Annotated in this window: 129 protein-coding genes and 3 pseudogenes (1 of these 132 running past the window's edge); 35 read left to right on the forward strand and 97 right to left on the reverse strand. The window is 40.5% G+C overall.

Features of this window, described 5'->3' with window-relative positions; all coding sequences use genetic code 11:
• Positions 1–709 precede the first annotated feature (709 nt).
• From BMW59_RS22385 to BMW59_RS01975, 6 genes and pseudogenes are all read right to left on the reverse strand, one after another.
• Positions 710–1078 (reverse strand): annotated as a pseudogene (locus BMW59_RS22385) (acetyl-CoA C-acyltransferase); the annotation flags it as partial.
• A 4-nt stretch (positions 1079–1082) separates the two neighbouring features.
• Positions 1083–1168: pseudogene (locus tag BMW59_RS21290) on the reverse strand (fructose-6-phosphate aldolase); the annotation flags it as partial.
• A gap of 27 nt (positions 1169–1195) precedes the next feature.
• On the reverse strand, positions 1196–1528 hold the full coding sequence (locus BMW59_RS22390; protein ID WP_425441249.1) for a transketolase-like TK C-terminal-containing protein: 333 nt from the start codon (positions 1526–1528) through the stop codon (positions 1196–1198).
• A 12-nt stretch (positions 1529–1540) separates the two neighbouring features.
• On the reverse strand, positions 1541–1801 hold the full coding sequence (locus tag BMW59_RS01965) for a hypothetical protein (RefSeq protein ID WP_093047353.1): 261 nt from the start codon (positions 1799–1801) through the stop codon (positions 1541–1543).
• Positions 1802–2073: 272 nt separating this feature from the next.
• Positions 2074–2448 (reverse strand): helicase-related protein, encoded by a 375-nt coding sequence (locus BMW59_RS01970; RefSeq protein ID WP_093047354.1) that lies wholly within the window; start codon positions 2446–2448, stop codon positions 2074–2076.
• A gap of 252 nt (positions 2449–2700) precedes the next feature.
• On the reverse strand, positions 2701–3144 hold the full coding sequence (locus BMW59_RS01975; protein ID WP_093047355.1) for a hypothetical protein: 444 nt from the start codon (positions 3142–3144) through the stop codon (positions 2701–2703).
• 288 nt (positions 3145–3432) lie between these two features.
• Between BMW59_RS01975 and BMW59_RS01980 the strand changes: the two genes are divergently transcribed.
• Together BMW59_RS01980 and BMW59_RS01985 are read left to right on the forward strand one after the other, a co-directional pair.
• Positions 3433–3972, forward strand: coding sequence for a hypothetical protein (locus BMW59_RS01980; protein ID WP_093047356.1), 540 nt, complete (start codon positions 3433–3435; stop codon positions 3970–3972).
• Positions 3965–4864, forward strand: coding sequence for a Kiwa anti-phage protein KwaB-like domain-containing protein (locus BMW59_RS01985; protein ID WP_093047357.1), 900 nt, complete (start codon positions 3965–3967; stop codon positions 4862–4864). Before BMW59_RS01980 ends, BMW59_RS01985 begins: the two co-directional genes overlap by 8 nt.
• Before the next feature lie 265 nt (positions 4865–5129).
• On the opposite strand, the gene BMW59_RS01990 is transcribed toward BMW59_RS01985, so the two are convergent.
• The 5 genes from BMW59_RS01990 to BMW59_RS02005 all read right to left on the reverse strand — a co-directional run bounded on the left by BMW59_RS01990 (position 5130) and on the right by BMW59_RS02005 (position 7911).
• Positions 5130–5984: a restriction endonuclease gene (locus BMW59_RS01990; RefSeq protein WP_093047358.1), complete on the reverse strand. Its 855-nt coding sequence runs from the start codon at positions 5982–5984 to the stop codon at positions 5130–5132.
• A gap of 156 nt (positions 5985–6140) precedes the next feature.
• The gene (locus BMW59_RS01995) at positions 6141–6416 is read right to left on the reverse strand and encodes a YdbC family protein (protein WP_093047359.1); all 276 of its coding nucleotides are present in this window, start codon (positions 6414–6416) and stop codon (positions 6141–6143) included.
• 22 nt (positions 6417–6438) lie between these two features.
• Complete coding sequence (locus BMW59_RS21480; protein ID WP_177174154.1) at positions 6439–6642, reverse strand: hypothetical protein; 204 nt, start codon at positions 6640–6642, stop codon at positions 6439–6441.
• A 234-nt stretch (positions 6643–6876) separates the two neighbouring features.
• On the reverse strand, positions 6877–7110 hold the full coding sequence (locus BMW59_RS21985) for a type I restriction-modification system subunit M N-terminal domain-containing protein (RefSeq protein WP_342739574.1): 234 nt from the start codon (positions 7108–7110) through the stop codon (positions 6877–6879).
• 552 nt (positions 7111–7662) lie between these two features.
• On the reverse strand, positions 7663–7911 hold the full coding sequence (locus BMW59_RS02005) for a hypothetical protein (protein ID WP_177174155.1): 249 nt from the start codon (positions 7909–7911) through the stop codon (positions 7663–7665).
• A gap of 346 nt (positions 7912–8257) precedes the next feature.
• On the opposite strand from BMW59_RS02005, the gene BMW59_RS02010 reads away from it, so the two are divergent.
• Entirely contained in the window at positions 8258–8542 is a 285-nt protein-coding gene (locus BMW59_RS02010) for a hypothetical protein (protein WP_093047361.1), read from the forward strand.
• 1152 nt (positions 8543–9694) lie between these two features.
• Here the strand turns inward: BMW59_RS02010 and BMW59_RS02025 are convergent.
• From BMW59_RS02025 to BMW59_RS02050, 6 genes are all read right to left on the reverse strand, one after another.
• Positions 9695–10129 carry a hypothetical protein gene (locus BMW59_RS02025; RefSeq protein ID WP_093047364.1) on the reverse strand — a complete coding sequence of 145 codons (435 nt, stop codon included), beginning with the start codon at positions 10127–10129 and terminating at the stop codon, positions 9695–9697.
• A 183-nt stretch (positions 10130–10312) separates the two neighbouring features.
• Entirely contained in the window at positions 10313–10522 is a 210-nt protein-coding gene (locus BMW59_RS02030) for a GNAT family N-acetyltransferase (protein WP_093047365.1), read from the reverse strand.
• Positions 10515–10766 carry a hypothetical protein gene (locus BMW59_RS02035; RefSeq protein ID WP_093047366.1) on the reverse strand — a complete coding sequence of 84 codons (252 nt, stop codon included), beginning with the start codon at positions 10764–10766 and terminating at the stop codon, positions 10515–10517. The genes BMW59_RS02030 and BMW59_RS02035 overlap by 8 nt, the downstream gene beginning before the upstream one ends.
• Before the next feature lie 199 nt (positions 10767–10965).
• Entirely contained in the window at positions 10966–12468 is a 1503-nt protein-coding gene (gene mqo, locus BMW59_RS02040) for a malate dehydrogenase (quinone) (RefSeq protein WP_093047367.1), read from the reverse strand.
• 460 nt (positions 12469–12928) lie between these two features.
• Positions 12929–13519: a hypothetical protein gene (locus tag BMW59_RS02045; protein WP_093047368.1), complete on the reverse strand. Its 591-nt coding sequence runs from the start codon at positions 13517–13519 to the stop codon at positions 12929–12931.
• Between the two features lie 128 nt (positions 13520–13647).
• A complete protein-coding gene (locus BMW59_RS02050; protein ID WP_093047369.1) occupies positions 13648–14316 on the reverse strand; it encodes a hypothetical protein in 669 nt (222 codons plus the stop codon).
• Between the two features lie 257 nt (positions 14317–14573).
• Here BMW59_RS02050 and BMW59_RS02055 point away from each other — a divergent pair, with 257 nt between their 5' ends.
• Entirely contained in the window at positions 14574–15782 is a 1209-nt protein-coding gene (locus BMW59_RS02055; protein ID WP_093047370.1) for an iron-containing alcohol dehydrogenase, read from the forward strand.
• A 676-nt stretch (positions 15783–16458) separates the two neighbouring features.
• Positions 16459–17097, forward strand: coding sequence for a PAQR family membrane homeostasis protein TrhA (trhA, locus tag BMW59_RS02060; RefSeq protein WP_093047371.1), 639 nt, complete (start codon positions 16459–16461; stop codon positions 17095–17097).
• A 518-nt stretch (positions 17098–17615) separates the two neighbouring features.
• On the opposite strand, the gene BMW59_RS02065 is transcribed toward trhA, so the two are convergent.
• The 7 genes and pseudogenes from BMW59_RS02065 to BMW59_RS02090 form a co-directional block, all read right to left on the reverse strand.
• Positions 17616–17903 carry a hypothetical protein gene (locus BMW59_RS02065; protein WP_245732914.1) on the reverse strand — a complete coding sequence of 96 codons (288 nt, stop codon included), beginning with the start codon at positions 17901–17903 and terminating at the stop codon, positions 17616–17618.
• A gap of 151 nt (positions 17904–18054) precedes the next feature.
• A pseudogene (locus BMW59_RS02070) lies at positions 18055–18822 on the reverse strand (GNAT family N-acetyltransferase).
• A 143-nt stretch (positions 18823–18965) separates the two neighbouring features.
• On the reverse strand, positions 18966–19322 hold the full coding sequence (locus BMW59_RS02075) for a VOC family protein (protein WP_093047373.1): 357 nt from the start codon (positions 19320–19322) through the stop codon (positions 18966–18968).
• A 171-nt stretch (positions 19323–19493) separates the two neighbouring features.
• Complete coding sequence (locus tag BMW59_RS22170) at positions 19494–19625, reverse strand: hypothetical protein (protein WP_281244197.1); 132 nt, start codon at positions 19623–19625, stop codon at positions 19494–19496.
• An 83-nt stretch (positions 19626–19708) separates the two neighbouring features.
• Positions 19709–20173: a hypothetical protein gene (locus BMW59_RS02080; RefSeq protein ID WP_093047374.1), complete on the reverse strand. Its 465-nt coding sequence runs from the start codon at positions 20171–20173 to the stop codon at positions 19709–19711.
• A gap of 66 nt (positions 20174–20239) precedes the next feature.
• Positions 20240–20779 carry a GNAT family N-acetyltransferase gene (locus BMW59_RS02085; RefSeq protein ID WP_093047375.1) on the reverse strand — a complete coding sequence of 180 codons (540 nt, stop codon included), beginning with the start codon at positions 20777–20779 and terminating at the stop codon, positions 20240–20242.
• A gap of 120 nt (positions 20780–20899) precedes the next feature.
• Positions 20900–21259: a cupin domain-containing protein gene (locus BMW59_RS02090; RefSeq protein WP_093047376.1), complete on the reverse strand. Its 360-nt coding sequence runs from the start codon at positions 21257–21259 to the stop codon at positions 20900–20902.
• Positions 21260–21558: 299 nt separating this feature from the next.
• Between BMW59_RS02090 and BMW59_RS21300 the strand changes: the two genes are divergently transcribed.
• From BMW59_RS21300 to BMW59_RS02100, 3 genes are read left to right on the forward strand one after another with little or no spacing between them, the layout of a single operon-like run.
• Positions 21559–22065, forward strand: a complete 507-nt coding sequence (locus tag BMW59_RS21300; protein ID WP_281244207.1) for a DUF6431 domain-containing protein — start codon at positions 21559–21561, stop codon at positions 22063–22065.
• A gap of 42 nt (positions 22066–22107) precedes the next feature.
• Positions 22108–23451: a DDE-type integrase/transposase/recombinase gene (locus BMW59_RS02095; RefSeq protein ID WP_093047377.1), complete on the forward strand. Its 1344-nt coding sequence runs from the start codon at positions 22108–22110 to the stop codon at positions 23449–23451.
• Positions 23451–24251 (forward strand): ExeA family protein, encoded by an 801-nt coding sequence (locus BMW59_RS02100; protein WP_093047378.1) that lies wholly within the window; start codon positions 23451–23453, stop codon positions 24249–24251. The genes BMW59_RS02095 and BMW59_RS02100 overlap by 1 nt, the downstream gene beginning before the upstream one ends.
• Before the next feature lie 111 nt (positions 24252–24362).
• On the opposite strand, the gene BMW59_RS21485 is transcribed toward BMW59_RS02100, so the two are convergent.
• The 12 genes from BMW59_RS21485 to BMW59_RS02155 all read right to left on the reverse strand — a co-directional run bounded on the left by BMW59_RS21485 (position 24363) and on the right by BMW59_RS02155 (position 32941).
• Positions 24363–24509 carry a hypothetical protein gene (locus BMW59_RS21485; RefSeq protein ID WP_177174156.1) on the reverse strand — a complete coding sequence of 49 codons (147 nt, stop codon included), beginning with the start codon at positions 24507–24509 and terminating at the stop codon, positions 24363–24365.
• Between the two features lie 160 nt (positions 24510–24669).
• On the reverse strand, positions 24670–25185 hold the full coding sequence (locus BMW59_RS02105; RefSeq protein ID WP_093047379.1) for a GNAT family N-acetyltransferase: 516 nt from the start codon (positions 25183–25185) through the stop codon (positions 24670–24672).
• 187 nt (positions 25186–25372) lie between these two features.
• Positions 25373–25834, reverse strand: coding sequence for a GNAT family N-acetyltransferase (locus BMW59_RS02110; protein WP_093047380.1), 462 nt, complete (start codon positions 25832–25834; stop codon positions 25373–25375).
• A gap of 883 nt (positions 25835–26717) precedes the next feature.
• Positions 26718–27179 (reverse strand): hypothetical protein, encoded by a 462-nt coding sequence (locus BMW59_RS02115; RefSeq protein WP_093047381.1) that lies wholly within the window; start codon positions 27177–27179, stop codon positions 26718–26720.
• Between the two features lie 89 nt (positions 27180–27268).
• A complete protein-coding gene (locus tag BMW59_RS02120) occupies positions 27269–27667 on the reverse strand; it encodes a VOC family protein (protein WP_093047382.1) in 399 nt (132 codons plus the stop codon).
• A 99-nt stretch (positions 27668–27766) separates the two neighbouring features.
• Positions 27767–28459, reverse strand: a complete 693-nt coding sequence (locus tag BMW59_RS02125) for a DJ-1/PfpI family protein (protein WP_093047383.1) — start codon at positions 28457–28459, stop codon at positions 27767–27769.
• A gap of 186 nt (positions 28460–28645) precedes the next feature.
• Complete coding sequence (locus tag BMW59_RS02130) at positions 28646–29107, reverse strand: GNAT family N-acetyltransferase (RefSeq protein ID WP_093047384.1); 462 nt, start codon at positions 29105–29107, stop codon at positions 28646–28648.
• Positions 29108–29148: 41 nt separating this feature from the next.
• Positions 29149–29391, reverse strand: a complete 243-nt coding sequence (locus tag BMW59_RS02135) for a hypothetical protein (RefSeq protein ID WP_093047385.1) — start codon at positions 29389–29391, stop codon at positions 29149–29151.
• Positions 29392–29526: 135 nt separating this feature from the next.
• Entirely contained in the window at positions 29527–29997 is a 471-nt protein-coding gene (locus BMW59_RS02140) for a peptide-methionine (S)-S-oxide reductase (RefSeq protein WP_093047386.1), read from the reverse strand.
• A 170-nt stretch (positions 29998–30167) separates the two neighbouring features.
• Positions 30168–30509: a VOC family protein gene (locus tag BMW59_RS02145; protein WP_093047387.1), complete on the reverse strand. Its 342-nt coding sequence runs from the start codon at positions 30507–30509 to the stop codon at positions 30168–30170.
• Between the two features lie 356 nt (positions 30510–30865).
• Positions 30866–31924 (reverse strand): homocysteine S-methyltransferase family protein, encoded by a 1059-nt coding sequence (locus BMW59_RS02150; RefSeq protein WP_177174157.1) that lies wholly within the window; start codon positions 31922–31924, stop codon positions 30866–30868.
• A 96-nt stretch (positions 31925–32020) separates the two neighbouring features.
• On the reverse strand, positions 32021–32941 hold the full coding sequence (locus tag BMW59_RS02155; protein ID WP_093047388.1) for a LysR family transcriptional regulator: 921 nt from the start codon (positions 32939–32941) through the stop codon (positions 32021–32023).
• Positions 32942–33167: 226 nt separating this feature from the next.
• Between BMW59_RS02155 and BMW59_RS02160 the strand changes: the two genes are divergently transcribed.
• Positions 33168–33656 carry a pyridoxamine 5'-phosphate oxidase family protein gene (locus tag BMW59_RS02160; RefSeq protein ID WP_093047389.1) on the forward strand — a complete coding sequence of 163 codons (489 nt, stop codon included), beginning with the start codon at positions 33168–33170 and terminating at the stop codon, positions 33654–33656.
• 351 nt (positions 33657–34007) lie between these two features.
• Here BMW59_RS02160 and BMW59_RS22395 read toward each other — a convergent pair whose 3' ends face one another.
• The 21 genes from BMW59_RS22395 to BMW59_RS02260 form a co-directional block, all read right to left on the reverse strand.
• Complete coding sequence (locus tag BMW59_RS22395; RefSeq protein ID WP_177174158.1) at positions 34008–34307, reverse strand: TIGR04104 family putative zinc finger protein; 300 nt, start codon at positions 34305–34307, stop codon at positions 34008–34010.
• Between the two features lie 159 nt (positions 34308–34466).
• Positions 34467–34679: an ATPase gene (locus tag BMW59_RS02170; RefSeq protein ID WP_093047391.1), complete on the reverse strand. Its 213-nt coding sequence runs from the start codon at positions 34677–34679 to the stop codon at positions 34467–34469.
• Positions 34680–34925: 246 nt separating this feature from the next.
• Positions 34926–35273 carry a hypothetical protein gene (locus tag BMW59_RS02175; RefSeq protein WP_093047392.1) on the reverse strand — a complete coding sequence of 116 codons (348 nt, stop codon included), beginning with the start codon at positions 35271–35273 and terminating at the stop codon, positions 34926–34928.
• 576 nt (positions 35274–35849) lie between these two features.
• The gene (locus BMW59_RS02180) at positions 35850–37604 is read right to left on the reverse strand and encodes a M3 family metallopeptidase (RefSeq protein ID WP_093047393.1); all 1755 of its coding nucleotides are present in this window, start codon (positions 37602–37604) and stop codon (positions 35850–35852) included.
• Between the two features lie 299 nt (positions 37605–37903).
• Positions 37904–38329, reverse strand: coding sequence for a P-loop nucleotide/nucleoside kinase family protein (locus BMW59_RS02185; protein ID WP_245732915.1), 426 nt, complete (start codon positions 38327–38329; stop codon positions 37904–37906).
• 418 nt (positions 38330–38747) lie between these two features.
• On the reverse strand, positions 38748–39818 hold the full coding sequence (locus BMW59_RS02190) for an RCC1 domain-containing protein (RefSeq protein ID WP_218141975.1): 1071 nt from the start codon (positions 39816–39818) through the stop codon (positions 38748–38750).
• Positions 39819–40438: 620 nt separating this feature from the next.
• Complete coding sequence (locus BMW59_RS02195; RefSeq protein ID WP_093047396.1) at positions 40439–40789, reverse strand: DUF3846 domain-containing protein; 351 nt, start codon at positions 40787–40789, stop codon at positions 40439–40441.
• 367 nt (positions 40790–41156) lie between these two features.
• Positions 41157–41471: an HPr family phosphocarrier protein gene (locus BMW59_RS02200; protein WP_177174159.1), complete on the reverse strand. Its 315-nt coding sequence runs from the start codon at positions 41469–41471 to the stop codon at positions 41157–41159.
• A 178-nt stretch (positions 41472–41649) separates the two neighbouring features.
• Positions 41650–43035 carry an MFS transporter gene (locus BMW59_RS02205; protein ID WP_093047398.1) on the reverse strand — a complete coding sequence of 462 codons (1386 nt, stop codon included), beginning with the start codon at positions 43033–43035 and terminating at the stop codon, positions 41650–41652.
• A gap of 20 nt (positions 43036–43055) precedes the next feature.
• Entirely contained in the window at positions 43056–44867 is a 1812-nt protein-coding gene (locus BMW59_RS02210; protein WP_218141976.1) for a glycoside hydrolase family 2 protein, read from the reverse strand.
• Between the two features lie 189 nt (positions 44868–45056).
• Positions 45057–45977, reverse strand: coding sequence for an ArsR/SmtB family transcription factor (locus BMW59_RS02215; RefSeq protein WP_093047399.1), 921 nt, complete (start codon positions 45975–45977; stop codon positions 45057–45059).
• Between the two features lie 577 nt (positions 45978–46554).
• The gene (locus BMW59_RS02220) at positions 46555–47730 is read right to left on the reverse strand and encodes a pyridoxal-phosphate-dependent aminotransferase family protein (RefSeq protein WP_093047400.1); all 1176 of its coding nucleotides are present in this window, start codon (positions 47728–47730) and stop codon (positions 46555–46557) included.
• A 279-nt stretch (positions 47731–48009) separates the two neighbouring features.
• Positions 48010–48921 carry a VanW family protein gene (locus BMW59_RS02225; protein WP_093047401.1) on the reverse strand — a complete coding sequence of 304 codons (912 nt, stop codon included), beginning with the start codon at positions 48919–48921 and terminating at the stop codon, positions 48010–48012.
• Between the two features lie 138 nt (positions 48922–49059).
• The gene (locus tag BMW59_RS02230) at positions 49060–51660 is read right to left on the reverse strand and encodes an FtsX-like permease family protein (protein ID WP_093047402.1); all 2601 of its coding nucleotides are present in this window, start codon (positions 51658–51660) and stop codon (positions 49060–49062) included.
• The gene (locus BMW59_RS02235) at positions 51657–52340 is read right to left on the reverse strand and encodes an ABC transporter ATP-binding protein (protein WP_093047403.1); all 684 of its coding nucleotides are present in this window, start codon (positions 52338–52340) and stop codon (positions 51657–51659) included. Before BMW59_RS02235 ends, BMW59_RS02230 begins: the two co-directional genes overlap by 4 nt.
• 89 nt (positions 52341–52429) lie before the next feature.
• Positions 52430–53428: a sensor histidine kinase gene (locus BMW59_RS02240; protein WP_093047404.1), complete on the reverse strand. Its 999-nt coding sequence runs from the start codon at positions 53426–53428 to the stop codon at positions 52430–52432.
• A gap of 3 nt (positions 53429–53431) precedes the next feature.
• On the reverse strand, positions 53432–54115 hold the full coding sequence (locus BMW59_RS02245; protein ID WP_093047405.1) for a response regulator transcription factor: 684 nt from the start codon (positions 54113–54115) through the stop codon (positions 53432–53434).
• Positions 54116–54188: 73 nt separating this feature from the next.
• Positions 54189–54314: a hypothetical protein gene (locus BMW59_RS22175; protein WP_281244198.1), complete on the reverse strand. Its 126-nt coding sequence runs from the start codon at positions 54312–54314 to the stop codon at positions 54189–54191.
• An 85-nt stretch (positions 54315–54399) separates the two neighbouring features.
• A complete protein-coding gene (locus BMW59_RS02250; RefSeq protein ID WP_093047406.1) occupies positions 54400–54888 on the reverse strand; it encodes a hypothetical protein in 489 nt (162 codons plus the stop codon).
• A 115-nt stretch (positions 54889–55003) separates the two neighbouring features.
• A complete protein-coding gene (locus BMW59_RS02255) occupies positions 55004–55297 on the reverse strand; it encodes a hypothetical protein (RefSeq protein WP_093047407.1) in 294 nt (97 codons plus the stop codon).
• Between the two features lie 157 nt (positions 55298–55454).
• A complete protein-coding gene (locus BMW59_RS02260) occupies positions 55455–56027 on the reverse strand; it encodes a nucleoside/nucleotide kinase family protein (RefSeq protein ID WP_093047408.1) in 573 nt (190 codons plus the stop codon).
• Between the two features lie 255 nt (positions 56028–56282).
• Between BMW59_RS02260 and BMW59_RS02265 the strand changes: the two genes are divergently transcribed.
• Positions 56283–57098, forward strand: a complete 816-nt coding sequence (locus BMW59_RS02265; RefSeq protein WP_093047409.1) for a pyruvate, water dikinase regulatory protein — start codon at positions 56283–56285, stop codon at positions 57096–57098.
• Positions 57099–57100: 2 nt separating this feature from the next.
• Positions 57101–59755 carry a pyruvate, phosphate dikinase gene (gene ppdK / locus BMW59_RS02270; protein ID WP_093047410.1) on the forward strand — a complete coding sequence of 885 codons (2655 nt, stop codon included), beginning with the start codon at positions 57101–57103 and terminating at the stop codon, positions 59753–59755.
• Between the two features lie 185 nt (positions 59756–59940).
• Here the strand turns inward: ppdK and BMW59_RS02275 are convergent, their stop codons facing one another.
• The 4 genes from BMW59_RS02275 to BMW59_RS02290 all read right to left on the reverse strand — a co-directional run bounded on the left by BMW59_RS02275 (position 59941) and on the right by BMW59_RS02290 (position 61679).
• Positions 59941–60195, reverse strand: a complete 255-nt coding sequence (locus BMW59_RS02275) for a hypothetical protein (RefSeq protein ID WP_093047411.1) — start codon at positions 60193–60195, stop codon at positions 59941–59943.
• 195 nt (positions 60196–60390) lie between these two features.
• Positions 60391–60738 (reverse strand): DUF3147 family protein, encoded by a 348-nt coding sequence (locus BMW59_RS02280; RefSeq protein WP_093047412.1) that lies wholly within the window; start codon positions 60736–60738, stop codon positions 60391–60393.
• Positions 60726–61154 carry a MarR family winged helix-turn-helix transcriptional regulator gene (locus BMW59_RS02285; protein ID WP_093047413.1) on the reverse strand — a complete coding sequence of 143 codons (429 nt, stop codon included), beginning with the start codon at positions 61152–61154 and terminating at the stop codon, positions 60726–60728. Before BMW59_RS02285 ends, BMW59_RS02280 begins: the two co-directional genes overlap by 13 nt.
• Before the next feature lie 165 nt (positions 61155–61319).
• Entirely contained in the window at positions 61320–61679 is a 360-nt protein-coding gene (locus BMW59_RS02290) for a SpoIIAA family protein (RefSeq protein WP_093047414.1), read from the reverse strand.
• A gap of 344 nt (positions 61680–62023) precedes the next feature.
• Here BMW59_RS02290 and BMW59_RS21305 point away from each other — a divergent pair, with 344 nt between their 5' ends.
• Positions 62024–62302, forward strand: coding sequence for a YuzC family spore coat inner layer protein (locus tag BMW59_RS21305; RefSeq protein ID WP_483880113.1), 279 nt, complete (start codon positions 62024–62026; stop codon positions 62300–62302).
• Positions 62303–62387: 85 nt separating this feature from the next.
• Here the strand turns inward: BMW59_RS21305 and BMW59_RS02300 are convergent, their stop codons facing one another.
• From BMW59_RS02300 to BMW59_RS02310, 3 genes are all read right to left on the reverse strand, one after another.
• Complete coding sequence (locus BMW59_RS02300; RefSeq protein ID WP_093047416.1) at positions 62388–63407, reverse strand: linear amide C-N hydrolase; 1020 nt, start codon at positions 63405–63407, stop codon at positions 62388–62390.
• 223 nt (positions 63408–63630) lie between these two features.
• Complete coding sequence (locus BMW59_RS02305; protein ID WP_093047701.1) at positions 63631–64281, reverse strand: 2OG-Fe(II) oxygenase; 651 nt, start codon at positions 64279–64281, stop codon at positions 63631–63633.
• A gap of 269 nt (positions 64282–64550) precedes the next feature.
• A complete protein-coding gene (locus BMW59_RS02310) occupies positions 64551–65447 on the reverse strand; it encodes a cupin domain-containing protein (protein ID WP_093047417.1) in 897 nt (298 codons plus the stop codon).
• 587 nt (positions 65448–66034) lie between these two features.
• On the opposite strand from BMW59_RS02310, the gene BMW59_RS02320 reads away from it, so the two are divergent.
• Positions 66035–66217, forward strand: coding sequence for a DUF3896 family protein (locus BMW59_RS02320; protein WP_093047418.1), 183 nt, complete (start codon positions 66035–66037; stop codon positions 66215–66217).
• 167 nt (positions 66218–66384) lie between these two features.
• Here BMW59_RS02320 and BMW59_RS02325 read toward each other — a convergent pair whose 3' ends face one another.
• On the reverse strand, positions 66385–66573 hold the full coding sequence (locus tag BMW59_RS02325; RefSeq protein WP_093047419.1) for a hypothetical protein: 189 nt from the start codon (positions 66571–66573) through the stop codon (positions 66385–66387).
• 640 nt (positions 66574–67213) lie between these two features.
• On the opposite strand from BMW59_RS02325, the gene BMW59_RS02335 reads away from it, so the two are divergent.
• The 5 genes from BMW59_RS02335 to BMW59_RS02355 all read left to right on the forward strand — a co-directional run bounded on the left by BMW59_RS02335 (position 67214) and on the right by BMW59_RS02355 (position 73947).
• Positions 67214–67615 (forward strand): DUF2512 family protein, encoded by a 402-nt coding sequence (locus BMW59_RS02335; RefSeq protein WP_093047702.1) that lies wholly within the window; start codon positions 67214–67216, stop codon positions 67613–67615.
• 294 nt (positions 67616–67909) lie between these two features.
• Complete coding sequence (locus BMW59_RS02340; RefSeq protein WP_093047421.1) at positions 67910–69724, forward strand: serine hydrolase domain-containing protein; 1815 nt, start codon at positions 67910–67912, stop codon at positions 69722–69724.
• A 640-nt stretch (positions 69725–70364) separates the two neighbouring features.
• Entirely contained in the window at positions 70365–71543 is a 1179-nt protein-coding gene (locus tag BMW59_RS02345) for a pyridoxal phosphate-dependent aminotransferase (protein ID WP_093047703.1), read from the forward strand.
• A 401-nt stretch (positions 71544–71944) separates the two neighbouring features.
• Positions 71945–73426, forward strand: a complete 1482-nt coding sequence (locus BMW59_RS02350; protein ID WP_093047422.1) for a S8 family serine peptidase — start codon at positions 71945–71947, stop codon at positions 73424–73426.
• A 272-nt stretch (positions 73427–73698) separates the two neighbouring features.
• Positions 73699–73947, forward strand: coding sequence for a hypothetical protein (locus BMW59_RS02355; RefSeq protein ID WP_093047423.1), 249 nt, complete (start codon positions 73699–73701; stop codon positions 73945–73947).
• 228 nt (positions 73948–74175) lie between these two features.
• On the opposite strand, the gene BMW59_RS02360 is transcribed toward BMW59_RS02355, so the two are convergent.
• Positions 74176–74691, reverse strand: a complete 516-nt coding sequence (locus BMW59_RS02360; RefSeq protein WP_093047424.1) for a hypothetical protein — start codon at positions 74689–74691, stop codon at positions 74176–74178.
• A 403-nt stretch (positions 74692–75094) separates the two neighbouring features.
• Between BMW59_RS02360 and BMW59_RS02365 the strand changes: the two genes are divergently transcribed.
• Positions 75095–75607 (forward strand): DUF421 domain-containing protein, encoded by a 513-nt coding sequence (locus tag BMW59_RS02365; RefSeq protein ID WP_093047425.1) that lies wholly within the window; start codon positions 75095–75097, stop codon positions 75605–75607.
• Positions 75608–75715: 108 nt separating this feature from the next.
• Here BMW59_RS02365 and BMW59_RS02370 read toward each other — a convergent pair whose 3' ends face one another.
• From BMW59_RS02370 to BMW59_RS02400, 8 genes are all read right to left on the reverse strand, one after another.
• Positions 75716–76171 (reverse strand): DinB family protein, encoded by a 456-nt coding sequence (locus BMW59_RS02370; protein ID WP_093047426.1) that lies wholly within the window; start codon positions 76169–76171, stop codon positions 75716–75718.
• A gap of 186 nt (positions 76172–76357) precedes the next feature.
• Positions 76358–76831 carry a DinB family protein gene (locus BMW59_RS02375; protein ID WP_093047427.1) on the reverse strand — a complete coding sequence of 158 codons (474 nt, stop codon included), beginning with the start codon at positions 76829–76831 and terminating at the stop codon, positions 76358–76360.
• Between the two features lie 240 nt (positions 76832–77071).
• Positions 77072–77611: a DUF1572 family protein gene (locus tag BMW59_RS02380; protein ID WP_093047428.1), complete on the reverse strand. Its 540-nt coding sequence runs from the start codon at positions 77609–77611 to the stop codon at positions 77072–77074.
• Positions 77612–77659: 48 nt separating this feature from the next.
• Positions 77660–77818, reverse strand: coding sequence for a hypothetical protein (locus BMW59_RS21490; RefSeq protein WP_177174160.1), 159 nt, complete (start codon positions 77816–77818; stop codon positions 77660–77662).
• A gap of 191 nt (positions 77819–78009) precedes the next feature.
• A complete protein-coding gene (locus BMW59_RS02385; RefSeq protein WP_093047429.1) occupies positions 78010–79269 on the reverse strand; it encodes an MFS transporter in 1260 nt (419 codons plus the stop codon).
• Between the two features lie 235 nt (positions 79270–79504).
• A complete protein-coding gene (locus tag BMW59_RS02390) occupies positions 79505–80173 on the reverse strand; it encodes a hypothetical protein (RefSeq protein ID WP_245732916.1) in 669 nt (222 codons plus the stop codon).
• A 235-nt stretch (positions 80174–80408) separates the two neighbouring features.
• The gene (locus tag BMW59_RS02395) at positions 80409–80708 is read right to left on the reverse strand and encodes a 2Fe-2S iron-sulfur cluster-binding protein (RefSeq protein ID WP_093047431.1); all 300 of its coding nucleotides are present in this window, start codon (positions 80706–80708) and stop codon (positions 80409–80411) included.
• A 1-nt stretch (position 80709) separates the two neighbouring features.
• A complete protein-coding gene (locus tag BMW59_RS02400) occupies positions 80710–82374 on the reverse strand; it encodes an L-aspartate oxidase (RefSeq protein ID WP_093047432.1) in 1665 nt (554 codons plus the stop codon).
• 180 nt (positions 82375–82554) lie between these two features.
• Here BMW59_RS02400 and BMW59_RS02405 point away from each other — a divergent pair, with 180 nt between their 5' ends.
• The 9 genes from BMW59_RS02405 (at position 82555) to BMW59_RS02445 (ending at position 91071) form a co-directional block, all read left to right on the forward strand.
• Positions 82555–83328 carry a maleate cis-trans isomerase family protein gene (locus BMW59_RS02405; protein WP_093047433.1) on the forward strand — a complete coding sequence of 258 codons (774 nt, stop codon included), beginning with the start codon at positions 82555–82557 and terminating at the stop codon, positions 83326–83328.
• Positions 83312–84043 (forward strand): aspartate/glutamate racemase family protein, encoded by a 732-nt coding sequence (locus tag BMW59_RS02410; RefSeq protein WP_093047434.1) that lies wholly within the window; start codon positions 83312–83314, stop codon positions 84041–84043. The genes BMW59_RS02405 and BMW59_RS02410 overlap by 17 nt, the downstream gene beginning before the upstream one ends.
• A 180-nt stretch (positions 84044–84223) precedes the next feature.
• The gene (locus BMW59_RS02415) at positions 84224–85783 is read left to right on the forward strand and encodes a GAF domain-containing sensor histidine kinase (RefSeq protein WP_093047435.1); all 1560 of its coding nucleotides are present in this window, start codon (positions 84224–84226) and stop codon (positions 85781–85783) included.
• Positions 85773–86417 (forward strand): response regulator, encoded by a 645-nt coding sequence (locus BMW59_RS02420; protein ID WP_093047436.1) that lies wholly within the window; start codon positions 85773–85775, stop codon positions 86415–86417. The genes BMW59_RS02415 and BMW59_RS02420 overlap by 11 nt, the downstream gene beginning before the upstream one ends.
• Positions 86418–86632: 215 nt before the next feature.
• Entirely contained in the window at positions 86633–87370 is a 738-nt protein-coding gene (locus tag BMW59_RS02425; RefSeq protein ID WP_093047437.1) for an SDR family NAD(P)-dependent oxidoreductase, read from the forward strand.
• A complete protein-coding gene (locus tag BMW59_RS02430) occupies positions 87367–88410 on the forward strand; it encodes an S-adenosylmethionine:tRNA ribosyltransferase-isomerase (RefSeq protein WP_245732917.1) in 1044 nt (347 codons plus the stop codon). The genes BMW59_RS02425 and BMW59_RS02430 overlap by 4 nt, the downstream gene beginning before the upstream one ends.
• Positions 88411–88425: 15 nt before the next feature.
• Positions 88426–88788 carry a VOC family protein gene (locus BMW59_RS02435; RefSeq protein ID WP_093047438.1) on the forward strand — a complete coding sequence of 121 codons (363 nt, stop codon included), beginning with the start codon at positions 88426–88428 and terminating at the stop codon, positions 88786–88788.
• Between the two features lie 310 nt (positions 88789–89098).
• A complete protein-coding gene (locus BMW59_RS02440) occupies positions 89099–89650 on the forward strand; it encodes an RNA polymerase sigma factor (RefSeq protein WP_093047439.1) in 552 nt (183 codons plus the stop codon).
• Positions 89650–91071, forward strand: coding sequence for a hypothetical protein (locus BMW59_RS02445; RefSeq protein WP_093047440.1), 1422 nt, complete (start codon positions 89650–89652; stop codon positions 91069–91071). Before BMW59_RS02440 ends, BMW59_RS02445 begins: the two co-directional genes overlap by 1 nt.
• A gap of 282 nt (positions 91072–91353) precedes the next feature.
• Here the strand turns inward: BMW59_RS02445 and BMW59_RS02450 are convergent, their stop codons facing one another.
• From BMW59_RS02450 to BMW59_RS02470, 7 genes are all read right to left on the reverse strand, one after another.
• Positions 91354–91599, reverse strand: coding sequence for a hypothetical protein (locus BMW59_RS02450; protein ID WP_093047441.1), 246 nt, complete (start codon positions 91597–91599; stop codon positions 91354–91356).
• Between the two features lie 17 nt (positions 91600–91616).
• Positions 91617–92351, reverse strand: a complete 735-nt coding sequence (locus tag BMW59_RS02455) for a GTP pyrophosphokinase (protein WP_093047442.1) — start codon at positions 92349–92351, stop codon at positions 91617–91619.
• Positions 92352–92797: 446 nt separating this feature from the next.
• Positions 92798–94144: a sensor histidine kinase gene (locus BMW59_RS02460; RefSeq protein ID WP_093047443.1), complete on the reverse strand. Its 1347-nt coding sequence runs from the start codon at positions 94142–94144 to the stop codon at positions 92798–92800.
• Positions 94144–94812, reverse strand: a complete 669-nt coding sequence (locus tag BMW59_RS02465) for a response regulator transcription factor (RefSeq protein WP_093047705.1) — start codon at positions 94810–94812, stop codon at positions 94144–94146. Before BMW59_RS02465 ends, BMW59_RS02460 begins: the two co-directional genes overlap by 1 nt.
• Positions 94813–95024: 212 nt before the next feature.
• Positions 95025–95153 (reverse strand): hypothetical protein, encoded by a 129-nt coding sequence (locus BMW59_RS22180; protein ID WP_281244199.1) that lies wholly within the window; start codon positions 95151–95153, stop codon positions 95025–95027.
• A gap of 53 nt (positions 95154–95206) precedes the next feature.
• Entirely contained in the window at positions 95207–95335 is a 129-nt protein-coding gene (locus BMW59_RS22185) for a hypothetical protein (protein WP_281244200.1), read from the reverse strand.
• A 97-nt stretch (positions 95336–95432) separates the two neighbouring features.
• Positions 95433–98111: a YhgE/Pip domain-containing protein gene (locus BMW59_RS02470; RefSeq protein WP_093047444.1), complete on the reverse strand. Its 2679-nt coding sequence runs from the start codon at positions 98109–98111 to the stop codon at positions 95433–95435.
• Positions 98112–98370: 259 nt separating this feature from the next.
• Here BMW59_RS02470 and BMW59_RS02475 point away from each other — a divergent pair, with 259 nt between their 5' ends.
• Positions 98371–98727: a SpoIIAA family protein gene (locus tag BMW59_RS02475; protein ID WP_093047445.1), complete on the forward strand. Its 357-nt coding sequence runs from the start codon at positions 98371–98373 to the stop codon at positions 98725–98727.
• 120 nt (positions 98728–98847) lie between these two features.
• On the opposite strand, the gene BMW59_RS02480 is transcribed toward BMW59_RS02475, so the two are convergent.
• Both BMW59_RS02480 and BMW59_RS02485 read right to left on the reverse strand, forming a co-directional pair.
• Positions 98848–99693, reverse strand: coding sequence for an STAS domain-containing protein (locus BMW59_RS02480; protein ID WP_177174161.1), 846 nt, complete (start codon positions 99691–99693; stop codon positions 98848–98850).
• A 247-nt stretch (positions 99694–99940) separates the two neighbouring features.
• Positions 99941–100528: a class I SAM-dependent methyltransferase gene (locus tag BMW59_RS02485; protein ID WP_093047447.1), complete on the reverse strand. Its 588-nt coding sequence runs from the start codon at positions 100526–100528 to the stop codon at positions 99941–99943.
• 209 nt (positions 100529–100737) lie between these two features.
• On the opposite strand from BMW59_RS02485, the gene BMW59_RS02490 reads away from it, so the two are divergent.
• Entirely contained in the window at positions 100738–101433 is a 696-nt protein-coding gene (locus tag BMW59_RS02490) for a YetF domain-containing protein (RefSeq protein WP_093047448.1), read from the forward strand.
• 64 nt (positions 101434–101497) lie between these two features.
• On the opposite strand, the gene BMW59_RS02495 is transcribed toward BMW59_RS02490, so the two are convergent.
• Positions 101498–102352, reverse strand: a complete 855-nt coding sequence (locus BMW59_RS02495; RefSeq protein WP_093047449.1) for a cytochrome c oxidase assembly protein — start codon at positions 102350–102352, stop codon at positions 101498–101500.
• The gene (locus BMW59_RS02500) at positions 102349–102855 is read right to left on the reverse strand and encodes a DUF2243 domain-containing protein (protein ID WP_093047450.1); all 507 of its coding nucleotides are present in this window, start codon (positions 102853–102855) and stop codon (positions 102349–102351) included. The genes BMW59_RS02495 and BMW59_RS02500 overlap by 4 nt, the downstream gene beginning before the upstream one ends.
• 251 nt (positions 102856–103106) lie before the next feature.
• Here BMW59_RS02500 and BMW59_RS02505 point away from each other — a divergent pair, with 251 nt between their 5' ends.
• Positions 103107–103364 (forward strand): DUF4190 domain-containing protein, encoded by a 258-nt coding sequence (locus BMW59_RS02505; protein WP_093047451.1) that lies wholly within the window; start codon positions 103107–103109, stop codon positions 103362–103364.
• A gap of 94 nt (positions 103365–103458) precedes the next feature.
• Here the strand turns inward: BMW59_RS02505 and BMW59_RS02510 are convergent, their stop codons facing one another.
• Both BMW59_RS02510 and BMW59_RS02515 read right to left on the reverse strand, forming a co-directional pair.
• Complete coding sequence (locus BMW59_RS02510) at positions 103459–104130, reverse strand: phosphatase PAP2 family protein (RefSeq protein WP_093047452.1); 672 nt, start codon at positions 104128–104130, stop codon at positions 103459–103461.
• A gap of 292 nt (positions 104131–104422) precedes the next feature.
• The gene (locus BMW59_RS02515; protein WP_093047453.1) at positions 104423–105091 is read right to left on the reverse strand and encodes a ribonuclease H family protein; all 669 of its coding nucleotides are present in this window, start codon (positions 105089–105091) and stop codon (positions 104423–104425) included.
• Positions 105092–105380: 289 nt separating this feature from the next.
• Between BMW59_RS02515 and BMW59_RS02520 the strand changes: the two genes are divergently transcribed.
• Positions 105381–105659: a hypothetical protein gene (locus BMW59_RS02520; protein WP_093047454.1), complete on the forward strand. Its 279-nt coding sequence runs from the start codon at positions 105381–105383 to the stop codon at positions 105657–105659.
• A gap of 54 nt (positions 105660–105713) precedes the next feature.
• On the opposite strand, the gene BMW59_RS02525 is transcribed toward BMW59_RS02520, so the two are convergent.
• The 4 genes from BMW59_RS02525 to BMW59_RS22400 form a co-directional block, all read right to left on the reverse strand.
• Positions 105714–106166 carry a GNAT family N-acetyltransferase gene (locus BMW59_RS02525; protein ID WP_093047455.1) on the reverse strand — a complete coding sequence of 151 codons (453 nt, stop codon included), beginning with the start codon at positions 106164–106166 and terminating at the stop codon, positions 105714–105716.
• A gap of 378 nt (positions 106167–106544) precedes the next feature.
• Entirely contained in the window at positions 106545–107681 is a 1137-nt protein-coding gene (locus BMW59_RS02535; protein ID WP_093047456.1) for a S8 family serine peptidase, read from the reverse strand.
• Positions 107682–108144: 463 nt separating this feature from the next.
• The gene (locus tag BMW59_RS02540; protein ID WP_093047457.1) at positions 108145–108918 is read right to left on the reverse strand and encodes a 3-hydroxybutyrate dehydrogenase; all 774 of its coding nucleotides are present in this window, start codon (positions 108916–108918) and stop codon (positions 108145–108147) included.
• Between the two features lie 70 nt (positions 108919–108988).
• The gene (locus BMW59_RS22400; protein WP_093047458.1) at positions 108989–109219 is read right to left on the reverse strand and encodes an SDR family oxidoreductase; all 231 of its coding nucleotides are present in this window, start codon (positions 109217–109219) and stop codon (positions 108989–108991) included.
• 562 nt (positions 109220–109781) lie between these two features.
• Here BMW59_RS22400 and BMW59_RS21500 point away from each other — a divergent pair.
• Positions 109782–109931, forward strand: coding sequence for a hypothetical protein (locus BMW59_RS21500; protein ID WP_177174162.1), 150 nt, complete (start codon positions 109782–109784; stop codon positions 109929–109931).
• A gap of 185 nt (positions 109932–110116) precedes the next feature.
• Here BMW59_RS21500 and BMW59_RS02550 read toward each other — a convergent pair whose 3' ends face one another.
• From BMW59_RS02550 to BMW59_RS02565, 4 genes are all read right to left on the reverse strand, one after another.
• A complete protein-coding gene (locus BMW59_RS02550; RefSeq protein WP_093047459.1) occupies positions 110117–110665 on the reverse strand; it encodes a GNAT family N-acetyltransferase in 549 nt (182 codons plus the stop codon).
• A 37-nt stretch (positions 110666–110702) separates the two neighbouring features.
• Positions 110703–111002 (reverse strand): hypothetical protein, encoded by a 300-nt coding sequence (locus BMW59_RS02555; protein ID WP_093047460.1) that lies wholly within the window; start codon positions 111000–111002, stop codon positions 110703–110705.
• A gap of 23 nt (positions 111003–111025) precedes the next feature.
• Positions 111026–111484 carry an SAM-dependent methyltransferase gene (locus BMW59_RS02560; protein ID WP_093047461.1) on the reverse strand — a complete coding sequence of 153 codons (459 nt, stop codon included), beginning with the start codon at positions 111482–111484 and terminating at the stop codon, positions 111026–111028.
• An 86-nt stretch (positions 111485–111570) separates the two neighbouring features.
• Positions 111571–111954 (reverse strand): VOC family protein, encoded by a 384-nt coding sequence (locus BMW59_RS02565; RefSeq protein ID WP_245732918.1) that lies wholly within the window; start codon positions 111952–111954, stop codon positions 111571–111573.
• Between the two features lie 177 nt (positions 111955–112131).
• On the opposite strand from BMW59_RS02565, the gene BMW59_RS02570 reads away from it, so the two are divergent.
• Entirely contained in the window at positions 112132–112842 is a 711-nt protein-coding gene (locus BMW59_RS02570) for a GntR family transcriptional regulator (protein WP_093047463.1), read from the forward strand.
• A gap of 75 nt (positions 112843–112917) precedes the next feature.
• A complete protein-coding gene (locus BMW59_RS02575) occupies positions 112918–114132 on the forward strand; it encodes a M24 family metallopeptidase (protein ID WP_245732919.1) in 1215 nt (404 codons plus the stop codon).
• Between the two features lie 323 nt (positions 114133–114455).
• Here BMW59_RS02575 and BMW59_RS02580 read toward each other — a convergent pair whose 3' ends face one another.
• Both BMW59_RS02580 and BMW59_RS21505 read right to left on the reverse strand, forming a co-directional pair.
• Positions 114456–114971: a GNAT family N-acetyltransferase gene (locus BMW59_RS02580; RefSeq protein WP_093047464.1), complete on the reverse strand. Its 516-nt coding sequence runs from the start codon at positions 114969–114971 to the stop codon at positions 114456–114458.
• A gap of 54 nt (positions 114972–115025) precedes the next feature.
• A protein-coding gene (locus BMW59_RS21505; RefSeq protein ID WP_093047465.1) for a hypothetical protein crosses the window boundary here: on the reverse strand, positions 115026–115343 show its 3' portion. Its footprint extends 24 nt past the window's final position; the window shows 318 of its 342 coding nt (coding positions 25–342); its start codon lies off the right edge, out of view; it ends in the stop codon at positions 115026–115028.

Genomic DNA, 115343 nt, shown 5'->3' on the forward strand with positions numbered 1-115343 from the left:
CAGAGTGGCTCACCACTCCGCACATGGTGGCTTTTTCATCCGCATTAGGTGGCTCAAAAGTATGCACTAGTGGCTCATTCTGTCTGCAATATTCAATTAAAAAGGAAAATATATACGGAGCGAGTACAGGCACCTTTTTCTACTCTTTCTTTTTAAAAAATCTATGTGTGTTAATATCTTGCAAATTTAGCTGTATTTATAGCACTACAACCTCTTTCATCATTTACTAAATATAAAAACGTCTGCTCGATGTCATAAAACATACGAACAGACATTATGTATTGATCCTTGTTATTTAAGTATTTACAGACTTTCGCCATTATCCGAACCGGTTATGTGAAGAAACCATTTCGACAAATTCCAGGGAGTCACTGTAACAGTAAATTACTTCCTGCTTTAAGACCGTATTCCTCGCTCCTATATTATGCATATTTCATAGAGTTTCACGTGGATTCAAAACCTTTGACATTGTGGTTTTTCATTTAACTTAATTGCATTTGATATCAAGAAAAGTGAGTCATTATTGAGCCAAAAACTATATTAAATCCTTGCGGGTAAAATATATTTAATTTACAGAAAAAATAATTATACATGAAAGAATTTTAAAAACCTGATCTTATTTCTCCAATTCTCTAGTACAAAGAGTACTCCCCAAATATCAAACTTGGTAAATGAGCAACAGACTAATTCGGTGATTGACTTTTTAATTCTATTTTTGTAGATTCTCTACTATGCATGTAATTCCTTGTGCACCTTCTATACATAATGTGACTAACCCATACTTTATACCTTCTCTGCCCATTTCGTGAAATAATTTTGTTTATTGCTCCTGTTGCACCAACTGATGACCTGTGCTATCACTCCACGTCCAATTGAATTCCTAGCTCTTTTATTACTGCAAGAGATTGTGCCGCAAAGGCATCATTTAATTCAATGATACTAATATCATTTAAATTTAATTTAGCTTTTTGTAATGCTTTCTTTGTAGACTCCACTGGACCAATTCCATAACCTCAGGAGACACTCCACTAACAGCTTGAGCTCTGATTTTTGGTTTTAGACCATAATATTCGACTTTTTTCTGGGTTGGTGGTTACACCTGCTAAAATACCAATTTATATGCTTTTTTGATTTCTTCGAGATTTGCAGTATCAATAAAAAATTTCATAGTCTCCTCCATCATTTTAATATTATTTTAGTTTAGAGATTTATTAACTCTCTTACTCTGGACATAACATGATCTACGGTAAAACCGAATTCTTCCAAGACCCTGGATTGTGGGCCCAAAGCACCAAAAAAGGTTAATGCCTAACACATCCCCGTGATCTTCTTCATAACGTTCCCATCCTAAAGTTGAATTCATTTCGATTGCTAAACGCGCTTTTACATGGGATGGAAGAACTGATTCCTGGTAATCCTTTGATTGGGATTCAAACAGATCCCATGATGGAAAATTGATGACGGATACAGATAGATTTTCCTTGGCCAACTCACGTTGGGCCTGTAAAGCTAACTGCGCTTCTGACACCAGGCACTGCAATTAAGCAGTTTCGTTACCATAAATATTCGCTTCCAAATAGATTGCTTTTTGGACAAGTTCTCCTTCATGCCAATCAAATTTATAATTAATATCAGTTATTATTGCAATATAATACTCCTTGTCCTCTTGGGGGATAGGGACAACCACAGACTCTCCAATTCTAGGAAGATAAGTCATATTATATTGATTAAAATCATATTGTACTCCCCACCCCTCATCTAAATTATGTACTGTAATAATAACTTCATTTTCTGAGATCACCTAAATTACTCCTCTGTGTTTATTATTTTATTTGTGTGTGTTACTTAAATATGAGCCCCTAGTTTATTTTTAATGCTTACTGCAAAGAAAACTCTTTTAATACTTCATCTTCAATATTTAGCTTCGCACTTGGGACAATTACACTTCCAGCCAGTTCTTTTTTTCTTCAATTATATTGTGTATGATTTTTTCTATAGTTAAGCTTCTGCCGAAACTCTCAAAACCTTTTACAATCGGAAAGTAGACAATGGCATTTTTTCTTGTCCAATTCGCTATGCCCGGTCAGTTGCTTGATTTTCTACTGCGGGATTCCACCAACGTGTGTAATGAACAACATGCTTTGCTGAAGTGATTGTTAATCCTGTACCTGCTCCTTTGGATGAAAGAATCATCACATCAAATCCAGAAGTCGCATTGAACTGACCAACAACTGATTGCCGTCGAGGTGTCATGCCGTTAATTATCATTCGGTTTATTTGTAAAAGCTCACTAATATGCTTCTTTAAAATAACTTGCATGCCACGATATTCAGTAAAAATAATCGCTTTCTCACCTTTGCTCTTGATTTTTTCTAATAACTTTAGCGTTTCTATTAACTTCTGCCCAAAATGAAGAAGACTATTGTAAATGGTCAACTTATTTATCACTGATCTCTAAACCTGCATTTATCTAAAACTGGATTAATAGACTCCTCGTCTTTTTACAACTAGATAAGAGAAGCCATTACACTTAGTCGAGTATTTCCTTTATTTAACTCAAACTGGTTAAATTGATTATTTATAAATATAACGCAAATAGAGTATCCTATCCGTTTGTATCTCAAACTTTAATTTGATGATTCAACAAGTTAAAAGCAAGGAAAATTAAGTAAAAGAATCTAAAATGAACGTAATCATTTATTATTTTCTTTTTATTTTTGGGCTTAGTACTGATTCCTTCTCTGGCAGAGGTAATCCTAAGTCTTTGTGCATTTCTGAGATCAATTTATACAAGTCTTCTCCAGTATTTACTCCAATTTGATTTGCGCTGATTACATTCGGAGCATCGTTGAATACTAAATTTACTTGGTTCAATGCTCCAAAAAATTTAACAGAGTCTCCATTTTGTTCTAGGTTAGAGCCATCTGAGATAACTGCTATGTTACCAGTTACCTCGGATAAAATTTTGTGCTTTGCTTCAATTCTCGATTCTTTTCTTCTTGCTTTGAGCTCTCTTTCAAATAGCTCTTCTTGAAATGCAAGTTGTTTTTGAGTAGCTTTATGTCCTCCATAAATTGCAGCTGTGGCACCAATTATTGCAGCAGTAAGAGTAATAATACCTGTTATTATCAATTCTGAGTCCATATTTTAATTGGCTCCTTTCGTTATTCTTTCTTAGGATAATATTTTGGAAGCTATTTACAAGAGGAACAAGGTAGCTACCTCTTAGATCCTCAAAGATTAATTCAAAATAAAGATTACATTTTTTCTGATTGTGCAATACAGCACTAAAATATACAAAGTGATAACAAGACAATTATATAAACTATTTTTGAAATAATTATACCTAATTATTTTCATTGGATGAATTTAATAAATATGTTAAAATATTCTGGAATAAGTACTACTTACTCAAATATAGGAGGAAATTAAATGCTCAACAAATTTGTTAAAGTAGCATTAGTATCTACTTCTTTTTCTCCTATATTATTAACATATGCTTTTATCCTTTGGTTGGAAGAAGACTCAATTTTAAAATTTTCTATAGTAATAGGTCTTGCTGCATTATTAGTGTTTTTATGTTTATTAATTATTAATTTTGCTAAAAAGAAACTTGAGATTATTAATTTACCAATTCAATCTATCAAGACAGCCGATGGAGAAGTAGTTGGCTTTCTAGTTGCTTATCTTCTGCCCTTTACTACTATTGCCTCAGAACAAATAAATGAGAGCATCTTGATTTTCATAATGAGTTTATTTTTTTTAATTATTTGGAGTACTAACTCTTATCATATTAACCCTTTACTCAGCGTATTTGGTTATCATTTTTACGAAGTTAATACGTCAAATAATATTTCATTTTTATTAATAACAAAGAGAGACTTAAGAGATACAACTTCAATTACTAGTACTGTTCAATTAACTGAATATATGGTCTTAGACATTAATAATAAGGGGGATAAAAATGTTTGACACTACCAATTTTTTTGCTTTAATGGTGGGCAGCGGTGAATATGTTATCAACAGAATTCGTCTTACACGTGATGCCCAAAAAGAGTTATCTTGCCTATTTAGTACTTCTTTAGAAAATGACTTGCTCGATAATGACCTCGAAGTTATTACTTTCGATGGAAGTTATAAACCAGATCAGGGGCAAATACAATCTATTTCAGAATATGAGATGCCAAATATATTTTTTGAAGCTATAAAATCTCCTGCTTCTTGTGAAATATTAGAGCTTAAGGAAGATAATGTTGATCATAAGATAAAAGCCATATTTACTGGTCTAATAAGAGAAGAAGAACCTATAATTGCATTTCAAAAGTTTAATAATTCTCAGTTTATTAATCGTAAAGGAGTAAGCTTATTTCATAATCAAGAAACATTTGACTTAACGTCAAAATTTGGGATAAATTTATTGGATAAAGTAGACTGTTTTTATCGGGATAGAAAGCTATATTTCAAGACATATTGGGTTGCTCGTCAAATTCTAGACTTATCTAGTTATTACAGAGAAGCTACTGATTCAGATGTTGATGACTTTATCAGTCTTCCCGCCTTAGCCTTAGAAGATAAAGAAAGTTTCAAGTCATATTCCGATTCTTTTATTAGAAGAAAAATTGCTATGATAAAAGATTCTGAAGTACTTGAAAATTACACACCTAGTATGATTAAAGATACAGCAGCAGAATATGGGGTAAATATTTCTTTAAATCGTTCTGACGACCAAGAACAAATAAATATTCCAAACGACAAAAAGGAAATAAAATCCATTCTTAAATTTTTGGACGAAGAAATATACAAAGGCCCTCTTTCAAACTCAACTTATGAAACCAATTCTAAAAAACGATATGTTAATAATTAATTCTAAAATACCTCAAATACCCATTAACTGTTATAACAGGAGTGGGTATTTTAATCTTAAACAGTAAATAGTACCGTTAGGTGATTCATTTCCCTTAAATATATTATACTTTACTAAACATATCCTTTATTAAGAACTTGTTCAAACTAAGTCGTTCCAAAATATTCCACGAATCCGCAAGATTCTTACCCTTTACTTCAACAATAAACTCGAGAGTAATTCTAAAAGACCCCGACATTAACCCTTCCAAATATGCATCTACACTCTAAAATAATTCAATTATATTTTTATAAAATTTTCCTTCTTCCGCTAATGCTCGTATTTTTTTTTCCAATACAATATTAAAATCAATTTCTCTTTCTAAAGATATAACTAATTCTTGTACAGTCATTAAAACAATATTTACACTTCGACCAGAGTTAAATGTAGCTAATGCTTCTTCAGAATAACCTGAAAAACTTATAAAAAATCCTCTGGTAAATCTAGATTTTGATGATACTTTTTCGTTAAATTTCACAAGTTCACCTTTATCTACTAATTTTTTTGTCCACTTAGCTTCTAATAAATAAATCTCATTTTTAAATGAAAAACTACCATCTATTTGTTCACCTATTAATTTAAAACTTTCTCTAGGACTTAATTGATTGCTTTTAAAAAAATCATATAAATATTTTTCAAAAGTGTATCCTCTTTCTTGACTATTGTTTAACTTAGATACTTTTATTAACGCCTCTAAATTTCTTTTAAAATCAAAATCGTTATTTGAGTGTTTTTCTACAGGTGCTAATTTCGCTCTGACTGATTTTCCCATTAATCTGTTTGCAATATCAACACATTTGTAGAATGTTTCTTTTTCATCATTTGAAATGTCCAAATGTAATCTTTTATAATCCAATAATTCCATCAATAATTTCCCCACAGTGACATTATCGAAGTCTGAGATAACACGTCTTAAAAGTTTAGCTTTAGATTCATAATCATACCGATGGTAAATATCAATATTAATAGTATCCAAAATAAAATCTTGAAAAGTTCTATTAGTAAAATCTAAAACATAACCATTCTCCATTTGAAATATTCTTTCAAAATATATTTTTTCATTAAAGCTAACGTTTGCCATAAGCAGAAACCACCAATCTAATAAAAATAATAAATTTGTAATTTGGGATTAGTTTTTAGTTATATTCATTATCAAATTAGTTTCTAACTTTTATACTTTTACCCAATACGGCTACTAAAGGTTAGTTAACATGATAATTAAATGATTGATTCTACTTTAAATTTTAATAATACAAAACAGCAGAAAGTCAACGTTTTCCAACGCCACTTCCTGCTGCCTATTAAAATTTAATACTTTACCAAGCTCTTTTGACTCTTCTTCAGTAAACGTAAGACCTTTCCCCATTTTCTCAAGGTCTGGGCACCACTCCCGAATGTCATACTTTGGCTCTAGTTTATTCCAGCTGATTAGGTTGAGTTCTTTCTTCCAGCCCTTTGGGGATTCGGATAAGACGCTGATATGCTTTACAATTTCAAATTCTATGTTTGCCATGATTTAACCTCCAGTCCTTTTATTAATGTGCTTCACTGTTTTCTCTGAGGTCGTGGTACACTTCATTGAACATATCGTCCATCAGGAACTGCTTGAAATCATTGTCCTCCAGCACTTTCATAAAGAAATTTTCATTGTTCTGCATACGGTCAATGACGAAGTCCATAAGCCCCACCATAAGGCCGAACGACTTCGCGCGGTGTATAGTGGTCACCTGCTTCAGCATGCTCTGAGTACCTCCGCATTAATTTCTCAAATACATAGCCCATTTCAAGATTTGACACGACACTTGGATGTAGGTCAATCTCAGAGAATCGTTTGACCGTCAGGTACAATGAATCATCTCGATCCATCTTCTCAATCTGTTTATCAAAATCGAAATAATCAATGATATCTCTTGCCACTAAGGAAAATCCGTTTATGTAATCTCTGAAGTATTCTGCAATATTATCAACATCATTCAAAAGTTTTTCAAAGTCATAGTTGCTGATGTTATTGAATTTTGGTTAGACGTACGGTTCAATATCTCGTCTCTAGCTTCTTCCGGCAGGTTCTTGTTGTACTGTACATATTTTTTCAAGACTTCATCCTTAGTGTCTTGAAGCACACAGTCAAAGCGTCGAAGGACTGCCATCGGCAGGATTACCTTTCCGTAATCGTCAAACTTATATGGTCCACCCAGTATTTCTGCAATTGTCCATAAGAAGTTTACTTTTTCCTAAAAGTTTACCATCAATCATTCTCCTTTTAATTGTTTTACTTTTTAATACATAAATGAATATGTTTCTAAATTTGATATGTAAAAAAATAGTTCTATTACTATTCTACCAATCTCTTAACTGTTAATAAATAGAATATACAAATTGTAAATCGAGTAGGGATAGCCATTACTGACTACCCCTCTCCCAGAACCACACGTGCGGGTCTACGCATGTGGCTCCTCCCGGTTATTCTTCTTTGAATAGCGTTCATAGTAAATAGTTCTGAGGCTGACTAAGCCGATTTCTTCGAAATAACTATTATCTAGTGCGGTATGAACCATGTGGGTCTTAGAACATCTCCACGCTGTCATGCGGATGGGATGAAGACTTTCTTCGTTCCATCCATTCTTTCTAAGCACTCTATATAAGTTATTCCGATAACGCCAGCTTCTCAGTTGAATCATACGTTACCGTCTTCGTAACCATGTATCCCATTTCTTGAAATTCGCGGCCACATGCCCAAAACAAAAGTAGTTTGCCCAGCATCACAGATAAGGATTTAGGGTGTCATCAACCAATACCTCAATACTAAGTGTTTGATTTCGTCTCGTTAATCTTTTGACCTTTCCTTTGAATATCTTTTCTTTCTTAGGCGCAATGCCTCGATAATTCAGATAGAACTCGTATCCAAGAAATGTGAATGGTTCTTCTTCGGCATTGACTATGACTGATTTTGTTGGATACACCGTTAATTTCATTTCATTTTCAACATATTTCTTGATTCCACGCATCACTCTTTCACTGCCTTTGGCACTGCAACATAACACAATAAAGTCATCTGCGAATCGCACGATTAGGTGCCCTCGTTCCAGTTATCGGCGATGGACGGGGTACCCTTCTGTTCTCCCCGGACTTCTGTGCTTTGGCAACTGTCCGTTTCTGTCCACTTCCACACGTCATCAAAATGGTCGTTTGATCACTCTTCACGGGTCACACCCTTCGCACGGCGTTATACTGGCCTTTACTTTCCTGCCGTACGGTCTTATAAGCGCCTATCAATAAACGTTCGCATCGAATATTTATGCGGTTTCCTATGACAACACGGAGAGCAGTTGTAAAATCACCCATTATGATGAGGAATTGTCTATCGGCAGGTGCGATCTTCATTTTGAAAACCGGAGCAAAGATCCTGTAACATTTAATGTGGCGTTTTACGACCGCTACTGGTACGAAAGCGAGCATCGTTCACTCTCGCTGTTAAACGATAGTAGCCCCTATGAGGTAACACTAGAGGGAAATGCAAAGAAAGTCGTCTCCCTCGAAAAAGAGATTGATGTATCTAATGAGACCGATCCTATTCAGCGCATGGAGTTTGATGAAGTTAATATAATTATTTTTTCAGACGATGGGAGGAGAGAACTTTAGAGAGAAATGGTTTGCCAGTATTAAAAAGCTGCAGGGTCAACGTCCGCAGCTTTTTTATAAACTAATAGCAAATAACTAATCAAATGATACTGTTCTACTACCTCACCTAATTTTAGAAGTAAACAGATCACATTTTTAAAATTACATATGAGCCAGAATTATAAGAAGCCCATTAACCGGTCAGTAATTTAAATTGGTGAGTCATTTCAGAGTCTTACTATGAGGAGCGATATAATAGCAGGATTGCCTCGGACAGGATCTTTGCCCGAGGTCTTTTCTTTTAATACTCGGTAATTATTACCTGCAACAATAATAAGAATACGGAGGATAAGGGGGATAAGGAGGATAAGGAGGATATGGCGGGTAAGGAGGGTAATAGTAGTATGGGGGCCTTGGAGTTAATAATGCTCCAGCTGCCAAACCAGTTAAAAACGGAAAACCTAAGCCTGTCCCTCCAAAACCCAGACCTGGTAGCGCACCAAAGCCTGAACCAATTCCTCCTAACCCAATACCCGGAAAAAATCTCTGGTCAGATCTAACTTCGTTATAGTTATAATAGTTACTATTCATTTTCTTCCCCTTTCGTCATCTGTTTTTCTAACAACGGATGATTACCACGTCTGCGTTCATGAGTATGTGACAAAACAAATATATCCCTGACTTTATTTAATACATCCTATTCATTAGTCATTTATCTATAATCTTGTACGAGTATAATTGTGCAGGAGCCTAGTTTGTAAAAATTCTGTTAGAAAAGTATTTGTCTTTTACGGGGCTCTGACTATACTCATTCAAATCAGAGCGCCATACCCATTTTCTATAAAGTGGCGTATTATTATCACTATATAGGTGATTTCTTCCGCTAGATAATTAAAGAAAAGCTCTCTGGCGCCCTTAGTGATATTATAAAATTATGATTGGGGGAGGGATAGTAGTGAGTATACAGGATATTCTTAAAATCTTAGGTATTATCATGGCTATGAGTGGAGGTATAATCGTTAGCTTACATGGTTCTGATTACTACTTAATTATCACTGTGCTTGGAGTTATATTGTTTTTAATAGCTAAAATGACCGATTATTTAAAAAGAGCGCCACTTAGGGCGCTCTTTTTTATGAATAAGAATTACGGACCCTCGTCCGCAGTACTTTTTTAATAAGCTGATTTTTTTACCCCTATCGGAAATTTCAACCATAATTTTCTTACAAGCCTCAGGATCCAGTAGAAAAAGAAAAAGTTAAAAATAAGTCCTATTGCGGCAATATCGATTCTTGCGAAGGGCTCATAAATCGCCAGCCACGGTACGGGAAATCCGTATTCCACGAATCCTTCTCCTGAATAAACACCTATTACCGGAACAAAAACGCTCAGGCCAGTGAGGAGATAACTAACAATATATAATCGGTGAAAAGGTTTTTTACTCATATCCCATAAATAAAACACTGCGGCTCCTAATCCAAGGAATAAGGCCATCATTCCGGCAAGTAAGGTTACATGGCTAATATTCTCAAATGTCATCATAGAAATCGAGCTAAGTACAATGAAAGTTAATACAATAAAGAAGATTTTCCAAAACCGGTTGGACATGTTATCCCACTCTTTCCTCAGAAAAGTTAATTAACCTGTATCAACACCTTCAAAGCAGGAGTCTAATCTCCTTTAAATAATATATACCTCCCTTCTGTATCTGTTAGAATACTGTTTTTAAAATAGAGGCCTCTTTATTTATTCCTCTAAAACTTTTTTCACGAAAAACTAGTCCCCTCTCCCCTAAAGCTTATACGAATAAATCTCTTCATCAAATTCCGCATCTATTAAGCCACTGTCGCTAAACCCGTGCTTCATATAAAACTTTTTCGCGCCGATGTTATCCCGGGTGATGCTTAGCACAATTTCGTCTACATCAAAATAATCTAAAATATATTTAATCGTTGCTTTTAAAAATGAACCGCCTAGCCCCTCCCCCTGGTAACTAGTCAATCATAAACCTGTCGAGCCAGATATAACGGTCTGTTTTACTTTCGGCTCCGATCATCATAAAGCCGACTGCCGTACCTTTTCTAAATAAGCCATAGCATTGCCAGTTATGTTCCGTATCAAAAACCGACTCGAGAAGGGAAGTTTCATTACTCTCAATAAAAGCTTCCTGGCTTTTATCCGGTCTTAAAGCAGCTACCTCGCGCCAGTTAGACGAATCTACGGGAATGATGCTCAGGTTTTCCATACTAAAAACTCCTAATCTTTTTCTTTCCGCTGATTGCCTTCCTATTTTATGCTAATTCTGTTACGGGCTGGCCCTCTCTCAGGTTTCATTTCGTTAAAACATATGCACCCACGTTACGTAAAAACGCCAAGTGTCCAGCACTTGGCGTTTGATTGGCGTATATATTTCGCAGATGCCTATAAACGTTAACAGGCAAAAGTTAGACTTGAACGAGTTCTTTTTTACTTAAGCCGAGCGTTTCAGCTGTTGACATTTGAATTTCCTTCAGAAGTTCAGGGTGCTCCATTAAAGCCTTGCCGTATGAAGGCACCATTTCTTTAAGTTTTGGTTCCCATTCTTCGAGATGCTCCGGAAAACACCTTTCTATTAAATCAAGCATGACGTGAACGGCAGTTGACGCACCTGGTGAGGCGCCTAATAAGGCTGCGATCGAACCGTCCTCGGCTGTGACGACTTCGGTTCCAAACTGCAGCGTCCCTTTGCCGCCAGCTTCTGTATCTTTTATGACCTGAACACGCTGGCCGGCGACAACTAAATCCCAGTCTTCGCTTTTAGCGTCTGGAATAAACTCGCGAAGCTCGTCCATCCGTTTTTCTTTAGATAAGAGAACCTGCTGAATGAGGTATTTAGTTAACGCCATCTCTTTGGCGCCGGCAGACAGCATCGTCAGTACATTATCCGGTTTAACCGACGACAGTAAGTCAAACATCGACCCCGTCTTTAAAAACTTCGGTGAAAAACCTGCAAATGGTCCAAATAGTAGCGATTTTTTATTATCAATATAACGGGTATCCAAGTGAGGCACCGACATTGGCGGCGCGCCGACTTTCGCTTTCCCGTAAACTTTCGCATGATGCTTTTCAGCTATAAACGGGTTATTACAGACTAAAAACATACCGCTTACCGGGAATCCGCCGATATGTTTCCCTTGAGGAATGCGGGTTTTCTGTAGTAAGTGCAGGCTCCCTCCCCCGGCTCCAATGAAGACAAAGTTTGCCGTGTGGTGTCTGACTGAACCGCTTTCAAGGTTCAGAATTTTGAGTTCCCACAAGCCATCGCTGTTTCGTTTAATATCTTCAACTTCATGCTTGTATTTGACGGTAATATTCTGATTTTCCATGTGGGAAAACAACTTGCGCGTTAATGCGCCAAAATTAAGATCCGTCCCCGAATCAATCTTAGTTGCCGCTACAGGTTCATCCAATGAACGGTCTTTCATCATAACCGGAATCCATTCTTTCAATTTTTCCGGATCATCACTGAATTCCATTCCTTCAAACAGAGGATTTTTAGACAACGCTTTAAATCGTCTCTCTAAATAAGAGACATTGTCTTTTCCTTTAACAAAACTCATGTGCGGAATCGGTCTGATAAATTCCGCAGGATTTTGCAGCAGATTGCTGTCAACTAGGTAAGACCAGAACTGTACGGATGTCTGAAAATGCTGGTTAATATTACACGCTTTACTGATATCGACAGATCCATCCGGCTTTTCAGCTGTGTAATTAAGTTCACAAAGTGCGGCATGCCCAGTCCCTGCGTTATTCCATTCGTTAGAACTCTCCTCACCGGGACTTGAGAGTTTCTCAAAAACTTTGATCTCCCAGTCAGGCCTTAACTCGTGCAGCATCGTTCCTAAAGTAGCACTCATAATTCCGGCACCAATTAAAATGACATCTGTGTGAGTTTCAGTGTTGTTCATCTTATACCAACCTTTTCTCGTAGAATTACCAGATAAGGTGAAGGCATCACCTGCAGAGCGGCCTGCTTCACACTTTGTCTGTCACAACAAATATTTTTAAGAGAGTAGATTAAATTTTTTCATAGTTTAAAATATTTATTATCATATAACAAATTCAGGATATTTACAAGGTGGCAATAGGGTAAATTAGCCAAAAGAAAGCCCTGAATACACTAATAAATGAGGCACATGTGAGTTTAACAGTTAATTTCCGTCCTGCCGGCAAAATTAAGTTTCTGCCAGTCTGCATTTCTCTTTTCTTCCGTCCACTCTCTTAAAGTCTGGCTTGGTCACAAACGAAAGACGTACGGCTAATTAATTTTAAAATAAAAGTTATGTGGCTATTCCCCTTAAGTAAGCGATTACAAACTCTATTTTACACTATTTACACTATGAATTCATAGTTTTGATTCCTAATACGTCATTCACTGGCTTTTTTTGAGAATGGGGAGACGTCCTCATGAGGGATTTGCTGCTGATCAAGCTGATGCAGCAGAGGCGCCGCATCGTTTTTATGGACCGCTATCCTCTTCTTCCGTTTCATGTGTAATGTGATGGCGTAGTAATCCGTCGAATCGGGGAACATGCCGTAAAAATCATCCCCAATCGATATCTCTTCAACTTTATAAGAACGAAACTTCTCCCATGGAATTCTTTTCTCATCCAGATAAAGTCCGTCTTTTGTAAGAAAAAAGCTCGGTATGGTCATTTGCCAAACCGACATTAAAGGGATCCATAAGATGAGCATCGCATTAGGAAATGAAAGATCGCTGCTGAATATAATAAAAATTATTCCTATCGCCAGGCCCCCAAATGCAAACCATTTCTTTATGCGCCAGTCACGGGACCGAACACTTAATGGACGGACTTGTCCATAACCAGTGACGAGACGGACATCGTTCCCGTTAAAAAGAGCGTCTTCAGATTTCCGAATCATTTTTCGCGTACGAACCAGATTAACAAGAACAACAAATCCAATTAACACTGCAACACTAATAACCCACCACTGCATAATTTTCACTCCTAACTCTGCATAGATTTTATTGAAGCCTGTCTCCCGACGCTATATCGGTTGGCATATAATCAACATCCAATTATTAGAAGTACGGAAACGCTACCGGTAAAGTTTCGCCAATTCACTTATGCCTCTCTTATAAACTCAACGAGATACTGCCTTTCCTGCTCATTCAAATCCTCTAATGCTGATGTAAAGTGGTTAACGATTGCCAGCATATCCGTGCTCATTCCGTCGCTCGCAGAATCAATCATCATTCCGATGACGGCCCCGGTGAACGTCGCTATCTGAATAGAAGGAGCCGCTGAGACGTTTACGAGATTGACCGTTAAGTTTTTTACCGTCCTTCCCTGGCTGTTCAAATGAACAAGCAGCACGCCAATAAAAGAGGCGCACAACTCCACTTTCGACTGCCCGGTACTGAATTTTTCGAGCAGCTGCTCAATTCCAGTGTCTGAGTCCTCGCTGTGGTTGTTTATAAAATGAAGAACTTCCCTCTTGATTTGGGCCCATTCCTGTTGATCTGTAAGATGAGCGTTATTTTGCTCAAACAGGTTCTGCGACTTTTCCGTAGGGACATATACGACAAGGGACCGGCCAGTTTCGTTCGGGTTAATGGTGTAGGTGCGCTGCAGGAAACCGTGCTTTTCCAGTTCCTTTAACACATCGTAAGCTGTCCATTTGCTCACGCCTATGGACTCGGCAATATCTGAATAATGCACCGGCTGATCCGATGATGAATGCATTTGAACAATTTTTTCTAAAAATTGTTTGCGGCGGTTTGTCAGTTTCATGCTCACTCCTCCAATCATTTGCTGTTTCCGCTGGAAGGTTCCTTCTATTATAACTTGACACAGTTTGAGACTTTAAGTTATAAGAATGGTAGAAGGTTTTTTGGTCTTTTGGGTGTTATAGAGTTAGCTTATCGCATTTGCAGTTTTCTATCCATAAATGAGTTTAGCTTGGAGCGTGGTTTATACGGATTTAGTTTTATAAGCTAGCGGGTGATCTTAAATCAGCAACATAGTTTTTAAAAAAAGGGGGACTTAGGATGCGCAGACTTTACACTCTTTACTGCAGACTGTTTCAATTCGTTTTAAAACAGACGGCTTATTTTCTTCCGTGGCGGCAGCCTGAACTTTTAGAAGGGGAAAACAGCTTAAAGCAGCTGCCCGATTTGGTAAAACAGAGAGGGCTGCATCGTGTACTGATCGTCACAGACAAAGGAATTACTGAGCTCGGTCTGATGGATGACCTCCTTAGAGGGCTACACGAAACAGAAGTAAGTTATGAGGTGTATGATAAAACCGTTCCCAACCCGACCATTGAGAATATTGAAGAGGCGCTGGGGCTTTATAAGCGCCAGCAGTGCGAAGGAATCATCGCTTTTGGAGGCGGGTCGCCAATAGATTGTGCAAAGGGTGTTGCCGCCCGGGCTGCCAGGCCTGATAAATCCCTCTCCGAGATGAAGGGGCTCTTAAAAGTGAGAAAAGACATCCCTCCCCTTTTTGCAGTTCCGACAACTGCCGGAACAGGGAGTGAAGCGACCGTAGCCGCTGTAATCTCCAACAGCGACACGCATGAAAAATACGCAGTAAGTGATCCGAAGCTGATTCCTCACGCGGCTGTTCTCGATCCTCTCCTGACAAAGGGCCTGCCTCCGCATATTACCTCCACGACAGGCATGGATGCGTTAACGCATGCCGTTGAGGCGTATATTGGAAGAGGCAACACTGCACAGACAAAAAAGAACAGCCGGGAAGCCGTCTCGTTAATATTTAAGAACCTTTATTCTGCCTACAGTGACGGCTCGAATATGACTGCAAGGAAGAACATGCAAAAAGCGTCATTACTGGCCGGCATGGCGTTCACCCGCGCCTACGTAGGCTACGTCCACGCCATCGCCCATACACTGGGCGGGTTTTACTCGGTGCCGCACGGACTGGCTAATGCTGTCATCCTCCCTCATGTGCTGGAATACTACGGGAAACCGGCGCATAAACCTCTGGCTGAATTAGCCGACGTCGCCGGACTGACGCAAGGTGCCGAATCAGATGTCATTAAAGCCAGAATCTTTATTGATGCGGTAAAAAAGCTGAACAAGGATATGAACATTCCAGAAAAAGTGAGCGGGATTCAGAAAAAAGATATTCCTCTTATGGTAGAGCGGGCCCTGGCAGAAGCGAATCCGATGTACCCCGTGCCAAGGATTCTTCATAAAGAGGATTTAATGAAGCTTTATTATAAAATTAAAGCATAATGTAAGGCTTCTGGAGGCTAGGCAGGTGAGGTGTTGTCCACTCATTCGTTCATCTCGGCGATGAGTGGATTTTATATTTGTTTTATCGTCCGCTCACTTGAGCAATCGCTCCTCGAGAAGACCATATACCTCTTTTATCGTCCACTCACTTGATGAATCGCCCGATGAGAAGACCGTATATTCTTTTTATCATCCGCTCACTTGAGCAATCGCTCCCCGAGAAGACCTTATATCCCTTTTATCGTCCACTCACTTGATGAATCGCCCGATGAGAAGACCGTATATCTCTTTTATCACCCACTCACTTGAGCAATCGCTCCTCGAGAAGACCATATATCCTTTTTATCACCCACTCACTTGAGCAATCGCTCCTCGAGAAGACCATATATCCTTTTTATCATCCGCTCACTTGAGCAATCGCTCCCCGAGAAGACCTTATATCCCTTTTATCATCCGCTCACTAGATTTTCCGCTCGTCAAGTTTCTCATAAATGATTTTCACCTATAATTACTCTCCTTTTAACTCTCCAACTTCAAAAAACACTTCTGCAGCCGGCAATAAACAGAGTGAAATTTTAGCGAAACGACGGTCCTTCCTTATGTTTATGTTATAATAGAAATACTAGTTGATATTATGACCTGTTACTAATTGAAATGCGGAAGGAATGAATCTATTTTGGCAAATACCCATACGTTTTCTAAAGGGGAAGAAATAGCTAATGCCACGGTGCATGGGATTGGTGTCCTGTTAAGTATTGCTGCTTTAGTTATTCTGATTGTATTCTCATCCCTGCAAGGCACTGCGTGGCATATCGTCAGTTTTACACTGTTCGGAACCTTTATGACTCTTTTATACACCTCCTCTACCCTTGTCCACAGTTTCCCTCCTGGTAAAGCAAAGGATTTTTTTGAGATTATGGATCATTCATCCATTTATTTTTTCATTGCCGGCACGTATACGCCTTTTTTATTTATTGCTGTAGAGGGAACGCTGGGATGGATTCTCTTCGGCATTGTCTGGGGGCTTGCGATCGCCGGAACTGTCTTTAAGTCTTTTTTTGCGAAACGGTTCCTCCATACGTCCACCCTGCTTTATGTCTTAATGGGATGGATGATTGTGTTTGCCTGGGGCCCTTTAGTGGAAAACGTGCCAGCTCACGGCATCGTGTTTTTAGTTATTGGCGGCATTTTATACACCGTCGGCGCTGTCTTTTATGTATGGAGAGGGTTTAACTACCATCATGCGATCTGGCATGTCTTTGTACTCGGAGGTTCTGTCATGCACTTCTTCTCAGTGCTTAGTTTGCTGAATTAATTATTAGTCTTTAGAAAAGTTTTGCCATCTTAAGAGGCAGCAATTTAAATTATGCCCATAAGAAGCTGAGACAAAAGAATAGTAATCATAAAGAAAGCCGAACAAATCTTATGATTTTTGTTCGGTTTTTCGCTTTTGTAACTTCTGATGAATAGTAGTCATTTCAGTCCGCTAGGCGGACGCTTGCCCAGGGGCTTGTCTTCAGCTAAATTCAACTCAGCCTGGAGCTTCGTTGAATTGGATCTTCAGACTGCGCTTAATCCCTCGGGCGTCGCCGCCTTCTGTCCTTCAATCAAAAGAGCCTGAGGCTTTTTAATATGTGGTAAAACTAAAAGTGACCCACGTTTCAAACTGTCTGATAAAATTATTGTTCGTCTTTTACAAACTTGTTTTTAGTTTTGTCCCGGCCTCTTGTTTGGCACCTATAAAACTTATCTCTGTAATCTACCCTGTATTAGATTTTATCTAAACAGTTCATTTTGCTGTTCCGTATATTTTTCAATTTAATAAAATGGGGGTTATTGAACAATGGAACCCGCGTCTTTTTTCTTCTTAATATTAGTAACTGCAAATCTGACTATTAAGTAAATAATAAAAGCATTTAACAGTAATGCAGCAGGGTTTATGTGCAAACCAGCATTTCCATTGAAAAAGTTACCGAAAAACCATGCACTGGATGGTTCTCGTTGATATATCGTTATATATTTTAACGGAAAACCATAAGTGAAACTTCCTATACCTTCATAAAAAAATTTACTTGGTAAAACAAAAGGTACTAAAAGACAGATGATTAAACTCCAACTCATATGTTTCCTGTTCAGCCTTCTCAAAGAACCCCTCCCTTATCGAATTCTTATAATTAGCGACATTTCAGCTGCAACAGCTTGTCCTATATCCCTTCCGTAGCGTTATTATAATAAATACGTGAAGAAAGCTCTCTGGATCTCACCTATATATTTACCTTTCAATAAAATAAGTATCGTAAGGTTCCTTAAAAATATACCCGAGCTTTTTAGCCAGTTCAACGGATTCAGCATTAGCTCCATCCCAACTAGGGTATTTCCCTCTTTCAAGACAATCTAATATCAAGGCTGATGAGACAATTGTTGCTAACCCTTTCCTTCTATGGTCAGGATGACTGGCAACTTCAATCTCAATTCCTTCATCGTATATACTAAATGATGTTGCCGCTGATACAACTTTTCCTTTATGTAAAATAGCATAACCTATTCCCCTATTTACGAAGTCATCAATAGAATCAAATTGACTTATAAAGTCTTCTGACAGCTCTTGAAAAGAGGGTTCTTTTGCTAAATTCTTATCCACTAGCTTAATTTCGTAGCCTTCTTGTAATGAAGAAATTAAGTGCTGTATATGGTTCCTTTCTAAATGGTCACGATTTTTTTCAAACCTGTACCGCTGAAATTTCTCAAATGACCCGCTATGAACACTCTCTACTCGTTCTTTCCATTCTTCAGAATCAACAATTGCGAGAGTAAATTCAGGAAGGTTAAAAAGTAATTCTTCAGCTTCCTTTGTATGGGGATCTCCAGCATAAAACACAAAAATCCCGTTAGTTATCTGAGCTACACTTGGATCTTCAGGGTCGTCCACCCAAGCAGTTCCCATATGTCCTTAAAGATATGAAAGTAAAATAGTGCTATCAATCTTTTCAAACATTGGCAATAACTTTTTCCTCACACTGCTATCTGCTTCATATATCATTAAATTCCTTCTTTCTAAAAATTATTAATTTCCAATAAAGTAACTATTACCATAATGACTTTTATTCCGGTAAATATCTCTCTTGTTTGCATAACGAAGCACCCTACAACATCATTAAGTATCGCTCTCCATTAGTGCAGGCACTAACACTGACAAATCATCAAATGATTCCCGTCTGGGTCTTTAAAATTGAACCAATGATTATTTTCAATTTTTGTAGTAATTTCAACGTTTTTGTTATTCATATACTGATAAGCTTGTTTTATATTAGTTGTATTAAAATGAAAAGGTGGTGCTTTATAGGTATTTTCTTCTGAAAATATTTTGCTGTCTAGTACGATACCTGTTCCTTTCATAGGCATGATGTATAAATGACCAAATAAAATCTCACCATCTGCAGGTAACCCTAATATGTCACAATACCAGTCACGTGCTCTTTGAATGTTACTAACTGGAATAAATACAGTTCCAATTTGATTTAAGATTGGTTTTGGCTTCATAAAATCTCCATCCTGTCTAAATATATTTTGATGTTATACTATCTGCTAGTTTCCTAGTTGAAAGACCCCTCCTTAATTTTAACATTATTTTCCAGTTAATAAGGATGTAAAAAAGCCGCAATTGCAGCTTCCGGAATATCTACCTGTTGTACTGTTTACTCAGCTGCTTTTTTATTTAAAGAAAGGGTTGCTTTGTTCCGGCTTTTTCTTCATAACTAGACCGATGCCTGCAAAAATAATTCCAATAAGCCCGCCAATGAAAAACATCATATTTAATTCCTCTTTTCTCATCATGCTGAACATAAAAGGGCCTCCTGAAAAGCAGATCAATCCCCAGCCAAATGCTATGAGCCAATACTTCATAACATCTATCACCCCTGTAATAATTAATTACCTCTCCTCAGGGATTTATTTGACTCTTTCTTTTTAATGTTAGTCACTTTGGGCTCATATTCGCTTATTACTTCAAAAGTATCCTGAGTCGTCATAAATAAATGATGTTCCACAGAAAATGCTTCACTCCCAGGACCAGAAAGCTGGTCATGCCAACCAATAAAATCAGAGTCAGTCATTTTGTAAAAGCACCATTCTTTATTATCCGGCCCAAAGGCTGTTTTTCTAGCTTCTGATGCTATTTCTACGAGATCCCCTCGTTTAAATTCTTCTGTAAATCGAACAGCCCAGACAAACATCCCATTCCTGAACTCTCCATAAGTAAAATGAAATTCATTTTCTAAGTTATCATTAAATATAAATTTTAACCCTTCTTCTCCATAAATCATTTCTTTAAAATGCAGTGAGCCATTAAAGTTTTCAATTGGCTCCCATACTTCTAATTTTCTCTCACTCATGAATAATCACCTATCTTTAAATTTAATATCTCATTTTGTTTATGAGATGATTTAGGCTGATACGAATTAAAATGGGACATCATCTAACTTTATTGGTGTCTTCTTTCCTTGCTCCCAGTCCTTTCTGATAATCGCATAAACAAGTGCATCTTCAACTGAGCCATCGTCATTTTCCCACGAATCCCGCAGATAGCCTTCTTTTTGAAAGTGACACTTATAGAAAACTTTTCTCATTGCGTAATTATCGTGGCGGGTATACGCCTCAACCCTTATCTTTTCTGTTGAACTTGAAAAAATATAATTAGCTGCCCATTTAACAGCTTGTTCTCCATATCCCTTGCCACGCATCTCATTAGCTAACCTTACGTCGTATAATAAAGGCATGGTATCAGACATATCACTTAAAATGATTAACCCTGTCTTTTTCTTATTTTTCTCTATCCAAAATGTTTCTTTATCATCTTCATACCATCCCGCTTTGTACCGCTTTATTATCTCATCTTCTGAAGGCGAAGGATCAGCTTGAAAATTCCAACTATTATTTGTATAAAGATTTACTAATTCACTTAATTCATTGTTTAGTTTTCTAAAAGTTAATTGCCCCATCATTTTCTGCTCCTTACTTTAACATGGTCCCCAGTGGTCAAATATGATTAAATAACTATTCAGCTTCCTGGCCGTAACAATAATACTTCGTTAACTCACCATTTTATAAGCGTAATTTAGTTAAACCTGTTTTTGAGGCATAAAATCTGAAGGGCTTAAACCTTCTGATTCTATGACTATTGCAGTAAGACCTGTATGAGTGGACGTTTCGTGTCCCTCGCCTTCTTCCCAAAAGATGGCATCCCCTGTTTTAACCCTTATAGCGGAGATGTCATCACTTCGAACCCAGCCTTCACCAGCTACAATAAGAAGTAATTGAGGCACCACAGCTTTATGAAATCCTATAATTCCGTTAGTTTCTAAATGCATACAACCAATTTGAACAGCTTGTTCCAGTTGCGCAATACGAGACATTACAAAATTAGAATTAAAATGAGTAACCTTTTTTCCTATTTCCTTATCAAATCTATAAATTTTCAAATAAACTCCCCCCCTGTTTCAAACAATGTACTTTTTAGTGCTAACCTTTTCTTTTGCTAAAAAGAGTGAATGGTGTTTCTGCTAGCTATAAATGACTGATTGCTGACAGCGTTGTCTGTCCGGGATTTGTCGAGTATACTGTCATTAAAAAGCTGCAGAAAGGAAAAAAGAGACCCAAAGGATGTTGACCGTCACCACAACGTTCATCCTTTGGATCTCTCCCAAAACTATGGTCATTATAACACAGTATTTACTCATTCAACAGCAGGATCCAACTCTTTTTTGTTAGGAGTACGGAAATTGTCCCCTGTCCAGTATGTAGAGAAAAGCTCAATGTAATAGGCAGCCGGAATAGGATCTGGAAACAAATGAATGGGGACCGTTCTAATTTACGCATTAGACGCCTCAAATGTGATGATTGTCTTACTATTCATCATGAGTTACCAGATATTTTAGTTCCTCATAAACATTATGATGCCGCCTCTATCGAGGCAGTTGTTCATCCACAAAATAAGATCAAAGATCGCTTACCAGTCGGAGCGGAATCTTCTACGTTAAGTCGTTGGATCCGCTGGTTTTCTTTATGGTTAACCGACGCCATTCGCTGTCTTCGAGCCATTATGCTTCGCTACTTTATGCAGGTACCGAATCCATCATCCCCAAGGGATTCGTCCGTACTTCATTTGATTGGGGAATTTGTAGGTATTGAAGATGGTTGGCTGACACGTCTTGTCCGTCCCATCGTCAATACCCATTCTTGGTTACAGACCCGTTTTGCGTACCTGTCCTCCTTGAACAGATCATAAAGTAAGAAAGAAATCATTTTTCTTACAAGGGAGGACAACGTGATGAGTCAACGCGAATCACAAGAAGAAGTTGCCGCAGCACGAATGGAGATAATTGCACCTTTAGTTGCCAAAGGAATAGACTCAGGGCAAGCTAAGTATCTCCGGGACAAAATTTGTAATCAGACTGGATTATCTGAACGAACGATCCGGAGGTATGTCAAAGCTTACAATGAGGCAGGGTTTGAAGGATTAAAGCCAAAATTAAAAGGTAGAAGTGGCACTAGCATTATTCCTGATGACATCTTGGAAGAAGCCATTTATTTAAGAAGAGAAGTTCCGTCCAGAAGTATCTCACAGATCATTAAAGTATTGGAAATGGAAAAACGCATACAGCCTGGTGAGATAAAGCGAAGCACGCTTCAGGAACAAGTAAGCAGGCGAGGATTCAGCTCCCGTCATATACGACTTTACAATGATCCTGGAGTAGCATCGCGTCGTTATCAGCATGCACATCGAAACGAACTCTGGCATTCAGATATTAAATATGGTCCTTATTTGCCAATAGGTCCGAACGGTAAAAAGGAACAAGTGTATCTTGTAGTTTTTCTGGATGATGCGACTCGCTATATGATTCATGGCATGTTTTATCGAACACTCGACCAAACCATCGTTCAAGAGGGTTTCCGCCGATCAATCAGTGAGTATGGAGTCCCTGAACGTGTTTATTTTGATAATGGTAAACAATATAAAACAAAGTGGATGAGCAGAGCATGCGCAAAGTTGGGTACCCGATTATTATATGCAAAGCCTTATTCGCCAGAGTCTAAAGGTAAAGTAGAGAGGTTTAATCGGAATGTGGATGTGTTTCTTCAAGAGATTCAATTGAATCCACCTAAGAGCCTGGAACAGCTGAACAGGCAGTTTTATTTTTGGGCTAAGCAGTGGTATCAGGAGAGTTCACACAGTGCCCTGCCAGATGGAGAAACTCCTCAAAGTGTATTTCAGAAAGATTCTGAACCAATTCGCTATATTGACCCCGAGGAACTCAGTCGCGCTTTTCTACATACTGAAAGCCGAAAAGTAGATAAATCAGGTTGTATCAATTTCAGAGGCGAAAAATACGAAGTAGGTCTGTCATTTATCGGTGAACAAGTTGATGTCGTCTTTGATCCTTGTGACATTTCAGAATTAACAATCGAATATAAAGACCATCAACCGTGGCAAGCAACAAAACTGGTCATAGGGAAAACCACCGGGAAGCGCCCTGAAATGCCGAGAGGTATTGACCGTGTGACCAGTGATCGCTCCCGTGTCCTTGATGCCGCAGAAAAGGTAGAATTAGAAAAAGATCGCATTCAAAAACCTGTGATCTCCTACAAAGCGGTGGAAAGGAGATCACGATAATGTTTGAAACCTTTTATGGCTTTAATAACACACCATTCAGCAGGACGGTTCCTTCGGAATCATTATACGAAGCACCTCGTTTCGAAGAAGTGATAGGAAGATTACATTTTGAGGCCAGTCACCAGCTATTTATGGTCGTAACTGGAGATGCAGGAACCGGAAAAACAACACTTCTTCGCCGTTTTACAGATGAACTGGATGTGCAGGAGTATCAAGCGCTTTATCTATCTGATTCCAAATTAACCCCTCGACACTTCTACAAAGGGCTATTAGAACAGCTTGGCTGTGAAGCAAAGTTTTATCGTGGAGACGCCAAGCGGCAGTTGCATCAGCAGATCGAAATTATGAGAGGGGTTCATGGTCAACACCCTGTGGTTATCGTAGATGAAGCCCATTTACTGGACCGTGAAATGTTAGAAGAAGTTCGATTTTTACTCAATGTCAACATGGATGCGATGAGCCCAATGGCCCTTCTTCTTGTGGGGCAAAGCGAGCTTTGGGATCGATTGAAGCTTCAATCATTCTCAGCCATCCGCCAACGAATTGATTTGCAATACCAATTGCCACATTATGACCTTTCGGAAGTGGAAGGTTATATCCAAGCATCTCTTACTTACGCAGGGGCATCCTCAGAGATTTTTTCGAGTGCAGCTATTGAAGAAATCTATCACTTTTCTAGTGGAACACCAAGAATTATTAATAAATTGTGTACTCACTGCCTAATGTATGGTGCTCAGACCGGCAAGCGCATCATTGATGATCATATGGTTAAAGACGTTATAAACGGCGAATTTCATTAAAACCAAAAAAAGAGGGTGAGTCTAACTCCCCTCTATATCTATTTATTAATAGGGACATATTAAATAGCAAAAATGAGACAAAATACGTTGGTAGTTTCAGGTCAGAAATCATTAGCAGTAACAAGTACGAATAAAATATTCAAACCTCATGGCAATCCAAATTAAAACCATTGCACTGATGCCGTTCCAAAAACCTCCAAAGAATAAACCAACCCCGCCACCAATAATGATATACATCATTAATTGTTTAGGTATCATACTATCCCCTCAGCTTTACAAATTTCTATTACTAAATCCCCCATTATCTTAACATCATTTTCCATTCAGCAGGCAATTAAAAAAGCCGCATATGCGGCTTTCTGGATCTTCAACTAATGCCTCCCATGAGTTAAAAGAGCTGATACGATGGCTTTCCAACTTAAATATAATCCCATTCAGAACGGATCAATCCTAAATGGAAAACATCTTCATAGTTATCCCATTTTAGAACTTCATGTTTCGCTACACCTTCAACTTTTAACCCGCACTTTTCCATTACACGCTTAGAAGCTATGTTTTTCGCCATACACCTGCCAAAAACTCTTTCCAAACCAAGCTTACTAAAACCAAAGTCAAGAAGTTTAGAACACGCTTCTGTACTGTACCCCTTATTCCAATAGTCAGGACTAATAAAGTAACCTAACTCGCCATGATTATGCTGATTTGAAACACTAACAAAGCCACAATTACCTACATATTCGCTCGGACGATCTTTTAAAAATATTCCAAATTCATATGCGCTTCCTTTTTCCATATTCTCTCTTACAAAGTTTATCCACCAGTCAACGGTTTCCCTTGGATATGGATGCGGCATTGAAATCGTGGTCTCTGCGATTTCTCTTAACTTTACTACCTTAAATACAGATTCAGCATCCTGTATTTCATAAGGTCTCATGATCAGTCTTTCTGTTTCAAAAGCTACATTCTTAACATCCCCATCTAGATCATCAATCCTTTCTATTAAAAAACATTTATATATCCTTATTCGTTAAGTTGCGACTTTTTCCTGCTTGTATTAATCTGCTAGTTAGTTTAATCATATTTATTACAGGAATTCTCACCGTTGTGTAAATTGAAAACTTTTATAATTTTAGCTTTAAACCTTCATGCGTTGCTTTAAAACCTAACCGTTCATAAAACCTTAATGCATCTGGTCTTTTTTTATCAGTTGTTAATTGTACTAAATGACAGCCACGTTCTTCTGCACGTTGAATAGCCCACTTTATAAGTTCAGTGCCCACACCCTTTCCTCTTACCGAAGCTGATGTTCTTACTCCTTCGATAGTAGCTCTCCATCCACCTTGATGTGTTAAATAAGGGATAAAAGTAATTTGCTGCACCCCAACCACTTCATTTCCGACACAAGCTACAATTAACTCGTTATTAGAGTCAGATGTAATAGCCCTAAATGCTTTTATGTAACTATGTGGAAGGGGATTCTTATATCGCTCACGCTTACTTCCTAAAGTGTCATCAGCAAGCATTGCAACAATACTGTCTAAATCATTTTCGTCAGCCATTCTAAACTTGATTTCTGTCTCCATTTAAGCCCCCCCTGAAGATTAAGCATTTTTACCACTTACAATATTCACTGACTTTATATCATAAATTGAAAGGTAAAAGTCCCTTTTTTGCTTTGTATAAAATATTTGTCTTCAAAGACAACATTATGGTAATCAATTTCAAAGAAAATAAGTTGCTTTACTCAGAATGTCATAAAAGAAAGGCAGGAACTCGAAATCTTAATATACAAAAACTTCTATTTGCTCATCGTTATTTCGATATGCTTCAAATATTCGATGCTTCCCGTTGATAAAATAAGGTCTATTACCAGTTAAATAACGAATTTATAGTACCATTACAGGATTTTTATGGTTTTATTTTATGCGATTAGGATCTTTATTTATCATAGTTGAAGAAAAGTACAAACTCCATCACAACTGAATTACTAATCCATATCTATTTAGTCTATCACTTGCGTTTACTCGATCTGAGTGGTCGTGGTCTTTATTCACTGTTTATGACCTAATCAGATTCCTTGAGCCGACATGGGAGGGTCATTTCTTCACTATAAAGTCCACTTACTTGTGCTTAATCCCTCTAAGCGGACTTTATTTACTGTTTATGATCCACTCCACCTTCTTGATGTGGCATGAGAGGGCCATTTCTTCACTATATCGCCCACTCACTTGCGTTTACTCTATCTAAGCGGATTTTATTTACTGTTTATGATCCACTCCATCTTCTTGATCCAGTATGAGAGGGTCATATCTTCACTATATCGTCCACTCACTTGCGTTTACTCTATCTGAGTGGACTTTATTTACTGTTTATGACCCACTTGACCTCCTTATCCTAGGCCTAGTCGCTCTTTTCCTGTCCTGTCCTCCCTAAGATTAACAGCCGATTCATTTCAGTGTCCGCTACCTAAATAACCTTTCTATATATGAGTTCAAAATCGTGATCCCAATTTAAACCGTCATCTGATTTTTCCCAGTAACTGTATATGGTGTCTCTTGATTCATTAATTTCCCCAATAAATCGTTGACTAAATTCTAATGGTGAAAAATCTGAGGTATCCCTCCACAATTTCCAAACATCGTCTTCTAAACTCATGTTATATAGACGAGCTACACCTCTGGAATCAAAATAGTGTTGTAAATATTTACCACTACTAAAATCGTAGTCATAAACAATCGTACTACTTGGAAATTTAGGCTGATTCATAAGAGTTCGCTGAACGATAAACTTTTCTTTTTCCATCCAATCAAATGTTGTTTGTCCATAAAAAGAATTCGTTTGGAATTCAGGTGGAATTACTTCTACTTCCCATTTACCTATTAAAAATTCCAATCGTTTGAACGCTTCTTCACTACCTGGGTTTTTCAATAGTAATCTCCCCTTTTTCTTCTTCAACTTTTCTGCCCGTTTGTGGAACAAAAGCAGCCTTACCCTTTTCACTACCTTTAATTGCAGAACTATTTAAGTGCTACAAGTTCTACTTTAATTCTGTCTGGGTCTTCAAAGTAAACAGCATAATGATTATTACCACCAGCAAAAGGATGTTTATCTGAGTAAAGGATGTTCACTTTTCTTTCTTTCAATTTTTTCGTCATTTCGTCTACGTGTTGACGTGATGATGAGTGAAATGCAAGATGATTAAGACCTACTCGGCATCTATGATATGGAGGGTTAAGAAACTTATCTTCTGCTTGAACAAAAACAATGTATGTATCGCCTAATTTCCAACTATGGCCACTTTCCCATTCCTGAAATGAGGTATAACCTAATTCTTCAAGAAGCCAGCCCCAAAACTCAATGGTTTGCTTTAAATCTGAAACATATATCTCGATATGATGCAGTAATCCTTTTTGCATAAAAAATCCCCCCAGATAGTTACTCACTCACTTCTTCTTAAACTATCCTGCTTCCTTCGCATAATAGGAACGCCATCGTAGTTAAAATTTGTTATAAAGCTATTTAATCATTTTAAGGATCTGTCTTGAGTTCTTTATCATTCCAAATAGGCCAAGTCCTTTTTTGGCATCTCTACTTAGCTTCTTTTCTGCGATCTTTAACATTTTTTCATCAGCAGTGGAATAATCGCCAGAATGAAATAATGGCTGCGGGTCATATTCTATGGTGAGTTGAATAGCTTTGGTTTCTTCTTCTCCGACAATTTTATTCGATAGATATAATGCCATATCTATACCTGCTGATACTCCTGCGGCAGTTATGTATTTCCCTTGTTCCACTATTCTTTCCCGTACAGGTATAGCACCGAAATCACTTAATAAATTTATTGGTTTCCAATGGGACGTTGCTTTTAATCCTGACAGCAAGCCAGTGGAAGCCATTAAAATAGACCCTGTGCATACAGATGTCGTCCATTTTGTACTTTTATCTACTTCTTTGATCCACCTTAATACGTTTTCTTTTTTTATTTCATTCAAAAATCCTATAGTAGAACCTGGCAGTATTAAGATATCTGCATATTTTATTTGATCGATACTATGTTTCACATCGATGTCAATTAACCCGGAGTCCGCGTTTATATTACCTGTTTTTTCTGCGACAAATATTACTTCAGCATTACTCATATTCCTAAAAACTGGGCCAATAGCATCAAGCATGGTTACTCCATTATATAAATAAATTATTATCTTCATCACTTGCCTCCCTAAAAATGACCCTGTTTCTCCAATTTGTTTTAGTAACTCCACTTCAGTTTAGTATAATTTTCCAGTCTGCAGGCAAAAAAAAGCCGCATATTCAGTTTCCTCAATCTTTGCCTCTTGCTTGGCGTGAGTTAAAAGCCATTTCATCACATTATCACCATAACTTTTCCTGCCAATCTATTTTAATTTTTTTAGAAGTTTAACATATTCACCATATTTGTCTTCGCCACTAAACAATACGGTTGTAAATCCCTTCTTTTCGTATAGATGTCTTGCGTTAAAGTTATCCTTATCCACACAGAGTGCGATTTCCTTATATCCAAGTTGTTCAGCATAATCAATCAGATAATCAAGAATAATGCTGCCTATTCCACGATTGCGATACTCTTCTTTAACAATCATTCTAGACAGGTAAATCCGTTTATCTTGAATAGTATAATCCGGGTCATTGTTTTTAAAAACTAACGACCCTTCCCCTACAAACTCATTATTATCTAAGTAAATAAAGGTCATTCTGTTTCCACTTACTAATTCGTCGTAAAACATATTAGCCATTTTTGGATTCTTTTCCATATCCCAAATATTATTGCACTTCCTGTAGTCTTTAGGATATAACCTCTTTATTTCACGGGCAGCCATAGCCCCACCCTTTCTTAATTTAAAAAATAAATCACAAGAATTTAAAACGGCGGAGATGTTAATAAAAAAAATGTCACTCCTAAGACGATGGCAACCCCTATACGAGTTGTTACCTTTTGGTTGGATAAGGCTGTATCAACTATACAGATAGCTCCCACTCCAGCCCCCAAAAACAGCATGTTTGCTAATTCTGATGGATGAAGTAAGAATCCGATTCCAAGAAAAATAATAAATAATGTGATTTGATAAGTAAGTTTTGATTTTCTTGATTTGAAAATCTTCAAAACTACTCCTCCTTCAAATAGATTATTTAATCTTTTTTCCAAAAATTATTAATTCATTTAATGATTAAGTCAGCACAACTAAAGAGTAAAGCATTTCGAATAACTATAGAGCTTAAAAAACCACCTTACTCTTTCTTACTTATACTTACTTAATATTTCTTTTGGAATATGACAATAATCATTTGGACATCTTGCTAGTCTGTCTTGATGTTCTTCTGCACTTCTCACATAGTTTATAAGAGGCAATACTTCTACAACTATAAGGTCATAATCATTTCTCTCCCTAAGAAACGCCTTAGCCACTTTTAAATGTTCAGGGTTTTCACTATATACTCCTGTTCTGTATTTCTCACCAACATCCTGTCCTTGTTTATTCAAACTGTATGGATCAATGATTTCAAATAAATATTCCATTAAATCCCTGATCGTTACAACCGTCGGGTCAAATCCTGTTTTTACACATTCGGCGTAGCCATCATACTCACCCTTAAGTGTATGACTGGTTCCATTAGCTCTTCCCGCTTCTGTAAACTGAACTCCAGGTAAAGTTTTTATAAAAGCTTGTACTCCCCATAAACATCCACCTGCTAAATATATTACTTCCATAGTGACTCTCCTCTTTGATTAGTCCACCAACAATTAATTTTAAGTAAATAAAAAGAATTTTTTATTCTTAAACAATGCTCCCCGGTAGATTAATATTTTTTTTAACACCTGGTTTTAACTCTTATATCTACAGTAAAAAACAGGTTAAAACACTTGGTTTTTAACTCATTTTATTTCTCATTAGTAAAATCAATAATCCTTAAGTAGTTATCTGAATTGTCTTTATAAATAGCGTAACGTCCTGGTGGTATGTCGACGGGTTCTTTAATAAACTCCAATCTTTCCTTATTTTCCTTATAGAACGTATCCACAGAGTCGACTAAGAAAACTCCTCCTGCAGATAGTTCCAATTCTTCATCTTCAATCAATAATCGAACATCTGAATGAGGTAAAGTTAAGGCAACTGTGTGATTACCTTCTCTCCACGCTTCCTCAAATCCAAGTGTTTCTCGATAAAAAGTAAGTGATTCTTTAAGGTTTTTAACTGGATGGTACAAAAACACTAATTTCATATTCTCTTCCTCCATCCCATTTAAAATAGTCTTCTTATATAACCTGCTCGTCAGTTTAAATATAAAAGCTTTTTCTTGTTGAAGGTTTCTCCCCCATTAGTTTAACATCATTTTCCATTTTTAATCTAAATAAAAAAGCCGCATATGCAGCTTCCGATATAACTATTTAACTAACTGATGTCTTAGTTTCAACTAACGCGGAGTAATAGTTGAAGATCCACGATAATCTTCACCAACTTCTAAATTCTTAAACGATTGAATCATTTCTTCAAAAAGGGAAACGGTATCAGGTCCTATCAGTATACAGTTTGTCCCTAAACAGGATCTGGTACCTTTCCCCTAATTACCTTCTATGCTTATGCTTTTGTACGGTAGTTTAGATTATTATTATTTAAAGTTTTATCTTTTCCGAATAAAAAGTGCTTCTCCATATCTGGTGAATATTTGGAGTTAATGGTTTTGTTTCCTGTTGCTTCTGCTACTGCCCTCAACATGGCAGGTGATGCTCCACAACAAAGGCCAATATAATTAACACCAATATTTTGTGCTTCTTTTGCCCAATCCGCTAATTCATACCGGTTATGGTAAAGAGGATCTAACGATGTTGGGAAAGTTGTTTCAGTTGGCAGGCAACAACTGCATCCTCCATCAGGTAAATTAAAGAATGTTGGGTTTTCTTCAGTAGTTCGATATGGAATAGGTAATCCACCGACAAAACCTTCTACCTCTTCTCTAATTTTCTTCAAATATGGCTGCATCGTATCTGGGCCACGGAAACAGTTCATTCCTACAACTAACGCACCTTTTTCTGAAAGAATTTTACAGGATTCTTCTACCGTATAACCATCTCGCATTGTATTCTCAGCCATTAGCCCTAATGTCACAACTGCTGGCAAGTCTTGTTTTTGAATTTCTTCTAACGCAATAACAGCCTCTTCGTGGTAATAAAAGGTTTCTGCATTTATAAAATCTACGCTTTCTTCTTTACACCACTTTACCATCTCTGCAAACATACTTCTTACTTTTTCCTTAGATCCAGGATCTTGAGTATCAAAAATGTTCGTATTTGAAATGTTACCTGCCACTAATGCTTCCTCTATAGGATGTTCTTTTGCTACTTCCTTGGCCAAACGGATTGCACTTCGATTTAATGGCTCAAGTAAATGTTCTTTACCTATAATTCTCATTTTTTCACGGTGGGCATTATATGTGAAAGCTAAAACAACATCTGAACCAGCATTCATGTAGTCTCGATATACATGTTTTAAAACATCTGGGTGTTCCAAAGCTACTTCCGGTACGAAAGATCCAGCCTGTAGATATCCTCTGCGTTCCATCTCAAACAAATACCCTTCTCCTACAATGACAGTGCCTTCTTTTAACCTTTGTTCTAAACTTCTTTTTTCCACTACCATCTAACCCTCTCCTTGTCCTTTAATCTACGGTTAGTGTAGCATTCAAAGAGTAATATAGCGTAACACCTAAAGTCTATCACTTGCCATAGTTTTAAACTATACTACAGTTAATTCGTCGGCAATCGTTTCTTTTAAATAGTTAATATAAATCGTTGCTAGCGGGCTGTTTGTGACATTCTTATGTGTAATATAGCCAACCGCGATTCGCTCATTTACCTCTAATGGAAGCGCCACAATATCATCATCGTTGATATCATAACAAATAACGCCTGTTGAAATCGTATATCCGTCCAACCCTATAAGTAAGTTAAATAAAGTAGCCCGGTCACTCACGCGAATATTTTTGGGTCTCGAAGCCGTGCTGAGTATTTCCTCAGAAAAATAAAATGAGTTATAATCCCCTTGTTCAAAAGATAGATACGGATAAGGATTTAAATCATCTAACGACACAGATTCCTGAACCGCAAGTGGATTGGTAGAACTTATAAACACGTGTGGCTTTGCTTCAAACAGGTCATGAAATATTAGATTTGCCTCTCTTAGAAACTTACAAATCACCTGTCGATTGAAATCATTCAAGTATAAAATTCCAATTTCACTACGAAGGTTTTTTACATCTTCAATGATTTCATACGTTCTTGTTTCTCGTAACGTAAATTCATATTCATCACGATTATAGTCTCTTAACAGTTTTACAAATGCACTGACTGCAAAAGCATAATGTTGTGTCGATACAGAAAAATGCTGCTGTGGTGATTGAGTCGCATCCGTAAAGCGATTTTCAAGCAACTCTGTCTGCTCAATCACCTGTCTTGCGTAACCTAAAAACTCCGAGCCCTCTGGAGTAATGACAATCCCCTTATTCGTACGTGAAAAAATCGTAATCCCCAATTCATTCTCCAATTCTTTAATTGCATTAGATAGACTCGGTTGACTAATAAACAGTTGCTGTGCTGCTTTACTAATCGATCGGTTCCTTGCCACTTCAATTACATATTTTAATTGTTGTAATGTCATCTACTATTCCTCCTCACTATCATTAAATAGGTTTATTGTAGCATAGATAGCTGGGAAGACTTGCCGAGTCGATTATGGATATAGCATCAGGCCTATGATTTGTAAAATATGCTTGCATTCCATCAGATCTAATTGCATTACCAGCAGTACCTGTCCTGCTGCCATCTGATTAAAAGTTGGTGTAAAAGGGTAGAATACCTCTAATTACAGTATTGAGGTGATTGAGATGTCTAACAAGCTGAAACAGGAAGAAATGGAAACGTTAAGGGAGTTAATTAAGGATATAGACACGGCCATGCTTACAACTGCTACGGAAGATGGGCTTGTTTCCCGGCCTATGAAAACCCAGGAAGTAGAGTTTAATGGAGACTTATGGTTTTTCACCAAAAAAGAGACTGATAAATATGAAGAGATTTTACATGATCAGGATGTTAATGTGGCTTACGCAGGTGACTCCTATGTGTCTGTGCGTGGAAGAGCAGAAATCGTTGAAGACGTAGAAAAGAAAAAGGAATTTTGGAATAAAGGACATGAGAAAATCATGCAAACTTCTTATGACGATCCTGAGGTGGTCCTCATAAAAGTGAATGCGGAAGCAGCAGAATATTGGGACAGCGGTAATTTCACGAAGAAAATCGCCTTTTTCTATAAACGAATGACAGGGCAAGATTCTGAATCAGCAGATATTAATGAAACGATTGAATTGGATAAATAACAGCAAAATGGGTTGTCTCGATACGGGACAACCCATTTTCTATATTGAGTCTGGATTGGCCTCTGAGTTTTAGCGTAGTGGAGAGCTGCTATCCAACATGATGGAGGCTGGTTGGAACCTGGATCCAATATAACAAGCACACTTGTAAATAATTTCTTAATCGCAAACCACTTTCACCAACAGCCTTTCGGGATATCATACCCTTTACCAATAGTGTAAGAACAGTCACAGCTTATTTAGCGATTGTTCTCGTTAGCTTAGTAAAAAGACCTTTAGATTTTCTTTAATATTACATAATTATTAATATAAGTCCTTTACCTTTGAAGTGTTCCACGATTGCTCCCCGTTAGTTCAAGAGGCATTTTTCTCTTCTATTTTATATTTAACTAAATAAGGGGTAAGAAGTGAGCCAGTAAACGCGATTAAGATAGCTACAAAAATTGTAACAAGAACATTATCGAATGGAGACAAAATCAAACCAAAAATTAAAAAAGGTACTACTGTTAAAGCTACGACTATTAACCTTGAAAAGTATGTTATCCTAGATTTTTTTCCGCAATTGTTACATTGAATTGTACTAAATATCCAATTCGCTTTTAAGATTTTACTCCGCTTAAAAGATGCTGTATTACAATGAGGGCATTTTAACAATATCCACCCCTCCTAACTATTGATTTACGGATAATTCTGAAAATTTGGTTGATAAAATAATTCCAATAAATGGGGGATCTGACCCCCAATCTGACTAAAAAAGCCGCCTATGCAGCTCTCTGGATCTTAAACTATTTCTTCCTGTCAGAACAACAAGACTTAATTTTTTTCTTTTTTAGATTTGTATTTTAGAAGGCGTTCAGTAGTAAATCCTATCAATAAACCGGCCACAATTGGTAAGAAAGAAATTTCAGTATAAGAGGGTGACATTTTAAACATAAGAATATTTATATTAGCAACCACGCCTATTGTAAACAATAATATCATCGTACCCAATGAAGCTATTAATGGAATCCAAAAGGGTTTATTCATAACTCCACCTCTCATTCATTTACTAACTAAAGCACTCCGTGAGTTAACTATTATCGGTTCATCTGCCACTTTATAAAATCTTGTTTGTCTTTAAATATAATAGTTATTTTATATTGATCTTGCTCATATGCCTCTCAAGAAACGCTTCCGTTGTTGAACAAACTAATAAAATATCATCTAATTCAATACATAATATTCAGGCTAATATGCTGTTGGGTTAATCTAGCCTGTCTCGATATTATTTTCCTACTCTTGTGTTAAATTAAAAATTTCAGACTCCCCATTCCATTCAATAGTTACATTAATTTCTTCATCGTTTTCATCCACTTCATTCCCCCTATGTTCATTTTGTACATAGCCATTCTCACTTAATTCCCTGCCTGTTACCGAAAAAGTGTCAATAATGTAATTTATGTTTTCAGGTACTGGTTCTTCACCTGTATATTGAATTTCATAGTCAGCAGTTTCTCCATTTGCAGTATATTTTACTATCCAGTTATCCCCTTCACCTGAAAAATGCGTTGTAGTCTGCAGAGAACAGCCTGCAGTTACCAGAATAGCTATAATAACCATAATATAAAGAAAATACTTCATTATTTTCCTCCTCTAATTTACCTAACACTACTTAAACAAAACTCCCCGATACCGACTTAAAGCAACGATTGCTTGTTAAGTTAATTCACCCTATAATTAAAAACTAAATGTATTGCTCTTAAATCTTCCCAGCCATAAAGAAGTTGCCCCGCCCCCAGCCAGCACACACCTCAAACAGAAGAAAATCACCTCTAAATATAGAGAGTGATAGTTGCTGCTCCAGTTCGTTTTTATTTTTAAGTCAACGGGTTTCCAACTAAAGGTATTAACACGAGTAGTGTGATTAGAATACCACTAATGAAAATCACTATATACTTCGTTCTTTGACTCAAGATACCACTCCTAGGTCAGTATTTAAAAAATCACTTTTAATCACGATAATCGTAACATAATTTCAAAAATAGTAAATTTTCTATCTATTTTCAGTGATAATAAATCATACCTCAATCTTATTTATCTCTTATTCCACAAAACTCCCCTTAACATCATCTTCTAGTTTGAAGGCAATTTAAAAAGCCGCATATGAAGCTTCCTGGATCTTCAACTATTGCTCTCCGTTTGTTTAAGTACATCTCTTCAAAAAATTTTATTATACTCTTCTATATCTTGAATTACACTCTGAATTGACTGTTGCCAAAATTCTGGTTTTGAAAGTTCTATCTTGAAGTGTTTCTGAATAAGTTGTTCAAGTGGCATTACTCCAGTCTCACTAAGAAACCATTGGAATTTTTGGTTAAATAGTTTATCTTTTTTAGCAAGCTCTAAAAGTCCAATGCTTAACAAGAAGCCAAAGGAGTAAGGGTAATTATAAAAAGGAATATTAGCTTGGTAGAACTGTACATATTTAATCCATACAAAAGGTTCATATTCACTTAAACTATTTCCATATGCTTTTTCCAGAGATTCCAACGAAAGTTCTTCTATCTGGTTAGCATCTAATGGTCCACTTTTTCTATGACCATAAAACTTGTCTTCAAATAAGAAGGCTCCTCTAATAGACATTAAATAATTTAAACTCCGCTCAATTTTAGCCTCAAGAATAGCTTTTTTGACCGAAACATCATTAGTGTTTTGAATTACATAATCAATATATACCGTTTCAAAGAAAATTGAAGAAGTTTCCGCCGTTGTCATTTCGAACGTATCATCAGAAAAACGCAGGGATGGAACATTTTTCATTTGTTTAAAATGCCAAGCATGACCTAATTCATGTGCAAGCCTTCTAGCACTGTCTATACTATTGTCATAATTCAATGATATTCGTGACTCACCTTCTGGAATAAATGGAGCACAAAAGCCCCCTGGTGGTTTTGTTTTACGTTGTTCTGCATCTACCCACCCCTTTTCTATTGCCTCTTTTACAAATTCACACATGTTGATATCAATATCAGCAAGGGAATCAATAATTCCTTCAATCGCTTGTGAGTATGTAATTTCGTTAGCTACCTCCTGAGATGAAGTCATCAATTCATGCCAAGAAATTCTTTCTTTCCCTACTTCCCCTGCTCTAATATTTAAATATTTCGAAAGGACATGTATATTGGTATCCACTGTATCCCACATTGTATTAAGCGATTGTTTAGATATACCATTTAATTTCAAAGACTCTTCAAGGTAATCTGCATTTTTCACATTATTCTCTTTAAGTCTTAACCCAACCATGGAATTGTAAATGGATGCAAAAACCTCTACTTGCGTTTGGAGTGTTTGGTTAAGATCCCTCAATACACAATGTCTTTTAGATGGTTCTGGATGAGAAAGAGCCAAACTATTAGCTTCAGCAAAAGATATTTCGTTTTCCTCTTTATCAAAGTTTCCCTTTACCATCAAATTGTTTCGAACTTGCATATAGATTTCCTCAAGATTACTTAATGTTTCTTTAGCAAAATTTGAAATAATCTTTTCTTCTTTACTTGTTCTTTGTGTATCCATTAATAATTCCTCTATAAAAACTTTTTGGTTAATACTGTTAGACCAATTTGTAAATTGTTTTTCACTCATATTACTGATTCTTTCTTGCAAACTCGCTACAATAAAACGGGCTTGCGATTTCAACATAGAAATACTTGTATTTAATGATGTTAATAGAGATGGATCTACGTTTTCTGTTGTTAAACAATAATAGAAAGATTCTGCTGATTCAACCTGTTTAATTATTTGCGAAATTGCATTTAATTCACTTTCATTCAGTGGATTTAACTTCTCACATTCCTCAATTTCTAACAAATTTGCTTTAATACAACTAATATAATTCTTAAATTCTTCCAAGTCTGAATCACACTGAAGAAGGTTATTTAAGTTCCATCGAGTTGGAGTACTGAATGATTCCATATCCTTTCCCTCCTTCTAAATTGAAGCCTAACATTGAGTACTATATCCTAGTTATACTACTAAAACCAAGTAGTGTTATTTAATGAACCTCCCCTTTAGTTTAACATCATTTTCCAGTTATAAACTAAACAAAAAAGCTGCATGTGCAGCTTCCTGGATCTTCAACTATTGCTCTCCGTTTAAGTGTACCGATTCACAAAAATACATTGCTTTTAACAGTGGAACTTTCTTACTCACATTTCGTTTAAGCACCTCCCAGAACTAAAGATACTCTATACTCAAGAATCATTGAACTCTTGTTATTCTTTTTCGCTAAACTCTAAAATATTTAAACCTTCGGATGCCTCTGGTGCTTCAAAAAAACTAGTAACTTGGATAAACACCCCTTCCGTGTTAAAAGCTGCCCTTTCGGGTTGTTCGGTACGCCTTTGTGCAATTTGAGGTAAGCATTGCTCGTTATTTAGATTAAGGAAAATTAGTTGATGGCTTGCATTGACCTCTGACGCAATATCCAACAACCACTTTCGCTGTTGTTGAGTGTTGCCCGGAAAATCCATCACGACAACTGTACCGATACTTAATAAGTTTTGGACATGCTTTTTCACCAACGGTTTAAGCTGGGGTGAGAATTTAATATAGGCCTCAAATGATGCAATCTGATTGGGATAAAGAGATGATAGCCATTCATCCTCTGACAATAGTACCGCATGTTTATCTATCGCCAATTGTTTTGATTTAGTTGATTTTCCTGCACCAATTTTTCCACAAAAAAATATAGCGTCCCCGTTTTCCTCATTTTTACCCCCTGCGCTTTTTTTAAATTTTTCACTAATTTAATACGTTTTTAATTTTATAAAGATACTCGAAATGTTCGCTATTTTCCCCTTTAGTTTAACATCATTTTCCAGTAAACAATTAAAAAAAGCTGCATTTGCAGCTTTCTGGATCTTTAACCATGGCTCTCAGCACAGTATCGTTAGACTGGGGAGCTAATGATTTTATTATTAGGTGAACCTCTTCAACTAACCTCCGTTAGTAGTTCTCTTCATTTTTAAAAAATAGGAAAGTAAAGGTATTACCTTCTTAAAGAATGACAGCCTTTTGCTTAATTCATGCCAGTAAGATACAGAAGTGATAAACACGTCATTGCAGTTCGATTGCCAAACTATGAACCCCTCCACTAGCAATAGCAATGACATTTGTTAAACGACTTACTGGTACTGGGGTAGTTCGATTGGTGTTTGTTTCGTCTCCCAGTTGTCCAAAAAAGTTTTCCCCCCAAGCACGAACCGTTCCATTGGATAAGAGCGCTAGACTATGCTGTCCTCCAGCAGCAATCTCAATGACATTCGTTAATCCATTGACTGGTACTGGAGTAGTTCGATTAGTATTAGTTCCGTCTCCCAATTGTCCAAAAGAGTTAAACTCCCAGGCCCTAACCGTTCCATCAGATAGGAGGGCTAGACTATGAAACCCTCCGCAAGCAATGGCAATGACATCCGTTAAGCCACTGACTGGCACTGGTACATTTCGGGTGGTATTGGTCCCGTCTCCCAATTGTCCAGACGTGTTATTTCCCCAAGCCCTAACCGTCCCATCGGATAGGATGGCTAAACTATGCTCTCCTCTAGCAGCAATGGCAATAACATCCGTTAAGCCAATGACCGGCCCTGGTACATTTCGGGTGGTATTGGTCCCGTCTCCCAACTGTCCAGACGTGTTATTTCCCCAAGCCCTAACCGTTCCATCGGATAGAAGGGCTAGACTATGCTCTCCTCCTGCAGCAATGGCAGTGACATTCGTTAACCCATTGACCAGCACTGGTATATTTCGGTTGGTATTGGTTCCATCTCCCAATTGTCCAAACGTGTTATTTCCCCAAGCCCTAACCGTTCCATCGGATAGAAGGGCTAGACTATGCTGTCCTCCTACAGCAATGGCAGTGACATTCGTTAACCCATTGACCGGTACTGGGGTATTTCTTTGGGTAGTTGTTCCGTCTCCCAGTTGTCCTTCAAAATTACGGCCCCATGCTTGAACGGTTCCACCTGAGAGCAGTGCCAGGCTATGCCAGCCTCCACCAGCAATGGCATTGAGATTCGTTAATCCATTGACTGGTACTGGAATATTGCTGATTTCCTCATCTGTTCCATGGCCAAGCTGGCCCTCAAAGTTATTCCCCCATGAAAAGGCTTGAAATATTTGAATTCCCAAAATTCACATCTCCTTCCTGCCAATAATTTGAAACCCACCAATGTGTAGTATTACGTAGTATGGTGTAGCTTTAAAGGCTTTTAATATTTACTTTATGAAGGAAGTTTTTTATTTGATTGGACTAGCGATTAATTAAAAGATATAGTAAGAATTTTTTCGAATTAATAATTAAAATAGGTCAATTTTGTTCTTTAGTTTGTTTTCTTTTTTTATAAATTCAAAAATACGAACAAAAGCTTCGAAAATATTTGATAACCTTTTCTTGTACTATCGAGCGTTAAGAAAATAAATATTAGGAGCTGGCATCCACAACTTCTTCTTCCACTCTGGTTTTCCGTTAGCTAAAGACTCTATATACTTTCATCTTAATTTTCCATTAAACTATTGCACAGTATAAGTATCTAAGCAGAAAACTAGTGACGATTTTCTTTTATACCGCGGCCTCGTTTGTTCACAAGAGAAACAAACCCTTGTTAAAGGATTCCCCCGTTAGTTCAAGTGCATTTTTTCACAAGCTCAAAATAAACGAGTCTTGAAACAATAAAAAAACGCATGGGATTTCCGTAAAGAAAACCCATGCTTTTGCTTCCTAATAACTACTTTTAATTAAACACTACGGTTTAGTAATCAACCGCAGGCAGCTTTTCGCCTTCTACTTCCACTTCTTCAAGCTTGTTGCGGAATTCCTGCTTTTGGTCTTCGGACAAGGCAATCGTTTTTGTGCCGTCTGTGCCGGTGACGACTACTTCGCCGTAAATATAATCGTTCAATTCTCCTTCGTGTTTCAGTACCAGAGTTTTCTCTTGATTAAGAACAGCCGCTCGAGGATTTTTCCAAATCACAATATTATCAGGGAGATAAAGAGCTTCCGGTGACCCATTCACTAGCCCTTGGATCGATTCAATATCAAATGAATTCAAGCTCTTTTCTTCAAAGCCTTTTTCCTTATCGCTTAAATATAAAATACTCATTGTCTCATCTCCTTTTAATCTAAATTGTTTCACACTACTTCTTTAACCCTTTAAATGGAAAACAAAACGTAAGCTGTTAATTTATACAGTGAGGCCCCCCTCTGGAGTTCCTATCTATACAGTAAAGAGCTTGGATCTGATGCAGTGTAAGCCCCCAGCCGGACTGCACCCGAAGCCTTGTCCGCCTACATTAATATTGCACTCACGCTGCAACTTCCAAGCGAAAGTATCTAAGAATCAGTACTCATCTTTAATAGCACCCCAACTTAAAAAGACAAGGCTTATAAGCCCTGTCTGTGAGTGGTAAAAAGGTGAATTTTAAACGAGTGACGAACGGCTGACCCCAAATCTTTGAGAACGAGTTCAGTTACAGCCACGATTCTACCGGTTTAGAAAAATCCAGCTTTGAATTAGCCTTAGTTATTTTCTTGTCAATAAATCTGGCTATTTGCTGGCTGGCATACTCAGCATCTTCACCGTTAAGATGGATCATCAGCTCTTCTCCGCTTTTTGAAGTCGATAACAGGCTAAGGGTTCCTAAAATACTTTTCGCATTAATAGTTCTGTTATTCTTCACGACGGACACTTCACACTCAAACGAACTGTTAAAGTTTACAAATTCCAATGATTCCCTTACGGTAAAACCGCCTTTCGGGATACAGAACATCAATTTCTTTTCCATGCTAAGAACCCTCCTTTCAATTTTGCAGTAATAAGTAACGTACAAAAAATGTATCATACGTTTTTATGGAAGTGGCATTTAGTGTTAGCTCATCTGACAGTTTTTTAAAAAAATGCAGCCAGGAAACAGGAAAGGGAGCCGCATATCAACTCTAATGCGGCCCCCTTTCCTTCTATAATTATGAATTACCAGGATTCTGCTGCTTGCGCCACTGGAGTTCTGACACTGCTTCATTAAATTCTTTCTCTGTGTATTTATAGAAATACATCAGCACAAGACGAATGATAGAGCCTAAAGCCGGCAATAACGCGATGACGAAAAACAGACCTGTTAACGTTCCTTCCGACTGGGCCTGGTTAGGCACGTAGTTGATCACTGTTAAAATAACCCCTGTCGCACCGCCTGCAATAGCAACGGAAAGCTTGCCGGTAAATGTCTGGCCGGAAAAAGTAACCGCTTCAGACCGCTGGCCGGTACGGACTTCTGTCAGTTCGATCGTTTCCGCAAGCATCGCGGAAATAAGCGGACCTGTCGCTGTATACAAAATCATTGTCACTGTTAAGAACGCGAGGACAACGGTTGTGTTGCCGTATCCCGTCATAAAGAAAAGCACTCTGACAATAATGTCGGCAATAAGAACGGTCATTAAAATATGCTTTTTGTAAAAATATTTAGTAAGCATTGGTATGAAAAAGAAACCGATGCAGCTGACCAGGCTGATAATTCCAAAGGCAGCCATAAGGGAAGCGTTTCCAAGATTATAAGTGAAAAAGTAAATATTAAGCGTTAAAGTGATGTTAACAAACACATTACAGAAAAAGGTAGCCAAAATAATAAACATCGGTTTGTTGCCTTTGACTATTTTAATGGCGTCGCGGATCCGCACGCGTTCTTTAGGAGGTTCCACGCGCTCACGGGTATTTTTAAAACCAAGAAACATGAACGGAAGCATCATTAACGATAGTATCACGACTGCGAAGAAAAATCCGTCATTTAAACTGCCTCCGCCAAGAAATTCAGCTAGCGGCGTGAACAGAAGCGTCGGGATACCAATCCCTACGAAAACCCCTAAATTAGCGTAAGTGACAAGCTTTGTACGCTCCTGTGGTTCCTGACTCATCACGGCTGACATTGACCAGAATGGAACATCCGATAACGTATAGAACACTCCCCACAAAATATATGTGGCTCCGGCAAAAATCACCGCTGCGGTCGGGTTAAGGTTTAACGGCAGAAAAGCAATTATTGTAATAAAGAATATGAAAAATGGCATGTAAAGAAGATATTGCCGGAACTTTCCATGCTTAGACTTTCTCGTATCCATAATCGACGCCATCAGCGGGTCATTCGCTGCATCAAACGTACGGGCAATCACAAAAATCGTACTTGCCGCTAGAGCGGAAATGCCAAGAATATCGGTATAGAAATACATGATATAGGTGCCTATGAGTCCGAAACTGATACACTGGCCCATCCCGTAACTGAAATAAGAGAGCACCTCCTTATTACTGATTTTTTTCCTTTCCGGAGCTTCAGGTTGTACCATCTGTGCTCGTTCTTCCATTTCTTATCTCCCCTTTCCTCTTATTCAAAAATGAATCCTCGGGTATGCTTCTGATTTAACAGTTTTCTAACTTTTTCAGGGTCAAATTTATAGTCGTGATCATGCGTCAGCAAGCCATTGACCTCCTGCTGGACGTCTGAAAGCTGCGTGTAGCAGAAGCCGCAAAAGTGCTCATTGTCCATCACGGCAGTAATTAACGCCGAGATCCGCTCCCAAGCTTCTTCTTTCGATTCCGGACGGTCGCCATATCCCCAGTCTTCCTCTTGAGACCCGGTCTGTTCAGTAAACGCCACCCCGCCAAACTCACTTAAAAGGACAGGCTGCCCTTCGTATTTATAGCCTTGGGCATACGTGTATTTATTGCTCGTCTTTGCAGGGGCTCCATTTACGAAGTGTTCTTTTGAACGGTAAGCCTCGCTTAATTTTCCTCCGTCCTGTGTATAATCATGGATAGTTAAAATATCTGTTTTCGTTTGCTCCCATCCGTCATTTCCTATAACGAGCCTCATAGGATCAAGCGCTTTCGTGAGAGAATAAAGCGCATCCACAAAATGTTGCTGCTGCTTATTTGAATAAACCTCATTGACTCCCCAGGACTCATTCATAATCGTGTAAATAATCGTACTCGGATGGTTGTAATGTTTCTGGATTATTTCCTGCCACTCTGAGCTGGCCCGTCCAATTGATCCGCTATGAAACTTGTAAAAGCTCGGCATCTCTGCCCAAGTGACCAGTCCTAATTTATCGCAGAGGTACAAGAAACGGTGCGTGCCGACAGTTTGGTGTTTCCTAAGCCCGTTGAATCCCATCGCCTTGATCTTTTCAATGTCCTCCAGTTCAGCCGAAGCGTCAGGCGCTGTCATTAACGTGTCTTTATAATAGCCTTGGTCAAGAATGAGTTTTTGGTAGAACTTCTCGTTATTCAGCAAAATCTCATTATCTTTCACTGACACTTTTCTCATCCCGAAATAGCTGGCTACAGTATCTTCCACCTCTCCGTCTGTTTCAAGAGTAAAAATGATGTCATAAAGTTCAGGTGACTCAGGCGTCCAGTATGCGAGACGGAAATCAGGAAAATCCGAGTCGACCGTAAGGGTTGTTTTTGTATAGGGTGACAGGTGGTTTACAGTGACTTCAGTAATCTGTTTCCCGTGCAGGTAGACTGTCATCGTGAGGGACGTTCTCTTCTGAAACTGCTCAGGGATGCGGCAGAATGCTTCAACAATCACCTGCCCCGTGTCAATATCCGGCGTCATTTGAACGCTTTCAAGATAGAAATCGTTTACAAATTCCATCCAGACGGTTTGCCAGATTCCAGTCGTACGAGAGTACCAGCATAAAAAATTATCTTCTTTCCAGGATTGTTTACCTACCGGCTGATCCGTTGTATTAAAATCTTCGGCACGAACAGTTACCGTCACGTTTTCTTCGTTGCCTTCCGGCTTATAAGAGATCTTGAACGGGGTATGCCCGCCTTCATGTTCACCGGCCTGGAATCCGTTTATCCAAACTGTTGTCTTGTAATCTACCGCTTCAAAATGAAGCAGGATTGTTTTATTCTTCTGCTCTTCGTCCAAGCTAACTTCTTTCTCATACCAGACAACAGAGGCATATTCAGTGTGAGTGGAATTCCTGTCGCTCTCCTGGACATAAGGCACGTCTATGCTGTCTCCCGCTGGAAATTCTTTAAACCAGCCCTTCTTAATCCCCTCGTTTTCAGGGTCTGCAGCGAATCGCCATTCCCCTTGCAGTTCAAGCCAGTTATTCCGATTGAATTGGGGATTCGGAGAAAGAGTCTGGCCCACCTCCTGAGCTATATCCAGCTTCATCATCGCTATCAACCTTTCATTCTCATAATAATAGTTTTATTACCTTAAAGTTAGTAATAATAGATAAAAAAATAAATCGCTTTCATCAACTTGGTTTTATTGTAACCGCTTTTTCAGTAATAAACAAGAGCCTTTATAAAAAAATTATTTTTTGATAAAGGCTCCTGAAACATTTTTGTCACATATATACTCTTAAGTCTCTACTGTCAGTTGAATTCCTTGCTCATAGTTACCAAATTTGGGGCCGAATAAATTAAATCCGCCTTTATTTTCGGCCTCATCTTTTACTCCAATTTTAATGGATATAAAGGGGTGTTTCTCAAGTTCCAAATCCTTAATTGTCACTTTATCGGTTATTTTATTTCCGTCGATAAAGCACCCTTCACTTGTTATTCGCCACCGTTTAAGCATCCCGTACTGTGTATAATTTGTATGCCACCATGAAGGTGTTAAAAATCCGCGCTCCCCTCCAAAGTCGCTGGGAGAGGTCCACGTCCCGGCCTCTTTCCCATTAATCCACACCGTGATATCAGAGGGCCAGTCCAGCTTGTGATTCGGCGCTTCAGAACATAATTCAGCTGCGACTTCGATCTCTTTTGCTTTTGTTCCATACGGGATCTTATTTTGAAAACGGTATTCCACATACCCATGGCGCATGAATAAAAGCTGTGCCTCTTTTCTTCCCGGTTCGTAAAAAGCGCGGGGGTCATCCTGCATCCCAATATAACTTTTCTCGCCGACCAGCCCGCAGTTAGGGTGCACTTTACAATCGAAATATTCCCCTATTGGCATATCTATAAAAAACTGTTTATCGTTTATTTCTGTTTCCTTTTCAAACAGATCAACAATAATCCGATCATAATTTTTCGCGTTCACTTTTTGCGTGCCCCGCCCCGGCACAAGTTCTGTAGATATAAGTTCAACATCTTCCAGCTTCTTAACGTTAGTTGCTGTGGTCGAGAATGGAAGATTTAATTTAGCTGCCAGTTCATTAACGTTGTGAGGCCTCACACTTAAAAGCCGTAAAATTTCAAGGCGGTGTTTATTAGCGACGGCTTTTAATACTTTTACAGCCTCTTCATCGGGTGACAAATGCTTCGACTTCAACTTCATCCCTCATCTCTCTTTATAATCTTAAGTTCCTCTCATTTTTTAAAATCCGCACATTAAAAAAAGGCATAATAATTTAAGTATACCAATTAATGAACAGGTATTTCACCTTTTTAATAAACAGTGTGGGTACAGAGTAATTTTAAGGAAATATTTACTATATCTTATGAATGTTGTTCGGATGTTTTTTGATAAAAGTATTTATTCCAGTCCGCCAGGCGGGCGCTTGCCCAGGGGCTTGTCTTCAGCTAAATTCAACTTAGCCTAAAGCTTCGTTGAATTGGATCTTCAGACTGCGCTTCATCCCTTAGGCGTCGCCCCCTTCTGTCCTTCCATTAAAGAAATTAAATAAAGTTGTAAAATATATTGTTTTTATTTGTGCAAGGATAATTCGTCGTTTCTCTCCAGCCTCTTTTTTTACGCATTCGAAACTTTTCCCAGAACAAAAAAAGCCTTTGAATGTGATCCACTCATCACCATTCAAAGGCTGTCTCTTGCTTGGCCAAGATTGAAAATTAACCGCCCGATTTTTCCCCAGGGCCTAAAGGGATGCTTTATTTTCCATTCAATCTTAAATAACTTAGTGAGAGAGTGATTTTCCCGTCAGGTGTTTTCTAAAGACCTTCACGGCTTTTGACGGCTCAGTGGAAAAACCTAGTTCATTCATCGCCTCTCCGATGAGCAAGAGTGCTTCTTCAAGCATATGTTCTGTTGTATTTCCCATGTGGCCGATCCTGAACGCTTTTCCTTGTAAATGCGCCAGGGCACCTGCGACAATGAGACCTTTTTCCGCAAGGGCGGCACGGAACGCGGCATCGTCCATGCCTTCTGGGTAAAGAATACAGCTGAGGGTTGGAGCCGCAGCCTCTTCATTCGCTAACGCCTTCATTCCATAAGTTTCAAGCGCTGCTCTGATTCCTTTCCCGAAGGCGGTATGGCGGTTATAGCGTGCCTCCAATCCTTCTTCCAGCACCAGCTTCATCCCTTGATTGTAAGCGTAGATAAGATTCACTGGCGGTGTGGCGAAATATTTCTTCGGGTCATCCATAATCGGAAGCCAGTTATAGATATCTGAATAGTAGGCTGGCACGCGCCCGAGTTGTTCGCGGGCCAGTAAGGCCGTCTTGTTAAAGGCTGCGATGGCAAGACCCGGCGGTACCCCGATCGCTTTTTGGCAGCCTGTTATGACGACATCAATCTTGGCATCAGAATCGCCATAAGTCTTACTCATATCTTCTTGAATTGCAGCAGTGGCACAGACACCGTCAAGAATAACGAGTGCCCCGTGTTTTTTAATGGCTGGGACAAGCAAATCCAGATCGGCGGCCACCCCTGTCGATGTGTCGGCGTGAGTAATTGTCACCGCTTTATACGTCTCCTTCGCAAGCTTTTCGTCCAGCTCATGAACATCGACATGTTTTCCCCAGTCCGCCTGAAGCACCTCTGCTTCTATCCCGAACGCTTCCGCTAATTTAATGAAACGGTCACCGAAATAGCCATGGCTGATGACTAATATTTTTTCACCGGCTGCAACGGTATTTACAATCGCCATTTCCATCGCAACCGTGCCGGAGCCGCCAATGACAAATACTTCTCCGTCTGTTTTGAACATCTCCCGTGTTTTCTCAATTGCGTCCTTGTAAATTGCCGCAAACCTCGGATCCGTGTGATTCATTGTTTCCTGTCCCAGCGCCTCATACACAGAGTCGACGACCGGCGTCGGCCCGGGAACGAGTACCATATCTTTCTTAAGCATCATCCATCCCCCTCAAACTTTAGCTATTGTTTTAATTGGTAATATATAGTCATTCTACTAATAGACATCAAATCCTTTTTTTCGGGAAGATTGTTTAAAAAGACAATCTGGATGGATGTGATTAAATGAGGTGATTAAGGCCAGGCTGCTTGTTTTTATATTATTATAATTGCTGAATTTCCAGAGGATACAAAAAACAGTACGAACAGGATTCAGACCCTTCTCGTACTGTCTACATTTAAGCCTTCTGCCATCTATACGATATCCTATTCTGCAGCCTTATTCCTCTGTATTTATTTCCTCAGGCAAACGCGGCGACGCCATTGGGACTTTCCGGGGTTCGTAGTCGATCACATCTGATGAGTAAAGTGACACAGAGATACTTCCCCCGAGCCGTTTCGTCCGGATTAAGATCGGCTGATTGTAGTTATTCCGGAAGCGGAAATCAGGCCCGTACCAGCTCACAGTCGCATCCCTTCCGGGCGGGACGTAGCGGACGCTCCTGCTGTGCGTATAACGCTCGACAATATCCAGCCCGGCCTTATCGACAGCATTAAATAAGGTGGACGATACCTGGCAGATCCCGCCCCCTACACCTTCAGACAATTCTCCTTTGACGATGACGGGTGCTGGCAAATAGCCGTTCTCTTTCGTCCGCTCGCCAACAACTTTGTTGAAGGAAAAGGTCTCGTTTGGAAAAACCACATAGTCGTCAATCGCTTCAGTCGAAAGTGAAATATTGTGGGCACGGTTTTCGTTATTAGAATTAAAATAAGTGACATACTCCCCTATTTTCTGAACCCGTATATTAGCAAGCAGCTCACTATCCACTCTCGGATGAATCTCAAGCTCCGGCACTTCGACTTTGGAAGCTCCGGTGCCATAAAAATAAGTGTTAAACTGTTCCATAAACGCTTTCCGGTAAAGCCTGTGGCCGCTCCGTTCCTTAACGACCGTTTCCTGGTCATTGATGTACGCATTGACAGGCTCCTTGTATACCTTCTCATCAAGTTTATCGATAAAGTCCAGATAGGTGTCACTATCAATCATAGGTGTATCAATAAGACCAATATCAAAGTCTTCACGGTTAACAATCGCGATCGTTTCCCCTTCCTGGGTCACAGTTAAACTGTCAGGAAGTTCGATGGGCTGGGTCGCTAATAAAAGTAAAACCAACCATATCTTTGTCATAAGCCGTATACCTCCTGGAATTAGTATTCACAGGGGTATATTAATTATGTGAAACAAGTTAAGGTGTTTATATACTTACACAAAAAACGGGGTGGATCTCCTTTTACACTTGAACCGTCCCCGCTTCTACGCATTCTTTTATATATTTTCCTGCTTTAGTGAATCAATAATATTCTCTTTTTTGATTTTTGACATCGCATACATCATAGACGCACTGACAATCACAAAGACAGCAATAATGACGTAAAGCAGCTCCAACCACGGAAGAGAAAAACTGTACCGGACAGCATCCATAAGGATATGATGCATCATATACATGACAGCAATACTGATAGGAATCCCATAAAGGAGCGCTTTGATTCCGTAAAATAAGCTTTCAAAATTCATCATTTTAGTAAAAGCGCCCGGCGCCATTCCTACTGACTTCAGCATCGCAAATTCCCTTTTCCTTAAAGAGAGGCTTGTAGAAATCGTATTAAAAATATTGGCGATTGAAATGGCTGTAATCAGTACGATAAAACCGTAAATAAATACTGAAATAATTGTCATCATCTGTTCTTCCTGCTGCCTGTGTCTGTATAAATTATAAACAGAAAGATGTGCGCTGTTCATATCATTAATGTCCTCTTCGGTTTTTAGTGGATCTGAGCTTCGCAAATAGACCTCCGTTTGAGGGCCTCCCGGCGCATAAGTGTCCAGCCAGCTATTAAAGACATCTTCCGAGACAAAGAGGATCAGGCCTGTTTCATGCCCTGAGTTGGCTCCCATAGGAAGCTGGTCGGTTAGGGCAGCTATAGTAACGTCTGTCTCCTCTGTTGGCTCTCCTGTCCCCCAGTCAAAATGACTGAGAGTAATGCTGTTTCCTGTTTCTTTTTTGATGACCTGCGATTCCACATACACTTCTGACTCGTAATCATAGTAGGAAACCATATCTACTAGTATGCCGGCAGGAACTGTCTCATTATGAAGGACGGCAGGATCAGCGCCAACTTCGGCAGCATACTCTGCTAATGCCTCATCGTCCAGGCTGTAAACATCTGCATTATATGGGAACTTCCCGTCATAGAGCATTGAGGGGTCTTCTTCAGCCCATTCTTCTGTCATCTCCCCTAAGTTTTCTTCAGTGACTAGTGAATGAGCGGACAACCATTGCATCGTATTTGACTCGGTGACTTCAGGAAAAGAAGTTATTGAAGCCGTAAGCTGCTCCTCTATGTCCCGATTGGACTCATTTATATACACTTCGATATCATAAGTCACTCCTTGCTGTGAAAGAGCTACTGATCTCTCCAAGCTTGAAGTAAAAAATGAAACTGATAAGAACAGTACAATACTAATGACAAGGGAAAAGACAGTGATCTGATACCGGCGTTTATTTCTTTTTAAATTTTTAAGGGCCACTTCCGCTTCTATTCCGAAAAGTTTACGGACAATTTTAGGGGTTTTAACTTTCTTTTTCGTCAGTTTGACATCTGCTGTTTGTCTGATCGCTTCAATCGCAGAGATTTTTGACGCTTTCCTTGCCGGCAGATATGCAGATATAAAAATCGTCACCAATGAAATAACCGCAGAAATAAGGATAAGCATTGGCGTAACAACTACCCGCAGCCCTTCTGTTAAATCCAGTGCGCTTTCGAGCAATGAATTAATGAACCAAAAGGTCGTGCCAATACCGAGCAACCCTGCCAACATGCCAACCGGAAGACTAATGAGCCCAATCACCGCTCCTTCAAACAAAACAGAGTTCATTTTCTGGCGCCTTGTTGCCCCGACACTTGCAAGCATCCCTAAATGCCTTGAACGCTCTGAAACAGAAATGGCAAATGCATTATAAATCAGCGCCACTGATCCGACTATAATCACTGCAATAATAAGTCCTGATATATAGTATAGCCTCTGTACCAAGCCATCACTATTCGTTACCCCATAATAACGGAGGAGTTCATTGTTAAATTCAAACAGAGCAATGTGATTGTCATCCGCTAACTGCTGGGCGTCATCGTAGACCGACCTTGTCACCTTATCCATAACGACATAAGCATCCACCCGATTGTTTCCGTCGATGGTTTCTTCATCCATAGCCGTTAAAACCGTGTAACCAGGAGCCCAAACCGGTTCCCATGTCGGACGTTCAATAAATCCTGTAATGGTGTAACTCTCTTCAGCTGTTTTAATGAGCTCCTCTTCCAAACCTTGGTCAGTCTTACGTAAAGAGTAAGACTGACCGATGGCTTCTGACGATTCCTCATTAGTCAATTGGCGTTCTCCCACATCTATTGTCAATTCATCGCCAATTTCATAATACACTTGAGCATTATCAGCAATATGATCCGATAATACAATTTCATCAGAAGCTTCCGGAAAACGGCCTTCACTCAGTTCGACCGGAAATTGGTCAAAACCGGAAGAGTTGAAAGCCCTCACGAATAAATAAGGTTTATTCTGATTCCTGCTATTATCCAATTCCGCATACCCCAGGTCTTCTGAAAGAATAACCTTTTCAGTCTGTTCATCTGCTTCTACCGCCGAAAGCTGTTCATCGTTTACCCCTTTGTACAGAACGTGCCATTCGCCTTCATTTTTTATGTGCTCCCGCTGTAATAAGTCCATAAACGACAAACTCAGGGTGGCCACAGCTGTAATCATCGCAACAGAAATGATGACCCCTACAATGGTTACTGAAGTCCGTTTTTTATTTTCTTTTAAGTGCCTGATTGTCAGCCTATTGACGATGTTCACGGACGAACCACCTCGTCCCTGGTGATCACTCCGTCTTCTATCTCAATAATGCGATTTGCCTGTAAGGCGATTTGCTCATCATGAGTAATCATAACGAGCGTCTGATTATACGTTTTGTTAAACATTTTCAGCAGATCAATTATTTCCCTGCTGTTTTTACTGTCTAAATTTCCGGTTGGTTCATCCGCCAGCATGATTGTCGGATGGCTGATCAGCGCACGTCCGATAGAGACCCGCTGCTGCTGGCCTCCTGACAGCTGGTTAGGCAAATAATGCAAACGGTTCTGCAGCCCTAACTTGGCGACAATATCCTGTAAACGCTTCTCCTCCACGTCATGCTGATCCAGCAAAACAGGAAGAGTAATATTTTCTTCTACGGATAATATCGGAATCAAGTTGTAAAACTGATAAATCAACCCGATTTGCCTTCTTCTGAAGACGGCAAGCTGTGTATCGTTTAAGCTGTAAATATCCGTCCCGTCAATCATCACTTTTCCGCTGGTCGGCCGATCCACTCCACCGAGCATATGCAGCAAGGTTGATTTACCCGAACCGGATGGTCCGATTATCGCAGCGAACTCCCCTTTATTGATGGAAAAGGAGACCTCATTCAGCGCGTAAACAGCCGTTTCCCCCTTGCCGTATTGTTTAGACAGGTTCTCTATTTTTAATATTTCCATGACTAAAGCCTCCATCTTTTATTATGATGGGTTCAGTATAGCTGCCTAATATGACTCTCAAGTGACTTTAAAGATGACAATTTAGTCACTTACACCTGTTTGTAGAATTTCAAAAGAAATTCAGTCCCTTTGCCCAGGTCACTCTTTACCTGCAGGTCGCCTCCCTGATTCGTTACAATACTATAGGCCATAGCAAGCCCTATACCTACACTGTCTTCACTGGCATTCTTTCCCTTATAGAACCTTTTAAAAATGTAAGGCAGGTCCTCCCTTGCAATTCCCTCTCCGTGATCTGCCACCCTGATTTCCGTGTAAAGCACATTTTCATCCCACAAAATGGTTATTTTTCCTTGTTCATCAGTGTGTTCCACGGCATTTTTCAGTAAATTAATCAGCGCCTCCGCCGTCCAGTTCATATCCCCTTCGAAACCCATCGTCCCGCCGCCCTGAATGTTTATATGCTGCTCCTTAATATCAATTGGAACAAGCACGGCCTCTAATGCTTTATTCACTAAGTCTTTTACCAGAATCCTGTCCTTTTTAAAGGAAACGGTGCCCGCATCTATTTTGGAAAGTTTTAATAGAGAGGAAACGAGCCATTCAATCCGTTTCAGCTGCTGCCGGATATTTCCTGTGAATTCTTTCCGTTCCGCCTCCGGCAGGTCTGCGTCGCTCAGCAGATCAACCATAACGAGCATGGAGGTAAGAGGCGTTTTCAATTGATGGGAGATATCGGACAATCCTTTCGTTAATTCAATCTTATCTGTACGGAGATGGGCTCCCTGTTCGGAGAGTTTACGTGTCACTTTATAAATTTCACTTTTTAAAATGCTGAGTTCCCCTTCAAAATTATCACGGACATCTAAAGTATAGTTTCCGCTGCTGATCTGGCGAAGATAACCAGATAATTTTTTTATTTCCGAGTAACGCCAGCGGGTAAAAAGGACTGTTACTGCTATAAACAACAAGGAAGAAACCACTGCCATAATAAAAGCCTCCCTGGATAAGGAAGCTGCAATACTTATCGTTCCTATGGCTATTACGCTTAAACTTATAAAAAATGTTCTGAATTCCCGGTTCCGGAACATCGTTTACTCACCCACCTTGTATCCTAAGCCGCGAATTGTTTTAATAACCTTTGGATTTTGGGGATCATCTTCTAATTTATTACGGAGGCGTTTAATATAAACTGTTAACGTATTATCATTTACGAAATCCCCTGCCACGTCCCAAATTTGCTCCAACAGCTGGTTTCTCGAGAATACCTGGCCGATATGGTTAGCAAAAATAAGGAATAAACGGTATTCCAACGCAGTTATGTTCACTTCATTTCCGTTTTTATACACTTTTCCTTTAAGAGTATGGATACGAATATTATCGATTTCAATCATCGGCACGGTTTTCGTCTGTTTTTCATACCGGCGCAAAACCGTTTTAATCCGTGAGACTAATTCACGGATCCGGAAAGGTTTCGTTATGTAATCATCTGCCCCCATGTCCAGCCCCATGACGACGTTCACTTCATCATCGATGGCCGTTAAGAAAATCACGGGCACATCTCTCCGTTTCTTTACTAACCGGCATAAATCGTAGCCGCTTCCATCCGGCAAAGACAGGTCGAAAAGGCATAAACCTATGTCATTGAGCTCTGTTTCGATGACATTTTCAGCCGACTTGGCATCGTAACAAAGGTTTGTTTCAAATTGTTCCTGCTGGAGCGAATAATCTAACCCTGAAGCAATCGTTTTATCATCTTCAACTAGTAAAATTTGCATTTATCTCCCTCTTTTCTCCCTTCCCATAGCTATAGATTCTGGCAAGCCGCAATAAAGCAAGCGCGACAGCCTGTTATTTTTTGTTGTTATTTATCTCTTCAAGTAATTCAATCATTTTTTTATTTTGTTTAGTTTGCTCTTTTAGATACCCAATAATTGTACCAATACCTATCACAGCAAGCAGCACTAAAATCCACATCCTATACCCCCAATTGCAAAATTAATTTCTACCTATATATATTTTACATTCCCTTTCTTTAAAGGGGCGCCAGATTTTCATTTTTTTAATCTACAGACAGAGTCTTCTTATGTGAAACACCGAGGTGCCGGTATTTTATTGTAACTTGATTAATGGGCTCGTTATGAATGCACGAAAGGCTATAAATAAGATCATCTTCTGTTGCTGTGCCGGCATTTACTTTTTCGAGTTGTTTTTGCGGGTGTGTATCAGGTTGAATAGATACAGCATTCACTTCTTTAAAAGTATACTCGCTCTCAACTTCTCCATCAAAATCGTCTGTAATAACAAACCCTTGCATGTGATGGCTTACTTGAATTTTGACTTCTGAAGGAGAATCATTGTTATTGACCAGCACCTCTTCTATTTTTACAGTGCCTATTGGACTTTTGTTTCCTGCCTCAACCAGTTGGACTTCTCCATCTAAACCAAAACCGCTTGAATAGACGGCTAATGGCGAATACCATTTTAAAAATGTATAAGCACCTGCCACAATTACTAAAAAACTAAAAATCAGGATTAAAACCTTTCTCACGGTATCACTCCTTCTTTATCTCCCCGATAAGCTCTGCTGTACTCCTGGTTGACCAGTTGTGACCTGTGATAGTTGCACATAAAAATTTCTAATCTCATACACCGCCTAAGGATTTTTAACTGAAAAAAGTGTAAATCGTCCAAAATATGAAAGCTAAAAGATACATAATCACTTGGAAAGCTACTATAACTATTATTATCCACTCGGCCCAGCGCTTCCTCCGTAAAGCAAAAATTAAAATAAAAAAATGCCCAGTAATAATAAAGAGAAGCCCGTAAAAAGAAATCTCGTTACGCAAAAATTCATTTATTCCTAAACCACCATTCACCACCGCTAAAACAATAAATGCGAAAAGAAATATTTTAAATTTTTTTTCCCTTTTTTCATTTTCAGGGCTGAATTTATCCATATGTAATACCTCATTCATTATTTTTATATACAAGAAGGAAGCTTTTTTATCGGATGCTTGCGTCTGTTCGAGCAGAACTCCCTCTGGCAGCGTTAACTATATGGGTTCCGAAAATAATAAGATTAAAAAAATAAGCGCTTCTTAAATGATTTGGTATTTAAGAATTTTTCTTACGTTGATCCTTATCGTGCTCCGCCATTACCCTCCCGTAAATTTCATCTGCAATCTCTGCTACGGATAACGTGCCGTCCACGATGATGTCTGAATTCGGTTTAATAGTGTTCAGCATTTCTACATAGCCACGCCTTCCCCGGGATATGTAATTTCCCATATCCGCCAAGAGTTCTTCCATAGTACTGTGTTTAAAATCCCTCATGATCCGGCGTGCCATAGCCACATCCAAAGGTGTATCAATAAACACAGTATAGTCAATGAACGGCCTCATCTGAGAATGTTTATAAGCGAATGGATAATCAAGTATTATATAATCCAGCGGTTCATTTAACAGCCTTTTCAAATTACTAAAAAATGGGTCTAAGTTCCATTTGTCATAGTCCGCTCCACTGTCAACCCAGTCAATAATGTCCTCTGGCCCTTCAAACTCGTAGTCATCAAAATAGAGTATGTCAGATTTATATAATTTCTCCCTTAAATATTCCGCAAGAGTGGTTTTACCTCCGCCGGAGACGCCGGCAATAGCAACAACGACGGGCCGTTTTTCTTTCTTCAAAATTATCCCTCCCCTATCCTAATCAATTTTACCATATACTTCCTGTCTGCAGTTTCCCGCCTGAAAGGCGTTCACTCCGTAGCACCAGCTGACTACACCATAATTGCCCATTTAACGGTATTTTTTCACCGGCCAAAAGATTTTTCCACAAAAATTGAAAAATTCTCTTTAAATAAAAGCCCATTATGTTATACTTGTAACCGATTAGTATAACACATTAGTTTTTTCAAACTTTAAAGACAGCAGGTGGTGTTTTTGAGCAGACAAAGAAAAGTATTCATCCTATCGGATTCCGTGGGTGAAACGGCTGATCATGTCGTCAATGCCGTGTCCAGTCAGTTTACGACTGATAATGTGGAATTCCACCGGGTCCCCTATGTCTATGCGACAGAAGATATTGAACAAGTGATACGAGAAGCCGGGCAATATCAGTCGATCATTGCCTACACCATCGTTATTGATGAATTAAAACAATACTTAGATCAGCGGGCAGCAGAAGAAAACATCAAAGCAGTCGATCTGCTGAGCCCTTTGATCAGCGCATTTAGTGAGTCATTTGGTAAACCCCCTGGGCACGAACCCGGGATGATGCGGAAACTTGATGAAGATTACTTCCGGAAAGTAGCTGCCGTGGAATTCGCGGTGAAGTATGACGATGCACAGGATCCAAGAGGGATATTAAAAGCGGATCTTGTCATTATTGGGGTGTCACGGACGTCGAAAACGCCTTTATCGATGTATCTCGCTCATAAACGGTTCAAAGTGGCGAATATTCCTTTAGTCCCTGAGATTCCCCCGCCAGAAGAACTGTTTCAGCTCCCTAGAAACAAATGCGTCGGCCTTATAATTACACCTGATAAATTAAACGAAATACGCAAAGAACGCCTGAAAACAATGGGCTTAACCTCGGGGTCAACGTATGCTAAATATGAACGGATTCTTGAAGAACTGGAATATGCCGATAAAATCATTAAACGCATCGGGTGTCCGGTCATCAATGTGTCCAACAAAGCTGTAGAAGAAACTGCTCATTATATTATTGAAGTTCTGAAAATAGAGAGGAGCCAATAGATATGACAAAGCTCGTTTATATGTTTGATGAAAGCAAAAGCGGAATGAAAGAAACTTTAGGCGGCAAGGGCGCCAATTTAGCTGAAATGACGCGGATCGGTTTACCGGTACCAGAAGGGTTTACTATTTCAACCCAGGCGTGCAATACATATTATGACCACGATCAGCAGATAACGGGTGATCTTAAGGAGCAAGTGATTGACTCTCTCCATAAACTTGAACAAAAAACCGGTAAAAAGCTTGGCGATCCTTCCGATCCTCTGCTTGTGTCTGTCCGATCAGGAGCGGTCTTTTCAATGCCGGGCATGATGGACACGGTGCTGAATTTAGGGATGAACGAGAAAACTGTCGAAGCGGTGGCCGAATTAACTCAAAACCCCCGTTTTGCTTATGACTCTTACCGCAGGTTCATTCAGATGTTCAGCGATGTCGTATTAAAAGTAGACAGCTACTTTTTTGAACAGCACCTTGAAGAAACCCGAGAGAAAAAAGGCTATGCGGCGGACCCTGAATTAACAGCTGAGGACTGGAAAGAAGTGATCACAGGCTATAAAAAAATTGTCCGGGACCATACGAAACGGACCTTCCCTGAAGACCCTCAGGAGCAGCTGTTTTTAGCCATTCAAGCAGTATTTGATTCCTGGAATAACCAGCGTGCGATCATCTACCGCCGGTTAAATAACATTCCCGGCCACTTAGGAACAGCCGTCAACATCCAAAGCATGGTGTTCGGCAATATGGGTGATGATTCGGGTACTGGCGTAGCGTTCACAAGAAACCCTTCCACTGGGGAAGCGGTGCTTTACGGAGAATATCTGATCAATGCCCAAGGGGAAGATGTCGTCGCGGGGATACGAACTCCCCAGCCTATTCATACGCTGAAAACGGAAATGCCTGAGGTTTACCAGCAGTTCGTTGAGACGTGCAACCGCCTGGAAAGCCATTATGGGGATATGCAGGATATTGAGTTTACGGTTGAGCGGGGTAAATTATTTATCCTCCAGACCAGGAACGGCAAACGGACGGCCCAGGCCGCTATACGAATTGCGGTTGAAATGGTAAAAGAGGGTGTCATTGACAGGCGTCAAGCTCTTCTCCGAGTCGATCCCGACCAGTTAAACCAGCTGCTGCACCAGAGAATTGACGACTCATACGAATTAAAGCCGCTTGCCAAAGGCTTACCCGCTTCTCCGGGAGCCGCTACCGGCCACGTCGTTTTTGACTCTGATGATGCGGAATTGCTAAGCCAAAGCGGTAAAAAAGTGATCCTCGTCCGGCCTGAGACCACACCGGATGATATCCACGGCATTGTCGCCTCTGAAGCGATCGTCACAAGCCGGGGCGGGATGACAAGCCATGCGGCAGTGGTCGCCCGCGGGATGGGAAAAGCGTGTATTTGCGGCTGCGAAAGTTTAAAAATTGATTTAAAGAAAAAAGAATTCCGCGTTGGGGAGACCGTCGTTAACTACTTGGATACCGTTACGATTGACGGGGCGACCGGGGAACTTATGCTTGGCGACATACCAATGATTCCACCTGAACTGTCACCGGAATTTGAAATGCTTCTTTCCTGGGCAGATAAAGAGAGATCGTTAGGTGTGCGGACGAACGCTGATACGCCGGAAGACGCCTATAAAGCGCGGGAATTTGGCGCGGAAGGCATTGGCCTATGCCGGACGGAGCATATGTTTATGGATGCGAAACGAATTCCTATTGTCAGGGACATGATTTTAGCCGGGACGGTTGACGAACGCATGGCAGCGCTTGAGAAGCTTCTTCCGATGCAGCAAGGCGATTTCACTCAAATATTTGAGGCGATGAACGGCCATCCAGTAACGGTCCGTCTGCTGGATCCGCCACTTCATGAATTTTTGCCTGATAAAGAAGAGTTGCTAGTTGAGGTGACGAAGCTTCAACTGACTGATCCTGAGTCACCTGAGTTAAAAGAGAAAGAACAGCTGCTTAAAAAAGTCCGCCAGCTTGATGAATTTAATCCGATGCTCGGCCACCGCGGCTGCCGTTTAGGAATGGTTTATCCCGAAATTTATATGATGCAGGCAAAGGCCATTTTCTATGCGGCTTCAAGCCTTATCGAGAAAAACATAGAGGTAAAGCCTGAAGTAATGATTCCGTTAGTCGGCCATGTCAATGAGCTAAAAGCGATGCGCCAGGTTGTCGTTGAAGCAGCGGAGCTTGTTGCAGAAGAGTCAGGCAAAACGGTCGATTACACGGTGGGCACGATGATTGAAATCCCCCGTGCAGCTTTAACAGCTGACAAAATTGCCATAGAGGCGGATTTCTTCTCGTTCGGCACGAACGATTTAACGCAAACCACATTTGGTTTCAGCCGTGATGATGCTGAAACGAAGTTCCTTCAGCATTACATTGAAGAAAACACGCTGCCTGACAATCCATTTATGGTGCTGGACCAGGAAGGGGTCGGGAAGCTCGTTGAAACCGGAGTCCAATTGGGGCGCCAGACGAAACCTTCTTTGAAAACAGGCATTTGCGGGGAACACGGCGGTGAAAAAAGCTCGATTGAATTCTGCTTCAAGAAAGGCCTTGATTATGTCAGCTGCTCGCCATACCGGGTGCCTTTAGCCCGATTAGCGGCCGCTCAAGCAACGGTCCGTCATAAAGAGACACTTTCCAGTTAATCGGTTGCAAGAGTGACGTAACAATAAAAAAATGTTGAACTAAAATAGAGGCAGCTTCTATCCAAGGTGATTAAAATGGATGTGGAAGCTGCCTTCTGTTTTTCTGCCGGGAATTTATAGAGTATGGGGCATCCACTCGAATAAGGGAGGCTCACCTTAATATGCGGGTTAATGACGTAGCTTACTTAAAGATCAATAGTCCTGTGAGGTTTACTGAAGTGGCTCGTGCCTCCGCCGCCTACAAGCACTCTCCCATTTCTGGGGAAAATCAGCAGTTTCTTTAAGTCGCCTTGAAGTAAAAGTTCCACTTTAGCTTGATCCCTCGTAGCAGTATATACAACATATCCTGACTTAGAGAGAGACGTTCTCCAGTTATCATCAAATTCAGCCACTAATACGCGGTTTGAATACGTTTGATTTTTCCTTTCGGAATTTTTCACGAGCTTTTGCCCTCCTTCCGTTTTAAAAAATAGAATCTCTTTATAACGTATTCAACAATCCCGCAATTGAATGGATACTTACCGCTTTTTATGAAAATTAAGTATTAAGGGATTTAGAACTGAGGGGCCATGCTCTGGAAACTTATAAATAACCTTGCTCGTATGACACATCAAGCAAGGTTTAACAGGGGGATTTCATATAAGGGGAGATATTTTCTTCACAACAATGTCCTGGATGGCAAGAAAAGCTGCCCAGCCTCCGATCCCGAATAAAATAGAAACAATTAAAGGAAAAGACGCTTTTAATGAAATCACTACTACAATTAACAATACAGCCGTGGCAGGAAACCCCCACAGGACACCTAATGCGAATTTGCTGAGATTAATTGATTGTTCTCCTTGAACGTTAAGCCAAATTAAACTAAGTAAACTGACTAATGGCAGAGCAGCTATAATTCCGCCATACTTAGGAAAAATCCTTGCCACTTCAGTTACTATTCCAATAATAATTGCACTCACTAAAATTTTTATTACCAAGAACATTTCCTGGCCTCCCTGCTGAGAAAATGAAAAGCTTTGGCTACTGTTTCAGCCTCTGAGTCACTTAGGTTTTCTAAAACATTTTCTAATTTGTCCTCATCTAAGCGCGTATGTTTATTCAACACGCCCCTCCCTTCTGGAGTCATGATTACAAATACTCTTCTTTCATCCTCACTGCTTCTTTTTTTGGAAACCAGCCCTTTTTTAATTAACCTTTTGATATGTTCAGAAGCAGTATTATGAGACACCCCTATGTAGTCAGCCAGATCCCCCACCGTGAGCGCTTCTCTCTTCTCTATATGCTGTAATAACCGGACTGCCTGGTGAGATATATTTTCCTGATGAATGTAATGCAGGGAATGATAAATGTCTGTCCACTTTTCGTTAATATTGTTGACTAGATTTTTCAAATCTTTCATCATGATCCCTCCTGTTTTATTTATATCTTATAATACGATATAATCTTTTGTAAAGATATAATTACAGGAAAACGAGAGGAACAATTTATATGATTTCCATCTATTACTGCCACACAAAAAAAGGGCAGCGCGTTGGCGCCGTCCCTTTTTTGCAAATAATTATATTTAATCAACAATCCAGCTCTTAGCTTCTTCTTCCTCTTCAGGACTATACTGACGGATATTGGTGTTTGAAAATACATCAAGCGTTTTAGAAATAGCCTTTACTAATTTCTCATCTCCTACAATGGCGTATTTCTCTACCTTATCCATGTCATTGTCTTTCAGAAAACGGAATCTGTCGTTCATCGTAGACAGTTCTGTTCCCTCAAAGTCAGTTATTCGCGTGAAAAGTTTGATCTTATCATACTCCTTCATCACTTGTTCCACTTCAGCGAGCATCTCTTTGTATTCCTGCTCCTCCACTTTGTTGTCAATTTCAAATGCCAGAAGGTTGCCTCTGCTCCAGTCTAATTTTCTGTTCATATTTTTAATCCCCCTTTAAAGGTCGTTGTTACTCTATTTTCCTGAAAAGTGGAAGCTATAAACAGCCTAATTCTGTTCCCGTCCTGGACAAATGGGTGTTTATAACAGGTTTGCCTTCTCAGCATACACTGGGAATATACTGACTCATTTAAGGAGTGATCCCTTTGTTCTACCCTTACGCCTTACTTCCTGGAAATTATACAGGATATCCCTATTCCCAGTCTCAGCCTGTTTTTAATTATCCTTCATATCCTTTAAAGAATTCTCCCTATCATCTGACCCAGCATCACGCATTCTCCCAACGCTCTTCCCGCCAGATGGAACCGCTGGATCCCTCCATCTTTATGGAGTCAGCAAGGGATGGCCTACTATTTTTGGAGGAAGCTAATGTGATCCTGAACAAAATCACAACAGACCGTGAGTTTGCCCGGCAAGTTATGACAGCTGCACGTGAATCGGATTACCAGGAAGTTGAACGGCTGATTATGCGAACCGGTATCACGCGACGGCCGAAGATCTGGTTTAACCCGGATGGCATTCGGTTTGAGTTTGAGTCTTTGATCGAACAGGAGCATAAAAGCCATTTAAGTCTCGCGGTTAAATGGCAAAAATTTATGGCTTGAATAACGTGACATTCCTTATGACCTGAATCTGCTTATTACGAGATAACTCATTAATCTTGCCTCTCTCTGATTAACCTTAAAATTATTATTTGAAATTTTTTGTGATATTCTCATACCAGTCAGGTTGGTAAATCGGGAACTGTTTTTGTTTTGAAGATTTGAAGTCCAATTGTTTAAGATGAATGCCATACAACGTACTGTTAAAGTCTGAATAGAAATAGTATCCAAGATTAGTGTGATCCCTTATCACGCTCCATTGAGTCCAATCAAAGGTTCCTTCTGGAAACCTTGGGTCCTGGAAAATGACTGTACCAATTGGGACAGAGAGGTTTTGCAAGATTAGGCGCGCTAGTCCAATGCTTTGCTGAGTGTTTTCGGGTTTAAAAGCTGTCTGCCTCAGAAATGCCGCTCGAATAAACCGGGATTGAGGGGACGGATCACCTGGCATACCCAATTGGCCGCTCCCGGTAACTTCCTCTCCACAGAAAAGGTCGGGATTATTTTTTAAACTTAAGTTTCCGTAAAAATTAAGATTAGTAAGATGCCAGTCATAAGTTGGCTGATTTGTTAACACACCCAGATCGGTCGTATACGTTTGCATTACCCCATCTATAAATTCTACGATTAGATGCTTCCCAGAGGCGTCACTAATAATATAATGAAAAAGAGCAGGAACTTCGGGATATAAGTTAGTAATGTTGACTACAGTTAATTTCGAAAGTGCTGTCTCTACTTCCTGAATATTTTTGAAATTTCCTAACACGTAGCTCACTAAATTCATGTTATAGAGTAAAGGTTCGCCTTTTTTGGGTTTTGGGTACTCAGAACACGCCAGCCATAAGCTTGCAACTGATAGTCCTTTCTCGTTCAAACCGTCAGAGTAAGCTACCGGGAAGTTTTCTAACTTGTATCCTGCCCCAATAAACCCGTATTTGTTTTTCCAATGAATTTCCCCTGGCAAATCAATTTCAGGAAATTTCTGTTTACGAGGTACAAAATTGACAAGTGGAGAATTCTCAGGATTCCTTATACACCAATCCATTGTTCTCGCTGAAACGAGTGCCTCATCTTTGGATTTACGCGGAATGGTTATATTAGTACACATCTTATCCCTCCTGTTCTATTGATAACTTTAAAGCTTAATTACGTTATACTATGGTACCGGATTAAATACGGCTTGTTCATTTGCCGCTGGTATATCGCACTTTTGCAACCAAATCATCAGCCATTAGAAAACTCAAAGGCTTCCACCTTTGCATGGCGGAAGCCTTTGAGTTTATTATTATAAATAAAAAAGCCGCCTAAGCAGCTTCAATTACACCTATTTACTACCTTACACTTTGCCGTCTCATCCATTGCGTGGCCGCCCATTTATCCCCAGCTATAACCGGTGCACCGCCATGAAATGTTAACTCATTTAACTCTTTGTCATTATAGAAGTACTCAAAATACACCGCCATTCCCTTTTGTGGAGACACTGAAAAATTAAGTTTAGGGAAAAATGTTTCTCCCCCCTGCTCGACATCATTTAAGTACATTACTAACGTGCTGATTCTCGGGTTGGTGACTGTTTGATGAGCGGACGAAAAATAATCAAAATGGGCTTTGTACTCCTGTCCAGTTTTGTAATTGAGAACTTGCAGGCCTTCTCCATTTTCTGAAGGGACACCCATAATCTGTGAGACCCTTTTATCAATTCTGGCAACGACTTCATTGCCCTCTTCTTCTAAAAATGTACTGCTGCTTGTTCTTAGTTTATTGACTTCGCGTGTATTCCCAATTTTAGAACGTTTAAGTTTATCTTTAGACAGCCTGATTAACTCGTCACATTCATCATCACTTAACATGTTTCCTAAGATGAGGATTAACGGTTCTTCAACTTTAGCAATGATGTTTATTTCTCTGTCGTCTGTTTGTATTTTATTTCCGATATGGTGAAAAATCGTTTGTTCCTTAATTGATAAGTCTTTAAATTCCATTGACACCTTTTCATCAACCTCTTTTATTTTTAATTTTCAGAAAAAATCAGCCAACAGACATTGATTTTCTGTAAACATTTTGTTCCTTAAGTGACATATCAATAATCTAATTTTACACCCAGCATTGGCATTAATCTACCATTTTATTACTTTATTTCATAAAAAAAGAAAACCATTTTTTACGTCAAACGATTTTTATTACTGGGCCAATTAAAAAAAGAGCTGCAGTAACAGCTCTTAAGAGTAAAATATTCTCTGCATCCACTTTTTTAATAGTGATGATGTTCTTCTGCTGCCAAAGCATCCTCTTTCGTTTCGTGTACAGTTCCGAATGGATGTTCAGGCGGCGCATAGATAGAATAAACTTTCAGTGGCTTGTTGCCCGTATTGGTCAGATTATGCCATTTTCCGGCAGGGACCATAATCGCAAAGTCTTCAGTTGCCCGGCGCTGAAAATCTAAATTATTTTTAGTATCCCCCATTTGCACAAGACCCTCACCGTCCTCAATACGTATAAACTGATCCACGTCAGGGTGAAGTTCTAAACCGATGTCATCTCCAACAGCGATACTCATTAATGTGACCTGTAAATACTCCCCCGTCCAAATAGCTGTCCGGAACGTCTCGTTTTCCTTAGTCACTTCCTCAATATCCACTACAAACGGCTGAGACCCGTAATCCTGTGAGGCGTTATGATTCATATGTTCAAATCGCTGGCCTCCTGAAGAAGCATGTAAAAAGACATTTTGAACGAGAGGATAAGGCGTCTGCGAATAATTTCTTTGATATTCTCTATACCCTTGAGCTTCTGATTCCTTAGCCTTTTGTACGCCCTCTCTGTAGCTGTCAAAAGCTATTTCGTCGATTTGGTACTCCGGCTGCCTTCCGGTCATTGTGATATAAAGATTAGTAAAATTATTTAAATGGTACCTTTTCTCTTCCAAAGCCCGGAGAATATCATTTTGGTGTTTTTCGTTCGGTGCCGCTTTGACTAACCGGCTGTAAAGATCAACCGCTGAAGCTTCCCTTTTTATTCCTGAAAGAATCTCATCAATTATCTGCTGGTCATTTTCCTGATAGCCTCTGAACATATAACCGGCAGAAGTCATCGGTGTGTACGCATTTGCGTAATAAGGATAGGCATACATGTTAGGATCGTAATACATAATGGTCATCCCCTTATTTATCATATACATACAGCGTATGCCTACTTTCAAAAAACGTACGTTGTTTTATGTTTTTTTATAAAGGACTCCGTTCTTATTAACTAGTCTTTTTATTACTTAGGATGACTAACCAGGATCAAGCCGCAGACCACACTCCCCTTAAATAATAGCTGCGGTTAAATTTTCAACTTTCCAGGTTTTACGATCCTTATGGAAGCTACTTCCCCGCAGTTACGCAAAACGTATATATTTTGTTAGCACCGCTTGAAAACTTCTTATTAAGAGGCTTAACTGCCATAAAATCCGTAGCTTCTGCAAACTCGGAGCCATTGCACTTGGAGCAATTTTCTCTTCTCATCGGGTCCCCCTCCTTATGGAACAGGCATATTACCCCGCATTATTTACCATAGCCGGTGTGACTGTAAAGAATTCTTTTGGGAGATTAAATAGTCACAAAATTATAACATGTCACCCGGGAACTGAGGAATTTTCAGGGTATCATAAAGATAAGAAAAGTTTTCATTTTTTCCCGTTTAATCATTTTTGTGTGGACATCAAGGGTGCAAAAAGACGAAAGGGTGATGGAAATGGAATACCAAAAAGCTAAAGAAAAATTAGAATCATTAAAGGCGGAATTAGTAGGCCAAATGAACAACCCAGCTTTATCCGAAGAAGAAAAACAAATTATTCAGAAATCTATTGATAATTATGACTATATCATTGAATTAACCGATATGAACCACTATTACCGCGGTCCAAACGTTCATTAATCAAAGCTGTAAGAGTCTAACCAGCTGATACAATCATTAAGCTTTCATTTCAAGCACTGCATTTTGCGGTGCTTTTTGTGTCCCTCAGTTAAATATATTATGACCTCCGTTAACAAGTGAGGCAAAGGCATCAACTATTAAGCTAGCAGTCACCTTCTTCTTCAAAATTAATTGGTCTTTAACTTTCTAAGCATGATCCCATTTGCAATGACACCAATTAACCCGGTTACAGCGAAAATCCAGGCAACTACTAATGGAGTAGAAGCTAGTAATTCTGTAACTATTCTAAACACTCCAAATCCAAAAACAAGAAAACTCCCGGTGAGAGTTAAAATTACTTTTGTTAAATCGGACATAATAAAAACCTCCCAAAATTATTAAGCGTATTAGTACGTATTCTGATGAATCTGATTGCAATAAAAATTACATCATTCATAAGTCTTTTAATAGCTGAAAACGCCAACCTGAACAGCTCATGGGGAGATTCTTTTTTCTCCGACCCTGCCCCCATCCAGTTTAACATTATTTTCCACACACATTACAGAGTGTTTTTATGATTTATAAAACCTAGTATGTAAATTAAAACCTAGTAGCCTCTTTTTACCTTTTACGGCTTCCTGCACTTCCTTCGGGCATTTGCCGCACTCTCTTTTCACCCTTCATCCCGCCAGTCCTTGAGAAGAGAGTTGCATCTATGGTTATTAAACGGTTCCTTAGCTATTAACGAACCATATTTTGTAAAATACTAAAACTATATATTTATTACTTCGCAAAAAAGTATAAATATGCCAGTTACTGGTGGTCTGGTAAAACGACCCTGTTTCCTGAGATGATTGAAGAATTTGGTGCAGAAGATGCCTATAAACTGAATTACCATGAAAATCTCGTGCATTCCCCATAGTTTGTAAGCCCTAATTTTTCCATAAATGTTTACAGGTGTCTACCAGGGTGAATAAAACGGATAAGCTTCTATCTTTTTATAAAGGAGGAGAAAAAATGGAACATGGCAAACCAATTGCAATTAAAGGAGTTACCACACTTGCTGTCCTGTATGTTGTGCTTGGTATTGGCTATCAGGTTTCCTTTGGAATAGTGCTTTTAATGACTGTCGTACTGGGCGCTGTCTCTTATATAGCAGGCGATTTGGCCTTACTTCCTAAAACAAACAATATTATTGCCACCGCATCAGACGCGGTCCTTTCCTTTCTTGTCATATGGCTGATCGGCATGGCGTTTGGCTTGCCTGGAGCTGCACTGGCGATCCCTGCCCTAATTGCGACAGCACTTCTGGGGGCCTTTGAATTTTACTACCATTTATATATTGCCAATAAAGAAATCGGAATGAACTCGCCAAGCAACAGCAGCTGGCCAAAAGCGAGCCACCACATAAAAGATTAGAACACCCCGCAATGGAGAGATCCATTGCTTTTTTTGCGGGTTTGACGAGCTCACTATTTCAGGTGGAGGCTTTTCATCGGACTTGTCTTCAGCTGATTCTTCCTTTGCGAAATCTTAGGATAACCTGTTAAAAGCAGTGGAAAATATAAAGAAGCAAATTTGACCTAGTGCTATACGACTGAAAAAATGACAATTCCTTCACAAGCAAATGAAAACGATTCATGAGAAGTCCCTTCCATTCCTGCATAATAAATTTATAGAATTTTATAACAATTATGAAACAGGAGGAATGTTATGAGGATTATTTGGTCAAAGCATTTAAGTATTGTAGTAAGTCTCGCTCTGTTTGCAAGTTTGTTTACCTCTGAGACACTTATTTTTGCGGAACAGAATCAACCGCCGCATTCTATTGAAGAAGATTATCTTCATCATAACCACCCAAGTTCCCTGCCAGCACAGGTTCCCGCTCCCGAGTGGGCAAAAGCCTGGGAACGGGCAGGAAAAGCTAATCTTACATTAAAAAAAGGGTCTCCCTCCCAGGTTCATATGCAAGGGAAATACTTAGAAGACATTGATGAGATAGTGCAAAGAGGAATAGAGGAAAATAAATATCCCGGGGCAGTAGCCATGATTGTAAAAGACGGAAGAATCATCAAGCATGAGGCTTACGGAAAAGCTTCAAAGTATAAAAACGATTCCGAGGTTTTACCCGAAGAATACCAGCTGCCAATGGAAAAGGATACTATTTTCGACCTTGCATCCCTGACAAAAATAGTGACTTCCATTGCAGTCATGCAGCTGACAGAAACAGATGAAATCAGTTTACACGACACCCTCGCCTCCTATATTCCTGAATTTGGAACACACGGAAAAGATGAAATCACAATTGAGCAGCTGTTAACCCACACATCAGGGCTAGCTGCGTCCCACCCTCTTGATCATTATGAAACAGAAGAGGAAAGACTTCAGGCATTATACGATTTAGAACTCACGGAAGAACCGGGAACGACTCTTATATACAGCGATTTAAGCATGATTCTGTTAGGTCTTCTCGTAGAAACGGTGTCCGGGGAGACATTAGATGAGTATGTAAGTAACCATATAACCGGACCGCTTGGAATGACTGATACAATGTTTAACCCTTCTGAGGACTATTTATCCAGAGTGGCGCCTACAGAGCACTCCCCCTGGTCAGGAAGAGAAATGGTGTGGGGAACTGTTCATGATGAGAAAGCCTACGCGATGGACGGAGTAGCCGGCCATGCCGGGCTATTCAGTACCACCGAAGATTTTGCCATTCTCTCACAAATGATCCTTAACGGCGGCCGGTATGGGAATGCCAGAATACTTGAACCTGGAACAGTGGCTCAGATGCTGACAAATCAAATAACTGATGAGTCCCATCTCGGGCAAGGTTTAGGGTTTAATCTGAACAGAGGCTGGTTTATGGATGGCCTGTCCTCCCCTGTCACCGCCGGCCATACAGGGTTTACAGGAACGTCTTTTGTTATTGATCCTCGTAATGATACTGTTGTCATTTTCTTTACGAATCGTGTCCATCCAACGCGGTATGGCCCTTCAATTAATCCTGAACGGCAGGATATTGTCCGCCAGACTGCAAGAGCGCTGCCAGTTCGCCCTGCAGCCGGGCAGGAAGCCTGGTTCAGCGGTAATGGAAGAAACAAAAACCACACGCTGACTCTTCCAGTGACTCTTGAGGAAAACAGTGAACTCACTTTTAAAACGTGGATTGATATTGCTGATGATATTCCGAGGGACTTTGGCTATCTCGACATTTCTGTTGATGAGGGAGAGACATGGCATCAACTCGACGGACACCTTCACGCTCAACGGACGACTCTGGAAAATGCCGGCATATTTACCGGCTCGACAGGCTGGAGATGGGTAAATTCAGCGTATGATTTAAGTGAATACTCAGGTGACGCGCTCATTCGATTCAGTTATGTAACTGACGGATCTGCTAACGGACGAGGCTGGTATATAGACCAGGTAACAGTTACAGGAAATAATGGCCACATTTTTAAAGATCGACCGAACCCTGATATAAATGTCTGGCAAGCTGACGGCTGGGAATTGAGCTCAGATTAAATCACAAAGTTTTTCCAACCCCCCCGAATTTTCGGGGGGGTTTTATGGATCAAGTAATTTTGGGCGAGCCTTACGATTGAGACATAGGGTTCTGTTTATTAAGGGGTGGTGGAGGATTATTTATCTGCCTTTCTTTTTACCTTTCAAGCTCACCTTCGTCCGGTTCGGGCATTTGCCGCCCTCTCTTTTTACCTATCCCCGTCTCCACTTCTTCACTCGGCCATTTACCGCTCCCCTTTTACCATTCACTGGCGCCCTCTCTGTTATAACTCAAAACTAAATCTCACTTGCTTCATTTGCCTTACCCTCCCTAACTGCATTAAGAATATTAAAATACGGGTCGATAACTTTATTAAAAATACCTTCATATGGAGCGGAGACACATCATTCAATGTTTATTGTTAATTTGGAACATAGTTATTTTAGAACACAAATACGGTATTTTTTCATCGAAAATGTGGCCATTGGATCGGTTAAATAAAAGTGCTCTCTTATAAAATCGCTCCTCTCTCTCAGCAAAACCTTTTTGAATAAGGTCATTTTTTTGGAACTTTTGAAATCATCTGAAGATTGCCTTTACAAACTTCCCGCTTATGTCTATTATTATGGACAGATTGCGATGGATCGGAGTGTGAATACGGTGACTCAATTTGAACAATCACAAACTTTAAAACGATTGCCTGAACAATTTTTTGCAAAGCTGGTGAAAAAGACGCAGCAGCTGGAAGCCGGGGGGCATGACGTCATTAACCTCGGCCAGGGAAATCCCGACCTGCCCACCCCGCCCCATATAGTGGACGCACTTAAGATGGCCGCTTCCAATGGGAGCTATCACAAATACTCTCCATTTCGGGGACAGCCCTTTTTGAAAAAAGCAGTGTGTGATTTTTATAAACGCGAATATGATGTGGATCTTGATCCGGAGTCAGAAGTCGCCGTTTTATTCGGGGCGAAAACGGGACTTGTAGAACTGAGTCAATGTCTCTTAAATCCCGGGGACACAGCGTTGCTGCCAGATCCGGGTTACCCGGATTATATGTCAGGCATTGCGTTAGCTGATGCAAACCCTGCGTTTATGCCGCTGAAACGGGAAAATGACTTCCTCCCCGCATATAAAGACCTGAACAGCAAAGTTTTGGAGCAAGCTAAACTGATGTTCCTAAATTACCCGAACAATCCAACAGCTGGTACAGCTACTAAAGATTTTTTTGATGAGACAGTTTCATTGGCTAAAAAACACCACATCTGTGTCTGCCATGATTTTGCGTACGGCGCACTTGGGTTTGACGGTGAAAAGCCAAGGAGTTTTCTTGAGTCAGAAGGGGCTAAAGAAACCGGTATTGAAATTTATACGTTATCAAAAACGTATAATATGGCAGGCTGGCGTGTTGGGTTTGCGGTCGGTAACGCCTCAGTCATAGAAAGTATTAATTTGATCCAGGATCATATGTACGTCAGCCTGTTCGGCGCGGTGCAGGAGGCTGCAGCCACTGCGCTTAAGGGGCCGCAGGACGAAGTAAGGAAACTCGCCGCTACTTATGAACGGAGAAGAAACACGCTAATTTCCGGACTGAAAAAAGCAGGCTGCCGGGATATCCAATCCCCTAAAGGGACATTTTTTGCCTGGATGCCAGTCCCGGAAGGTTTCACTTCTGAAGAATTTGCAAACCTTCTTCTGGAAAAAGCTTATGTTGTAACCGCACCAGGCAATGGATTTGGCGCCCATGGCGAAGGGTTTCTGCGAATTGGTCTCGTCCGGCCGGAAGACCGGATACAGGAAGCTTGCGAACGCATCGAAAAGCTTGGCGTATTTAATTAAGGGCAGATGGTCATTCATAAAAGCCAACGCCCCCTGGGAAAATTCCTTAGGGGGCTGATTGGATGCTTTTATATTCAACCATTTTACATCTCAAGAGAGACACCTTACCTTTTTTACTATTTACCTTTTGAAAAGGATCTCAATGCTGCCCCTACTATCCCCTATCTTTTTCTTCTTATTTTTTAAACTATATGGCCTATTTCCCTTTACCTTTTTCCAAAACTTTGTACTTAAATCCAAAATTTACAATCCGTTTCTTTTGTCTTATTTTTCATAATTTTCACATTTTTAGAGGTTTTTTTCCTTAGTGTGGCGAAATATTTGTCGTCAAAAGCCTGTGAGCCAGACAGAAAGGAGGATCAATTTTAAGCAGGAAACTAAAAAAGAAAAGGGGTTATAAGATGAAGAAAACTTTTTTATACTTTTTAATGGTCCTTCTTTTTATGTCCAGCTTTAACTTGAGCGTTTTAGCAAGCAGCGACGCTGAAGTGACTGAGGACGGCAATCCGTTGTTTATGGTTGTATTTAATTCGCAAAACTTGCCTGAGAATGTGGAGGAAATCGTGGAGAACGCCGGGGGCGAGATTACATATCAAGTGCCTGAGGTTGGCGTCATTGAAGCCACTTCCGAGACACCAGGTGAATTTATGAAAGCATTAATGACCCAAAAAGAAGTTTTAAGTATTGGTCCTTCTCTTGAGGAACAGCTTGACTTGCCTGACTTCGAGGTCGTCGAAAGTGAACTTCCAGAAGAAAAGGCTCCTGTAGAGAATATCTGGGAAGACGGCTGGCAATGGGATATTGAGCAAGTAACAAATAATGGTGCAAGTCATTACTTGGACCGGGAAGGCCGTGAAGATGTAGTCGTCGCGGTTATTGATTCCGGATTTGACTTCGATCACCCTGATCTTGCGGACTTCGTTGATGAAGAAGGGTCACGTACTTTTGTTCCTGGTACAACTGATTCCTGGGATTTTAACAGCCATGGAACCCACGTAGCCGGAACCATCGGTGCAGAAGGACGTATGAAAGGTGTGGCACCGGGTGTTACTCTCAGATCGTACAGAGTATTCGGAGCAACTGGCGGGGCGTCTCAAGTGTGGATCACTGACGCTATTATTTCAGCCGCTGATGATGGCGCCGATGTCATTAACATGAGCCTTGGCGGCACACGCCTTCGCGGCCAGTGGTTCTTCACTGATCCAGATACAGGTGAAAAAATCCGAGGCGGAAATTCCGCAGCTGATATTGTCGCTTATAACCGGGCGATCCGTTATGCGATTAACAAAGGTGTAACCGTTGTTTCTTCTGCCGGTAACTCTGCACAGGATCTCAGCAACCCGTCCAAAGTGGCAGACTGGCAAAACTCAAGCCGGACTGATGGATGGGAAGCTAAAGGCGCTGTTGTGTTCGTTCCTGCCCAGATTCCTGGAGTGATCACCGTATCAGCGACAGGCGGCGGATTCGGTACAGAGGACCGTCTTGCTTTTTATTCAAACTACGGGAACGGGGCTATTAACCTTGGTGCACCTGGCGGAGACCTTGGACCTGCAAACGGTGAATCTGCCAGTAAATACCTTGTCTTAAGTGCGGTTCCAACGTATATGGACTTTACAGCAGGACGCGGGCCTGAAGCTAAAGCCTTGTTTGGGCCGGGATACGGCTGGAAAGGCGGAACATCTATGGCCGCTCCTCAAGTCTCCGGTGCTGCTGCCGCTTACATTGCCCAGCAATATGAAAAAACAGGCGTTAAACCAAACCCTGGTCAGGTACAGACCCATCTTCAGCAGACAGCTGTCGATACAGGCAAAAAAGGCTACGATGAATATTACGGACACGGCATTGTTAACTCTTACAATGCACTTGCAGGTAATAAAAGATAATTAAAAGGCACAAACAAATAAAGCAGCGCCCACTGGAAAAAATATACAGCATATTTTTGGACAACCAGTTTACCCGGCGCTGCTTTTTTATTTTATTTTTAAAATTCCTGTCTCAAAGGCTATTGTCCTCTATACTAGTGGACTTACCCATTTTCCCCATGTTCACCTAGTAAAAAATGCTGAATTTCCACATCTATCCTGATATAAATACCCTAAGTATGTTTAGTTGTCTCACATATACTATTATATCTTTGAATGGGAGGAGAATTAATATGGGTACACAGAATTTTATAACGTCATCGTTTGAGCCTGAGAGCGAAGACAATCTGTTTAGGGACCAGAGGCTCTTAGACTTGGAAGCTTCTCAAGATGAGTTTAATTACCGTGACACTACCCCTTCACAGGCAAGAGAAAATAACAGGCGAAACGTATTTCAGCGTATGTCCACCTGGGTTCGAGGATTGTTAAAGCTAAACCCATCTGTAAAATCTACGGCTGAAAATACACCCACCTACAAGTAAATTTATGAGGTTCTCTCATATCTGTTTTCCTGGATAAGAAATGACCTAAACCAGGCTTAGAAATCATCCTTTCTAAGCCACTTTTTTATATGAACTTATACCTCTAAATTTTAAATGGTCTTCTTTAAAACAGGCTTCTCTACCAGACTGTTTGTCCTCTGCAAGCTATTTCCTCTATGCATACGCGAAATTAACCAAGAAGCTTCCTTCTTATTCAATTTTCTTCATTCAGTCTTCTATTTCCCAGCTGACCTCATAATCATCTTCAAGATCGCCGTCCGAATCAAATAACAAGTTCTGCACCTTTCCTCTCCCAGTCACTATAATCAGCTGAGTATCAACAGCTTCTCCTTCTTCAAGACCTCCTGTATAAACGTCAAATGGAAAGGCATCTAAATCCATTCTGCTGATATAAAATTCGCCAGGCATGGCTTCTTCATTATGTAAAATACCAAATGAATGGTAATAAAAATCCCGGTCTATTTCTACCGGGCTCCCCCCTGTGTTTTCTATATTCAACTCTATTAAAGCCACCTGGCCTGTTGATGTTACCTGAGGCAAACCTTCATTTTTATCTATCTGATTTTCTTCAGTGCCTATTTGGATAGTTTCAGGGGTGATCTCCAGGTTTTCCGTAGCAGCTGTTTCTCCCCAAGCCAGCTCACCAGTGTTTCCTGTAAGCTGACAACCTGATATTACTAATGGAAAAGATAATAAACTAACTAAACCTACTAATCGTTTCATAATATTCACCACCCTTTTAAACATACTCCCACTTTGCATTTGCCGTCACTGCAGGAAAAGCCGCATGGTCTGCTTCCCTGCTATTTCCCGAATTAAAAAGGTCTTCCCCGTCCTCTCATATAAGTTTTACGTGACAGGACAGTTAAAGTTTCAGGAAAGTCTCACTGGACTTTTTTAAAGAAAATGTTACAGATAACTGATACTCTGTGAAATATATCTCTTTTTTCAAGTCTTCTTCTGTCTTTGCTTACAGTTTAACATTATCTTCCACAAAACAAAAAATGACCTCTCTCTTCCAGTTTGTTGTTTGATGACAGACCTTTATTCTGCCTTTTACAGTTTTCAGTCCTTCAATTTGTGGAAAGGAAAACGTACAGGTACTTATTTAAGGAGGCAACGAGCTATGCTGTTTGATGATTGGAGCGGGGTAATCAGGATTACCCTTATGGGGGCGATGGTCTACCCTGCTGTTATTTTTATGTTGAGAATCTCAGGAAAACGGACACTTTCAAAAATGAACATGTTTGATCTGGTTATTACGGTTGCTCTCGGTTCTACAGTAGCCACGATTCTACTATCCCCTGATGTGACCTTTGCAGAAGGAGCTACGGCACTTGCCCTCCTCATATTACTTCAATTTCTGGTAACTTGGTTTGAGGTACGCTCAAAAGCTTTTACTTCTCTAGTGAAAGGAGAACCGCAGTTGCTTTATTACGAAGGCCAGTACATGGACACAGCATTAAAAAAGGAACGTGTCAAAACAGACGAAGTAAGGCAGGCTGTCAGATCAGAAGGGATTCTTTCGATGGATGAGGTAGAAGCGGTTGTTCTTGAAACAGACGGCTCATTTTCAGTGATAAAGAAAGAGAACGCTGCCGGAGAAAGCTCCTTAAAAGATGTGCGAGGGCTGAAATAAAACAACGAAGGTACAATGAGCAGGCTGTTTAGTTACCGGCAGCTAACTGAAAAAGGCTTTAGAGCACATGTCTCTAAAGCCTTTTTTGTATAAATCTTCTTAATTAACTTAAGTTTTTATAAATAAAGGCAGGTCTGTATGCCCCATTTCACGGACATAAACAAACAAATTCCCTTTATGGTGGATTTCATGCACGACTGCAATTTCCAACACTTTTTCAGCCGGCAGGGTTGAGCCGATAATGTCGGTCAAATCGATCATATTGTTCATACTGTCGTCAGATAACGACTCAATTAGTTTGACTGCTTCATCCGTATATTTATCTGCCAGTTTTCTCAAATCATCTTCTTCACTTGTCTGATGGATAGGTTCCGGAGCCTGCTTCGCAGCTGATGCCGCAAACATATGAAACGTCGTCAGCATATGAATGACAAGTTCTTTCGCGGACATCGATGTCGGGGCCGGTTTATAATCGAAATGCTGAGGCTCAATCTTATCAATCAATTCGTTCGTCACTTTCCGGTGAGACAAAAAATAATTTTTCAGGCTGGCGCTTTTACTCATGGAATCCTCCTTACTAAAAGTTAGTTTACTGACTTTTACGCTAAAGCAAAATCTTCCATGAGTCAAGCGGGGGGTTTTCGTGCTGCCGCCTGAAGCTTCTGATGTCACAGTCAGCTTACAGGCTGATGGTCCGACTTAAAGTGTGAGCCTCATTCTGCAAACGATTGGCCAGTCGCTCCCCTCCTTTTATTCTTTTAGAGAGGGAATTGTTTCTGTGATCTGCTCAAAATGGTGCCGATCATGCTCAGCCAATCCGTGTAAGTAGTCATATAGCGTAAGTGTCGTCTGACCAATTGAAAATGGCTGTTCCCATAAGTGATCCGGAAGATCCTTTACTGCTTTTAAAAAATTTTTGCGAGTCGAGATAAACTTTTCAATTGTGGTTTGCTGAGGCTCTTGTCTGCTGAGAGCGGCTGACCGGCTGTTTATTTCATTGCTGTCAGGTCCTTTCGGAAGCTTATCTTCGGAAAAAAGGTATGGCAAACGCTTAGTCATGACAAACTCGTCCCAAGGCTTAAAGTGGCCTATTATTTCAGCAATAGTCCATTTGTCTTCGGCAATTGGCGTCCGCCACTCTTTTTCACTCAGTCGGCTCAATGATGAGACAAAACCTATCGCTTTTAAGTGATGTTCGATAATTTCCTCTTTAACCTTTTTCATTTAATCACCTCTTTTTAATTATATTATTTGATTTATATAAAACTGACCAGGGGAAAGATTTGTATTTTTGGTTAAGAGAAAGTAAAAGATGCTTATGATTGAGGGATTATTACTGTGCGGCTTATGAAACGCTTCGTTCGGGCATAATACTCACGCGCTCCCAGCTTTACAAAGAAAACTTCACATAAAAAAACAGCCATACCGGCTGCTAATAGGCCTTTCTAAATATCTTTTAATCTATTATTTACCTTTATGCTTATCAGTCATATATTTAAGATACTCATCTGATTTTCCTTTTGGTATGCTGAGGGTCTCCCATTCTTCATTTTTTAACTGCTTAGCAATATAAATAAGCTGTCCTGTATGGGAGGCATAGTGAGCCACCTGCCTCTCAATCGCTTCAATAACAAGATGCTTCTCCCCGCGGATCGTCACTTCTTTTAATAAATCTTCTTCACTTAACCCTTCTAATGTATCCATTAGAACCTGCCAGCCTTCTTCCCAAAGTCTGGTTAATATTACTTTAGAAGATATGTCATCCACAAATTCGTCATCTCTTTTTCTGTCCGGTTTTTCTCCGTCAGATGTTAAAAAATCAGTCCACCTTGAAACCATATTGCCGCTCATATGTTTGACAATTGCTGCCGTGCTGTTGCATTGATCGATATACTGCCAATGAATATCCTCCTCGGACAGTTGGTTTAACGTTTTATCACCAAGGCTTTTAATGCTTAGAAACCTTTCTATTATTATTTGCAGATATTTATTTCCAATAGTCATTCTTTCACCTCCAGGTCCTTTTTAAATCCCCTAGATTAAAATTATTTCCTATTTCTTCCCTTTGAGCAAGGCAATAATTTCTTTATTTTGTTTCACCTGTTCCTCTGATTTTTCTTTAATAATAAAAATCCACCTAATTACTAAAATAATTAAAATTAAAGGTAATAAAAATATTAAAAGTCCAAAAATACTATATAGCAGATCCATTTCTTTCTTCCTCCTTATGTTATTATTAGCAGCCAATATGAGGCAATCTGGGTTTCTTTAATCTGATACGTTGTTTGTCTGTTTGCTTTATATTAAGTTTAACATTTTTTGCCAAGGCTATAAGTTAAAAAAATAAGCCGCATATGCGGCTTAACCAGGATATGGGCCCCAGCGACTGGGGCGCCAAAGTATCAGGTGCTCTTTTCATATTCCTTTTCTTCTTTTTCACGTTCTTCGCGCTCCCTGGCTTCTTCTTTTCTTTTCTGCTGGCGGTAACCGTAGGTGGTATTTAATACAGTTTCTTCACTTTCCAGCCCCGCACCAAGTGCCCCTATAATCGTCGCAAAAGAAGCACCCAGCCATGCCAGCCAAACATAGTTTCCGAAGTGCACTGAAGTTACCAATTCTCTTTCCATTAAAGAAGGTGGAATTAAAAGAGAGACGGCTGCTAAAAACATGAAAAATAAACTGACATAATAAAAGATGACACCAACAAACAATGTGAAAAAGGTGGCAATATTATAACGCCTCACAATAAATTTGGAACTCGACTTATGCGGAGATTCCCATAAATCATGGGCGAGGATAACCCAGGTTACCATGGCAAGAATAGATGTTAACATGAGCGCTAAAAATCGCCATGTGTCATACTCATCACTCAGCATCCAGAGGGTCGGAAAAATAAGAGCATAGGCTCCAGTAGCGAAAGCGACGGCCAAGACACTTTTGAAAGATGGAAAAATTGTCCATGGCCGGTTAGCAAGCACCATGCCTGATATTAACCTGATACTTCCACTCACTTTTGAATTGACAAGGTATCGCACATCTATTTCCTCATCCGACTCATCAGAGAAGGTGACTCTTTTAATAGGAGATACAAGTTCTGTCGGGCGCCGGCTCATTAACTGGCGCGATCCTTTCTTATTAACCTCATTATCTTCTTTGCTCGTCTCTTCCGTTTTTCTTTCCTGCCGTTCGCGGGCTTCTTCAGATTTTCCATGGTACATTTCATCAACCATTTGTATAATTGCTTCACGGACCCTTTTTTTCATTGGGGTAGAGCCCAGTGATGGAAGTGATATTACCGCCATATCACTCTTCACGTTAACATCGGCTACAACCAGCAGCCTGTCTTGAAAGATAGGAAGGTCCGTCACACATATAGCGAAATCCCAGCCTTGCTGTGTTTTACTTTCTTCAGTCTTTTCCAAAATTTGTTTCGATTCTCCTGCAACCCCGGTCAAAGGGTCGGTCACTGAATCAATTTTCCAATGGACACGGTCCTCTACGAAACGGGACAGCAGGTCGGGGAGATCATCTGCCACTTTAGAGACTATTTCTTCAGGCAGCTCAGGTGCTGGTACAAGCCCCACTACTTTCGTTTGTTTGCCACGCCCACTCTCATGGTCTTCATCGTAAGTCTGCCGATGACTATCTTGATTCGAATTCATAATATAATAACCTCCTGCAGCTTATAAAATGTGTCGATTATTTCAGGTGAAAATTAGTGTGTAGTGATGACTAGCAAGCAAGAGTCTTCGCCATTTTTCTTTACCCAGTTTTCAGCCTTTCCACTCCTTTTTTTGCTATTTTGTAAAAACATGTGAATCTTTTCTAGAAACTTTTTTAATACCCCGTCCTTTGCAGCATTCGAATATTCATGAAACTGACTATAAAACTGGCAATCTACCATTCCAGTAGAAATTTTAATAACAGCACAACGATAGAGTAACTCACAGAGCCGAAAGCGAATGATGGAAAATGTGTATTTCTGGCGAGCGGCACTTCAAACCTCATTACATTTAAAATCATCGCTCCCGAAATAAATGCGAAAACGATCGCTAACGCCAATGGCGTCAATTGTAAAAACATGCCGAAAAGCCATCCTGCAATGATTCCTAAAACAAGGACAAACCGGCCGTATCTGTTGTACCGCTGATTGTCTTTTAACCATAAATCGTGGGCCACAGCCACAAAGTGCATCCCAATAGCTACCGAGTAAAAAGCGGCCTGGACGCCTTCCACTTCAGAAGATATAACAATATAGGCGACCAGCATATTGTAAATACTGAAAAAAGAAAGCTGGACCCAGAAAAATGTCCCTTCCTTTTTTCCTTCTTCCGTCCTCTGGTAATAACTGGCTGCATTTTGAATAGCGAAAAAAATGAGCATGCCGATGAGCCCGAAAACGTAAAGCTCAGATTCCATGGTGAGCGCTTCTTCCCCGAAATCAGCCTGTTCTTCGTGCAGAGCGGGCAAAATATACATAAACACGTAAGAAGCAGCCACACCTGCAGAAAAGGAGAGCCATCTATTCCTTTTCATTCGTGAGCGCGGGAGAATTGTGTTCGTCATTAAATGGATAATTATAAAAAGCAGTCCTGTTATAAATGCACCGGGTGTCACCGGGCTCCCCCCTTATTTGCTTCTATTTTCTCTCTCGTCACCCCCGTACCCTTAGTTAAGCGTATATAACCTGGTAGTCCAGAGAAGTGACGAAGTTTATTTCATTAAAACAGCAAGAAAAAAGCCTCCTTGCTTATACGAAGCAAGAGAGACATTATTTTTTAGAATAACAGGCGTTTAAACTTCACACCTCTTTTACCAAATCTCTGATCGTATGGCCCTTCGGCAAAGGTGCGAGCGTTAAATAACCATCTTCACCTGGCTTGCCCATAGCCATGCAGCTTAATCCGGGTTTTCCGTTAATCATCATCATACAGGTCGCACATAAACCCGTCCGGCATGAAAAACGGTAGGCAATAGCGGGATCATGATGCCGGTAGATTTCCTCTATGATATTTAAAACCGTCATGTCCGTTGAATAAGCAACCTCAAAGAATGACGTTTCATAGTGATCGCGCTCAATTTTCACTTGAATGACAGACATATTACCGATCTCCTTTAAGAGGCTGTCTCAGGCATATAAACCGCTCATCTTGATAAGTTACAACCGTATGATATGGCTTAGTCTCAAGCCCGGGGTGGTCCTTATTATAATGGGCGCCTCTGCTTTCAGTTCTGTGCATTGCTGCTTCAACGATTGCTTTAGCGGTGCGGACCATATGGCGGCTCTCTATAAAATCAATGACTTCTCTCGAATAAGGTTTTAACGAAGGTGCCTTAGCCTCTTTTAAAAGGACGTCAATTTCTTCGAGCTTTTTCCTGGCCTGATGAAGGCCTTTATCCGAGCGAACCACTCCGGCTCCTTCGTCCATCACTGACTGTATCTTTCTTTTTATATCATAAGGACTCACGCCTTTTTTTCCCCTGACAGGAGAATCGCCCGTTAACTTCTGTAACCATTCGCTGACGTCTGCCGAAGGGAAAAGACGATTCTCCCTCTCAGCTGATTCGCTAGCTGCGGCCTGCCCCGCCCGCGCTCCAAACACGAGGCACTCTGAAAGTGCATTGTTGCCGAGACGGTTGCCGCCGTGCAGTCCGCCTGCCGTTTCTCCTGTCACGTACAAACCCGGCACGGAAGAGGCGCCATTCCCATCGATTTGAATTCCTCCCATGATAAAATGAGCCGCAGGGCCGACTTCTGCCCGATTTGAACGTAAATCGACTCCCCTGTCCACGCACATCTCATATTCGTGAGGAAAGTCGCTTTTCACTCTATCTGTTGTATGCGTGACGTCCATAAACACTGCCCCGTTTTCTGTACCGCGGCCCTGGCCCACTTCAGAGGCCATAGCGAGAGACAGTTTATCTCTTGTTGTATTTTCGAGCGTCTCCGGTTCATAATCTGCCATAAAGCGGTGCCCGTCCTTATTATAAAGCTTGGAATAATGATAAAAGCTGATGCAGAAGCCGGCAACAGACTGAGGGGCCTTTAGACTGACCGGATAAAACTGTACCTGTTCCATGTCTTTAAGAGCGGCTCCTGCTCCCAGCCCGAGAGAAAATCCGTCTCCTGTCGCCTGAACAGGGTTACTCGTTACCGGATAAAGCTGGCCCATCCCGCCGGTAGCAAGAATAACCGTTTTAGCGTGAATGATAGACAGTTTAGTCTCCGTTAAATCAAAGACCAGCGCTCCTGTGACTCTTTCAGACGACGTGAGAAGTTCCAGAGTAATGACATCGCTCCATGTGTTGAGATTATCTTTAAGCGACCGTGCTTTTTTTAAAAACGTCTGGAGAATCCCAAGTCCGGTTTTGCCTTTTCTCGCACTGACCGAGCGTGAAATGGAATGTCCTGCAGTTGAAAAGACTGCCACTTCTTTCTTTTCATCGACATCCAGTTTTAACCCCCAGGCGATCAGTTCGTTAATTCTTTCAGTAATCTCCCCCGCTAAGATTTTTGCGAGTACCGGATCACTGAGTCCCCTGCCGCTCTCTTCAATATCTTTGAAGTAAGTTTCCTCACTGTCTCCGTTAAGGGACCATTCACCTAAACTGGCAATCTGCACTGCCCCCACGGTCGAGCCGCTTTTCCCGACAGCCCCTTTATCAATCACGAGCACCTTTTGGCCTGACCGGGCGGCATACACACTTGCTGAAAGGCCCGCGGCACCAGATCCTATGATTAAAACGTCAGTATTTATGATATCCATTGACGGACACTCATTTCTTTATAAATTTATTCCTATCTCCAAGAAAATTTTACGGTCTTATCTTGGCATGTTTTTAATAGAATGTAAAATCACCATGTGATTGGTGATAGAGCTAATGAGAGGCTGAGTTGTATTTGAAAAGTAAGGAATGCTTAATTTTATTAAAGGAGAAATATGAGTATGTCTAAAAACCATCAATCTGTTAAATTGGGATTTCTTTATCCGGGCTTTGCCGCCGAAGATGACTTTCCGCAAATAGGGCAAATGGTCACTCCCCGAGTAGATGTGGAGCTTGTCCATACGACATTCATCGAAGACGCACACACAGTGGAAGCGTTAAGCGAAATGGGAAGTGTTAAGCGCATTAACGAAGGAACAAAAGAGTTAGCTGGTAAAAATTTAGATGCGGTGCTGTGGACTTCCACCAGTGCCAGCTTTGTTCTCGGTCTGGAAGGGATTAAAGAACAAGTCGCCGCCATGGAAAGCGCTTTAAAGGTCCCTGCTTCAACGACCGCTTTAGCTTTTATCCATGCCGCACAAACTCTTAACGCGAAGCGGGTTGCCATCGCAGCCACCTACCCTGAAGACATAGCAGTCATTTTTAAGAATTTCCTTGAAAGTTTTCAGATTGAAGTCGTTCAGTACGCCAGCAAGAATATTATTACCGCGGCAGAGGTAGGCACGCTGCAAAAAGAAGAGGTGCTTCAATTCGCAGCAGACAACAGCCGGTCCGATATTGATGCTTTGTTAATTCCCGATACAGCTTTACATTCTGTTCAGTGGCTGGAAGATATTGAAACTGCCATTCAGAGACCGGTGATTACGGCAAACCAGGCCAGCTTCTGGGAAGCGCTCCGTCTCACAGGCAGGTTCACACCCCAGAAAGGATTAGGGACGTTATTTACACTAAAACCACTGGAACCAGGAGGACACACAGGTGATTTTAAGAGCTAACAAAGGCCAGGTCAGCTACGGTGTCTCAATCGGCATTATATTAATTGATACATTCACCCCCTTTATTCCGGGAGATGTTGGCAACGCTACGACTTACAGCTTTCCTGTCAGGTTTCAAACGGTGAAAGGCTTAACGTTCGATAAACTGTTAAATAAAGACCGGTCAATGCTGGAACCATTGATTGAAGCAGGGCAGGATCTCGTCAATGAAGGTGTTAAAGCTGTGACCGGGGACTGCGGCTATTTAGCGATGTATCAGGAAGAACTGGCTGACACACTAAAAGTTCCCGTCTTTATGTCCAGTCTGCTTCAGCTTCCCTTTATGTCCCATATGCTTAAAAAAGGCGAGAAAATCGGTGTAATCTGCAGCAAAGCAGATTATTTTGACGAAAAGATACTGGAAGGGCTCGGAATAAACTCTCATGTTTCTCTCTGTGTCCGCGGTCTTGAAGGTCAGGAAAACTTCAGAAAAGCTGCACATGATGAAATAGGTATTATTGCACCTGACTTAATTGAACAGGAAGTCGTTTCGGTAGCCAGGCAACTCACTGAAGACGAACCCGCTGTGAAACTGCTGCTATTGGAATGCAGCAGCCTTCCGCCTTACGCCGCAGCAGTCCAGCAGGCCGTGCAGCTGCCTGTCTTCGATTACGTCACAATGATTAACTACGTTCAATCAACTCTGGTCCAGTCACGGTTTCAGGGGTTTATGTAGTCTTTTTAATCTGCCTGGCTTTATTGTCATAAACTAAGATCAGTTCATGAGGCTACCTTTTAGGTAAGCCTCTTTTAGAGGTTCAGCGGGGCTCAAAGACCAGCATGGTGCTTTTAGGAAACTTAAATATTCAGAAAATGATATAATTCAATTATCTTATACGTGGACGGTGGGATAATAATGGCTTCAAAAGAGCAGGGAAATGACCTGTTAACGCTTAAAACAATTGCAGAAACACTGAACCAGTCGCAAGACTTAAACGAGATGCTTACCACTGTACTCGAGAGGCTCCTTGAAGTGACGGGGCTCGCTGCGGGGTGGATTTTTCTCAGTGAAAATAAAGGCGACTACATTTGTGCCGCTGATTGTCACCTCCCTCCTGCTCTTAAGTCTGATAATAAAAAGCCGATGAAGGAAGGCGGCTGCTGGTGTATTGATAAATACTGGTCTGGAAAGCTGACCGGTGCTGTGAACATTATGGAGTGCAAACGACTTGAAGATGCGGTGACGTTGTCTTTAGGTGATACGAAAGACATTACTCACCATGCCACCGTCCCGTTAAAAGCAGGAAAAGAAACGTTCGGCCTTCTGAATGTCGCCTCACCGGGAAAAATTCATTTTAACGTGGAAGAGCTGGCTCTGCTGGAATCGGTTGCTTATCAAATAGGAACGGCTATTAAACGGATGAAGCTTTACGAGGCACATCAAAAACGTGCAGTCGATTTCGCAAAGCTGGATGTTGCGACAAGGCAACTCAAAAAGCTGAACAATATTGCCACCTTTTCTCAAGCAGCTGCTGACTATATTAAAGCTGCCTTTCAATTTGATGACGTCACAGTCTACATTAAAGACAACGGAAGGCTGTCAAACAAGAAAAGCCAGGATGACTCATCTGATCCGGAGACTCACTTTACCTTTGCCGCAAAGGCGGACAGAGAAAAATCAGTGGTACTTACAGAGCGGCAGAACCGTTTTATTGCTGCGCTTCCTCTTAATAACGGAGAAAAAGTTATTGGGGTTCTTGTTATCAGTACTTCAGCAAGTCGTCAAGTTAGTGAAGAAATTTTAAAAGCGCTTGCCGACCACCTCTCCCTGGCAATGGAAAACGCGAAACTTCATAAAATGAGACAGGAGTTAAGTGTACTGGAGGAGCGGAACAGGCTTGCCCGTGATTTGCATGACTCTGTTTCGCAAACGTTATTTTCTCTGTCACTAACGACGAAAGGCGCCAAAAACTTGTCCGGAAATGATGCGCAGCTGGAAGCGGCATTAGAAGGAATTCAGCAAATGGCACACACAGCCTTAAGCGAAATGAGAACGTTAATCTGGCAGCTCCGTCCACCGGGACTTGAAGAAGGTGTTGTCACAGCCCTCAATAAATACGGCCGAAACCTGGGGTTAATAGTACACACCCGAATGGATGGTGTCGCCTCCCTGCCGGAAAAAACAGAGGAAACGATCTGGCGGATAGGACAGGAATGTTTAAACAATGTGCTAAAGCACGCTAAAACTGATGAAGCCGAAGTGACATTAGCCATGACCGGTAAGAAAGCCACTTTGACCGTAAAAGATAACGGAACAGGTTTTTTTCCCGAAGACACGGCAGGCTCAATCGGGCTGGCAAGTATGAAAGAGCGTGCAAAAGCAGCAGGCGGAGAATTCAAAGTAATCAGCAAAATTGGCAAAGGAACTGAAGTCACGGTGACCTTGCCGGTAAAGGGGGGATTTGATGAAAATTAAAGTACTGCTCGTGGACGACCATCTTATGGTCCTGCAAGGCTTACGCTTTTTTCTGTCTACTCAAAATGATATTGAGGTAGTCGGTGAAGCTGAAAACGGACGGAAAGCGTTGCATAAAACAGCTGAGCTAAAACCGGATGTGATATTGATGGACCTGGATATGCCCGTTTTGAACGGCGTAGATGCCACCCGTGAGATTAAGATGGCTTATCCTGACGTGAAAGTGATTATTCTGACGAGTTATTCTGACCAGGATCATGTGGTGCCGGCCATTAAAGCCGGAGCAAGCGGGTATCAGCTTAAGGATATTGATCCTGATCATCTGGCCGACACAATCAGGGGAGCCTATACAGGAACCGCACAGATTCACCCCAGGGTGGCTAATCAGCTTATGACCCACGTACAATCAGGGGACCGCATGGACACTAATCATATAGAAAAGCTTACAAAACGTGAAGATGACGTCCTCCGTCTCATTGCAGCAGGTAAAAGTAATAAGGAAATAGCAACGGAGCTTTACATTACTGAGAAAACAGTCAAAACGCATGTAAGCAATATTCTTGCCAAGCTCGAAGTAAACGACCGTACCCAGGCAGCTATTTATGCTATGAAACACGGCTATGATAAGGTATGAGCCGGTGATATGATTCGTTGAATGCGCCGCTTCCGTAAAGGTTTGCCCAACCCTTTTACTCCTGATGATTCAGTCTAAAGTCGCAGAAAAAGCCCTGCTAAATATGCAGGGCTTTTTCTGTATAGCAAGTTCATTCTCTTTGCCGACGTTTCTTAGCCGCTTTCTTTATAAAATGAAACTAGAAAATGACTAAAAATTGAAAGAGGATGATACGAATGGAAAAGAATCAAGTAGTTGTCATAACAGGCGCTTCAAAAGGACTTGGCAGAGCACTAACTCTTGCTTTTGCAAAGAAAGGAGCGAAACTTGCGATTTGTGCCAGAGGAGAAACACAGCTGGAGTCGGTAAAAAAAGAAGCAGAGGCACTGGGAGCTGATGTGTTGGCTGTTCAGGCGGATATTTCAAAAGCCCAGGATGTGGACCGCTTTATCTCTCTTACAGAACTAACCTACGGGCATGCTGATGTTCTCATTAATAATGCCTCTACAGTAGGACCAAGTCCGATCCCTCACCTTGCAGATACAACTGAAAAAGACTTTCTCCACGTTGTGCAGACAAACACAATTGGAGTATTTTTAATTACTAAACGTGTGCTTGCCGGAATGCTGCAGCGTGGCACTGGCTCTATTATAAACGTGACCTCAGAAGCCGGAAACACCGGTTATGCAGGCTGGGGAGTTTATGGGATCTCTAAATTTGCACTTGAAGGAATGTCCGAAACTTGGGCTGATGAACTAAGCGGGACAGACATCCGGATAAATATGATTGATCCAGGAGAAATGGATACTGTTATGCATGCTCTTGCCGTTCCTGACTGCGACTATGACCTATGGAAACCGGAAAAAGTCGTTGACGTGTTTTTATACCTTGCTTCAGATAAAAGTAAGGGCGTTAACGGGAAGCGTTTAAGGGCTCAGGAATTTACTCCTGCTTCTGAGGAGGCGGTCGAATGAACACTGTCATGCCCCCTGCGTTTACTGTTCCTGAAAGGCTCAATGCCTCTTCACCGCCTGAAGCTCGCGGGTTAAGGCGTGATTTTGTGAAGATGATGGTACTTAGCCGTCAATCAGGTTCCTGGATAGATACGTCATTCAGTCAATTGCCTGGATTCTTACGGGAAGGCGATCTTCTCGTGCTTAATAACAGCCGGACTATTCCTGCAGTATTTAAAGCAGATATAGAGAGAAACGGCTTTATTTGTAAACGAAATCAGGAAGTAAGACTTGCCAGACGCCTCTCTGAAAAAGTCTGGGAAGTACTCGTCCCTGAATTAAACCTTCAAAAAAATGACCAAATGCACTTTTCAAGCAGATTAAGTGCGGAGGTTATAAATTTTAAACCAGAACTGCCTTTTACTGTCGTTGAATTTTCTGCAGCAAGTGCCAGGCTTTTTGAAGAACTGTATTCTACCGGAGAACCTGTCCGCTACGAATATATACACCACCCTTGGTCTCTCGATTACTACCAGACTGTGTATGCTAATGTGCCCGGCTCAGTGGAAATGCCGTCTGCGGGCAGAGCTTTCAGCTGGGAACTTCTTCAGAAACTTCAAGCTGCCGGTATTCGGACCGCTTTTTTGCAGCTGCACACCGGCTTGAGCTACCTGCTTGATGATCGGTGGCACCAGCACCCTTCACATAATAAAGAACACTATTCTATTCCTGCCGCCACACTATCGGCAGTTAAACAAACAAAAAAAGACGGAGGCCGTGTCGTTCCTGTCGGTACGACTGTCGTCCGGGCTCTTGAGACCGCTGCCCGCCGGAAAAGTAACTTAAGTAGTATTTCCGGCTGGACCGATCTGTATATTAATGAAGCTACGCCTCTCCGGGTTGCAGACGGCTTGATCACTGGTTTCCACGAACCGGAAGCGAGCCACCTTGATATGCTGTCCGCTTTTCTTAACCGGAATCAGCTGATCACTGCCTATCAGCATGCCCTGAAAAAAGGCTATTTATGGCATGAATTCGGCGACATCAATTTTATAATTTAGAGAAAGGTGTGTACGATGTTAAAAAAAGTACACCACGTTGGAATCGAGGTTAAGAATTTGGCAGGAACGGCAAATCTTTTGGAGAAAATAGGCGGTTTTAACGTGGTTACGGAGTTTATTTTCCAAAGTGAAAAAATAGTCTTCCTTTCTACAGGAGACATTTTGATAGAACTCGCAGAATCCAAACATCTTGATGAGCAGCCTGTTCATTTGGCCTTTGAGACTGATGACCTGGAAGAAGCAGCTGCTTATTGTGAGAGGCTGCAACTTAAACTGGCAGAAGGCCCTTTCCATTTAGAAAACAACTGGAAAACAGCATTTTTCGAGGACGAAACAGGAAGGTATTTTGAAATAATCGAAACGGGAGACTCGCAATAAGGGTGCTCCCTTTTACTTTTTCTGCTTCTGAGCGGCGATTGGGGCTTTCACCGGCCGCTCTTTTTTCCTTTCGTCGCTTCTCCGCCGGGTTCGGGCATTTGCCAGCCACTTCCTCCAGCCGGGTCCTGCTCTTATCCAAGTGCCCCTGTTTCTACTTGCTTTGGAAATAAAAATTAGTCATCATTTTACCCTCTCGATCTATCCCTCTATCATTTCAATTACCAATAAATTTTAAAAATTTTCTTTTTCGAGCACCTTCTCCTATTTTTGTCCGTCTATACTTATGAAAGAAGAACAGGAGGGTCAATTGATGACAGATGAGGAACTTATACATAATATTCTTTCTGGAGATCAGCATGCAATCCATGAACTGCACGAACGTTATGTTGATCGTATATTTAACTACATTTACATACAGACGAACAGCTATCACGATACCGAGGAATTGCTGCAGGATGTCTTTCTTAAAGCTGCAAATCGTCTCGACCGTTTTAAAGGACATGCCTCCTTTAAAACATGGATTTTTAAAATTTCAAGAAATATAGTGATTGATTATTACCGTAAACGAAAAAAAGAACAGAGATCATTTACGATGGATCAAGACACCATGGAAGGAATTGCAGGAGAGTATGAAGCTGCCGAGACCACCGTTTTGCGCAATATACATATGGATGAAGTTTTCGAAACGATTGAGAGGCTTCCCGATAACTATCGAATGATTCTTCACCTGAGGTTTGTTGAAGATTTTTCTATAACAGAGACGGCAGAAATTATGGGGAAAACTGCTCTTTCCATAAAATCAGCACAACGCCGGGCACGCCTGGCTTTACATGAAAAACTTAACCTGGAGGTGAGCAATTAATGACTAAGCGTCAAACCAGTAGAGATGGTGAGCTCATTCAACTAATGAAAAAAAGGAAACAAATTAAACCTTCTGAAGAAGCCAGACAAAAAAGTCTGCAGGCTTTTCGAAATGGGTTAAATCAAAACACTTCAAAAGATAAAAATACACAAAAGCTAACTAACCGCCAGCGTATAATAGGAGCAGCAACGACTGTATCGGCTGCAGGTATTGCCGCTCTTATCCTACTGAACTATGATTTTATGCCGGGAGATCTGCCTCTCGATTCAGGAACCGAAGAAAGGACCAACACTCCCTTAAATGAAGAGAGAGAAGAAGCTGGAAATATTAATTTGGACGAGATAAAAGAAAACCCTCAAGTTTTAGAAAGGGTGCTTAACAGGCAGTCGATTGACATTGAGGATTTAAATGAGATGGATATACACCATATCTATAACGAGAATTTATCGGTTTCACTGCCTGACGGGTGGTCTGTAAATGAAGATTATACTGAGGATATACATTCAATTATTTTCACTGGGCCTGAATCAGAAGAAATGTCTCTCTACTTATATGAGAACGACCTGAATGAAAGTCTGTATGAGGAACAATTAGATGACATTCTGTCTGACATGTCTATGACAGAGTCAACAACTGTTTCTCCTGACTACTTTAAAGAAAAATTCAGACATGACTTCCAGATATCAAGTAACTTTCCTCAATGGTTTCCGTTTGATTACGAAAAAACAGAAATGTACAGTTTTATAGATGAGGAGAATGGCCGCTTCAAAGAACTCTATCTTTCTGAATTATTTGGCCACCCGATGATCTACACGATGGATGTCCCTCTGGACGACGAAGAGAGTTGGCCTTTATCCTGGGTGTTCTTTTCTCAAATGTTAGTCTCCTCACCTTATACAGTTCCTGGTTCTGAAGGGGAAATACATTCAAAGTACGAGCGTTCATCAGATAAAACAGTTATTTTATCTATAGGAGCTCGCATGTTTGAAGAATTTAAGATTGAACTTTACGACATCGGCGAATTAGGCCTGACCAGTTACCGCCCGATTGGGACAGAAGTTGAACGCGTGGAGCATGACCAGTTTGTAGAATGGCGTTTCACAGACACGGATGTCTCCAAAAACAGCTTTTATTCATTTGGCAAATTAAACGAAGAATTCCCGGTTGATCAAGGGAAGGAGATTATGTTTGAGGCATTTGATATTGATCTCGCTTATCATGAAGATCTTGGCGGCGGAAGTGAGCATCATTTTTCCTACTACAGTGGCAGTGGAAAAGACTTTTACGATGGATATATAAAATTTTTGGAAATAGACGATGCATGGTATTATAAGCATGCTCATTCAGACAGAGAAGATAATAATGGGGTCCTGTTTAATGTTTGGTTAAATTTATTTATAGACCATCTTGAATGGGAGTAAACGATAAAGATCGATTTAACGGATAGCCAGGGATTAACCTTGCTATCCGTTATTGTATGACTGAGTGGAAAAAGCTTTAGCAGTATCGCTGCGGGGGCCGCTCCTCCCCTCCCAGAAGACCGCAGACTTTCTAATAAGACTGTCTTTTTTTCTCTCCCATAAATCCTTCTATTCTTAATAGTTAACTTATCCCCGCTCCTTTTGCCAAATTATGATAATATGAGATTTGTATAAATTTATTTGGCTGGGCTGATGATGTAAACTATGACACTATTTGAGAAATTATATACCAATAAGGTAGATACGTCCCAAACCTGATTCTTGTCTGTCTTCAAGCAGCACTACTCTGTCATTGGCATGTTCGTTTCCATAGAACCGGTCAATATCCGAGCTTTTAACATTGCCATCAGCCGGCTCATTGAACTGAAACAGAAGCGCCCCTGTGAGGAAGGCATATACCACGTACAAACCTGCCAGACCTGACAGCGCGCCAGTTATTTTTTTACCTTTTCCAGGTCCAACTCCCAATCTCCTTTCTGTATATCCTACCTTGCTGCATTAATATAGGAAGACAGGAATTCTCTTGGAAGACGAAACCTTTCATTATTAGCAATAAGATCACTGCTGCTGTCGTTTTCTTTATACTCATTGATCTCTTTGTGAATCCTTTCCATCTTAATATCAAGATGGGCTGCCGTTTCTGCTGCTTCCTTTAATTCCTGAAGAATAGCAGGCGGCGCGTCTTTATTGTATTTATAATAAATTTTGTGTTCGAGGCTTGCCCAGAAATCCATGGCAATGGTGCGGATCTGGACTTCAACATAAACGTCAAGCACTCTGTCTGACATAAAGACAGGTATCTCAAGAATTAAATGAAGGCTTTGATAGCCATTAGGTTTAGGATGAGCGATATAATCTTTCTTCTCCACTACACGAATATCTTTTTGCCGTTCGAGCATGTCGCTTATCTCGTATATATCTGACAGAAAGGCACACGAAATTCTTACACCTGCAATATCCTGAATGTTTTCCCTGATAGATGGAATTGTCAGGTCACACCCTTTCCTCCAGACTTTGTTCATAATGCTTTCCGGTGTCTTAATACGTGATTTCACATGTTCTATCGGATTATAATCATGAATGTAATGAAACTCCTGCTGTAAAATATCTATTTTAGTATTTAACTCATCCAAAGCAAACTGGTACGTCATTATAAACCGGGTTAACTCCTGTTTAACAGCTTTCAGCTTCCTTATATTTAAAGGGGCTGCTGTTTCCATATCCTTCTCCTCCTCAGTCAGTTCCTGCTTTCTGGTTCAAATCTTTTATAAGCTTTCTTTATCTTCTTTACGCCGCACACAAAAGTCTGCGTGTATGCCCTGGCTCCTCAGCAAATTTACAATTTCCCTGACAGACTTTTTTCTTGGAGAGACCTCCGACTCAGAAGAACGAGGGTTTCCTGGCAATTCGCTTGTCCTCCTGTCCGTCTTCGATAGGCTCATCTGTGTTGACACCTCTTCCTGTCGATTTTGTATCATTTCTTTCTCCCTTTAAATTTTATAAAAGGTTTATGAACTCACTGTGAACTGGTGAAAAGGAGTATACTGTAAAAAATCAGTCTGCCGACAAACCTGCAGAAGCTGTCATACGTCTTAATTTTTGATTCTAATAAGAATAATTTTTTAAAGAGAAAAACGTCCTGCCAGGCTGGGCAGGACGCATCTATTTACTCTCTATTAAACGGAATTTCCACCGAAAAAACAGACCCTTTTTCTTTTTCACTAAATACATTAATCCCACAGTTATGAATGGTTAAAATCTTCTTCACAATTGATAATCCTAATCCGTTTCCGTCAGTGGAACTGCTTCTTGCTTTATCCACTTTATAAAATTTGTCAAAAAGATGAGGGAAAGCTTCTTCAGGTATTCCTTTCCCGTTATCTTTAATACTTACCTGAATATGGCTGCTTTGTTTTCTAAGGGTGACAGTAATGATTTCTCCTTTAGGAGAGTATTTAATCGCATTAGTTAACAGGTTTACCCATACTTGGCTGAATAAATCTTCATCTGCTGTTACTTCCGCCGGTTCAAGATCCAATTCCACTGTCAGCTGCCGCTTTTTCCATAAAGGCTCTGTTGCCAGTACGGCGCGTCTCACCTGTTCGTCAAGCCGGTAATTAACAGGTTTAAACGGATACTGGTCTGATTCAAGCGACGCCATCTGCAAAAGATTCTCGCTCAGCCGAGAAAGTCTTTCTGTTTCTTTATATATAATATCAAGATATTCTTTCTGGTTTTTTTCCGGCACAATATCGTCCCGGATTGCTTTCGTAAAACCTCTGATTGACGTAAGCGGAGACTGGAACTCGTGGGAGACACTGCTTACAAAATCATCTCTCATTTGATCTATTTGCTCCACTTCAGCGGCCATATGGTTAAAGCTCCTTATAAGCTCACCCACTTCGTCTTTGTTGTCTTTGTTTTTGACCCTGATGGAAAAGTTTCCTGTGGCCATTTCTTTAGCTGCTGCCGTTAACCTTTTTATTGGATCAACGACATACCGGGAAGCCAGAAATATTAACAGACTTCCAACAATAAGAACAATCAGAAGAGCTATTAGAATGACGTTCCGGATCGCTTCTCCCTCTGCTTCATAATCCATATGAACAAAGAGGGCAAACGACTCATCACCTATTTCTACTGGCATCCCCCCTACCCTGGCTTGGCTCTCATGGTATACGACCGGTGAAACCGCGCTCCCTGTGATTACTTCCTGGTAGGCCCCTTCACTGACAGGAAAAGAGGGCTCCTCAGAAAGCGGTTCCCCTTCTTCATTTACGATCATCACTTCAAAATGAAATTCTTTTAGTGTCTCTATCATGTCATCAATAATCTGAGCCTCAGTCATCTCCACGACCCCTGCAACTCCCCGGGTGACATTTGTAATTTCTTCTTCAAAAAGCACTTCCCGCTGAAAAAACAAGGATGTAATCATATATGAAACTAATAAACTTATTAAGACGACACTAATAAAGGTCGCAACTATCCGCAAATACAGGCTTTTTTTAATCATCAGTTTTCCTCCAGCCGGTATCCTAAGCCTCTGACGGTCGTTATCGTCAAGTCAGGAAACGGGGTCATCTGCTCCCTTAACCTTTTAATATGGACATCTACTGTTCTTTCATCACCTTCATAATCGTATCCCCATATTTTCTCGATCAGCTGGGCACGCGTGAAAATTTTCCCAGGAGAACCGGCGAGAGTAAAGAGCAGCTCGCATTCTTTCCGTTTCAGCTGCACGGTCTCTTGCGCCGATGCCACGGTCAGACGCTCCACATCTATAGATACATCTCCTATTTTCACAAGGTTCTCCAGGTTAATATTATAGCGTTTCAAAAGGGCTTTCACACGCAGGTTCAACTCAACCGGATCAAATGGCTTAACTAAATAATCGTCCGTTCCAGCATTAAAGCCCTTTACTTTATCCTGGGATTCGCCTTTCGCTGTCACCATAAGGATAGGAATATTTAAGAACGATCGGATATCTTCGGTTAACTCAATCCCATCTAAATGAGGCATCATTACGTCTATAATCGCCAGATCGATCTTTTCCGCAGAGACCAGATCCAGTGCCTCTTGCCCATCTTCCGCTTCAATCACATTAAACTGGCTGTTTTCAAGATACAACCTCATCAGTTTTCGGATATGCGGATCATCATCAGCAACTAGTATTGTAGTCATTATTACGTCCCCTGCCTTTCTATTATCTCGTTTATGCGGTGGGTCGGCTGGTTTTCTTCCTGATACATCGGTTGGTGCTACTTCCGTTGCACCAACACTTGTTTCTTCTTTTTCTGCTGCTTTATGCGCTTGTTTGCTCGCTATTTCTTCCTGATACATCGGTTGGTGCTACATCCGCTGCACCAACACTTGTTTCTTCCTTTTATGCTGCTTTATGCGCCTGTTTGCTCGCTATTTCTTCCTGATACATCGGTTGGTGCTACACCCGTTGCACCAACACTTGTTACTTCTTTTTTAGCTGCTTTATGCGCTTGTTTGCTCACTATTTCTTCCTGATACATCGGTTGGTGCTACATCCGTTGCACCAACACTTGTTTCTTCCTTTTATGCTGCTTTATGCGCCTGTTTGCTCGCTATTTCTTCCTGATACATCGGTTGGTGCTACACCCGTTGCACCAACACGTGTTACTTCTTTTTTAGCTGCTTTATGCGCTTGTTTGCTCGCTATTTCTTCCTGATACATCGGTTGGTGCTACATCCGTTGCACCAACCATACCATCCCCATTACTTTTTATAATATCACCTGTGAGTATGTAACGAGAATTGTCTTCCTGCCTGTTCTATTCTACAAGGCGGCTGGATTTGGATTTAGCGTATGTCCTTTCAATTCTGGAGGCAAGCACTGGTTTTAAAAGAAGTCCTACAGCGAGGGTTAATAACCAGAAGCCTGACAGAATGATAACGTTTTTCCATACGAGAGCCGGTATAATCCCTCCTGCTGCTTCTCTCAGCAGGTTAATCGCGTAAGTGAAGGGTAAATAAGGATTGATCTGCTGGAAAAATGGTGGAGCGACTTCAATTGGGAATGTCCCTCCCCCGCCTGACAGCTGCAGCACGAGAAGCACAATAGCCAAAGCCTTGCCAATGTTGCCCAAAATGGAGGCCAGTGTATAAACCATTGTCATAAAAACAACGGCTATAATAACTGAAAATAAAACAAATAAGTAGGGGCTGTCTGCATACACGCCAAGAAGAGTGAGATTTCCTATGCTTACAATTAACCCTTGGAGAACGCCCACGATTAAAAACAAAATCATTCTTCCAAGATAAATTGAGCGGAGAGTAAATTCCGGATGGCGATCCACTGTGTGTAAATTAGTGCTGATCAGATTAGATAACAGCAAAGCGCCAACCCAAAGACTTAAGGTCGTGTAAAAAGGCGCATTGGCCGATCCGTAATTAGGTATTGGAAAAAGCTCTTCTTCCACTAAATTTACAGGGTTTGCGAAAAAATCAGTTTCTTCATCAAGATCATTCCGCAGAACTGAAATAATTTCATTCAGTCGGTCCTCTTCTTCTATGTCACGTATTTGGTCCGCCACTTCTCCTAAATTTTCTTCCATTTCAGGAAGCTCGCTGTGGGATAATTCAGCGAGATCGTTTACTGCTTCCTCCACTTGCGGCATATTTTCTTCTAATAATTCGGTCAGCCTCCGGTAGTCTTCTTTTACTTTAGGCAGGTCATCCCGTATGAAATCGGCCGTCTCATATATTTTTGCTTCAATGCCTGGCAGGTCCTCGCGGACAAAGGCAGCTGCTGATTCAATTGCCTCGGTAATAAGCGGGAGTGTGTCCTGAATTTGCTGAGTTATATTCTTAATGCTTTCTTCCAATTCAGGAAGCCGTTCAATTTGTTCTTCAATACTTTCTTCTCCATTAACAGCTATTTTTTCTGCATTTTCAAGCGTTTCTTCTACTGTTTGTAAAGCTTTATAATTTTCTTCGAAAGAGTTGCCGACGTTCTCCAGACCGGATCTGAGGTTCTGGATGGCTTGATCTGTCTGATCGGCCCCTTCTCCCATTAAATAATCGTGAAGGCCGCCTGCCATTTGTTCAGTTTCTGAAGCGGTTGACTGCAGGGACTCTATTAGGTCCTTTCCTGGAGTTTGACCAGATTCAATTGTCGTTAACGCGCCCTGAAGTTCCTTTTGAAATGTTTGAAGGTGCTCTTTTACCTTCGTTAACTGGTTAATAACTTCAAGCAGTTCCTCATCCCCGGAATAGTCATGAATTGAGCTGTACATATCTATGGCGTTATCAAGAACGTCTATATGATTTGCAAGCTGTTTATCTAATTCTTTCAGCACGTCCTTTGCCTTATCTTCCTCCTCATTGTCTATAAACATATTCAGAGTATTTTCTGCAGAAGCAGCTGTCTGACTCGCGAACAGCGCCTGCTGGGCGACTGTCTCACTGACTTTTTCAGACGAACCTTCAACTTCATCTATAAAAACCATGAGTGCTTCTGAATAGTCTTCAATTGAGTCAGCTCTTTCTTCGACTTCCGGCAGCCTTTCCTGGGCATTCTCAATCGTTACTTGAGCTTCCCTGGCGCCGTCGAGAGCTTCTTCAAGCAGATCTGCAATGTCTGCAAACCGGTTGTTTAACTCGTCAACCTCCGCCACTGCTTTTTCAATGTCTGGAATGGTTTCTTCCAATTGAAGCACGCCTTCGCCCAGTTCATTGATTTCGGGCAGGCGGCTTTCAAGCAGGAGAATTTGTTCCGTTCCATCATCAATCTGGGGACTAAGGCTCCTTAATTCCAGAAACTGATTTATATGGTTATCAATTTCCTCCCAATTTTCATCAAACGCCACCACTTGTTCTGCAAATTCGTTTACAGCAGGAAAATGGGACTCAAGGTCATAAACTGTTTGTTTAATTCTGCGGAATGTAGGAAGTTCTTCTTCCAGTTTAAGCCCGAGTCTGTCAAATTCCTGAAATAAAGTCTTTGAGGTTTCTTCAATAAATTGCTCATTAATCTCTTTTACGATCGCAGATGCGCCTGCGGACGTCATTTTAGGAGCTATGGCATTCACTTTTTCATTGACCTGGTAATGAACTTGCGCCGATTCCGGTTCTCCTTTAACCACGCTTGAGAGATCTTCAGAAAATGAGCTGCTTATATAGACACTTGCGTAATAGTCTCCGTATTCCACCCCTTTTTCAGCTTCCTTCCTTTCAACAAAAGACCAGCCGAAGTTATCATTATTTTGAAGATTCTCTGTCAGTTCTTCCCCTACGTTGATGAATTCTCCATCAACATAAGCGCCTTTATCTTCATTGACCACCGCAACCTGAACTCCTTCCGTATTGGCATAAGGATCCCAGGAGGCACTTAAGTTGAACCAGGCGTATAAAGACGGCAGAATTGCCAGTCCTATAAGAAGAATGCCTACGAGAGGCACTCGTTTAATATTCAATAAATCCTGTTTAAATATCTTCCATACGTGTGTCATTGTCTTCCTCCATAATTATCTTCTTTACATTACCGGTTGTAACTGGCGAACCGGTAATTGCCGGCTCTGTCATCAGCACTGTAAAAGACTAACATGGAAGTATGAACTGAAAATGAACTGAGAAAAATTTTATGGCGGTGTATTCAGCTTTTTTCGCTATTTTTCGACAAAAGGGAAATTTAGGGCTTTTAAAATTTTTTAATGAGGGTAATGGTACTCATATAATAGGGGTAAAAAACTACTAACCGGGGTGAAACTTATGATTAGAGAATTATCTGTCAGCGAGGGTAATTTTATTGCATTCGAAGTTACTGAGAATGTTTCAGAAGAAGAATTTGGAGATGCCTCTGATAAAATGAAAGAATTAATAGGGAAATACGGAAAGATCAGGTTAATGGTCCGGTTCCCTGAGCTTCCTATTCAAGATGTCAGCAGTATAAACAACCGTTTTAAGTTCATAAAAAATAACTTTAATGATATTGAAAAATATGCGGTAGTGACTGATAAAAATATATTTAATATTGCAGCCGCTATCGTAGATACCGCAAGTGATACAGACGTCCAGCGATTCAGTACAGATGATTTAGAGGAAGCTGTCCAGTGGGTTAAATCCTAATAGTTGAAAGAATAAATTAAATAGCGGTGGTTATATAGCCGCTTTTAATTATTCTTAATTAAGGGGAAAAGAAAAAGACCAGCAAAAGCTGATCTAAAGGCAATAAATATTTAAAAACGTCTATTTAAAAGTAAATTCTCTCGATTGAATGGCTTCAGCAAGGGAGGGTTTAATAGTCACCTCTTCAAACATTATACCTAACTGGACAGTAGATCTGGCTAATTCAGGCCTCATTCCGGAAAGAGTCGTTGTCACGCCGATTAGCTTAAGGGCCCGTATAAGGTGCATCAGTTCTTCTGCCACTATTTCGTCTATTGTTACTACACCGGACAAATCGAGCAGCAGGTAATTCACGCGCTGCTTCGAGCACTGGTCAATTGTTTTATCCAGAATAATTTTTGAGCGGAAGGAATCGATATTTCCGACTAAAGGAAGCAATGCGACCTGAGGACTTAAAGAAATAACTGGTGAGCTCAATTCCATTATGACTTCCTCTTGTGCTTCTATTCTTTGTTTAGCGTATTTAGTATGTTCCTCAACAAACCTAACTGAAATTTTCCTGAACCAGTCATCTATAATTCTATACCAATGAATAATCTCTTTGACTGAATACTGATTCTCTACTTCATCCACGTATTGATCCAGTAAACGGTAATATTGTTCTTCTGTTCTGTTAAATTCATTAAGAATTAAATGCAAAGGCGTATTTAAATGTTCTTCATCTTTAGCTATTTCATCTATCCACTCTTTAATGCTGTTTTCAAAAGTGTCTATTTCACTGTTGAATACGGCAAAAAAACGTTTGTGAAAATCATTATTCTGCCTTTTCAAGTTGTCAATCACTTGAGAATCCGGTGAGGAATAGATCCCTTCTGGCGCACTAATTTTAACAGAGTTATACCATTCTTCAGTAATCTCGTCTGTATGTTCCATTAAATAATCATACAATTTCTCATTCTGATACATGAAAACCTCCCTCTGTAAATGCAAATATGAATACAAATTCATACTAATTTTGAAATATAGACTTTTATTTATTTACGTAATTTCTATACTTTGCAGCCTTTTTTGAGTTTCCCCTCCGCTCTTAAACCTCTTCCTTGGTCAAAACCTATTACCACAAGTTTACCATAACATTCATGCGGTCTAATGTTAAATATTTCTATCTTTTTTATGGAAAATCATGAGTTTCCTTTTGTTGATAATTTCGAACTCAATTTTTAGCTTGAATAGCTAAAAACAGGCCGCTGTTATACTTGTGAACCTGCTCAATAGTCATGCCTGAATTTTTTATGTTAGCAAGTGTATTACGGTCTAAATGGCAACCGTCACACATTCGTTTCCATACCGGAGTTACCCATTTCTGCATCTTTGCTGCTGTGGGCTGGTCGAGACGGACATGCTCAAATACCAGAAGAGTTCCGTGAGCTTTCAACACTCTTCTTAACTCTTTTAAAGCTATGTCAGGATGAGGGATGGTGCAAAAAACTAACGTTCCGACAATCATATCAAAGCTATCATCTGAAAACGGCAATTTTTGAGCATCTGCCTGAATAGCTTCAATAGGCACCTGAGCCGCCTTTATTCGTTTTATAGATTTACGGAGCATTACAGGATTAGGTTCCACAGCTGTGACAGCTTCTGCTTTTGTATAATACGGAAAATTAAGTCCGGTACCCGAGCCAATTTCAAGTACTTTCCCCTCTGCTTTTTGGATTAAAAATTGTCTAATAGAACGAAACTTTATTCTCTCCAGAGGAGCCATCAATGCATCATAAATCTCAGGAATCACTTTACCCATATTCTCCCCCTTTCATTGCCTGCTCTCTTATTGTTTATTCTAATCTGATTTAGCTACTCTTTCATTCCCATTTATGCCTCTGGCTATTACCGCCCCGCCCTGAATAAATATCACTAATACACGTTACACTAATAACCAGCTTCTGCTGTAAGTGAATATATATGGTAAATAATGGGGGGGTCTGACCCCTTTTTGAGGTGGCTGCTTATATGGATACTTCTGAACTTATATTAAGGATAGCGTTCAGTTTTCTAGTTTTATTTGTGATGACCCGAATTACGGGAAGAAAAGAAATAAGCCAGATGACGTTTTTTAATTTTGCCTCTGCTATTGCTATAGGTTCTATCTCCGCAAACCTTGTCGTTAATGCTAACTTCAGTATTCAACACGGTTTTATAGCTTTGTTAGGCTGGACTATTTTAACACTTGTTATGGATCTTATTGATATAAAATCAAAAGAAGGAAGAAAAGTGGTCACAGGTGATCCTGTTATTGTGATTAAAGAAGGTAAAATAGTCGACAAAGAATTAAAGAATCAGAGGCTCGACCTGGACGCTTTAAACTCAATGCTGCGCCAGCAAAGAATATTTTCCCTTGCAGAGGTGGATTATGCGATACTTGAACCTAATGGTAAATTATCAGTTCTGTCAAGAGATTATAACTTGCCTTTAACAAAACAGGATATGAATATTACAGGCCCGCAGAAAGTCTTCCCTCTGCCAACCGAAGTGATTTCTGACGGACTGGTCATAAAGAAAAACTTAGAAAAACTGAAACTTGACATCGACTGGCTAAAACAACAGCTGGATCAAGCAGGCATTCATTCCTTTTCAGATGTTTTCTATGCTCAAGTTCAAACTGACGGCTCTTTATTTATAGATCCCCAGGATAAAAAAAATAAATAATATGGCAGACAAAAAGGCTGAGCAACAGCCTTTTTGTCTGGGAATAAATGGGGGGTCTGTCCCCTTAATCAGCCGCAGGGGTAAACTGGCCTGCGGATGTCTTTTGGGACATTTTGCCTCGGGGACGGGCGGCACGGTACCATTGGAGACAGAGCATGAAAATAATGAAGACGTCAACTGCATCACCGCCGTAAAACATCAGCTGCCCTCCTGCTTCGGCTTCCGCCCTGGGCACGCCTGCAGGCGGGTTAGCATAAATGAACTTGGATAGTATCTGATGCCCGGCGAGTGCAAGTACCAGCACAATTGCCCTGTACAAATAAGCAGTCCTGTGAGGCATAGGATCAATTGAGATCATCGATGCTGTAAATACATAACCCGCTAAAAATACGTGCATATGAATAAACAAGTGAAGCAGCACATCATCGTGCATGGCTGCATACAACTCAGTTGTGTAGAGGATCCAAAGACCCCCAATGTTAAGAAGTGAGGCGACGGCAGGGTCAGTGACGATACGTGCTGGCAAACTTTTTAATACTTTCGTCAGGCGCCGGCCCCACTTAACAGGCATTGCCCGCAATAACAGTGTTACTGGTGCAGCCAGCACCATTAATAATGGAGCAAGCATTCCCAGCAGCAAGTGTCCCAGCATATGAACAGTAAAATTGGCATGAGCCCATTCAGCGAGCGGACCAATTACGGCTGCAAGTGCGCATCCTGCTCCTATTGTAAATAATACCACCCTGTAACCCTGCCACGATTTCCCTTTCTTTTTTACTGTGGCTGCAGCAAAAAGGTAAATGACTAAAGCAACCGCAAACGGGAAAGCGAGAATAAGCTGGGGCCCAAGCCCGGCAACATCAAAAAATGCCGTGGAATGAGAATGGCCATGCGGTTGAGAGTGGTTTAACACGATCATGATCTTCCCTCTTCCCGCTTAACACTTTTCTGTACCCGTCTAAGTAAGTATACTCCACCCAGAATCATAATGACTGCTGCTGTATTCCATATAATGTCATAAACAATTACATTTTCAACATATCTGATCTGATGGATTCTGAACACTTTGTGCTGGATAAGCCCGTCGTACAGCTGAAAAATACCGGCACCGAGAAGCACAGACCCCCACCACCTTGTAAGCCAAACAGCTCGCCGCCGTCTTAAATCGGCATACATAAAGAGCCCGCCAATTGTCGCAAACCAGCTGAACGCATGGAAAAGACCGTCAGAAATTAAACCAACATCCATAGTTGATCTGTCATAGAAATGATGCCACCGGAGCAGCTGATGGAAAACCATCTCATCAATAAACGCAATCATCCCAAGTCCGAACAGGAAACCGGACCAAAAGTTCCGCCCTGAATATTTGAGCCGGTTAGGCTCATTTGCGCTTCCCGCTTCCAGTTTTGTATCCGCATCCATATTATTCCTCCTTTTTATATACCTGCATGAGTTTATTAACTAATAAGCACTTCCCGCTGTTCCTGTATTATAAACAGGCATTCCACAAAAAGGATCAGTCCCCAAACATAGGTACATTTAAGTTTTTCCAATTTTAACCAAAAAAACTCTAATTAATATAATAATTCATTTAAAAACCTGTGCTTTATCTAATATTCCCCGGTTAAAAAACAATTCGCAGTGGAAAGAGGTATATAGGAAAGAGGTGCCTCATGAAAGAATATAAGAACTTAAAAGCAGTCACATCGATGGTAACAGGGGTTTTATCCATTATTCTTTTTTTACTCCCGTTAGTGGGCCTGGTGCTGGCTGTTTCAGGACTTGGACTTGGTATTTTAGGTTTAAAAGAAATTAAACAGACCGGAGAACCGGGAAGGGGTTTTGCAATTACGGGGATCGTTTGCGGAGGAATAGGCTTACTGATTCCCGCTGTTTTAGGGGTGCTGGCTTTTTACATGCTGGCAGGGTAAAGCTGGAGATATTCAGCTAGTTGAAAATTTGCGATCGGCCCTTTTCAAAAAAAGACGAACTGCAAAATCATACAGTTCGTCTTTTCTATATTAATTAAATACTTGTACTCTTTACAGGCAGTTTCTTCTCACCCCATACCCGGAAAGTGAATAGGCATACGTTCAGCCAGGCAATTGAAATAATTGCTGCGGCCAAAATATCCGACGGGAAATGAGCGCCTGTGATAATCCGGCTCAATGCCACTAAAATAATTAATCCCCCGAAAATTACAGTCGCTGATACCTTTGCCGTGCTATTTTCCAACTGGCGGTATGCCAGATAGATTAGAAAAGAAAATAATATGACACTCCTCATCGCGTGGCCGCTCGGGAAACTATAGGACGGTATTTCAAGGGAATAACCGAAAAATTCAATGACGCTGCTCTCACCAGGCCTGTCCCTTTGAAATAAAATCTTAAGTATAAAATTCAGCACGACTCCGCCTCCGGTCAAGACGATTAAAAAGACAGCATGATTCCACATTTTCTTATAAAGGAGAAAAACACCGACAAGGCCTGTCAAAATTAAAATGGCTTCTCCGGAGCCTATAACAGTTATTATTTCCATAAAAGACACGACTACGGACGGCACGCCTTCCGTGAGCCACGAAGTAAGTGTTTCATCTAAAAAGGCGAGCCGATTAAATAAAGTTAAAACTGAAATGACTGCAAACAAAATAAAACAGCTTAAAGCAATAGATATATTTTTCTTATTATTATCCTCCACGGTACGTCACTCTTTCTTCTGTAAAATATTCTCGTTGGGCATTCCCTTTAAATAAAATTTATAAGCATACATTCCTTCATAAAGAGTTAAATTTTTCAAAATCAATCGCAAATTTACACTGAAATTCCAGATTACTTAATTTTTTGTCACCTTTCAATCAAACTTTTTACCTGACTTTGTCTCAGTTCCAGAGATGCCAGCAGATGCGAATTCAGTCTTTTACCGAATTAAATCACACAAAAAAAGACAGAAGCATTAATCTGCAACTGTCCGGATGGCTGATTCTCTATCATTATTTTTTCGCCTGAGGCCTTTCAGCGTTACTCGCAATCTCTATTTTCTGAAGCGCCTGCGAGGCCAGATGGTCTGCTTCACCGTTCTTTTTACGTGAAATTAAACGATATTCCGGGGTAATGCCTAACTGCTCCATCTTATCCTCAATACGGTCTGCCCACTTATTCAGTTCCGGCTCCATGCATGGCCACTCCCCGCTCAGCTGGTTCAGAACCACTCTGGAATCACCTTTAAATATGACCGGAAGATGATGAACCCCTAACTCTTCTAACTCCTGCAAGGAAAGGTAAAGAGCTGCATATTCAGCCTCGTTATTAGTCTCCAGATCTCCGGCTAGCCGGTTTTTTCTAAGGCGGAATGATTTGGTGTTTTGTTCATAATAAATCGCACAGCCCAGTCCTGACTGCTTCGTTCCCTGATCAAACCCTCCGTCAAAATAAACCGTAAGATGGTGCGGTTCTGTCTCTATTTCAGTAAGAAATTTTCTAAGCTCCTTAAGTGACCACGTATGGCCACGCGTGTCTGAAAAGGTGATATTTTTTAACCTGCCTGTCCTTTCCAAATCTTCAGCTATTATGAGGGCCTGCTCTGCTCTCATGGTATCTGAGAAAAAAACAGTTTGTGCCCCTTTAGGTGTTTTATAAGTCATTTCTAATGTCACATTCATTTGAAGACCTCCTCTGAAACAAGAAAGTTCCGCTTATCGCTCTGTTAATTGTAACCCACAGACCTATTTCCATTGTTCCCTTTTTAATCTGTAACCACTCTCTTTTTTAATGCTCAGCCTTCATGGCCTGGTTGGAAGACCAGGGATAAATACCTGAAGTTTGTGCCTATAGCATGTGAAATAAGCAACATCTTACATACAAAAAAGTAAACAAAGTCCCGTTCTACTTGATAAAAAGTTAAGGTAAAATAAAACTTCAGCAGATCATCTAATAAATGGAGGTATGTATATGAAAAAAATAGTTTCAGGTTTAATAGTTGTTGGATTACTCTCAGTTGCCGGAGGGGTCCATGCTCACGAACATTACATCGAAACACCAAACGGGAAACATATTATCATCTCAGAAGAGCCGGACCATGTTCATGAGGCTCATCACCCTATTCACTATAAGCTCCATATGGGACCATCTTCAGAAAATAGAGCGATTAAAGTAGCTGCTGCATTTCTGAACGAAGACGGCCAGTATGTTGATGCTGATGGCAACTTACTGAACGTCATTAACAGGTAGGCGCTTTGTACCTTATACCCCCTTGTTACGCCAAAATCCAGGGGGGTCTTTTCCTTACAACTTCAGCGATAACCGGATCATATCTTTGCATACAATACCGTTTTCCACTATTTCTTCTGAATAATTCTCTGTAAAGAAATCTTTCTCTATTTCACTAATTCTAAAACCGCATTTCTGATAAAGGGCCAATTGTCCGAGACTAGAATTCCCTGTGCCTATCTCGATGGTATTGAATCCTCTTTTTCGAGCTTCCTCTATGGCGTGCTTGACAAGTTTTTTCCCTATTCCTTTGCCCTGATCCTTTGAAGAGACGGCAATATTTTTAATTTCTGCATTATCATATTTTAAAGGAAGCAACACGTATACCCCAATCACTTCTCTGTTTTTTTCTGCGACAAAACAGTCCCCTTTCTCCAAATACTCCTCAACAAGCACCCTGGAAGGATCAGCCGTTAACAGCAGCCCCATGGGCGGATTTTCGGCATTGTTCAGTTTTCTGATTATCATTCGTTTCTCTCCTTTAACTGTTTAATTGACCCTGCCATAAAAACATTCTCCTGTGACGACCATTTACCGCTATTTAACTCAATTATTAATGGCAGGCAAGTTCGAGGACTGCGAAGGACTTATAAAGGGGGTTGTACAAATTGCCTCGTGTCTTACGGCACCACGTATGCCGATTTAATTAATGAACTGCTCGATCCATTGGGAAAACCTCTCATGGTTAATCTCGCACTGGACACGATTTTTATAAAGCAGCTATTCGGATAGGGGCCTCAGTAAACCTGAACACAATTGACAATACGCTGACAGTGTTTGACCAAACTCTTGATAAGTTATATGTATGGACCGGTGTATTGCCGGTCCTGTTCAGCCGGTCGGAATTTAAATCAGTCGTGCGGCATTGGAAGCATCTAATAATCCAAAAGAAGGAATCCTGTCAGACGTCGAATCAGTAATACTGCGGGCTGAATTCTGAATGGCTCGAATAATAGCTGCATTGGATGCGTTTGGGTTAACAGCCTTCAGCATAACAGCGGTACCGCTTACTAATGGAGCAGCCATGGACGTCCCTTGCAAAGAATCATAGTGTCGTTGAATTCCGCGTATAGAATAAGTCGGTGTCGTTGATAAAATTGCCGTTCCCGGAGCGGAGATACCCGGGGATGCAGCCCGGTTCGAAAACGATGCAAGCCTGTTTCGTCTGTTAGTCGCGCTTACGGATAATACATAATTATAGCCGGCCGGGTAATGGGGAGTGTCTAACCCGTCATTTCCAGTGGCCGCCACGAGTACAATCCCTTTTTTATAAGCTCTTTCAACTGCCAGCTGCTCTGCCCTGTTAAATTCAGGTCCGCCGAAACTCATGTTAATAACATCTGCTTTTTTATCAATAGCATAACAAATTCCTGCAATCATAGACTCTGATGTAAACCAGCCATCGCCCATTTTAACCGGAATAATCATAGCAGTGTTAAAGCTTGCTCCTGCTATACCCGTCTCGTTATCTGTTAGAGCTGCGGCAATTCCCGCAACATGTGTCCCATGGCCAGCTTTGTCAGTAATATCGTCCGGTTGACCGGGCCCCACGTTTACCCCATCAGTTATTTTAGATGCCAAATCAGGATGCTCAGGATCGATGCCCGTATCAAGGATGGCAATTTTCTTGTTCGGGCTTAAATGTTTTACCTTGTTGAATGCCCCTTCCGGATTAATCCTCTGCAGCCCCCATTGATTAACTACGCCATCATTTTTTGTGTTAACGCCCCTGGAATAATAAGGATCGTTTGGAATGTATGTCGGTTTTCTTATATAGTTATACTCAACGAAATCGACTTCCTCACGTTCTGAATACCTCTGATTGAATTTTTCCTCTTCCCCTTCAGGAACATTGACGATATCAATATCTACTTCAGAAAGTGTTTTAAGACAGTTAGTGCCAACCTGTTTATGAATATCATCCTTTGATATGCTTTTTGCATTTTTCTTAAAGCAAATTAATAGTTTCCCTGGTTCCCTCATTGCTTCATCCCACCCTTTTTCTTTTTTTACAGCTTATTCGAAGGAAAGGAATGAAGAAACGGCGTATCTATCAGGTTATTAGCATAAATAAAGAGAATTTCCATAAAAAACTCTGCAGGTTAATTCATTTAATAGAGAACGCCCCATTGGAAAGAAAAAAGACACGTGAGAAAAGTATCTTTAGAGGAATTTGTGTTTACATAATAATATTATTTAAACTGAAAAAGGGGCCCCGATGATTTTAGTTTACATAATATTGTTATCGTTACTAAAATGAAACCGAACAATAGTTAATTCTTTTTCAACGACCATATTTTAAGAGGATGGCTGTCTCCATTTTCCACTGTGGCTGTTTCACACACACGAAAGCCCAAAAAAAAACCCTTAGAAAAACCAAACATGCGGCGCTGACAATCAAGGACCCCTTCCTTAAGTGACAGCGGCAGGCATGCCTTAAATAGTCTTACTGGGCTGTATAACCGCCGTCAAGGACCACAGCCTGCCCTGTAATACCTTTTGCTTTATCGTCTGCAAGATAAAGGGCATAGTCAGCAATTTCCTGAACGGCCAGCAGACGTTTCTGAGGTACAAGCGGGTAGAGAATTTCTTCCTTCACTTTTTCTACCGGTACATTCCGAGTTTTCGCAAGATCTTCAAACTGTCCTCGCACGAGCGGCGTATCAACATAACCAGGGCAGATGGCGTTTACAGTGATATTGTGTTCTGCTGTCTCCAATGCCGCCACTTTTGTGAGACCGATAACACCGTGCTTCGCGCTGTTATACGCCGCTTTTCCGGCAAAGCCGATCAGCCCGTTAATGGAAGCCATGTTAATAACACGGCCGCCGCCCTGTTTTTTCATGACTGGAAGTGCATGTTTCATCGCAATAAATGGCGCGATCTGCATAACTTTAATCATAAATTCAAATTTTTCTGTCGGGAATTCTTCAATCGGTGAAACGTGCTGAAGACCTGCATTGTTAAAAAGAACGTCCAGTCTGCCGTAAGTTTCAACCGTTTTACTGATTGCCTTCTTAATATCTTCTTCGCTCGTCACATCAACTTTAAGTCCGAGACAGTCGTAACCTTCTTTTTTCAGATTTTCAGTTACTTCGTTAATCTTTTCTTCGTTAATATCTGTGAAAACGACTTTTGAGCCTTCTTTCAGGAATGCTTCCCCTATTTGATAACCGATTCCACTTGCTCCCCCTGTAATAAATGTTACTTTGTTATTCATATAAACCCCTCCGATTATAAAATTTATTGTGATGCCTGATCTCTCAGGCTTCAGAGATTTTCAGAGATTTTCAGTATTTCGACGATGCTGGATACACCGTTATGCCGCAGCCGATGCATAAAGTGGCAAGGCCGTAGCGTGACTTTCTGCGCTTCATTTCATGAAGCAGTGTCACAAGGACCCTCGTTGGGAGTACTTTTCCTTCAATACCTGCCTTATTAAAGAGAACATCTACTTTACCAAAAGCTTCAACAGTTTTTTCTATGCAGTTTTTAACCTGAGCTTCTTTTCCTGCATCCATGGCAACTATAATATTTTAGGTCTAATGCCGGTACAGCCTGAATCTAATGCTTCCTGATCCAGATCTACTAATGTAACCTTTGCTCCGTGATTTCAAAAAGATTTAACTGCTTCCTTGCCAATACCGCCGGCAGCCCCAGTAATTACAACAACTTTTTTATTAAAATTCATGGAAAAAACCTCCTTAATTGATATAAGAAAACCATTTTATTAATAAAATACCTTTATTTTGAATATTCAAACTATAATAATTCATAAATTTGAAAAATCTGACTTTTAATATTTGCGTTATTGTGGCGCCTACGATAAATTTGTCGAAGGTTACGTAATCGATGGAAATGTTGAAAAGACAGACAGTGGGTAAACCATTGGAGAAATGGCTCAGCAAATTATAGAAATCACAGATGCCTATACTTTAGAGGAATCAGAAGCGTTGCGTACGGAGTTCAAAAAAAAACGCAGATACCATCCACTTTGCCCAGCTTGATAAGAACCCGGATCGTCACTTTGGTGAATATGTAACTTACTCCGGAGAAATTATCGAGATTCAAGAAGGCCATGGAATGACGATTATGCGTTTAACGGTCAATGGTGGTTGGGATAAGATTATCTGGGAGGAATATGAAGACTACACAGATTTTGTTTCAGATGATTATGTGACAATTTACGGTGAAGTCTGGGGAGCCCATAACTATACATCTCAATCTGGCTAAGAAATTACAGTCCCTGCAATTATGGCCGACCACATCGAGTAAACTTATCCGGAATAAGGTATATCATTAACGAATCATTTGAAAAGCTCTGCTCAACACCTCGGCAGCACGCTTTGTTTGATTTCGTTTAAGCATGATTGCTCCCAATTCCATAGACCTCCTCCGGTATCTTTTAAAATCTCATTTTAAATAACCAGGTTATACTCTTCTCTTATTAACCCGAACACATAGCAGTCGACATGTTTGTCATATAGTTTTTCCGCGCTTTTTAAGCAGCCTTCTTTTTTAAATCCGATCCTCTCTGGAATTGCGGCACTTTTATGGTTTTCTACTGCTGTACGAATTTCAATTCTCTTTAGGTGTAAGTCAGTGAAACAATAATTGACGACCGCTCGACAAGCCTCCGTCATTAAACCTTTACCCTCAAATTTTTCGCCCAGCCAGTACCCGACAGACGTCGACTGATTAGGCCAGTCAATCCTATGTAAACCTATGACCCCTGCCAGCTCTCCTTTATACCAAATCCCTGCCTGAAAGCCATTAGTTTGGCTGAATTGCTTTAATGACGCTTCAATAAATTCGTTTGAATCGTCTGGTGTTTTAATAAAATCTACCCAGGGAAGCCACTGACGAAGGGAATGCCTTGACTGATCTGTCAAGCGGTACAGTTCTTCAGCGTGCTTTGGCTCCAGCAAACGTAATTCTGTATTATTATTAAGCTCATATTTAAACATATGTATCTCCTTTATTTTTTACTGTAATGTTCCTGGCTTAATCAAAGCGCTGGGTGTCAATGCCGTCAATAATCTCTTCCATTTCTATCATGAAATTTAACTGGAGAGGTCCAGGCAGCACTTCCTGAATTTGTGACACTTCTTCCATACTTTCTAATTCATCCAAGGTTCGGGGCGGGTGATCAAGACTGTGATACCAGCGTTTAAATTCCCGGGCAAACTCATAAAAATTAGCTTCGAACCTTTCAGCCGCTTCCACTCCTTCATCCCCTTCTGTCTCTTGCATCCTTTGCCAGTCTTCAAGGATAACAGCTAACGCTTCGTTGACTTTTTTCATTGGTGACCTCCTAAGCAAACTGCTTATTTCCAGTAATTTTTCATAATTTCGTTTGTCCATGCTGGTTGTTCTATTGTCCCTGCAGGCAAAAATTCTTTCATGACAGGCTTTATATCTAAAACAGGCGTGCCGTTAATACAGTCTAGACCGCTTACGACTATCTCCCTGCCTTCTTTCTTTAATAATTTAACAGACGCGAGCCCTAACTGATTTGGCCTGTTTTTCCCCCGCTGGGCAAAAATGCCTGCCTTTGGAAGAGTGATATCATTTCTTGGATGTCTGGCTCCTGTGATCAGTTTGTCTTTCTCTACCTTATGAAAGTAATAGATAATTTCCAAATGAGAGAATGATTCAATTTCATTTAAAGATTCTTCTGGAAGGGATTGATCAATGACTATTCTAGAAATCACTTCTCCCCAAAAATCATCTTTCACCTGATGCCTTTCATTATAAGCGAAACCAACTGGGGTTAATGTAATCATTTCAGCTTCTCTTCCTCTCCTGTTAATTTTGAAAATCGCCCATGAGCGGCAATGCGAGTAAATAATATTCTCCCAGGCTCCAATTATCAGGTTTCAACCTGGGTTGCTACAGACCATATATTTCCTGCAAAATCTTTAAAGGTCCCTCTTTTGTCAGGTTCTCCGTCTTTATTAACAGGTGCTTCTATAGCCTGGCATCCTAATGCAATTGCTTTATTGTATGTTTTATCAACATCACTTACATATACATGCAGCAAATGCGTATTAGGGGGGAACTGTTCAGAAGAATCACCAATCATAATAACCGAGTCACCAATAACTACCTCAGCATGCATCACTGAGCCATCTGGCATCCCAAACCTTCTTAAAGTTTCCGCTTTAAAAATACCCTCTAACAAATCGATCATTTTCTGCGCGCCATTCACCACTAAATAAGGAGAGACAGAATTATAGCCTTCAGGTTTATACAATTGTTTTATTACAAGCTCCTTCCGCTAACCATTCTAAATTGGCCCGCTGGATATTTTTTAACCAGTATGTATTTCTACGCTCTTTCTCCGGATTCCTTTTTTACTCGTGGTCTTCTTTTCATTCCTCCCGCACACGATTACAATGAGTAATAAAGAGTTAATAAGGGAGCAGTTCATATGTCCAAAAATCAAAGAAAATTGCCTTTGTATGTGCAAATTAAAAATAAATTGGTGACAAATATTAAAGAAGGGGTTTGGAAACCGGGTGACCCAATTCCTTCAGAAAGCCAGCTTATGGAACAATTTAATGTCAGCCGAACAACTATAAGACAAGCTATTCGGGATCTTTCCCAAACGGGAATAGTGGAAACCCGAAGAGGGATGCCGGCAAGAACTCGCCAGGCACCAGCAGAAGATTCCGCTAACCACGGGATCATCCATCATGAGTCAGGGAATGACATGGGCGTAACCGTCTTAAGGGCAGAGTTGACAAACACACATTTTTTAGCCAAAGCAAACTTAGAACTGGATGATTCAGAAGAAGTGTATTTTTTGGAAAGAATCAGGCTTGCTGATGGAAAGCCTATAGCCTACCAGCAGTTATTTGTACCGGAATATATCAGAGAGCTAATAAAACCTTCAGAGTCAGAGATCTTCGATATATTCCCCTTATTAGGAAAGCACGGGGTCAATTTTTCAACGATTAAAGAAAACGTTTCTGCCGCAAACGCTGAGAGATACGAAGCTGATCTTTTAGGAATCATTCCGGGGGAAGCATTGATAGATATTTTCCGCACCACAATCGGCATCGATGGACGTCCGATTGAATACAGCCGGACGCGATACAAACCCGAATCCTTTAATTACCGGGTGGAAATTGGCAGGTAATCCACGAAACTTATTGCAATAAGATTTAACTTATTGTAACATGTTCACCAAACAAACAGAGAGAGGAGAAAAATTTTGAGTAAACTTTCAAGTATCAGGCATGACAAAACTCAAATTGATCTTGTGCGCATGCGCCAATACCGACTGGGAAGAGTCCGTGAGCAGCTGAAAAACTTAGGTTATGGAGGGATCGTCATTTTTGATCCTGTGAACCTCCGCTACGCTACAGGGAGCCGGAACATGCAAGTATTTATGCTGAGAAATCCGGCCCGCTATGCCTTTATCCCTGTTGAAGGTCCAATTACCTTATTTGACTTTCCTAACTGTGAACACTTATCTGAAGGCCTCGAGACAATTGATGAAGTAAGACCTGCGATTACGTTAACTTATGTCGCTTCAGGAGACTCCCTGCAGGACAATGCAAAAGAATGGGCCCGGGAAATCGCTGACCTTATGAGGACACACGCCGGGGAAAACAACAGGCTTGCAGTTGATTACATTCCGGCTGCCGGGGCTATTGAACTGAGTAAAGAAGGCATCGTGTTATTTGATGGGCAAGAACCAATTGAACACGCTCGAAGTATTAAAAATAAGCAGGAATTAGAAGCGATGAAAATTTCTGTCCGGACTGCCGAAGAAGGTATGATAAGAATGCAGCAGGCTTTAAAACCTGGAATTACTGAAAACGAGCTCTGGTCACATTTACACCAGACGAACATTATCCAAGGCGGCGACTATATTGAAACGAGGCTTCTCAGTTCAGGAAGCCGTACTAACCCTTGGTTTCAGGAATGCAGTGATAAAGTTATACAAGATGGGGAGTTAGTAGCGTTTGATACGGACATGAATGGACCGTTTGGATATTTCACTGATATCAGCAGGACGTTTTATTGCGGCGAAGGCGAACCGTCGGATGAGCAGAAGCGCCTGTATCAAACCGCATATGAACAGATCCAATATAACATTGAGCTCCTTAAGCCGGGAATGGCGTTCCGCGAGTATTCAGAAAAAAGCTGGAAAATTCCCAGTGAATACTTCGCTAACCGTTACTTCACGGTGGCTCATGGAACAGGGCTTAGCGGAGAATACCCTTATATCGTCTATCCTCAAGACTTTGAAGAAAAAGGCTACGATGGCGTCATAGAGGAAAATATGGTTCTTTCTGTGGAAAGCTATATAGGCGCTTCAGGCGGTAAGGAAGGCGTCAAACTGGAAGAACAGCTTCTAGTGACAAAAGATGGGGTAGAAAATTTTTCTGACTTTCCGTTCGAATCAAAACTTCTGAAATAAAACGATGGACGTTTAACAAAGAAAAGGTATGGACTCTTAAACTGGGGGACGAACCAGATTAGACGTTATTTTTCGGTTTATCACCTACTCGGGAGCCTTAGCCGTGACTCAGTAGACCTTATTTTCGGGTTATGACCCTCTCGGTAATGGCTGCTAGTCAAGTCCATATTTATGTGTAAAAGTGATACAACAGTTTAAAACCATACAGTATAGATTAACTTTATGAGAAGGGGAGCCCCCGCGGGGGCTCCTTGAATTTATCCAGTCACTTTATTCGCTCCGGTAAGACCCTATCTGAAAATTACCTGAACCCCCTTTTTTGATTAACCGTCGCCGGGCCAAATATAGTGAATAAACTGCATCTTCTGTCCATTCATTTCAAACATCTTATCATCTGTTGACACGAGCTTGAAACCGTTTCTTTCCAGAATCTTTTGGGATCCTATATTGTCAGTTGTTGTCTTTGCTTTAATTTTTTTAATCCCTTTGTCAGTCATCATATTAAGAAATAACCCCAGTGCCTTAGTGGCAATTCCTTTTCCAGCCTGCGCTTGTCCTATTCTGTAACCAAGATATCCAATAGTAGACTGTTCACTTATATCTGCAAGGTTTATTCGCCCTAAAATAAAACCACGGGTATCTTTAATAAGATAATAATAAGAAACACCTTTCGAATGTTCCTCTAGTAACGAGGTATGCCGCTTAATAAATGTTTCAAATTCATAGTAATCGTCTCCCCTGCCTGGGATCATAGTTTCAAAATAAGTCCTGTTTTTGCCCTCAAATTCAAATAATTTTTCAGCATCAGACTGTTTTAGTTTTTCAATCGCAATGTTCATATTGATAGCCTCACTTCAGTTTTTTCAGTGCCTTAACCCCCCTGGTGCTCTGACTTACCCCAATGGCAGTCTCTTAATTCTTCTATCGCACCTAAATATAAGCTTTTCACCACTCCCCCCTGATTTTTTGCCGCTGAAAATGTCAGTAAATTGTGTTGATTTTAGTTTATCACACACTGGAGAAAGACCCTTAAGCATCAAGCTAAAAAAACGAGCCGCTATAAGCTCGTTTGATCGTGGTAATGCAATTTTGGGGGAGTTTTTTCTAAGTTTTAGGAGCAGTCCACCGTCTTTAGGGTAGATAAGCCTCTTTTTTTCCTTTGTTAACGTTCTCCCTCTCCTTTGGGCATTTGTCCGCCCTTCTTTTTTTCT

This window comes from Salipaludibacillus aurantiacus (assembly GCF_900111295.1).
GTDB classification, from domain to species: Bacteria; Bacillota; Bacilli; order Bacillales; family Salisediminibacteriaceae; genus Salipaludibacillus; species Salipaludibacillus aurantiacus.

Bases quoted from the DNA above. Each gene is read 5' to 3' on its own strand.
- BMW59_RS01975 (WP_093047355.1), bottom strand. From the start codon at position 3,144: ATGGACTCAGAATTGATAATAACAGGTATTATTACTCTTACTGCTGCA.
- BMW59_RS01980 (WP_093047356.1), top strand. From the start codon at position 3,433: ATGCTCAACAAATTTGTTAAAGTAGCATTAGTATCTACTTCTTTTTCT.
- BMW59_RS01985 (WP_093047357.1), top strand. From the start codon at position 3,965: ATGTTTGACACTACCAATTTTTTTGCTTTAATGGTGGGCAGCGGTGAA.
- BMW59_RS01990 (WP_093047358.1), bottom strand. From the start codon at position 5,984: ATGGCAAACGTTAGCTTTAATGAAAAAATATATTTTGAAAGAATATTT.
- BMW59_RS01995 (WP_093047359.1), bottom strand. From the start codon at position 6,416: ATGGCAAACATAGAATTTGAAATTGTAAAGCATATCAGCGTCTTATCC.
- BMW59_RS21480 (WP_177174154.1), bottom strand. From the start codon at position 6,642: ATGCTGAAGCAGGTGACCACTATACACCGCGCGAAGTCGTTCGGCCTT.
- BMW59_RS02025 (WP_093047364.1), bottom strand. From the start codon at position 10,129: ATGTCCAACCGGTTTTGGAAAATCTTCTTTATTGTATTAACTTTCATT.
- BMW59_RS02035 (WP_093047366.1), bottom strand. From the start codon at position 10,766: ATGGAAAACCTGAGCATCATTCCCGTAGATTCGTCTAACTGGCGCGAG.
- mqo (WP_093047367.1), bottom strand. From the start codon at position 12,468: ATGAACAACACTGAAACTCACACAGATGTCATTTTAATTGGTGCCGGA.
- BMW59_RS02045 (WP_093047368.1), bottom strand. From the start codon at position 13,519: ATGCAGTGGTGGGTTATTAGTGTTGCAGTGTTAATTGGATTTGTTGTT.
- BMW59_RS02050 (WP_093047369.1), bottom strand. From the start codon at position 14,316: ATGAAACTGACAAACCGCCGCAAACAATTTTTAGAAAAAATTGTTCAA.
- BMW59_RS02055 (WP_093047370.1), top strand. From the start codon at position 14,574: ATGCGCAGACTTTACACTCTTTACTGCAGACTGTTTCAATTCGTTTTA.
- BMW59_RS02065 (WP_245732914.1), bottom strand. From the start codon at position 17,903: ATGAGTTGGAGTTTAATCATCTGTCTTTTAGTACCTTTTGTTTTACCA.
- BMW59_RS02075 (WP_093047373.1), bottom strand. From the start codon at position 19,322: ATGAAGCCAAAACCAATCTTAAATCAAATTGGAACTGTATTTATTCCA.
- BMW59_RS22170 (WP_281244197.1), bottom strand. From the start codon at position 19,625: ATGTTCAGCATGATGAGAAAAGAGGAATTAAATATGATGTTTTTCATT.
- BMW59_RS02080 (WP_093047374.1), bottom strand. From the start codon at position 20,173: ATGAGTGAGAGAAAATTAGAAGTATGGGAGCCAATTGAAAACTTTAAT.
- BMW59_RS02085 (WP_093047375.1), bottom strand. From the start codon at position 20,779: ATGGGGCAATTAACTTTTAGAAAACTAAACAATGAATTAAGTGAATTA.
- BMW59_RS02095 (WP_093047377.1), top strand. From the start codon at position 22,108: ATGAGTCAACGCGAATCACAAGAAGAAGTTGCCGCAGCACGAATGGAG.
- BMW59_RS02100 (WP_093047378.1), top strand. From the start codon at position 23,451: ATGTTTGAAACCTTTTATGGCTTTAATAACACACCATTCAGCAGGACG.
- BMW59_RS21485 (WP_177174156.1), bottom strand. From the start codon at position 24,509: ATGATACCTAAACAATTAATGATGTATATCATTATTGGTGGCGGGGTT.
- BMW59_RS02105 (WP_093047379.1), bottom strand. From the start codon at position 25,185: ATGAGACCTTATGAAATACAGGATGCTGAATCTGTATTTAAGGTAGTA.
- BMW59_RS02110 (WP_093047380.1), bottom strand. From the start codon at position 25,834: ATGGAGACAGAAATCAAGTTTAGAATGGCTGACGAAAATGATTTAGAC.
- BMW59_RS02120 (WP_093047382.1), bottom strand. From the start codon at position 27,667: ATGCAAAAAGGATTACTGCATCATATCGAGATATATGTTTCAGATTTA.
- BMW59_RS02125 (WP_093047383.1), bottom strand. From the start codon at position 28,459: ATGAAGATAATAATTTATTTATATAATGGAGTAACCATGCTTGATGCT.
- BMW59_RS02130 (WP_093047384.1), bottom strand. From the start codon at position 29,107: ATGGCTGCCCGTGAAATAAAGAGGTTATATCCTAAAGACTACAGGAAG.
- BMW59_RS02140 (WP_093047386.1), bottom strand. From the start codon at position 29,997: ATGGAAGTAATATATTTAGCAGGTGGATGTTTATGGGGAGTACAAGCT.
- BMW59_RS02145 (WP_093047387.1), bottom strand. From the start codon at position 30,509: ATGAAATTAGTGTTTTTGTACCATCCAGTTAAAAACCTTAAAGAATCA.
- BMW59_RS02150 (WP_177174157.1), bottom strand. From the start codon at position 31,924: ATGGTAGTGGAAAAAAGAAGTTTAGAACAAAGGTTAAAAGAAGGCACT.
- BMW59_RS02155 (WP_093047388.1), bottom strand. From the start codon at position 32,941: ATGACATTACAACAATTAAAATATGTAATTGAAGTGGCAAGGAACCGA.
- BMW59_RS02160 (WP_093047389.1), top strand. From the start codon at position 33,168: ATGTCTAACAAGCTGAAACAGGAAGAAATGGAAACGTTAAGGGAGTTA.
- BMW59_RS02170 (WP_093047391.1), bottom strand. From the start codon at position 34,679: ATGAATAAACCCTTTTGGATTCCATTAATAGCTTCATTGGGTACGATG.
- BMW59_RS02175 (WP_093047392.1), bottom strand. From the start codon at position 35,273: ATGAAGTATTTTCTTTATATTATGGTTATTATAGCTATTCTGGTAACT.
- BMW59_RS02180 (WP_093047393.1), bottom strand. From the start codon at position 37,604: ATGGAATCATTCAGTACTCCAACTCGATGGAACTTAAATAACCTTCTT.
- BMW59_RS02195 (WP_093047396.1), bottom strand. From the start codon at position 40,789: ATGAGTATTTTATATTTAAGCGATAAGGAAAAAGGCTTTGAAGAAAAG.
- BMW59_RS02200 (WP_177174159.1), bottom strand. From the start codon at position 41,471: ATGGAAAAGAAATTGATGTTCTGTATCCCGAAAGGCGGTTTTACCGTA.
- BMW59_RS02205 (WP_093047398.1), bottom strand. From the start codon at position 43,035: ATGGAAGAACGAGCACAGATGGTACAACCTGAAGCTCCGGAAAGGAAA.
- BMW59_RS02210 (WP_218141976.1), bottom strand. From the start codon at position 44,867: ATGATGAAGCTGGATATAGCTCAGGAGGTGGGCCAGACTCTTTCTCCG.
- BMW59_RS02215 (WP_093047399.1), bottom strand. From the start codon at position 45,977: ATGAAGTTGAAGTCGAAGCATTTGTCACCCGATGAAGAGGCTGTAAAA.
- BMW59_RS02220 (WP_093047400.1), bottom strand. From the start codon at position 47,730: ATGCTTAAGAAAGATATGGTACTCGTTCCCGGGCCGACGCCGGTCGTC.
- BMW59_RS02225 (WP_093047401.1), bottom strand. From the start codon at position 48,921: ATGACAAAGATATGGTTGGTTTTACTTTTATTAGCGACCCAGCCCATC.
- BMW59_RS02235 (WP_093047403.1), bottom strand. From the start codon at position 52,340: ATGGAAATATTAAAAATAGAGAACCTGTCTAAACAATACGGCAAGGGG.
- BMW59_RS02240 (WP_093047404.1), bottom strand. From the start codon at position 53,428: ATGTTCCGGAACCGGGAATTCAGAACATTTTTTATAAGTTTAAGCGTA.
- BMW59_RS02245 (WP_093047405.1), bottom strand. From the start codon at position 54,115: ATGCAAATTTTACTAGTTGAAGATGATAAAACGATTGCTTCAGGGTTA.
- BMW59_RS22175 (WP_281244198.1), bottom strand. From the start codon at position 54,314: ATGTGGATTTTAGTGCTGCTTGCTGTGATAGGTATTGGTACAATTATT.
- BMW59_RS02255 (WP_093047407.1), bottom strand. From the start codon at position 55,297: ATGGATAAATTCAGCCCTGAAAATGAAAAAAGGGAAAAAAAATTTAAA.
- ppdK (WP_093047410.1), top strand. From the start codon at position 57,101: ATGACAAAGCTCGTTTATATGTTTGATGAAAGCAAAAGCGGAATGAAA.
- BMW59_RS02280 (WP_093047412.1), bottom strand. From the start codon at position 60,738: ATGTTCTTGGTAATAAAAATTTTAGTGAGTGCAATTATTATTGGAATA.
- BMW59_RS02285 (WP_093047413.1), bottom strand. From the start codon at position 61,154: ATGAAAGATTTGAAAAATCTAGTCAACAATATTAACGAAAAGTGGACA.
- BMW59_RS02290 (WP_093047414.1), bottom strand. From the start codon at position 61,679: ATGAACAGAAAATTAGACTGGAGCAGAGGCAACCTTCTGGCATTTGAA.
- BMW59_RS21305 (WP_483880113.1), top strand. From the start codon at position 62,024: ATGGAGTCAGCAAGGGATGGCCTACTATTTTTGGAGGAAGCTAATGTG.
- BMW59_RS02300 (WP_093047416.1), bottom strand. From the start codon at position 63,407: ATGTGTACTAATATAACCATTCCGCGTAAATCCAAAGATGAGGCACTC.
- BMW59_RS02305 (WP_093047701.1), bottom strand. From the start codon at position 64,281: ATGGAATTTAAAGACTTATCAATTAAGGAACAAACGATTTTTCACCAT.
- BMW59_RS02310 (WP_093047417.1), bottom strand. From the start codon at position 65,447: ATGTATTACGATCCTAACATGTATGCCTATCCTTATTACGCAAATGCG.
- BMW59_RS02320 (WP_093047418.1), top strand. From the start codon at position 66,035: ATGGAATACCAAAAAGCTAAAGAAAAATTAGAATCATTAAAGGCGGAA.
- BMW59_RS02325 (WP_093047419.1), bottom strand. From the start codon at position 66,573: ATGTCCGATTTAACAAAAGTAATTTTAACTCTCACCGGGAGTTTTCTT.
- BMW59_RS02335 (WP_093047702.1), top strand. From the start codon at position 67,214: ATGGAACATGGCAAACCAATTGCAATTAAAGGAGTTACCACACTTGCT.
- BMW59_RS02340 (WP_093047421.1), top strand. From the start codon at position 67,910: ATGAGGATTATTTGGTCAAAGCATTTAAGTATTGTAGTAAGTCTCGCT.
- BMW59_RS02350 (WP_093047422.1), top strand. From the start codon at position 71,945: ATGAAGAAAACTTTTTTATACTTTTTAATGGTCCTTCTTTTTATGTCC.
- BMW59_RS02355 (WP_093047423.1), top strand. From the start codon at position 73,699: ATGGGTACACAGAATTTTATAACGTCATCGTTTGAGCCTGAGAGCGAA.
- BMW59_RS02360 (WP_093047424.1), bottom strand. From the start codon at position 74,691: ATGAAACGATTAGTAGGTTTAGTTAGTTTATTATCTTTTCCATTAGTA.
- BMW59_RS02365 (WP_093047425.1), top strand. From the start codon at position 75,095: ATGCTGTTTGATGATTGGAGCGGGGTAATCAGGATTACCCTTATGGGG.
- BMW59_RS02370 (WP_093047426.1), bottom strand. From the start codon at position 76,171: ATGAGTAAAAGCGCCAGCCTGAAAAATTATTTTTTGTCTCACCGGAAA.
- BMW59_RS02375 (WP_093047427.1), bottom strand. From the start codon at position 76,831: ATGAAAAAGGTTAAAGAGGAAATTATCGAACATCACTTAAAAGCGATA.
- BMW59_RS02380 (WP_093047428.1), bottom strand. From the start codon at position 77,611: ATGACTATTGGAAATAAATATCTGCAAATAATAATAGAAAGGTTTCTA.
- BMW59_RS21490 (WP_177174160.1), bottom strand. From the start codon at position 77,818: ATGGATCTGCTATATAGTATTTTTGGACTTTTAATATTTTTATTACCT.
- BMW59_RS02385 (WP_093047429.1), bottom strand. From the start codon at position 79,269: ATGAATTCGAATCAAGATAGTCATCGGCAGACTTACGATGAAGACCAT.
- BMW59_RS02390 (WP_245732916.1), bottom strand. From the start codon at position 80,173: ATGACGAACACAATTCTCCCGCGCTCACGAATGAAAAGGAATAGATGG.
- BMW59_RS02395 (WP_093047431.1), bottom strand. From the start codon at position 80,708: ATGTCTGTCATTCAAGTGAAAATTGAGCGCGATCACTATGAAACGTCA.
- BMW59_RS02400 (WP_093047432.1), bottom strand. From the start codon at position 82,374: ATGGATATCATAAATACTGACGTTTTAATCATAGGATCTGGTGCCGCG.
- BMW59_RS02405 (WP_093047433.1), top strand. From the start codon at position 82,555: ATGTCTAAAAACCATCAATCTGTTAAATTGGGATTTCTTTATCCGGGC.
- BMW59_RS02415 (WP_093047435.1), top strand. From the start codon at position 84,224: ATGGCTTCAAAAGAGCAGGGAAATGACCTGTTAACGCTTAAAACAATT.
- BMW59_RS02420 (WP_093047436.1), top strand. From the start codon at position 85,773: ATGAAAATTAAAGTACTGCTCGTGGACGACCATCTTATGGTCCTGCAA.
- BMW59_RS02425 (WP_093047437.1), top strand. From the start codon at position 86,633: ATGGAAAAGAATCAAGTAGTTGTCATAACAGGCGCTTCAAAAGGACTT.
- BMW59_RS02430 (WP_245732917.1), top strand. From the start codon at position 87,367: ATGAACACTGTCATGCCCCCTGCGTTTACTGTTCCTGAAAGGCTCAAT.
- BMW59_RS02435 (WP_093047438.1), top strand. From the start codon at position 88,426: ATGTTAAAAAAAGTACACCACGTTGGAATCGAGGTTAAGAATTTGGCA.
- BMW59_RS02440 (WP_093047439.1), top strand. From the start codon at position 89,099: ATGACAGATGAGGAACTTATACATAATATTCTTTCTGGAGATCAGCAT.
- BMW59_RS02445 (WP_093047440.1), top strand. From the start codon at position 89,650: ATGACTAAGCGTCAAACCAGTAGAGATGGTGAGCTCATTCAACTAATG.
- BMW59_RS02455 (WP_093047442.1), bottom strand. From the start codon at position 92,351: ATGGAAACAGCAGCCCCTTTAAATATAAGGAAGCTGAAAGCTGTTAAA.
- BMW59_RS02460 (WP_093047443.1), bottom strand. From the start codon at position 94,144: ATGATTAAAAAAAGCCTGTATTTGCGGATAGTTGCGACCTTTATTAGT.
- BMW59_RS02465 (WP_093047705.1), bottom strand. From the start codon at position 94,812: ATGACTACAATACTAGTTGCTGATGATGATCCGCATATCCGAAAACTG.
- BMW59_RS22180 (WP_281244199.1), bottom strand. From the start codon at position 95,153: ATGTATCAGGAAGAAATAGTGAGCAAACAAGCGCATAAAGCAGCTAAA.
- BMW59_RS22185 (WP_281244200.1), bottom strand. From the start codon at position 95,335: ATGTATCAGGAAGAAATAGCGAGCAAACAAGCGCATAAAGCAGCTAAA.
- BMW59_RS02470 (WP_093047444.1), bottom strand. From the start codon at position 98,111: ATGACACACGTATGGAAGATATTTAAACAGGATTTATTGAATATTAAA.
- BMW59_RS02475 (WP_093047445.1), top strand. From the start codon at position 98,371: ATGATTAGAGAATTATCTGTCAGCGAGGGTAATTTTATTGCATTCGAA.
- BMW59_RS02480 (WP_177174161.1), bottom strand. From the start codon at position 99,693: ATGTATCAGAATGAGAAATTGTATGATTATTTAATGGAACATACAGAC.
- BMW59_RS02485 (WP_093047447.1), bottom strand. From the start codon at position 100,528: ATGGGTAAAGTGATTCCTGAGATTTATGATGCATTGATGGCTCCTCTG.
- BMW59_RS02490 (WP_093047448.1), top strand. From the start codon at position 100,738: ATGGATACTTCTGAACTTATATTAAGGATAGCGTTCAGTTTTCTAGTT.
- BMW59_RS02495 (WP_093047449.1), bottom strand. From the start codon at position 102,352: ATGATCGTGTTAAACCACTCTCAACCGCATGGCCATTCTCATTCCACG.
- BMW59_RS02500 (WP_093047450.1), bottom strand. From the start codon at position 102,855: ATGGATGCGGATACAAAACTGGAAGCGGGAAGCGCAAATGAGCCTAAC.
- BMW59_RS02505 (WP_093047451.1), top strand. From the start codon at position 103,107: ATGAAAGAATATAAGAACTTAAAAGCAGTCACATCGATGGTAACAGGG.
- BMW59_RS02515 (WP_093047453.1), bottom strand. From the start codon at position 105,091: ATGAATGTGACATTAGAAATGACTTATAAAACACCTAAAGGGGCACAA.
- BMW59_RS02520 (WP_093047454.1), top strand. From the start codon at position 105,381: ATGAAAAAAATAGTTTCAGGTTTAATAGTTGTTGGATTACTCTCAGTT.
- BMW59_RS02525 (WP_093047455.1), bottom strand. From the start codon at position 106,166: ATGATAATCAGAAAACTGAACAATGCCGAAAATCCGCCCATGGGGCTG.
- BMW59_RS02535 (WP_093047456.1), bottom strand. From the start codon at position 107,681: ATGAGGGAACCAGGGAAACTATTAATTTGCTTTAAGAAAAATGCAAAA.
- BMW59_RS02540 (WP_093047457.1), bottom strand. From the start codon at position 108,918: ATGAATAACAAAGTAACATTTATTACAGGGGGAGCAAGTGGAATCGGT.
- BMW59_RS22400 (WP_093047458.1), bottom strand. From the start codon at position 109,219: ATGGATGCAGGAAAAGAAGCTCAGGTTAAAAACTGCATAGAAAAAACT.
- BMW59_RS21500 (WP_177174162.1), top strand. From the start codon at position 109,782: ATGACGATTATGCGTTTAACGGTCAATGGTGGTTGGGATAAGATTATC.
- BMW59_RS02550 (WP_093047459.1), bottom strand. From the start codon at position 110,665: ATGTTTAAATATGAGCTTAATAATAATACAGAATTACGTTTGCTGGAG.
- BMW59_RS02555 (WP_093047460.1), bottom strand. From the start codon at position 111,002: ATGAAAAAAGTCAACGAAGCGTTAGCTGTTATCCTTGAAGACTGGCAA.
- BMW59_RS02560 (WP_093047461.1), bottom strand. From the start codon at position 111,484: ATGATTACATTAACCCCAGTTGGTTTCGCTTATAATGAAAGGCATCAG.
- BMW59_RS02570 (WP_093047463.1), top strand. From the start codon at position 112,132: ATGTCCAAAAATCAAAGAAAATTGCCTTTGTATGTGCAAATTAAAAAT.
- BMW59_RS02580 (WP_093047464.1), bottom strand. From the start codon at position 114,971: ATGAACATTGCGATTGAAAAACTAAAACAGTCTGATGCTGAAAAATTA.